Raw genomic sequence first — 115343 nt, 5'->3', positions numbered from 1 at the left:
GGCAGCCCCGGCAAGATCGTGCAGGCCGACGGCGGCACGCTGTTTCTCGACGAAATCGGCGACATGCCGCTCGCGCAGCAGGTCCGGCTGATGCGCGTGCTGCAGGAACGCGCGGTGATGCCGCTCGGCGGTGCGCGCGCGGTGCCGGTCGACGTGCGCGTGGTCTGCGCGACCCATCGCGACCTGCGCGCGATGATCGCGGAAGGCACGTTCCGCGAAGACCTGTTCTACCGGATCAACGGGCTCGCGATCACGCTGCCGGCGCTTGCCGCACGCACCGACCTGCCCGCGCTCGTCGAGCGGATTCTCGCGCGGCTCGCGCGCAGCGAACCGATGCCGCGCCGCATCGCGGCCGACGTGCTCGACGCGTTCGCGCGCCATCGCTGGCCCGGCAACCTGCGCCAGATGACCAACGTGCTGCGCACGGCCGGCATGCTCGCCGAAGACGAAGCGGAAATCACGCTGGCCCATTTGCCCGACGATTTCTGGCTCGACTGCGACGACGCACCGGCTGCGCCGGCCGCCACATTGCCGGCCGCATCGGCCGGCACGCGCGAAGGAACGACGCTGCAAAGCCATCAGGCCGCGGTGATCGATGCCGTGCTCGCGCGGCATGGCGGCAACGTGTCGGCGGCCGCGCGCGAACTCGGTCTCGCCCGCAATACCGTGTACCGGCACCTGCGCCGGCATTGACGCCAGCGGGCGGCCGGCGCCGGCCGCCCGCACGTTCGGGTATGCTTGGCGCGTTGTCGCCGAACCGCCGCCCGCCTCTGCCTCCGCCATGACCGATCCGGAACACCTCCCCCTCGTGCGCATCGAGCCGCTCGGCGCGACCTTCGACGCGCCCGATTCGCTCACGCTGCTCGAAGCCGCCGCGTTCGCGCACGTGTCGCTGCCGCGTTCGTGCCGCAACGGCACGTGCCGAAGCTGCCTTTGCCGGATCGTCAGCGGCAGCGTACGCTACACGATCGAATGGCCGGGGCTGAGCCGCGAGGAAAAGGCCGGCGGCTATACGCTGCCGTGCGTGGCCGTCGCGACGTCGGACCTCGTGCTCGACGTGCCCGACGCGGTCATGCTCGACTAGGGCCGGCTCACGCGTGCCGCCCAGCGAAAGTTGATCCTGTGTGGAGAACATCATGACCCAGCAAACCGATCGCATCGAAAAACAGGCCGTGCTCAACGCATCGCCCGACCGCGTGTGGGAAGCCGTCAGCAATTCCGGTGAATTCGGCCAATGGTTCGGCGTCACGTTCGACGGGCCGTTCGCGGCCGGCCAGCCGCTATTCGGCCGCATTACGCCGACACGCGTCGACGACGACGTCGCCAAGGCACAAGAGCCCTATGCAGGCACGGTGTTCGAGATCGTCGTCGACCGCCTCGAGCCGAAGCAAGTGTTTTCGTTTCGCTGGCACCCGTTCGCGATCGACCCGAATTATGACTACACCTCCGAGCCGATGACGCTCGTCACGTTCGCACTCGCCGCACAGGCCGGCGGCACGCTGCTCACGGTCACCGAAACGGGCTTCGACCAGTTGATCGAAACGCGCCGCGCGAAGGCGCGCGAGATGAACGATCAGGGCTGGGCCGCACAGATGGCGCTGATCACGAAATACCTGGCGAAGCACGCATAGCGCGCCGCCACGTCGCACGTCCGCGCCGACATGCGAATCGGCGTGCGTGGCATAATCCGCTCCATCGTCGTCCAACCGCCGCCGCGCATCGCATGCTGAGTCGTCGCCTCCGGAAGATCGGCAGTCTGATCGGGATGCTCGCCATCCTGATGTCGGCGCTCGCGCCGACGATCTCGCAGGCACTGACGACGCAGCAGCGCGTCGATACGCTGCTGGCCGGCTACTGCACGGCCGCGCCGGCCACCGGCCAGCGCGCCGCCGATTCGTCGCAGAAGAGCCTGCAGGCCCACCTCCAGGCATGCGGCTATTGCAGCCTCCTGGCTCACACACCTGCACTGCCCGCGCCCGAACTGACGTTCGAGGCCAGCGTGCACGTCATTCAGCACCGCGAAGCGACCCGCTTCGAAAGCCTGCGCCGCGCGCTGCCGCTCACGGCCGCGCAGCCGCGCGCCCCTCCGATCGCGTCCTGATTCGTCGTCAACGCCCGTGATGCCGTCGCGCATCGCGTGGTTCGCGCACGCCCCCGGCGTGCGCGACGTGTCACGTTTCGAAGGACGATCATGTCTCACCATATTGCGCGCGGCGTCGCGCCGTGCGCGCGGCTGGCTGCCTCCGGTTCGCACTGTCGCGCCGGCATTTGCTCGCAGGCGAATGTCCGGTCGCGCACGTTCGCGCCGGCCGCGTCGCCCCCCTTACCCTCTGCATCCATCCATAAGGATAACCAACCATGAAACGCTCGATTCCGACCGGCCTGCTGTTCGCGCTGCTGGCACTGCAAGCTCCCGCCACGTTCGCCGCGCCGGCCGTACAGGCAGAAAACTGCTGGATCCGCGCGATGCCGGCAACCGTGCCGTCGTCCGGCTACTTCACGCTGAAGAACGACGGCGACGCGCCCGTCACGCTGACGGGCCTCGACACGCCCGCATACGGGATGGCCATGCTGCACGAAACGCAGACGAACGGCAGCACCGCGAAGATGGTTCACGTCGACGCGGTCGAAGTGCCCGCGCACGGCACGGTGACCTTCAAGCCGAAGAGCTATCACGTGATGCTGGAACAACCGCGCGAAGCCGTCGCGCCCGGCGCGAAGGTGCCGTTCCGGCTGCATTTCGCGGACGGCTCGACGGTGTCCGTGACCTGCGACGCCAAGGCGCCGAACTACTCCGGCCAGTAACGCCACCCACCCTCGATCGAAGGAGATGCACATGAAACATCGCCTGCCGCTGGCCGACCTGATCGTCCGCTACCGGACGCCGCTGAACGTCGCCGTGATGATCGTCTGCGGGATCTGGGCAGGGTGGATCGCATGGATGACGCGGCCCGCCGCGATCGATACGCCGCCGTCGACCCCCGCGTACTGCATGCGCGACGCAAGCTGACGCGCACGACCGCACGGTTCCGGCGCGAGCCTGCGTCAATTTTTGGCGTGACATCATCGCGTCATCCCGACCGCCGGAACCGCCTCCTGGAGCGTCGCATGTCCATTCAGACCTGGATGCTGTTTGCCGCAGCCTATCTCGCCACGACGCTGTCGCCGGGGCCCAACGTACTGCTCGTCATCCGCAACACGGTGCGCTACGGCTCGCGCGGCACGGCCGCGACGATCGCGGGCAACCTCGCGGCGCAAGGCGTGGTCGTGGTACTCGTCGCGCTCGGCGTCGGCGCGGTGCTGGCCGCGATGCCGCCGCTGTTCGTCGCGATGAAAGTGGTCGGCGCCGCGTACCTGGTGTTCGTCGGTGTCCGGCAGCTGCGCGGCGACCGCAAGGCCGCCGCTTCGCCCGGAGCGGCGGAGATCGCCGTGCCCGACCGCGGGAAACTGTTCCGCGAAGCGCTGTTCGTATCGGGCAGCAATCCGAAGACGATGATCTTCCTGTCGGCGTTCATGCCGCAGTTCATCGTGCACGACCGCCCGCTCGCGCTGCAGTTCGTCGTGATGTACGCGACGATCGCGGGCACCGTCGTGGTCGTTCACGGCGTCTATTCGGCCGGCGTGCGCCGCTTCCATCGCGGCTTCGGCATGAGCCGCGCGGTGCGTGCGCTCAAGCGCGCCAGCGGGCTGCTGTTCGTCGGGCTCGGGATCAAGCTGCTGACCGCGCGGCAGGTTTAACACGCGTACGCACGTCAGTCGACGGACCGCCCGGCAGGCAGCTCATCCCCCTCAGACCTTCCACGCGGCCAGCGCGTCCACGATCTCGTCGAACGACGGCCGGGTGTCGATCTCCTCGCTCACGCAAGCCGCCGCGAGCGCTTCCAGCTCACGCACCCCGGCCCGCGTGCGCGGTGCGCAATGTGCGAACAATTCGCCGAGCAGATGGCCGTACGCGCGAACTTCCAGCCGTTCGAGCCGGGCGCCATGCCGTACGTCGCTCGTGTCGTAGAACGATGCCGCACCGAAGTCGCCCAGCAGCGTACCGCCCTCGCCGTCGTGCAGGATGTTGTGCGCATACAGGTCGCCATGCATGATGCCGCGCGCATGCAGATGGCGTGCGGCCGATGCGATGCCGTGCGCGATCCGCACGGCCTCTTCCGGCTCGAATCGCGCGTCGGCCGCATACACGTCGCGCGTGCAGGTTGCAAAGCTCGGCGGCCCGGCAAGGTTCGCGAGCGCCGGATCGACCAGTTCCATCACGAGCCCGTGCGTACCGTCCGGATGACCGCGCACCTTGCCGATCACCGGGATCACGTTCGGGTGGCGGCCGGCATGCAGGCACGCGGCCATTTCACAGTCGGGCAGCCCGTCGCTCGTCACCGCGCCCTTGAACAGCTTGACCGCGACCGCTCGCGACGCATGATCGTCCGCGCGCCATTGCGCGCGGTAAATGACGCCCGACGCGCCTTCGCCCAGCTTCTGTTCGCATGAGAGCGACGCCCAGTCGACGTCCGCGACCTCCGGCCCGGCCGACGCCGCGGCTTCCGGCGCGGCGCTGAACGGATTGCCGGAGTATGCGAGCCACGCGAGGCGCGGCAGGCGCGGCAACCAGTCGGGCAGTTGGTCCAGCCGGTTCGCCGACAGGCGCACCAGTTCGAGCGCACGGCACGCGGCCATTTCGGCAGGCAGCGTGCGCAGCCGGTTGCCCGCGAGCATCAGCTTCTGCAATCGCGAGCAGTCGCCGATCCCGGCGGGTAGCGCGTCGATCTCGTTGTCGGTCAGGATCAGCCAGCGCAGCGCACGCGGCAGCGATCCGCGCGGCACCGTGCGGATCCGGTTCGCCTTGAAGCCGATCATGTCGAGTTGAGCGCACGCGCCGAGCACGTCGGGGAAGGTGGTGAAGCGGTTGCCGGACGCGAACAGGATGCGCAGGCGATGCAGCCGCGGCAAGTCGTCCGGCAGCGCGGCGAGTGCGTTACCGGACAGGTCGAGCACTTCGAGCGTGTCGGCCAGATCGAAAATCTCGCGCGGAAACTCGGTCAGCCCGCACGCGAGCTTGAGTTGCCGGGCGCCCGACAGTTGTCCGGCCTGCAGTTGTTCGAGGGTGGTAGTCACGGGGAGAAAGCGGATGGCAGTAGCGATGGTCGTCGGACCGATCGTCCGAATTCTACCGGGATCGCTTTCGCGCACACCGAAACCCTGTCATACCCCCTTCACAAACGCGCAATGTGGCGCTAGAATTGCGCCCCTTGCAGTGCAGTGCCGACGTGGTGAAATTGGTAGACACGCTATCTTGAGGGGGTAGTGGCGAAAGCTGTGCGAGTTCGAGTCTCGCCGTCGGCACCAGATGCGGTTTCTCCGCGTTTCCAGCATTTTCAAAAACCCGCGACAGCGCATGGCCTCGCGGGTTTTTTGTTTTTATCGCGTTCGACGACACGATGCCGATGCAAGCCCGGCGCGCACCGGGAGATTCAAGCGCGGGCCGGATCCGCCGCAAGCATCTCTGCGCCCCCCGCTAGGCCAGCAACAGAAAATTGCGAACGACCGCCGACGGCTCGTCGCATCGCGACGCAATGGCCAGCCTTGCACGAAGCGCATTACCGGCGAACGGCCGATAGACGACGCCGGCAACCTGCACCTGCGTAATCGCCTTCGGCACGACAGACACGCCGAGCCCGGCAGCGACCAGCGTCACCGCGGACGCGATTTGCGGTGCGGGTTGCGCCATCCGCGGCTCGAATCCGGCGGCGTTGCATGCGGCGACGATGTCGTCGAACAGCGCGCTGCCGGCTTCCCGCGGCACCTGCACGAACGACTCGTCGGCCAGCTCGGCCAGATCGATGCGCCGACGCCGCGCCAGCCGGTGCGCCACGGGCAGCGCGACGAACATCGGTTCCTCGTCCCAGTCCGACACCCGCAACGTCGCGGCGGCACGGCGTTCCGGCCGCACGATCGCGACGTCGAGATGCCCGGCGTCCAGCGCCTCCAGCAGGACGCGCGACGTCGCCTCCTGCAACGTCAGCTCGGCCTCCGGAAACGCCTCCCTGAAGCGGCGGATCAGATCCGACACTTTCGAATTGAACGCCGCCGTCCCGGTGAAGCCCACCCGCAGATGCCCGGTTTCCCCGCGTGCGGCCCGCCTTGCCGCCCGCGCCGCCCGCTCGGCATCGTCGAGCACGCGGCGCGCCTCTTGCGCGAAGACCTCGCCCGCCAGCGTCAGCTCGGCACCGCGCGCGGTCCGCTTGAACAGTTCCACGCCGAGTTCGCTCTCGAGCGCCTTGATCTGCTGGCTCAATGGCGGCTGCCCGATGCCGAGCGTTTCGGCAGCCTTGGTGAAATTCGACGTGGCCGCCACGGCCAGAAAGTATCGGAGATGTCGGAGTTCCATTCGCCAGGTGACCTCACGGTGAGCCGGACCGGCTCTTCAGCCAGTGGTAAAACATATTGCTACGGTTTCTTTCATATATTGGACATATACATGACGGTGCGCAAGAATTCAGGCATTCCGTCGCACATCGAGTGCACCCATGTCCTCCGCTTCGATTTCCCGATCCACGCCCGGCCCGCGCAACGCCGCGTCCGATGCGCTGCCTGCAGGCGTGTCCCCGCGCTCGGCCGCGTACAAGCGCATCGCGCTGGCGCTGTTCCTTGCCGGTTTTTCCACCTTCTCGCTGCTGTACTGCGTCCAGCCGCTGCTTCCCGCGTTCGCACGGGAGTTCCGGCTGGGCGCGGCATCGAGTTCGCTCTCGCTGTCGCTGTCGACCGGGATGCTGGCGGTCTCCATCCTGTGCGCCGGCGCACTGTCCGAACGCGTCGGACGACGCGGGCTGATGTTCGCGTCGATGACGCTGGCCGCGCTGTTCAATGTGCTCGCCGCGCTGTCGCCCAACTGGAACCTGCTGCTGGTCTGGCGTGCGCTCGAAGGTTTCGCGCTGGGCGGCGTCCCGGCGGTCGCGATGGCCTATCTCGCGGAAGAAATCGCGGCCGAGGGGCTCGGTTTCTCGATGGGTCTCTATGTCGGCGGAACCGCGTTCGGCGGCATGATCGGTCGGATCGGCATGAGCGCGCTGGAAGAACATTTCTCGTGGCGGACGGCGATGCTGACGATCGGCGTCATCGATCTCGTCGCGGCCGTTGCCTTCGTGATGCTGCTGCCGCAATCGCGGCGCTTCGTGAAGCGCACCGATCTGACGCTGCGTCATCATCTTCGGCTGTGGAACGCGCAACTGCATCATGCCCGGCTCCCGTTCGTGTTCACGATCGGCTTCCTGGTGATGGGCGCGTTCGTGACGATCTACAACTACGCGGGGTTCCGGCTCACGGCGGCCCCTTTCAACCTGAGCTCGACCGAGTGCGGCCTGATCTTCGGCGCCTACCTGTTCGGGATGGTGTCGTCATCGAGCGCCGGCGCGCTCGCCGACCGTCTCGGGCGCGCACCGGTGCTTGTCGGCGGCATTCTCGTATTCGCGGCGGGCCTCGCGCTGACGCTGTCGCACTCGCTCGCTGCGATCGTCGTCGGCATCGTGCTCGTCACGATCGGCTTCTTCGTCGCCCATGCGGTGGCGAGCGGCTGGGTCGGCTACCTCGCGGGATCCGCGAAGGGGCACGCTGCCTCGCTGTACCTGCTCGCGTACTATCTCGGATCGAGCGTGCTCGGCTCGGTCGGCGGGTCGTTCTGGCAGCACGGCGCGTGGGCAAGCGTCGCCGCGTATGTCGCGGTGTTGCTCGTCCTCGGACTGATGGCTGCGCGGCGATTGGCCCGCGCGTAACGGACACGGCGGGCACCCCGCGTTTTCCAGTCAATCGCCGCTGGATTCGAGCACGTTCCGCGTGAGCACGACCGACGGAATCGCCGGCTTGAGCATCGTGCGGCGCGTCTGCGCATCCGCCCTTCTCCGGCCGAGCGCGAGCGAATGCATGACGACGATCACGACGCCAGCACATCCTCCCCCTTCACCGCATACGCCGCCTCCCGCCGCCGCAACCGCAGCGCGATCAGCGCGGCCAGCACCGCCAGCGCCACACCGGCCAGAAACCCGCCCGTATAACCGACCTTCGCGGTGAGCGACAGGATCGTCGACGACGCGATCAGTTCGCCGAGATCGCGCGTGCTCTGCACGGCCGTCACGTCGGTGCCGGCCTGGTCGCTGCCGCCCGCGAAGCGCATGCCGGCCGTCATGATCGACACCGACGTGATGCCGGTCGCCAGCGAACCGAGTACCGTGCACAGCCATGCCCACGACGGCGACACCGGCAGCCACCCGCTCGCCTGAGCGAACCACAGCAGCGCGGCCGCGCCCGCACAGCTCACGCCGGCCGTAAACGCACGCCACAACCCGAGCCTCCGGACGAGCCACGCGCCGCCGCCGCAACCGAGCACGACCGTCACGACGCCGCCGGCCATCCCGAGCCTCCCGATCGCGTCGAGCGACCAGCCCGCGTCGTTGAGAAACAGCTTCGACAGGCCGAAGCCCGATACGGCCGTCATCGCCGACAGTAGCGCAAGCGACAGCAGCGACCACGAACGCGGCCGCTTCGCGAAGCGCACGAGGCTTGCGTTGTGTTCGGCGTGTACGCGTGCGCGATCCGCATCGCGCGGCAGCACCCACAGTACGCACGCAAGGCTCGCGAGCGGCACGGCGGCCAGCGCGAGAAACGCGGCGCGCTGCCCGAACAGGCCGATCAGCGTCAACGTGCCGGCGCCGCCGCCGAAGAAGCCGATCATCACGCCCGCGATCTGGATCGCGTTGATCTTCGCGAGCGTGTCGCCGCGGAAGTGCTCGGCGGCCATCCCGTCGTTCGCGATGTCCTGCGTCGCGCTCGCGAGCGACGCGACGGCCAGCAGGCCGACCGCCCATCCGGCCGTCGCGACCGTCATGCCGAGCTGCGCGAGGCTGCCGAGGCACAGCACGACGAGCGTCTGCATCGGCAGCATCCAGCTGCGCCGCCGGCCGATGCGCGGCGACCAGCGGTTGTCGACGACGGGCGCCCACAGGAATTTCACGACCCACGGCAAGCCGACGAGCGGCAGGAACGCCAGTGCGTGAAGCGGTGCGCCGTCGTGGCGCAGCAAGGTCGGCATCGCATCCATCGCAATGCCGATCGGGATTCCCTGTGACAGGTAAAGCAGCGTGATCGTGATGACCAGGCGGCGATGTTCGAGCAGATCGCGCATCGGAGTCTCCAGTTGCATGACATTAAAAAGGTTCGACGCTGGCCGGCACGCGCGCGGCACGTATCGCGTCGCGGCGCGGACGACGCGCGGCACGCAACAGCAATGCGCCGAATGCGACGAGCGCCGCGTCGATCGGCCAGTACACGGGTTCGCCCGCGCCGAGCAGCGCGATCGCGCAGTGCGTCACGCCGGCCAGCCCGTACGCGGCGCCGGCCGCGCGCATCAGCCTGCGCAGCCATGCCGCGCGATCGTCCACACCGGCCGCAAGCGCGACCGCGCCGCCCCACACGGCCCAGAACAGCATCGCGAGCGCATGGTCGACGTGCACGCCGTCGGGTAGCGCGCGCCCCGCGAACAGCAGCACGCCGCCCGCGAGCACGAGCCCGCCGCATGTGCCGACGGCGATCGCGGCCAGCACGTTCGCGGCGCGATCCTGCTGCGCCCGCCGCCGCTCGATCCACAGATGCAGCCCCGTCGCGCACAGCGCGCACGCGGCGAGCCCCATCAGGAAATGCACGACGCGCAGCACGCCGCCCATCGCCCCCACCCAGCCGTATTGCGCGAAATGCAGCGGCTGCACCGCGATGAACGTACGCAGCCAGAAGCCGCGGCCGCGCGACGTGGCATCCGCGAGCCATTGCCCGTCCGCCGCGCGATACAGGTGACGCTCGAACACCGCCGTACTCGGCAGGCCGGCGGTCGTACCGGCAATCTCGACGCGCGCGTTCGCATCGCCCCAGCCATGCAGCACGACCGCTTCGGGTCGGAAATCCGCGATGCGCGCCGCGTCGCGCCGCAGCAGCGCATCGAGATCGGGCGGGCGTTGCCACGCGTCGCCGGCCGCGGCAGGCGGCGGCCCGCCGAGCAGTTCGGCGAACGCGCGCTGCGGCTGCCCCGGATAGGCGACGCCCGCGAGCGACACCGTGCCGAGCGCGCCGAGCCCCGACAACGCACCCGTGAACGCGAACAACACGAGCCACGGGGAGCCCCACAGGCCGATCCACGCGTGCAGGTCGAACAGCGCGGCGCGCAGCCCTTTATCGCGCCGGATACGCGCCGCGTCGGGCCAGCGCCGGTGATGCACGACCAGGCCCGCAACGATGAGCACGAGCAGCACGATGCCCCACAGGCTCACGAAGATGCGCCCGGGAAAGCCCGCGAACAGCGTCTTGTGCAGCGTGACGAGCAACGCCGCGCGTGCGCCGTCGGCCACCCGCTCGCCCGTCGCCGGGTCGAGCGCCAGCGTGCACGCCTGGCGCGCGTCGCAGAAGCGGATCGCCGGATCGTCCGGTTGCGGCAGCACGATGCGCGCATCGCGCAACGAAACGCCGAGCGCCGCGGCACGCGCGACAAGCGCATCGAGCGGCAGCAAGGGCCGCGCGACGGCGATCGACGCTGGCCGCCACCAGCCCTGCATCGAATCGGTCGCGAGACTCCAGGTACCGCTGAACAGCACGACGAACAACACCACGCCGAACAGCGCACCGGCGCCGCGGTGCAGCGCGCGCCAGCGCGAACGCGACGAAGCGTCCATGTCAGCGCCCTCCCCAGAGCATCGCGCAGGGCACGAGCACCGCGAGCCATGCCCCCGCGCGCCACGCAGCCTGCCGCCGCCCGGGCGCGACGAGCACCCACAGCAGCGCGGCGACGCCCGCGGCGAGCGACAGCAGCACGGCCGCGTAGAGCCGGTTCAATCCGTCGGCCGGGTAATGACGGGCCAGCGTGACCGCCAGCGCGACCGAGCCCGGCAGCACGCCGCCGATCGCGAGCGCCGCCCGCGTACCCCAGCCGCCCGCCATCAGAACTGCCCGCGCACGGTCAGCATCACGTTGCGCGGTTCCCCGTAGCGGTTGTTCCAGCCCGGGTTGCTCAGGCTCAGGTAGTACTTGCGGTCGAACAGGTTGTTGACGTTGACCGCCGCGCTCCAGCGCTTGTCGTAGCGGTAGCCGAGCCGCACGCTCGCGAGCGCGTAGCCGCCCTGGCTCATCGTGACGCCGTTCGCCTGCGCCGAGTAATTGCTCTGCACCTGCAGGCCGCCGCCGATGCTCCAGCGCCGCTCCTGCCACGGCAGGTCGTAGTTGGTCCACAGCCGGAACAGGTGGCGCGGGTTCAGCAGCGGCGCGAACGACGAGCCCGCGTTCGCGAGGTTGTCCGCATAGCGCATCGTGTCGTACGTGTAGCTCGCCCACACGCTCCACCACGGCGTGATGCGGCCGTTCGCCTCGAACTCGAAGCCCTGGCTGCGCACGCTGCCGCCGTTCACGTAGTAGCAGTTCGGCCCCGCGCACGGATGCGCGAGATCGACCTGCGGGTTGTTGTCGAGATCGATGCGGAACGCCGCGAGCGACACGTTGAGCTTGCCGCCCGCCAGTTCGCCCTTCACGCCCGTCTCGTAGGTGCGCCCCTTCACCGGCGTCAGGATGCCGCCGCCCCACATCGACTTGGTTTGCGGCTGAAACACTTCCGCATAGCTTGCGTACCACGACCAGTCGCGCGCGAAATCCCAGATCAGCCCGCCGTACGGCGTGAACTGGTGGCCGGTGTTGTAGTGCGCGCCGAGGCTGTCCTGGTTCCACCAGCTCACGCGGCCGCCGAGCACGAGCGTGACGGGTTCCGCGAGCTTGATGCGGCCGAGCCCGTACACGCCCTTCTGCGAAATGTCGTTCTGCTGCGACTGCTGGTACGGGCCAACGTCCGGCTCGGGCACGCTGCTCGGGTTCCAGCGGTACACGTTCACCGGCGTGCCGGCCACGTTGCCCAGGAGTTGCGCCGACATCTGCCCGCTGCTGCTGTTCGCGTAGGTCACGCCGAACAACAGGTCGTGCGTGAGCCCGAACGCGTGCACCGGGCCCTGCACGTTCGCATCGAGGCTGCGGCTGTAGCTGCTGAACTGGTACGCGCCGCCCGTCAGCGCGCCGCCCGCGCCGGTCGCCGGGTCGATCGCGCCGTACGAGCCCGCGTATTTCAGGTCCGAGCGCACGCTCTGGTATTCGCCGCTGACCTTCGCCTTCCAGCCGGCGCCGAGCTTCTGCTCGACCGATGCGAACGCGCGCGTCGTGTCCCAGTCGAAGTGGCCCCACGCGGTGTCGAGGAACGTCGAGCGCGGCAGGCCGAGGCTCGACCCGTCGCGCGCCATCGGCACGCCGGACATGTCGGGCACCGACCGGGTCGTCTGGTATTGCGCGCCGAACGTGAGCAGCGTGTCGCGCGTCACGTCGACTTCCGTGATGCCGTAGATCGACCGCGTGTCCTGCTTGGCGTGGTCGTAGAAGAAATGGCGATCCTCGTAGGCGGCGACGAGCCGGCTGCGCACGGTGCCGGCCGCATTGAGCGGCCCGCCGATGTCGGCTTCCGCGCGATAGCGGTCCCAGCTGCCGACGCTCACGCTCGCGTTCGCGGAGAACTGGTACTGCGGCCGCTTGCGCACGAGGTTGACCGTCGCGGCCGGGTTGCCCGAGCCGTGCAGCAGGCCGTTCGCGCCGCGCAGGATTTCCACGCGCTCGTACACGGAGATGTCCTGCGGCGCGCTCGCCATGTCGCCGATCACCACCGGCACGCCGTCGAATTCGAACGAATCGACCTTGAAGCCGCGCACGAAATACGCGGTGGTGAGCAGCACGTAAGGCTGCACCGTCACGCCCGCCGACTGCTGCATCACTTCGTCGAGCGAGTACAGGTTCTGCTGGTCGATCCGCTCACGCGTCGTCACGCTGACCGACTGTGGAATCTCCCTCAGCGCAAGCGGCATCTTGCCGACCGTCGCGACCGACGGATCGTCGGCCACGCCGCGCGACGCGGACACCGAAATCGCCTTCAGTTCGCCCGCGGCGGGCTTCACGGCGGTCGTTTCCTCCTTCCGGACTTCCGCGTCGGCCGCCGGCGCCGCATCCGCGAACGCCGCCGCCGGATGCGCGGCGATCAGCAGGCCCAGATACAGCGACTGGCGCCAGCACCCTCGCCGCAAACGGGCGACGCGCGCGCCCTTCGTCCTTGATCTCCCAGGTTCCAGCACCTCGTACCGCATTCACGCCCCCGCATTTGATAATCATTCTCATTATCAAATAGAACCGGCGGGCGCTTTTTCGATCGAGGGGCTTTTCCTATCGATCCCGGGCATGCCGGATCGCATTGTTCACGTCAGTGTTCGGATTCGGCCGGTCGCGCTTGCGCGTCCACGTCCACGTCCACGTCCACGTCCACGTCCGCTTCGGCGGCCGGTGGCGCGTCGGGCGGCTGTCCGGCGCGGGCGAACGTCGCGTACCAGGCATCGGTCTCGACCAGTTGCGCATGCATGCCGGTCGCCCGCACCCGGCCCGCGTCGAGCACGACGATCGTGTCGGCGGCCGCCGCGAGCGCCGGCTGATGCGTGACGACGATGCGCGTGCGCTGCCCGCGCAGCGCGACGAGACTGTCGCGCACGCGCCGCGCGCTCAGTTCGTCGAGGCTCGCGGTCGGCTCGTCGAACATCAGCACCGGCGCACGCGCCAGCAGCGCGCGCGCGAGGCACGCACGCTGGCGCTGCCCGCCCGACAGCAACTGGCCGCCCGGCCCCACGTCGGACTCGAGCCCGTCCGGCAAGCGCTCGGCGTCGCGCAGCAGGCCGACCGCGTCCAGCGCGGCGCGCAGTTCGGCGTCGGTCGCATCCGGGCGGCCCATCCGCACATTCCACGCGAGGCTGCCGCGGAACAGCCCGTTGTCCTGGAACACGAGGTTGCGCGTCGCGGCGAGCGTCGCCTCGCTCAGGTGCCGCACATCGGAGCGGCCGAGCAGCACGCGCCCGGCGACGGGATCGTCGAGCCGTGCAAGCAGGCCCAGCAGCGTGCTCTTGCCCGCGCCCGTCGGGCCGACGATCGCGACGAAGCCGCCCGCCGGGCAATGCAGGTCGACGCCGTCGAGCAGCGTCGCGCCGCTGGCCGACCGGTAGCCGACGCGCACCGCGTCGACGCTCGCATCGTGTACCGGCGTGCCGCGCTCCGGGCTGTCGAAACGCGGCGCATGCAGTACCGCGAGCACGGTGTCGAGCGCGCGCCAGCCGCCGCGCAGCGCCTGGTCGAGCTGGGTGAGCTGCGCGAGCGGCTCGATGAAGCGAACGAGCAGCACGAGCACCGCCACGGCCGTCGCGGCATCGAGCCGGCCGGCCGAGACGGCCCACGCGCCGCCGACCAGCATCGCGACGAACACGCCCTGCACCGCGCCCGCGAAACCGAGCTCGATCGGCAGCGAGCGTCGCATCAGCGCACGGGTGCGGCGATGCTGCTCGTCGAACGCGTGCTGCAGCGCCGCGCGCGCGTCACCTTCCTGGCCCGCGAAGCGCAACAGCCCCTGATGCGCGGCGAAGGTCTGAAGCTGTACGGCCATGTCGCGATCGCCGGACGCGCGGGCCTGTTCGAAGGCGAGCGTCCGTGTCCCGCCGCGTTCGAGCAGCGCGAACAACAACACGGCGGCGGCCGCGAGGCACAGCGCGATGCGCCAGTCGATCCACACGAGCCCCGCGACGACCGCGAGCGGGGTCACGACCGCGCCGATCAGCGGCCCGAGCAGGTGCGCCGGTATCCCCATCGCCTGCATGACCGGCCCGCGCAGCAGCCCGGCCGGATGACTGTCGCGCACCGTCTGCCACGACGCGATGCGCGGCAGGTGCCGCACGAGGCGTTCGACGAGACCGGCCGCGAGCGCGCCGCCCGCGCGATAGCCGCCGCGCTGCGCGACGTACAGCACGAAGGCGTGGCAAAGGGTCAGCGCGCCGAGCGCGATCGTCCAGTGCAGCACGGCCGCAGGCACGCCGGCGAACCATGCGCGGATCAACGGCACGAGCAGCAACCCGCAGGCGCCGTCGAGCAACGCGGCGGCCACCGCCCAGCCGACCCCGCGCCACAGCGCGCGGCGGGTTTCGGAGGGCAGGCACTGCAAACGTTTGAGCGTCGTCATCATCATGCGGCCTCCCCGCCTGCGGCACCGCGTTCGCGCCATAGCCGCGCATACAACCCGCGCGCGGCCAGCAGCGCCGCATGCGTGCCGCGCTCGACGATGCGGCCGCGATCCATCACGAGAATCTGGTCCGCATGCCGGATCGCGTCGAGATCATGGCTGACGATCACGCGCGTGCGCGCGTCGCCGCGCAGCGCATTGCGCAACGCACGCCCGGTTTGCGGATCGAGCGCCGAGGCCGGTTCGTCGAGCAGCAGCAACGGCGCCGGCGACAACCACGCGCGCGCGATCGCGAGCCGCTGTAGTTCGCCGCCGGACAGCCGCACGTCGCGCCCGCACACGCAGTCGTAGCCGCCCGGCAACGCGTCGATGCGTTCGTCGAGGCAGGCCGCACGCGCGGCCGCGCGAATCGCGTCGCGGTCGGCATCCGGCCGGTAAAGCGCAATGTTCGCGGCAATCGACACGTCGAGCGCGGCGGCCTGCTGGAACACCATCGCCACCTGTTCGCGCCGCGTATCCGACGCGAGCAGCCGCAGATCGGCGCCGCCGAGCCGCACCGTGCCGTGGTCCGGATCCATGAAGCGCGCGAGCAGCATCAGCAGCGTGCTCTTGCCCGCGCCCGACGGCCCGACGATCGCGGTGGTCGTGCCTGCCGCGATCGTCGCATCGATGTCGCGCAGGATCGACGTGCCGTCGACGTCGACACGCACACCGCGCAGCTCGAGCGACGCGTCGCGCGGCACCTGTGCGGCGCCATCGGCCGGCTCGGGCAGGCCCGGCTGGGCGAGCAACGCATCAAGGCGTGCGGCGGCCGCTCGCGCTTCGCGCAATGCGTCGGCGCCGTGGCCGAGCGCGCGCACCGGCGCGGCGACCGCCCAGATCAGCAGCGCGAACGCGCACAGTTCACCGACCGGCAAGCGGCCTGCCGTCAGCCCCATCGCGCCGAGCATGACCCACGCGAGCAGGAACGGCGTGCCGAGCAGCACCTGCGTGCACGCGCCGGGCCCGCCGACACGGCCGACCCACGCCGAAAACGCCTGTTCGAAGCGCCCGGTCGACTCCAGCGCGGCCGCCTCGATGCCGGCGCCCGGGTACTGCCGCACGAGCGCCGGATTCTGCGCGAGCTGCGCGTAGTCGCCCATCAGCCCTTCGAGGGCCGCGTTGCGCGCCGCGACGGCCGGTACGAACCGCGCCGATCGCATCCAGCGAAACAGTGCGACGCCCGCGACGAGCGGCACGAGCGCGAACGCGAGCAGCGCGGGATTCAGGTAAAGCAGGCACGCGAGCGCCGCGCACGGCACGACGATCAGCTGCGTGACGTCGGCCGGCGCATGCGCGACGAGCTGGTGCAGCGCACGCACGTCCTGGTCGACGTGACGCGCGACGCGATCGCTGCCCGCACGCGCGAACCAGCCGAGCGGCAAGCGTTGCAGATGATCGGCGAGGCGCCTGCGCAAGCGATCGGCGAGATCGGCGTCGACACGGTGCGTCAGGTGCAGCGCGACCGTCTGGCCGCCCAGCCAGCACCCGCCGGCCACCACGGCCGCGACGAGCCAGCCGCGCGCCGTCGCGTCGAGCTGCGCCGCCGCGCGCCACGCGTCGGCGACCCGGCCGAGCGCGAGCCACGGCACGAGCGATGCGACACCCGCCAGCGCCTGCAGCACGACCGCCGCCACGAGCGGCGCCGCGAACGGCCGCAACATCGACAGCAACGGCCCCTTCATGCGGCACGCTCCAGCAGCATGCCGAGCGTGGCCGCGCACGCGTCGCCCGGCGGCGGCTCCGGAAAACCGAGCTGCATCGTCAGTTGCTGCCAGACGCGCGTCACGTCGATGCTGCGCTGGTTGCACGCCTGCAGCCCTTCGCCCGACACGAGCCGATCGACCGCGCGCACGGCCGCCTGCGGCCAGCCGCGCGCATGAATCGCGCCCCACGTGTCGCGCGCGTCGTCGCAGATCTGGATGCTCGGCATGTCGCTGCCCGCCGCGTCGCCGAAGATCGGGAACAGCCCGTGTTCGTCGATCTCCGGTTCGCGCAGCGCCGGCGCCCACCACAGCGGGCCATGCGGCGACGCGAGTGTCCACGTGCCGGCATCCGTCGTCAGCGTGATGCCGAACAGCATGCTCATGCGGCCGTCGTCGGCTGCCGCCATCTCGTTGTGCACGCGCAGCGAGACCGGTGTTTCGGCCAGCACCATCGCGCATTCGCGCATCGACGACAGGGCCGGCCCGATCGGTTCGACCGACCACGGGCCCACGCCCTGCAGCGCGGCCGCGAGCACGTCGAGCGCCGCGAAACTGGCCTGCACCGAGCACACGACATCCGCATGCACCGGCGCACTCGTCTCGCGCAGCCGCCGCGCGACGGCGATGAAGCGGGAGACGACCGGCAGGTTCGGATAGAAGCTGTTGAGCAGGCAGCGGCGGCCATGACGCGACGCGCTGCGCAGCACGCGATCCCATTCGCCGGGCAGCAGCGGATGCTCGATCACGACATCGATCCCGCGTTCGAGCAGCCGGCACGCGAGCGCGGCCCCGTCGGCGCCGCGCGCCGCGCCACCGACCGCGACGCATGCCACGCGTACGTCGTCGGGCAGCGCTTCCGGACGGTCGAACACGGGCGCGCCGACGCGCGCGGCCAGCGCGGCGGTGCGCGCACTGCCTTGCCCCAGGATGCCCGCGACGCAATACGCATCGGACGCGGCGATGCCCGCCGCATAGAACTGGCCGAAGCGGGAGCCGGCCACGACGACCGGAAGCGGATGGACCTTCATTGCGCCTCCTTCAGGCGGGTGTCGACGAACGCGGCATTCAGGCAGTCGAAATGACCGCCGGGGATATCGACGGGCGTGATGCCGCCGAGCGCCTGCGCCGTCCAGTATTCGGTGAGCGCCGCGCGCTGCTGCGGAATCAGCGGGTTGCAGCGCTCCGGCACGAACAGCCGCAGCGCACCCGCGTAAGGCGCGTCGCCCGCCCAGTGGCTCGCCTGCACCGAATGCATGAAGAGCCGGTACAGCCGTTCGCGTTCGTCGAGCAGCGGATGCGCGAGCTCGTCCTGCATCGACAATCCGGCGGCCGCGCGCAGCACGCGGCGGCGCAATGCATCGAGCGGCTCGCAGCGATCGCCGAAAATCTCCAGCTGCGCCTGCAGGCTGCCGGGCGCGAGACGCGCGGGGTCGGCCTTCAATGCGTCGGCGAGCGCGTCGGCCAGCACATACGTTTCCGGAAACCCGAGCGCGTCGAGCGGCAGCCCGAGCGTCGCCGCGAAGTTGAACAGCACGAGCCGCTCGTCTTCGATCAGGTACGGAATCCGGTAGCTCGACACGATGTCGAGCGTGCGCACTTCAACGCCAAGCTGCACCAGCGACTTCGCCATTTCGAGCGCGACCAGCCCGCCCGAGCAGTAGCCGAGCACGTCGACCTCGCGCACGCCGGTGCGCCACAACGCATCGGCATAACGCCGGCCGAGCGTCGCGTTCAGGTGGCGCGCCGGCACATCGAGATAGTCCTGCGCGTCGCGCACCGCGAAGCCGAGCACCGGGCCGAGCCGCGCGAGCGCCGGCATGACCGGCCGATACGCATGCACGGTGCCGAGCCCTTCGTGCACGATGACGCGCGGCACGCCGTCGCCCGGCGCCAGCGGAATCGGGCGCACGCCGGCGCGCACGCGGGGCGCAGGCGCGTGGATCACCGCCGATGCGTGAGTCGCGCGCGGGACGGCCGGTGACGGTGCGCCCGCCTGCTGCTCGCCCGCATCGCGCAGGCATTGCGCGAACGCGGCCGGCGTCGGTTGCGCGAGCACCCAGCGCAGCAGCCGGTCGAACGGATGCGCTTGTGCAAGCGGTTCCTCGCCACGCAGCCTCGACACAAGCTGAGCGATCAGCAGCGAATCGCCGCCCGCGGCGAAGAAGTCCTGGTCCGGCGTGACGTTGCGCGTATCGAGCACGGCTTCCCACAAGCCGATCAGCCGCGCCAGCAGCGGATCGGCGGCAGTCTGCGCGCGCACCGGTCGAGCGGCCGCCGGCTCCGGCTCGCGGATGTCGGCGATGCCGGCCAGCGTACGGCGGTCGATCTTGCCGTTCGCGGTCACGGGCAGACGGTCGAGCACACGCAATTGCGACGGCACCATATAGCCGGGCACGCGCTCGGCGACGAACGCCAGCAGCGCTTCCGGCGCGATGCGCGCCGCGCCGCGCTTCACGTGCGCGAGCAGGATGTCGTAACCGAGCACGTCGAGCGGCGTGCCGGGCGCCACGCAACCCAGCGCACGATCGCCCCCGTCCGACTGCAACCATTCGAGCCACTGCGCGCGCGGCACGAACAACCGCGCCGCCTCGGCGCGCGCGTCGCTCGGCGTTTCCATCATCAGCCCCTGGCTGATGCTGATCTCCGGATGCTCGGTCGTCAGCTCCTGGATCACCCACCATGCATCGGCCGCCGACAGCGCACGCAGCCCGGCGACCAGCGCGACCGTGTCGCGCGCATTGTTCAGCGCGCCGGAGCTGATCGTGACGTCGATCGAATGCGGCGCGATGCCCTGCGCGTCGAGCGGCGCATTCATGTCGAACCGCACGAACCGCATCCACGGGTACGCGGCGAAGCGCTCGCGCGCGGCCGCGAGGAAATAGCTCGACACGTCGCTGAACAGGTAGTCGATCCGCACGCCCGCTTCGACCAGCGGCGCGAGCGCGTCGACGATCGTCCGCGTCGCCGCAGCCGTTCCCGCGCCGATCTCGAGGATTCGCCATGGGCGCTGCGGCTCGCGTGCGACGATCGCGCGGACGGCCTGTGCCATCCCGTCGTGCAGTGCGTGCGCATGTTCGCCGTCGCTGTACATCGCGTCGGCGATATGCGATGCGCCTTCCGGGAACATCAGGCCGGCAGGCGACACGCTGCCGTCCACCTGCACGTCGATGCATCCCGCGCTGTCGCGGAAGTAGTCGACGAGGACGGCAGGCCACAGATCGGGCGACGCCTCCTTCGCAAACGCGTCCCAGCAAGCGTGAGCATCGGCGTGGCCGGCATCGGGCCGCAGACGCCAGCCGCCTGCTTCGGCATCCGCATGCAGCACGCCGTGCCTGTCGAGCATCGCGAGCCAGTGGCGCAGCAGGTGCTGCCGAGCCGCCGGCACGCGCAACCGTTCGCACAACGTCGCAAAATCCGTCGCGGCATACTCGGTCAGCGCGCCCGCCGTCACGATCCACGCGGCCAGCGACGCCACGCAGGCCGCTTCGAGCTGGGCGACCGACCGCGCCACGTCCGCATGCGCGGGCCAGCGCGCGGCGTCGAACGCCACGCGCACGTGCTGCGCGATCTCGTGCAGCGCGTCGTCGTGCGCCAACGTCGACGGCTCCGCACCGTGCAGCGACGCGAAGCTCGCGAGCCTGCGCTCCGCGCCTTCGCCGAGCACGATCGTCGCGGCCGCGCCGACGAGCGGATGCGCGGTCAGCGCCGCATCGATCTCGGCCAGCTCGATCCGATAGCCGCGGATCTTCACCTGATCGTCCTGCCGCCCGAGGAATTCGAGCGAACCGTCAGCGCGCACGCGGCCAAGATCGCCGGTGCGATAAAGCCTGCGCCCGTCGCGATGCCGGATGAAGCGTTCGGCCGTTCGCACGGGATCGTTCGCGTAACCCGTTGCAAGCCCCACGCCGCCGATATGAATCTCGCCACGCACGCCGGGCGGGCATGGCCGGCCGAGCGCGTCGAGCACTTCCATCGTCTGCCCGGTCAGCGCGCGGCCGTACGGAATGCTGGCAAGCTGCGTGTCCGCCGGACAAATCGGATGCTCGATCGACCAGATCGATGCCTCGGTCGCACCACCCAGGCTGAACAGCCCGCTGTCGGGCCAGCGCCGCCACCAGCGCGCGGGCAGCGTCACCGGAATCCAGTCGCCCGACCACAGCACGCGGCGCGGCCCCGGCACATCGAGCGCCGGTTCGCCTTCGAGGTAGTCGATCAGCATCTGCCCTTGCGCGGGCACCGAGTTCCACAGCGTCACGCGGTGGCGCACGATCAGCTCGGCCCAGTGCGACGGATCGTTGCCGCGCGCCGGATCGGGCAGCACGACGCATGCGCCGCGCGCGGTCGCGCCGAAGAAGTCGTAGACGGACAGGTCGAAGCTCAGTTCGGCCAGGCCGAGCACCACGTCGCCGTCACCGACTCGATGGCGCGCGCTGATGTCGGCAAGCGTGTTGCACACGGCCGCGTGGCTCAGCATCACGCCCTTCGGCTCGCCGGTGGAACCCGACGTATAGATCACGTACGCGAGCGCGTCGCCGTCGATATCGGGCGCAGCGCGCGGCGGCCATTGCGGATCGGCCGGCAACGCATCGATATCGATGCGCACGCAACCATCATGGTCGAAGTCGAGCGCCTGCACGCTGACGACCGCACGCACCCGAGCATTGCGCAGGATCGCCTGTTGCCGCAGCGCCGGCTGACGGCAGTCGACCGGCACGTACGCGGCACCCGCCTGGACGATCGCGAGCACGGCCGCGAGCTGGTTCGCGCACTTCGGCATCAGCACGGCAACGGTGTCGCCCGGGCCGACGCCGGCCTGTTCGAGTGCGGACCGCAGCGCCGCGGCGTGTTGCGCGACGTCGCGATACGTGCGCGCCCCCTGCGCATCGATCACCACCGGCGCATCGGGCGTACGCAACGCCTGCGCGGCGAAGCCGGCCGCGATATGCGTGTCCGCATCCGGGTGGACATCGGCAACGGGGGCGCCAGACGGCAGCACGATGTCGCCCGCGCGCAACCACCATTCGGCATCGGCGGCGAGCCGGCCCAGCAGCGCGACGTACGCATCGAACATCGCCGCGGGCATTCCGTCCGGAAACAGGTCGTCGCGCACGTCCCAGCCGATTTCCAGCCCGCCGAACTGGTCGGTCACCTGGCAGTCGAGCCAGACCTGCGGCGTCTGACTGATCATGTAGCGCGGCGGCTCGGCGCGAGACGGGTGCTCGCCGAGCAGGCGGCCCACACTGCCGATGCCGCTCGTGAACACCACCGGCATCAGCGCCGCATCCTTGCCGCGCCGCCGCGCGAGTTCGCGCATCACGTCGACGCCGGTAAACGCGCGATGGTCGAGATCGTCGAACATCCGCGCGCCGATCGTGCGGGCGCGCTCGACGAAATCGCGCCCTTGCGTCGCGTCGACCGCGAGCAGGCTCAGGGCGGTGAAATCGCCGAGCACCGCGTCGATGCGCGGATGCACGGGCGGACGGTTCAGCACCGTCAGGTTCAGGCAAAACGCGGGCGACTGGCTCCAGCGGCCGACGACCTCGGCGAACGCGGCCAGCGCGACACTTGCCGCGCTCAGCCCGAAGCGGCTCGCGTGGCCGCTCAGCGCGGCCCATTGCGCACGATCGAGCCGCGCATGCCGGTGCGTGAAACGCGGCCGCGCGTCGGCACGCCTCGCGGGCACCACCGGCAGATCGGGGCGCGTCGGCAGATCGTCGATGCGCGCCAGCCACCACGCCTTGTCGCGCGCCTGATCGGCGCGCGTGCCGGCATGAGCTTCATTGACGACATAGTCGCGGAACGTCGCGTCGAGCGGCGCGGGCTGCCATTGCGGATCGTCGTAACGGCGCCGCCATTCGGCGAGCAGCAATTGCAGGCTCGCGTAGTCGATCAGCGTGAAATCGACGGACAGGTGCAGCACCGCGCCTTCCGGCCCGAGGCTCACTTCCGGCTGCAGCACCGGCCAGCGATCGAGCGCGTGCACCGCATGGTCGAGGCGCGCGCGCACGCTGCCTACATGCGCGTCGAATGCGTTCGCATCGGCACCGCGCAGGTCGTGCACCGTGAGCGGCTGCCACGGCACGTCGGGCAGCACGCGCTGCCATGCGTTGTCCTCGACGATCGCGCGCAGCATCGGATGCCGCGCGACGCACGCATTCCACGCCGCCTCGAAGCGCACGCAGTCGAGATTCGCGGGCTCGCCGTATTCGACGTACAGATGGCACGCATTGCCGCCGAACTCGAACGATTCGTGCCGGCCGAGCACGTACGCGGCCTGCACCGGCGTCAGCGCGAACCGCTCGTGCCGGCGCGCCGGATCGCTGCGCCACGCGCCGTCCTGCAGGAAGCGGACGAACGCGTCGCGTTCGGCCTTGATGCGCGCGGCCAGTTCCGCATCGAGTGCGCCGGCCGGCGCGCGATAGCGCAACTGGCCGCCGTCGTCGCACCACAGTTCGATCTGGCGTTCGCGGCAAAGATCGAGCACGTCATCGAAGCTCACAGCACGCCCTCCTCGATCGCGGCGACCGGTGTGCCGCCCTCGGCCTTCGACGCAGGCACAGCCGATGCTGCCTCGTCGAGCTGCGCGGCGAGACCCGCGAGCGTCGGCTGCCGGTAGAACGCAGCCATCCCGATCCGCACGCCGAGCCGCTCGCGCAGTTGCGCAAGCAGGCGCGTCGCGAGCAGGCTGTCGCCGCCGAGCGCGAAGAACGTCGCGTCGCGCGCGTTCGCCGGGCGGCCAAGCGCGTGCTCCCAACACGCAAGCAGCGTCGCCTGCCGTTCGTCGGCCGGCACGAACGCATCATGGGCGGCCGGCGCATCGCCGAGCGCTCGCGCAAGCGCGTCGCCTACCGCCCGTCGATCGATCTTGCCGTTCGCGTTGAGCGGCCAGCGCGCGATGCACCACAGCGCATCGGGACGCATCGCGTCGGGCAGCCGGTCGCGCAGCCAGTCGGCCAGCGCCGCTTGCGGGGCCGCTTCGCCGACACGGCGCGCGTCGATGCACGCAAAGGCGGTCGAGCGCCAGCTCCGGGAATCGTCCAGCGCAAAGCCGCACGCGTGCGCCGCCGACGCCAGCGCATCGTGCGCAAACGGCCGCGGCAGCGACGCATCGCCCGTCACCCCCGCGACGAGCTCACGCAGCGGCGAATCGCGCAGCACGTCGGCGAGCAGCAAGTGGCCATGCTGCGCCAGCAACGCTGCTGCGATCCGGAACGTGTCGCGCGGATCGTCACGCAGGTGGGCCGCCGCGAAGCTGATCACGCAATCGAACCGGCCGAGATGGCGCGCGGGCAGCAGGCCGTCCTGCATCGCCTGCAGCGTCGGCGTCGTGTGTACGAAGTACGCCTGCGCGTTGTGCAGCAGGCCTGGCGACGCGTCGAACAGCGTCACGTCGAAGCGCGGATCGTCAAGCACGCCGAGCCCCGCATCGAACCATTGCCCGGCACGCGCGTCGAGCACCGCGACCCGCACCGGCTCGGTGTGCGCGGCGGCCAGGGCCTGCAGCGCATCGCCAAACTGGCGCAGCGCGCGTGCACCATCCGGCAAACGCGCCGCGAACGCGAGCGGCGCGATCCGCGGATCGAGCGGCACACGCCGCGCGGCGCCTTCAGGGTCTGCGGCGAGCACGCGCAGCGAGCCGGTCAGGTCGTCGAGATCGGCGGCATGCCAGCCGAGCAGATCGAGCGCGCCGTCGATCGAAATCGCTACGTCATCCTTTGCATGCCCGTGCGCGCGCAGCGACGGCGGCAAACCCGTATCGCCGTCGAGCAGCCGATCGGCGACCACGCGCGCGACGGCTGCTTCCGCGTGCACGGTATCGGCCAGGTCCGCTTCCGCGAGCGCGCGCGATGACGGCGTGGCATCCGCTGCGCGATCGGCCGGCACGAACGCAGCCGCGATACGCGCGGCTTCGCCGCCGACGACGCTCGCGCACGCACCGTCGATCAGCGGATGCGCGGCCAGCGCCGCCTCGATCTCGCCCAGTTCGATCCGGTGCCCGCGCACCTTCACCTGGCGATCCTCGCGCCCCAGGAATTCGAGCGTGCCGTCGGGCCAGTAGCGGCCACGGTCGCCCGTGCGATACCAACGGCCCGACGCCTGCTGCACGAAACGCTGCGCGGTCAGTTCGGGATCGTTCCGGTAGCCGCGCGCGAGACTGTCGCCGCCAATCAGCAGTTCGCCCGGCACGTAATCCGGCACATCGCGGCCATCGGCGTCGACGACACGATAGGCCTGCCCCGGCAACGGCCGGCCATACGGAATCGAACGCCAGTGCGACGGCACGTCGCGCACCGTCTGCACGTTCGACCAGATGCCGGCCTCGGTCGCGCCGCCGAGCGCATGGAAAGCGCAGGCGTCGCCGCATCGTTCGCGCAGGCGCGCCGGCAGGTCGAGCGTGATCCAGTCGCCCGACAGCAGCGCCGCGCGCACGCTGCGGCACGCGTCAGCCGCAGCAGGTACCGCCAGCGCCATTTCCAGCAGCGCGGGCGCCGAATTCCACAGCGTCACGCGATGCTGCGCGATCAGCTCGATCCAGCGCGCCGCGTCGCGCGCGTCGTCCTGGGTCGGCAGCACGAGTTCGGCGCCGGCGCCGAGCACGCCGAACAGGTCGTACACCGACAGGTCGAAATCGAGCGCCGATACCGCGAGCAAACGGTCTTGCGCATGCACGCCGAGCAGCGCATCGATCGCATCGATCGTGTTGAGCGCCGCCGCGTGCGTCATCTCGACACCCTTCGGCACGCCCGTCGAGCCGGACGTGTAGATCACGTAAGCGGTGGCCTGCGGCGCCACCGCGAGCGGCACGGCCAGCGGCTCGTGCCGCATCAGCGCCGCGATGCCGAAATGCGGCAGCGGCGCATCGGCGAGCGTCGCGTCGCCGATCGCGGCCTTGACACCGGCCGCGCGTTCGATCAGCGCCTTGCGCGCGGCTGGCTGAGCGATATCGAGCGGCACGTAGCACGCGCCGGCGGCCAGCACGCCGAACACCGCGGCCACCTGTGCGGTCCCGCGCGGCAGGCTGATCTCGACGGCATCGCCGTGACCGATGCCGGCCGCCCGCAGGCCGCCCGCGATCGACAGCGCCTGTGCAGCCAGTTCGCCGCGCGTCACTACCTGCTCGCCGCACCGCAATGCGACGGCCTCCGGCTCGCGCGCGGCCGAGGCGAAGAAATCGGCATGCAGCGCGCGCGGCCGCGCGGGCGCGGGCACCGCGTTGAGCGCATCGCGCACGCGCCGCTGCGCGGACGGCAGCTCGACGGCGATCGGCAGCCGCCAGTCGCGATCGCACAGCGCCTGCACGAGCGCGACATACGCGCCGAACATCGCATCGATCATGCCGTCGGGAAACAGGCCGTCGACGCTGTCCCACGCGAGCAGCGCGCCGTCCGGCACGCGATAGAGCTGATGATCGAGCCACACCTGCGGCGTCTGCGAAATCATGTCGTGCAGATCGCCGAACACGCGCGCGAACGCGTCGGGCACGAACGGCGCGTCGCCGAGATTGCACGAGAACACGACAGGCGCGGCGCGCGGCGCGCCCTGCCGGCGCGCATCGCGCAGCACTTCGAGCGCCGGATAGGCCGCCTGTGCGATCGCGCCGTGCAGCCGCTGCTGGAACGCGCGCACCGTGTCGGCCGCGCTTGCGTCGGCGCGCATGTCGCATTCGACGAGCAGCAGCGTCGTGAAATCGGCGATCACGCGGCCGAGGTCGGGCGCATCGCCGTGCCGGTCGAACAGCGGCACGTTGAGCAGGAACGCCTGCCGGCCGCTCCAGCGCGCGAGCACCGCGGCGAACGCCGCGCCGAACACCGACGACAGCGTGACGCCATGCTGCGCGGCCCGCGCCTGCAGGCGCGCGAGTTCGGCCGTGCTCAGCGTATGCGCGACGCGGCTGAAACGCGGCGCACGGATCGTTTCCGGCGCACGGGCAAGCGGCAATGCCGGCCCTTCCGGCAACGCGGCAAGCCGCGCCTGCCAGGCGTCGCGCGCCGCGGCCCGCGCGTCGCGCGTATCGGCCGCGCGACGCGCGAGCCAGGCCGGAAACCACGTCGACGGCGCATCGGGCAACGCCGAAGGCTCGGCATACGCGGCGCCGATCTCCTGCATCAGCAGCCGCACGCTGTCCACGTCGGCCGCGAGCAGGTCGACGCTCAGCCACACGCGATCCTCGCCGCCGGGCATCTGCGCGAGCCCCATCATGAAGACCTGCGCGTGCTCGACGTCGAGACACTCGTGCGACCGGTGCGCGCGCAGCGACTCCCATTCGGCTTGCGCATCGGCAGCCGTCCTGTCGCGCCAGTCCGCATGCGCGAACACCGGCGCGTCCGGCGTCGCGACGATCTGCTGGCGACCGCCGCTGAAGCGCGCGCGCAGCATCGGATGGCGCGCACGCACACGCCGGCACGCCGCATCGAGACGAACGGGATCGATCGCGCGGCTGCGAAACTCGAGGAACGCGTGACAGCTCACGCCGCCGAGCACTTCTTCGTCGCTGCGGCCAAGCCAGTACGCCTGCTGGACCGCGGACAAGTCGAACGGCGCATGCACGTCGACCTCGGCAACCTCGGCCGCCCCGACGTCGGGCGCCGCGGGTGCGACGCGCGGCGCATTCGCGAGCAGCTCGGCCCACGCGCCGAGCGTCGGCGTGCGCGCGAGCGCATCGAACGTCAGCGCGTAGCCGAGGCGGTTCACCCGCGTCTGCAGATACATCAGCCGGATTGAATCGAGGCCGCAGCTCAGCAGGTCCTCGTCATCGTCGAGCGACGCGATTTCGCCGACGGGTTCGTCGAGCAGCTCGGCGATCATCGCGACGAGCTGCGAGCGAAAGGCTATGGGAGAAAAACGGGAAGGATCGGAATGATCGATGCAGGAATCGACAGCGGTCTGGCTCATGGGCACGCCTTGTATGGGTCGTTCGATGGCGGATCCGCGCGGCGGCGGCCACCCGTGAATGAGAATCTATCTCATTCACCCCCATGAGCCCGGTCGATTGCTTTAGGCTGCCGGTCAGTTGTTTTAGATTGCCGCGCGCGCCGTCCCGACGTCGTCGATCGCGTTCGAGGACGCACGAATATCGCTCGGCGAAATGCCGTAGCGCTTGCGGAACGCGATCGAGAAATGCGCGGGGCTGTAGCCCACGCGATACGCCACGGTCGACACGTTCGCGTCCTCCGCGCACAGCATCGCGTGCGCGGTCCGCAGCCGGTATTCCTGCAGGTAGGCATACACGCTCGTGCCGAACACCTTGCGGAAGCCGGCCGTCAGCTTGCGCGAATTCATCCCCACCCGGCCCGCGAGCGCGTCGAGCGTCGGCGGCTGCTGGAGCTCGCGCGTCAGGATGTCGCTCGCCGCATACACGCGCTCGACATCCGACGACGTGACGCGCACGTCGGCCGGCGCGAACTGCCGCTGCGTTGCCAGCAGCTGCGCGCTCAGCGCGGTCAGCTCGAACGCCTTGGCCTTCAGGAAGTACTCGCGCACCGCCCCCTCGAACGGGCAGGTCGCGATCTGCACCGCGAGCGCCTGCAGCGCCTTCGACGCCGGGCAGCTGACGATGCGCGGATCGCCGCCCGCCGGCGCGAGCATCTTCTCCGGCAACAGGCTCAGGTTGCGGTCGAGCGCATCGAGGCCGAGCTGCACGATCGTGTAGCGCAGCGGCGTGTCGCGGTCGTAGATCTGGTGCGTCGTGAATTCGCCATCGTTGGCGATCACGCACAGGCCCGGCCCCTTGATGCATTGCTCGGGTTGGCCCGGCACGCGGCAGCGCAACTGGCCGCTCTGCACGAGAACGAGCTTCAGCCCTTTTTCGAGCGGCTCCTCGTACCAGTCGCGGCTGTCCGAGCACAGCGTGCCGCTCATGAGTTTCATGCCCGCGTCGATGTGCACCACGCCCGGATGATTGCCGGGCACGAGCACCGGCGGGTGACGTCGTGACGATGCGAAGGAGGTCGAGCTCATCGGAGGTCCGTTGGTTAGGCGGCACGCGCGGCCCGGCGCGCGCCGGCGGCAACCGGCCGATTGTCCGGCCGGGCCGGGCGGGCGCCGCGCGACAGGCGCCCGATCGAATGAAATTGCCGCGATATCGAAAGAAACGACGCTATCGCGGCACTTGTTACAAATGATAATACCTCTCATTTACATTTGTTGACAACTTGCCGGAACCCAAGGTCCGCCCATGCAACCCTCCCTTCCCCCCGTGGCGCCGGCCCTCCCGGCCGACGCGCCCGACTGGCCCGACGACTTCGCGCGCCGCTATCGCGACGCCGGCTATTGGCAAGACACGACTTTCTTCGATGCGCTCGACGCGCAAGCGCAGCGCGATCCCGATGCGCTCGCCATCGTTGACGGCGCCTGCCGGCTCAGCTATCGCGACCTGCTCTCGCGCATCCGCCAGCTTGCGGGCGGCCTCGCGCGTCTCGGCCTGGCGCGCGGCGACGCGGTCGTCGTCCACCTGCCGAACGGCGCGCGCTTCATCGAGACGTGCTTCGCGCTGTTCCAGCTCGGCGTGCGGCCGGTGCTCGCCCTGCCCGCTCACCGGCACTACGAGATCGGCGCGTTCTGCCGCTTCGCCGGCGCGCGTGCGTATCTGGGCGCGGCACGACTCGGCGAGTTCGACTGCCGGCCGCTTGCGGCCGCGTTGCAGGCCGACTGCCCGACGCTCGAGCACATCGTGATGGCCGGCGACGATCACGCATTCACCCCATTCGACGCGCTGTACGACGCGCCACCGCTGCGCGAATGCGCGGCACGTGCCGACGACATCGCGTGCTTCCAGCTGTCCGGCGGCACGACCGGTACGCCGAAGCTGATCCCGCGCCGCCATCGCGAATACCTGTACAACGTGCGCGCGTGCAGCGCCGCGAGCGGCTTCGACGCCGGCACCGTGTATCTCGCCGCGCTGCCGATGGCGCACAACTTCACGCTGTGCTGCCCCGGCACGATCGGCGCGCTGCTCGCGGGCGGCCGCGTGGTCGCGACCGGGCGGCCCGAGCCCGAACAGAGCTTCGCGCTGATCGCGCAGGAGCGCGTCACGCATACCGCGCTCGTGCCGCCGCTCGCGCTGCTGTGGCTCGACGAACAGCCGCAACGGCAGGCGGACCTGTCGAGCCTGTGCGTGCTGCAGGTCGGCGGCGCCCGATTGATGGACCACGCGGCCGCGCGCGTGACGCCGGTGCTCGGCTGCCGGCTGCAGCAGGTGTTCGGCATGGCCGAAGGGCTCATCTGCTGCACCCGGCTCGACGATTCGCCCGAACGGATCGCGCAGACCCAGGGCCGCCCGGTGTCGGACGGCGACGACGTGCGCATCGTCGACGAAGCCGGCGAACCGGTCGCGCCCGGTGAAATCGGTGAACTGCAGGTGCGCGGCCCGTACACGATACGCGGCTACTACCGGCTCGCCGAGCACAACGCGACCGCGTTCACCGCCGACGGCTTCTATCGCAGCGGCGACCGCGTGCGGCGCACCGCGGACGGCGATCTCGTCGTCGAAGGCCGTGACAAGGACCAGATCAATCGCGGCGGCGAGAAGGTCTCCGCCGAGGAAGTGGAGAACCTGTTGCTCGCGCATCCGCAGGTGCACGACGCGGCGGTGGTCGCGATGCCCGACCCGCTGCTCGGCGAGCGCACCTGCGCGTTCGTCGTCGCCCGCGCGCCCGCGCCGTCCAGGCTGGTGCTGAAACGCTACCTGCGCGACTGCGGGCTCGCGGCGTTCAAGATTCCCGATCGCATCGAGTTCATGCCGCGTTTCCCGGAAACGGGCATCGGCAAGACCAGCAAGAAATCGCTGCGCGACCTGCTGCGCCGCCAGTTGGAGGCGGCCGCCGCATGAGCGCACGACCGACCGATTCGAACTGGATCCGCGAACTGCGCCTGTCGCCGTGCCCGCGCGCGCAGCTCGTCTGCTTCCCGCACGCGGGCGGCACCGCGAATTTCTTTCGCGGCTGGAGTCGCGCGCTGCCATGGGACATCGATCTGCTCGCGCTGCAGTATCCGGGCCGCGAGGAACGCTTCGGCGAGCCGTGCCTGGCGACGATCGACGCACTCGCCGGCCCCGCCGCCGACGCGCTGCAACGCTATGCCCACGCGCCGCTCGTGCTGTTCGGGCACAGCCTCGGCGCGGCGCTCGCGTACGAGGTGGCGGTGCGGCTCGAGGCGCGCGGCGCGGCGCCGCTTTACCTGGCCGTGTCCGCGCTGCCGCCGCCGCATCGCCAGCGCCTGTCGGATCTGCACCTGCAATCCGACGAAGCGCTCGTGGCCGATGTCGCGCGGCTGTCCGGCGAGCACGCCGCGCTGCTCGCCGATCCGGAGATGCGCGCGATCTACCTGCCGATGATCCGCAGCGACTACCGCGCGATCGAGACGTATCGCCGCGACCGGCCGCCGCGGATCGACACGCCGCTCGGCGTGATGCTGCCGCTCGCCGATTCCGAGCTCGACAGCGACGAAGCGCACGCGTGGCAGGACGTCGCGTCGCGCCCGATCCGCATCGAGACGTTCAGCGGCGACCACTTCTACCTGCGCCACCAATACCCGGCGGTGATCGCGCATCTGGTCGAACGGATCGGCCAATCCCTTCGTTACGGAAAGGAGTACACATGAAGAAACCGGACGCCTGCACGGGGCTGCCCGACATTCGCGAAGCCATCGATCGCCTGGACGCCGACATCATCGAAACGCTCGGCCGGCGCATGCAATACGTGAAGGCTGCGTCGCGCTTCAAGCCCGACGAAGCGAGCATCGCCGCGCCGGAACGGGTGGCCGCGATGCTGCCCGACCGGCGCCGCTGGGCCGAGCAGGCAGGGCTCGACGCCGACTACGTCGAGACGCTGTTCTCGGGCCTGATCGCGTGGTACATCGCGCAGCAAACGCACTATTGGCGGCAACAACGGGGGCTCGCATGAACGCCGGCCTCCCGCTGCTGCACGACACGTTCGCCCGTGCGGCCCGCCGCGCCGCCGACACCGGCACGCCGACGCTCGCGTCGGTGTCGGTGCCGCTGCGCCCGCTCGACTTCTTCGACCTGATCGCCGCGTGGGACGACGGCGCCACGCCGTGGTTCTTCCACGAAGCCGGCGATACGTCCGTCACGCTGTTCGGCTGGGATTGCGCGCTCGAACTGAGCGCCACCGGCGACACGCGCTTCGCGCAGATCGATGCGCGCTGGCGCACGCTCGTTCGCGATGCGGTGACAGCCGGCCCGCAACCGCCGCGCCTCGTCGGCGGCTTCCGGTTCGATCCGCACGGCGCGCGCAGCGCGCACTGGGCGCCGTTTCCCGACGCCGGCATGACGGTGGCGAAGCTGCTGATCGTGCGCGAAGGCGATGCCCACTGGGCCGTCTGCCAGCACGTCGTCGCCGCGCACGACGATCCGGCCGCGCTCGCGCATGCGTGCCTCGCGCGCATCGAGTCGCTCGGCGCGCTCGCCGCCACCCATGACGACGATGCCCCGCACCTGCTGCACACGCAGGCGTTGCAGGCCAGCGAATGGCAGCACGAAGTCCGGCGCGCGGTGGACGCGATCCACGGCGGCGCGTTCGGCAAGGTCGTGCTCGCGCGCGACGTGCTCGAACAATACGCGCGGCCCGTTGCCGTCGCGCCGCTGCTGCGTCGGCTACGCAAGCGCGACGCGCATGCGCACCTGTTCGCGGTCCACCGCGAAGGGGCCTGCTTCGTCGGCGCCACGCCGGAACGGCTCGCGCGTGTCGCGGCCGGCGACGTGCGCACCCATGCGCTGGCCGGGACGATCCGGCGCGGCGCCACGCCCGACGACGATCGCGCGCTCGGCGCGGCCCTGATGGATTCCGCCAAGGAACAGCTCGAACACGCGCTCGTCGTCGACGCGATCCGCGCCGCGCTCACGCCGCTGTCACGCGCGCTCGACGTGCCCGAGCAGCCGTCGCTGCACCGGCTGCCGAGGCTGCAGCACCTGAGCACGCCGATCCGCGCGACGCTGAAGGCGGATGCGACGCTGCTGCAGGTCGTCGCGGCGCTGCATCCGACGCCGGCGGTGGCCGGCCATCCGCGCGCCGCGGCGCTCGACCACATCCGTGCGCACGAAGGCTTCGATCGCGGCTGGTATGCGGCGCCCGTCGGCTGGATCGACGCGCACGGCAACGGCGACTTCATCGTCGCGCTACGTTCAACGCTGGTCGACGGGGGCGCCTGCCGGTTGTTCGCGGGCTGCGGCATCGTCGCCGATTCCGAGCCGGCCAACGAATATCAGGAGACCGAACTCAAGTTGTCGGGCATGCAGGCGGCGATCCGCGTGCGCGATGCGACGGCGAATGCCAATGCCGGCGACTCGGCAAAGGTATCGGCCTCGTCGACCCTCGCGTGATGCTTCGGCGCGACGGCCGCGCGCATCACAACAGCGGCAGCGTGAGCCGGATATGCTCGGCGAACGCCGCCGTCAGATGCGACGGCCGCTTGCGATCGAACCTCAGCGCAATGCCCACCGCCGGCAACGGCGGCAGGCGCGGATCGCCGGTGACGATCGCCAGGTCGGCCGGCACCGCCGTCTGCGTCATCACCGCGAACGCCTGCCCCGAACGCACCAGCGCGATCAGCCCCGCGAGACTGCTGCTCGCATACGCGACGCGGTAGTCGCGGCCGGCCCGATCCAGCGCCTCGCAGGCCGCGATGTGATCGAGCGTGTCGCGATCGGACAGCGCCAGCGGCAACGGATCGAAATGCGCGGGTTCGAGCCCCGGATAGCCGATCCAGACCAGTTGCTCGCGACGAATGATGTCGTCGTTCGCGCCGTCGTCCGGCAGTGAAATCATCGCCAGGTCGACCGCGCGTTTCTCCAGCTGTTCCATCAGACGCGGCGTCGGCCCGCATACGACTTCGACGATCGCCTGTGGATGCTGGCTCGAAAACTGCCGCAGCAGCGCAGGCAGCCAGGCCTGCGCGTAATCGTCCGGGCACCCGAAGCGGATCGTTCCCGACAGCCCCGTACCGCACAGGTCGGCCATCGCCTCATCGTGCAGCCGCAGGATGCGGTGCGCATGCACGAGCAGCCGCTCGCCCGGATGGGTCAGCACCACGCCGCGCCCGGTGCGCTGAAACAGCGGCTGGTCGACGATCTCCTCGAGCCGCTTCATCTGCTGGCTGAGCGCGGACTGGGTCCGGCCGATACGCACGGCCGCGCGGCTGAGCGCGCGCACCTCGGCGATCACGACGAACGAGCGCAGCAGGTCGATTTCGAGCGAAAGCGCCAAGGTATTAGCTCCTTTTCTACCTTGCATAAGCACTATTCGTTTCCATCAAACCAGACGCGCGCCTAGACTGCAAGCGACCCCTGCCCTCTGCACCCTGCCCCTTGCCTCTTTGGAGACGCCCGATGTCCCTGAACGACGACCCGACCTTCTGGCGCAACGCCAGGCAGCACCTGGTCCGCTACGGCGGCACGTTCGAGCCGATGATCGTCGAGCGCGCGAAAGGCAGCTTCGTGTACGACGCGGACGGCCGCGCAATCCTCGATTTCACGTCGGGCCAGATGAGCGCGGTGCTCGGCCACAGCCATCCGGAGATCGTGTCCGTGATCGGCGAATACGCGGGCAAGCTCGACCATCTGTTCAGCGGGATGCTGTCGCGGCCGGTCGTCGACCTCGCGACCCGCCTCGCCGACATCACGCCGGCCGGGCTCGATCGTGCGCTCTTGCTCAGCACCGGCGCGGAATCGAACGAAGCGGCGATCCGGATGGCGAAGCTCGTCACCGGCAAGTACGAGATCGTCGGCTTCGCGCAGTCGTGGCACGGGATGACGGGCGCGGCCGCGTCGGCCACGTACAGCGCCGGACGCAAGGGTGTCGGCCCGGCCGCCGTCGGCTCGTTCGCGATTCCGGCGCCGTTCGCGTACCGGCCGCGCTTCGAGCGCAACGGCACTCATGACTTCCTCGCCGAACTCGACTACGCGTTCGACCTGATCGATCGCCAGTCGAGCGGCAACCTCGCGGCCTTCATCGCGGAGCCGATCCTCAGCTCGGGCGGGATCATCGAGTTGCCGGAAGGCTATATGGCGGCGCTCAAGCGCAAGTGCGAGGAACGCGGAATGCTGCTGATCCTCGACGAGGCGCAGACCGGCGTCGGCCGCACCGGCACGATGTTCGCGTGCCAGCGCGATGGCGTGACCCCCGACATCCTGACGCTATCGAAAACGCTCGGCGCCGGGCTGCCGCTCGCGGCGCTCGTGACGTCCGCGGCAATCGAGGAGCGCGCGCACGCACTCGGCTACCTGTTCTACACGACGCACGTGTCGGATCCGCTGCCCGCGGCCGTCGGCTTGCGCGTGCTGGACGTCGTGCAGCGCGACGGGCTCGTCGCCCGGGCGAACGTGATGGGCGACCGGCTGCGGCGCGGCCTGCTGGACCTGATGGAACGCTTCGACTGCATCGGCGACGTGCGCGGACGCGGGCTGCTGCTCGGCGTCGAAATCGTCAAGGATCGCCGCACGAAGGAGCCGGCAGACGGGCTCGGCGCGAAGATCACGCGCGAATGCATGCATCTCGGGCTCAGCATGAACATCGTGCAGTTGCCCGGCATGGGCGGCGTGTTCCGGATCGCGCCACCGCTGACCGTCAGCGACGAAGAGATCGATCTCGGCGTGTCGCTGCTCGGTCAGGCGATCGAACGTGCGCTGTAACAGCGTGCGGTAACGCCGTTCCCCGCATCACACGATCCGGCGCGCCGGTGCGACCGGCCGGCGCGACGGATTCCCGATCGATCAGCGCGTTTCGGCCGCCCATGCTTCGGCATCGGCGCCGGCCGGAATGCGCATCGGGCTCGACGGATCCGTCGCCGCGTGCCACACGGCTTCGGCCACGTCCCGCGCATGGGTGATCGGCCCCGACGCATCGAGCATCCTCGCGACGGCCTTTCCGACGAACGCCGCATAAGCCTCGTGTTCGAAGCCGTGCATGTGCGCACGCGCGTTGTCGCCGAAACGCGTGTCGGGTGCCCGGCCCGGCAGCACGAGATGCGCGCGCACGCCGAACGGTTCGAGTTCGACCGCCATCGATTCGGTGTACGCATTGACCGCCGCCTTGCTGGCCCGATATGCGCCGACCAGCGGCAGCGCCTTCAGCGTGACGCTCGACGTGACGTTCACGATCACGCCGGCCCCGCGCTGGCGAAACTGCGGCAGCACGGCCTGCGTAACCGCGATCGTGCCGATCGTGTTGGTCTCGAACAGCGCGCGCACCGTGTCGAGCGGCATCAGCTCGGCCGGCGCGGCCGCGCCGAAGCCCGCGTTGTTGACGAGCACGTCGATCGGGCCGGCCGCGTCGATCGCGGCGCGGATGCTGTCTGCGTTCGTCACGTCGAGCGCCAGCACGCGCAGGCGTTCCGACGGCGGCAGCACGTCCTCGCGCGGCGTGCGCATCGTCGCGACGACCTGCCAGTCGCGGGCCAGGAAATGGCGGGCAATCTCGAGGCCGAAGCCGGAGGAACAGCCGGTGATCAGTACGGTCTTCATGCGAACTCCTGAGGTGATGTGGGCACGTGTCCGTACGATAGATCGCCGGGTCCGTATTCTCTACAATCTAAAATCCGCTTTTCTTTTGCGAGAGTCCGGCGATGATCGACCCGTTGACCGAAGTCGTGACACTGCTGCAACCGGGCGCGCAGCACTCGAAGTCCGTTCATGGCGCGAGCCCCTGGTATATCAACCGCGCGGTCGCCGGCGAGCCGTTCTATTGTGCGATTCTCGACGGCGGGTGCCGGATCGCGATCGACGGACACGCACCGATCGCGCTGCTGCCGGGCGATTTCGTGCTGATTCCGGCGGCCTACGGCGTCGCGATGACGAGCCTCGAACCGCCGCCGCCGGGCGTCGAAACCGCGCCGCCGGTCGCGCTCGACAACGGCGAATACCGGATCGGCGATCCAGGCAACCCGGTCGACACGCGGATGATGGCCGGCAACTGCAGCTTCGGTTCGCCCGACGCGGCGCTGCTGGTGTCGCTGCTGCCGCAATTCGTGCATGTGCGCGGCGAGCCGCGGCTGACCACGCTCGTGCAACTGGTGCGCGACGAGTCGCGCGCGCAGCGGCCCGCGCGCGAGATCGTGCTGGCGCGCCTGCTGGAAGTGCTGCTGATCGAGGCATTGCGGTTCACGGCCGGCACGAACGCATCGCCCGGCCTCGTGCGCGGGCTCGCCGATAACCGACTCGCCGCCGCGATCCGTGGCATGCACGCGCGCCCCGCCTATCCGTGGACGGTCGTCGAACTCGCGAAGGAAGCGGCGCTGTCGCGCTCGACGTTCTTCGAACGCTTCAGCCGCGCGGTCGGCGTCGCGCCGATGGAATATCTGCTCACGTGGCGCATGGCGCTCGCGAAGGACCTGCTCCGCCGCAACGAAGGCCGCATCGCCGAGATCGCGGGGCGCGTCGGCTACAGTTCCGCGAGCACGTTCAGCGTCGCGTTCACGCGGCATGTCGGGCGGCCGCCCGCGCAATATGCGCGCGACGAGCAGGCGGTGGCGAACGGGGAATGAACCGCGCACGCACGCCATTGCGCGTCACGCGCTGCATGCAAGGGACTCGCGCCGCGGCCCGCCGGATCGCCGGATCAAAGGGCGGCCCCTGCCGCCTGCATCACGCGACTTGCGTAAACTATCGGGCATGCCACAACGACGCGCGAGGTATCCGATGACGAAAACGGCAAAGGACATCGACACGCCCGACCACTGGCTCGTCGCTCGGCGCGATCAGGAAACCGGCATCGAAAGCCTGCACGCGCATTTCAACGGCCATGCGTACGATGCGCACGATCACGACGACATGCTGGTCGGCTTCACCGAACAGGGCGTGCAGCAATTCCAGTGCCATCGGTCGGTGCATACGAGCGTGCCCGGCCGCGCGATCCTGATCGAGCCGGGCGCGATGCACGACGGCCATGCGCCCGAAGCGGGCGGCTTCACCTACGGAATGCTGTACCTGCCGCAAGCGTGGGTCGAGCGCGCGGCGCGCCGGCTGGACCTGCCGGGCCTCGGCGGTGTCGAGGCCTCGTTCGGCCATACGCTCGTCGACGATCGCGGCCTCGTCGACGCGATCCGCCACGCGTTTCTCGCGATCCACGGCAACGAAGGCAAGCTCGCGCGCGACCAGACGCTCGACCGCCTGCTGTTGCGGCTCGGCGGCGAACTGCGCGGCCCGCTCGTGCTGGAAAGCGGTGTCGTGCCGCCCGCGATCGCGCGCGTGCGCGACCTGCTGCATGCGCAGATGGACGGTAACATCGGGCTCGACGAACTCGCCAGCGTCGCCGGGATCGACCGGTTCCGGCTGACCCGGCTGTTTCAGCGCGCGTTCGGCACGTCGCCGCACGCGTACCTGGTGCGCTTGAGGTTACGTGCCGCGCGGCGGCTGCTGGCGGCCGGGCGTACGCCCGCGCAGGCGGCCGCGGACGTCGGCTTCGCCGACCAGAGCCATCTGGGCCGCTGGTTTCGTCGCGCGTACCGGATCACCCCGGCCGCGTACCGGCAACTGTGCACAAACGTTCCAGACTGATCGCGCGCGGCATCCGATCATGAGCGTCTCTACGAGGAGCAATCATGTTCGATACCAAGGTGGCACTGATCGTGCGCGACGATCTCGCGGCATGGCAGAAACTCAATGTCGTCGCATTTCTCGCGACAGGCGTCGCGGCCGAAGCGCCCGAAGCGCTCGGCGAACCATACGAGGATGCGGCGGGACGCCGCTACGCCCGCATGCTGGGCCAGCCGATGCTGGTGTTCGCGGCCGACCTGAACGGTCTGCAGGCCGCGCACCGGCAGGCGCTGTCGCGCGAGCTCACGATCGTGCCCTACGTGCACGCGATGTTTTCGACCGGGCACGACGCAGCCAACCGCGACGTATTTCGGGCCGGCGATGCGGAGCATCTCGACTTCGTCGGGCTGGCGCTGCACGGGCCGAAGAAGGCCGTGGACAAGGCGGTGAAGGGGCTGGCGCTGCATGCGTGAATGCCGGTTCGAACCCGGCGCTTCAAGTCAGCGATGCACCAGCACGTTGACGAGCTTGCCGAACGGATCGCGCACGTAGAAACGCCGGACACCCCACGGCTCGTCGGCCGGGCCGTATTCGACCGGAACGCCTGCCGCATGCACGCGGGCGAGCGCTTCGTCGAGATCGTCGACCTCGATCGACAGGTCGGGCGTCGGCGTGCCCGATCCGCCCTGCGATGCAAAGCTGATCTGCACGTCCATCTGCTCGGCATTGCCGTAGGTCGCGATCCAGCCGTGATCCATCAGCAGGTCGAGGCCGAAGATCCGCTGGTAGAAGCGTTTTGCGTCGTCGACTGACCGGGTGTCGATATTGGCGACGATCCGTTTGACTTTCATCGCTTGTCTCCGCGAGTTGTGTCACGAGAATTGCCGAGATCACCGTCGAAGCCCCGGTACGCCGGCGCTTCAGAACGGCAGCAGCTATTGCGCTTCCAGCAACCCGCGTTTGTTCGTCGTCAACCACGCCTTCACGTCGGCCATAAGCGCCGTCGCACTGGCAAAACACTCATTTACGGCGGACGTTTGAACCACGTCCCCGGAATAATCCGACAGATTGCGCTGCTTGCGCAGGGCGTCGAGAACAATCATGCGATCGACCGCCAGACCGATCGTCTGCGGAAGCGTCTGGATGGCCGTCTGGTGATGCCCCGGCCGGCTCGTCAATGTACGAAAGCCGTTCGCGTGCAATGCCAGCATCGCAAGCTGCATGATCGCCTTATAAGCCGCATCAAACCGGTTTTCGTTGCTCAATCCCGCGAGTTGCGCATCCGCCAGGTTTCGCTCTGCGGCCGCCAGCAACCGCATCACCTGTTCTCGGTCCGGCCGAACCGTATCGAGACTAACGCCGAGCAAGTTCTGCAAGGTCATGGTCGCTGCCAATCAAGAATATCTTGGGTTTTCCAAGGACGTCCTGCAAAAAAGCGTCCTGCCTGGCGACCCCATCGCGGAACTCGTCGGGCGACAGTACCTTGGGATTGATGTCTCGCCTCAAGCTCGCCTGTGCGTCGTAAAGCAATCGAACTACCGTTGCAAAACCGACCGTGCCGATAACCATGACATCGACGTCGCTGTCTATCGTCTCCTGGCCGCGCGCAACGGAACCGAAAACAAACGCCACGCCAATTTGCTCGGCACAAGGCAGCAATGCTTCGGCAAGCACGTCGCCCATCCCGGAGGTCTTTCGCATGATCGACGCCAGCTCGTCGTAGATCGGGCAACTGCGATTGGCGCGATAAACCACCTGATTGCCCTGCCGATCACGGCTCAAGATACCGGCTTCTGCCAGTTTGCTCAGTTCCTTGTGCAGCGTGCCGGGCGTCGTACCTGTCAAACGCGCAATTTCGCGAACGTGCAACGCCTGATCCGGACGCAATAAAAGCAGGCCCAGTACACGGCGCCGGTAGTCACTAAATAGGGTCGAGGCGATGGATCGTAGCATGATTGGCTACGATTGTAGCCGAATTGGCTACAAAGCATAGTCGTCCCATGCCGATTTCGCGTCAGTCTCGACGGGACAGTCGAATGTAGCCGATTTGACTACGATTGAAGCCGAATTGGCTACAAAACACCGGCAGACCACCGTTCCGACATGTCGCCAACAAGATTCAAATACATAGGCACCGCCGCCGGCCCGTTGCAGGCCGGCGGCATCCGGCGTCAGCCGCCGAGGTAAGCCTGCTTGATCCGGTCGTTCGCGAGCAGGTTCGCGCCCGTATCGGCGAGCACCACGCGCCCCGTTTCCAGCACGTAGCCGCGATCGGCCACCCCCAGCGCCTTGTTCGCGTTCTGCTCGACGAGGAACACCGTGACGCCTTCGTCGCGGATCGTGCGGATGATGTCGAAGATCTGCGCGATCACGAGCGGCGCGAGGCCGAGCGTCGGTTCGTCGAGCAGCAGCAGGCGCGGCTTGCTCATCAGCGCGCGGCCGATCGCGAGCATCTGCTGCTCGCCGCCCGACATCGTGCCGGCCCGCTGCGCCGCCCGCTCCTTCAGGCGCGGAAACAGCTTGAACACGTGCTCGATGCCGTCGTCGATCTCGTGACGGCTCGCGAAGAAGCCGCCCATCTTCAGGTTCTCGAGCACCGTCAGGCTCGGAAACACGCGCCGCCCTTCCGGCGAGATCGCCATCCCCTGCCGCATGATCTGGTGCGTAGACATCGCGGTGATGTCCTTGCCCTCGAACAGCACGCGGCCCGACGACGCGCGCGGCGTGCCGCACACGGTCATCATCAGCGTCGTCTTGCCGGCGCCGTTGCTGCCGATCAGCGTGACGATCTCGCCCTTGTTCACCTCGATCGACACGCCCGCGAGCGCCTCGACCGCGCCGTAGTGCGTATGGACCTGTTCCAGCTTCAGCATCACTCTTCCCCCAGATACGCCTTGATCACGCGCGGGTCGTTGCGGACCGCTTCCGGCGTGCCGATCACGATCGGCCGGCCGTGCTCCATCACGAGGATGCGGTCGGACACGCCCATCACGAGGCTCATGTCGTGTTCGATCAGCAGCACCGATACGCCGAACTCGCGGCGCAGCTTGTCGATCAGGTGCTGGAGTTCGATCTTCTCCTGCGGGTTGAGGCCGGCCGCCGGCTCGTCGAGCATCAAGAGACGCGGCTCGGTGATCATGCAGCGCGCGATCTCCAGACGCCGCTGGTGCCCGTACGACAGCGTGCCGGCCGGCCGGTTGGCGACCGACTTCAGCCCCATCCGTTCGAGCCACACGGCCGCGCGTTCGAGCGCTTCCTTCTCGGCGCGGCGATAGGCGGGCGTCGCGAACAGGCCGGGCAGCAGCCCCGACTTCACCTTGCGGTGCTGCGCGACGAGCAGGTTCTCGACGACCGTCAGCGACTTGAACAGGCGAATGTTCTGGAACGTGCGCACCAGGCCCTTCACCGCGATCTTGTGGCTCGGCAGCCCCGCGATCGGGTGGCCGTCGAGTTCGACCGCGCCGCCCGTCGGCTTGTAGAACCCGCCGACGCAGTTGAACACCGTGGTCTTGCCAGCGCCGTTCGGCCCGATGATCGCGAACACCTCGTCGCGGCGCACGTCGAAATCGATGCCGTCCACCGCGAGCAACCCGCCGAAGCGCATCTGCAGCCCGGCGACCTTCAACAGTTCTGCATTCGCGCTCATTGCGGCAGCTCCACGTGGGGACGGCTCGCGGGCAGCAGGCCCTGCGGACGCCACATCATCATCAACACCATCACCAGACCGAAGATCAGCATCCGGTACTCGGCGAAGCCGCGCGCGACTTCCGGCAGCACGGTCAGCAGGATCGCCGCGAGAATCACGCCGAGCTGCGACCCCATCCCGCCGAGCACGACGATCGCGAGGATCAGCGCCGATTCGATGAAGGTGAACGATTCAGGATTCACGAGGCCCTGGCGCGCCGCGAAGAACGCGCCGCCGATACCCGCGAACGCCGCGCCGAGCGTGAACGCCGACAGCTTGATGCGCGTCGGGTTCAGGCCCAGCGACCGGCACGCGATCTCGTCGTCGCGCAGCGCTTCCCATGCGCGGCCCATCGGCATGCGGATCAGGCGGCTCGTCACGAACAGCGTGAAGCCGACCAGCAGCAGCGCGATCAGGTACAGGAAGATCACCATGTGCTCGCCGCTGTATTCCAGCCCGATCAGCTCATGGAAGGTCTTCGCGCCTTCGACGCTCGCCGAGCGCGCCATCTCGAAGCCGAACACCGTCGGCTTCGAGATGCCCGAGATGCCGTCCGGGCCGCCCGTGAGGTCGGTCAGGTTGTTCGCGAGCAGGCGGATGATTTCGCCGAAGCCGAGCGTGACGATCGCGAGATAGTCGCCGCGCAGCCGCAGCACCGGGAAGCCGAGCAGGAAGCCGAACGTCGCCGCCGCGATCGCGGCGAGCGGCAGGCATTCCCAGAACGACAGCCCGAAATACTGGTTGAGCATCGCGTACGTATAGCCGCCGACCGCGTAGAACCCGACATAGCCGAGATCGAGCAGCCCCGCGAAACCCACCACGATGTTCAGCCCGAGGCCGAGGATCACGTAGATCAGCGCGAGCGTCGCGACGTCCACCGCGCCGCGCGAGCCGAAGAACGGCCACACGAGCCCGACCGCGAGCAGCACCCACACGACCGCGCGCTGCTGCCGCGCGCCCATCGCGGGCAGCGCCGGCAGCTTCACCGCCGATTTCGCGCGCACGAGCCACGGCTTGAACAACTGGAACAGGAACACGGCCGCGACCGCGATCCACACCGGCCGCCAGTGCGGCGTGAGCACGACCTGGTAGCCGTCGAGCTTCAACTGCAGCCCGAGCACGGGGATCGTGAGAATCGCCGTCAGGAACGCGGCGGCCACGGCATTTTTCAGCGCCTGGCCGAACGATGCGTCGGCGGCCGGGCGGCGAACGGAAATGACTGTACTCATCTGCGTCTCCCTCAAACCTTTTCGATGTCCGACTTGCCGAGCAGGCCGGTCGGGCGGAAGAGCAGGATCAGCACGAGCAGGCCGAACGCGACGACGTCCTTGTACTCGGCCGGCATGTAGCCTGCGGCGAAGGTTTCCGCGAGGCCGAGCAGCACGCCGCCGAGCATCGCGCCCGGGATGCTGCCGATCCCGCCGAGCACCGCGGCGGTAAACGCCTTGATGCCCGCGACGAAGCCGATATACGGATTCAGCTTGCCGATCGTCAGCCCGATCAGCACGCCGCCGACGGCGGCCAGCATCGCGCCGAGCACGAACGTGAACGAGATCACGCGGTTCGTGTCGATGCCGAGCAGGTTCGCCATCTTCATGTCCTCGGCGCACGCGCGGCACGCCCGGCCCATCCGCGAATGCGAGATGAACAGCGTGAGCGCGATCATCAGCACGACCGTCACGCAGACGATCATCAGCCGCGAATACGGAATCGTCACGTCGAAGTCGCCGCCGAGGTGGATGTCGAACGCGCCGGAGATCAGCACCGGCACGGACACGTCGCGCGCGCCCTGGCCGATCTGCACGTAGTTCTGCAGGAAGATCGACATGCCGATCGCGGAGATCAGCGGCACCAGGCGCGGGCCGCCGCGCAGCGGCCGGTACGCGACGCGCTCGACCGCGAAGCCGTACAGGCCCGTGACGATCACCGACACGATCAGGGCGGCGCCGAGCACGAGCGGCAGCGGATAACCGGCGGAGACGCCGATCGCGGTCAGGGTCACGAGGCCCACGTACGCGCCGATCATGTAGATCTCGCCGTGGGCGAAGTTGATCATGCCGATGATGCCGTAGACCATCGAATAGCCGATGGCGATCAACGCATAGATCGCACCCAGCGTCAGGCCGTTGACCAGTTGCTGGGCGAATTGCGGAAAGAAGTCAGTCATGTGCGGGAAGCTCCCGTTGGCGCTGGGTCGCATGCCGCCGCCGGATCACGGCGTTCGGCCGCGCGCAACGCACGGTGTCGTCTCGGGCCGCCCGCTGGCCGCGCACCGGGCGGGATGCGCGGCCAATACGCACCCGCCCCGTCCGGGTCTCGGACGGGGCGGGTGCGCGGGCGGGTACTCCGTGTTACTTGGCGGCGGTCTTCGTCGCGTCCTTGTGCCACGTGTAGACGACGAACTTGAACGCCTTCAGGTCGCCCTGTGCGTCATACGCGACCTTGCCGATCGGCGTGTCGAACGTCGTCTTGTGCATGTACGCGGCGACCTTGGTCGGATCGGTCGTCTTCGCGCCCGCGATCGCGTCGGCGATGATCTTCACCGCTGCGTACGACGGCATCTGGAACGGGCCGTTCGGGTCGCGCTTCTTGTCCGCGAACGCCTTCACGAGCGCCGCGTTGGCCGGATCGGCCGAGAAGTCGGCCGGCAGCGTGACGAGCATGCCTTCCGAAGCCGGGCCGGCGATCGCCGTCACGTCCTTGTTGCCCACGCCTTCAGGGCCCATGAACGTGGCCTTCACGCCCTGCTCGCGCGCCTGGCGCATCAGCAGGCCCATTTCCGGGTGATAGCCGCCGAAGTAGACGAAATCGACGCCTTGCGACTTCAGCTTCGTGATGATCGCCGAGTAGTCGGAATCGCCGGCGTTGATGCCTTCGAACAGCACGACCGGGATCTTCGCGGCTTCGAGGTCCTTCTTCACCGACGACGCGATGCCCTGGCCGTACGACTGCTTGTCGTGCAGGACGGCGACCTTCTTCGGCTTCACGTTGTTGATGATGTAATGCGCGGCGGCCGGGCCTTGCTGGTCGTCGCGGCCGATCGTGCGGAAGATGAAGTGGCGCTTCTTGCCTTCGGTCAGCTGCGGCGCGGTGGCCGACGGCGTGACCATCACGATGCCTTCGTTCTCGTAGATGTCGGACGCGGGAATCGTCGAACCCGAGCACACGTGGCCGATCACGTACTTGATCTTCTGGCTGACGATCTTGTTGGCGACGGCGACGGCCTGCTTCGGCTCGCATGCGTCGTCCATCATCACCACTTCGAACTTGTTGCCGCCCGCGCCGCCTGCCGCGTTGATCTGCTCGATCGCGGTCAGCGCGCCGGCCTTCACCATGTCGCCATACTGGGCGACCGAGCCGCTCATCGGGCCAGCGATGGCGATCTTGACGGTTTCCGCTTGCGCGGCAGCGGCGCCCGCGGCGAACAGCACGGCGGCGACGGAAATGGACGTAAGACGGGACAGCGTCATCTGGGAGCTCCTCGATGTTGTTTAGTCATACGGGCAAAGGCGGCATGACTTGCGCAATCGAACAGCACCCGGGGCGAGGACATGGGACACGCCCGAGACACATAGAAGACGGAACTCCGGCGGAATGTTGCGTAGCGGGGCCCGGCTCTTGCAGTCCCCGAAGGGGACGTCTGGTTCGGAAAGACATCGTGATGCGTCTTGCATTGCGCAAGCGTTTCGCCTGCCCCGCTTGCCAAATCGCTTGATCGGAGGGATGGTCCGACAGCCATTGGCAAGGCAGTCGAAATTATATGGGCGTTTTTAAATCGTCTGTCAAAAATGCCGGTCGAGTGAGGGAAAACACGTAGGGATCGGGTGGCGGTCGGTAGCAATGACGGCGCAACCTTGGACGCGCGATAACGTTGGCTGGCGGTGCAATTTGGTTGCTATCGGTGGGGGTTTTCTGCTGCCGTGCCTTGTCGGGATTGAGATCGGGTGACAGGCGATCTTGTGCGGCTCGTGTCGGGGTGGGTAAAGGGTCGCATCCTCGCGCTTCAATCGACTGATGATTGGGTTGGTGGGCACCATTGCAGTGCGTTGGGTTGAGCGGCTCACGCCTTCTGTTTTCCGACGGTTTTCGCCGATTAGAAAGGCAATCGTTATTAATATGAAATAATACGAATTCGCCTCGCAATCCAGCCAGCCTTCCTCCGAGCCGCGTCCGCCGCGCTTCGTAGTCGCTTCAGGGCCGCTTCGACGCCCGTCCGTTGCCCAGCCGCCAGCCAGTGATCTGCCATTTTTTTCAATGCACATCACCTGATTCGGATCGCTGATGAATCATCCCTTCCGTCTTTCTTCCGCCGCCGCGTTTGCGTGTGCGCTTTCTGTTTCTGCCGCCGATGCGTCGGGTCGAGATACGCTCGCCGATCGGTCGGCGGGTGCCAATGTGTTTCGCTCGGAGCGGCGTGCTGCTGCTCGTGATGATGGGCATGCGGCACGTATGAGCCGACGCCGCGTGCAGTACGCCGCGCCCGTGGAGCGAAGCCCGTTCGATACGCCGGATACGCGGCCGCTGCGTGTGTCGGGCGATAGACTCGTGGCACCGCAGCCTTCGTCGGAACACGAACCCGATTGGGTCCTGCCCGCGAATCGCGTCGCGCTCGGCGCGGGTGGCAGCGATAGTCTCGGTCGCGCGTTGCCCGGATACGAGCAGCGCGAGCAGAACTGGAATGAATATCTGCGGGCTAACGGATCGCGACCCGTTGGTAGTGGCGGCTCGTATGCGCCGGCTCGTCCGTACGATGCTGCGCGTGGCCCGCATGGTGCGCCGAATCCGTTCGATCCGTCGGTGCCGCAACCTGAGACGCGCACGTTCTACGATAACGGCGCGGGCACGCATTGCACGGCAACGGGCGGTGCGGGGACTTCGCGGTCGTCTTGCAATATCGCGTGGTGATGCGCTGGGGTGGCTGATACAGCTGATAGCCGTTGCCCTACCCGGCGCGCTGCGCGACGTCGCGCAGCGCGGCCGCATCCTGCGGCGTCGCTCTTACAACTGCGTGATGATCAGCCTGCCAGGCTCAATATCGATTCGCGCCTTTCGGCCCGGAACAAAACACGCATCGCTGATCAGCCACATTCCACCAATCTTCATGTACGGGTAGAACTTCTCCGGCTTTACGTACGTTTTCGGCGTACCCCACATTTCCTGGATCGTTACGAAACGTTCCGTCTTTGGTGGTCGTGCTTTATGATTCGGCTTAGCCATGGGCAACTCCTGCTTAGTTGGCTGTGGTTAGCGGGTCGTGAGTGTTGGTAGCACTTGCGGCCCGCGCTCGTTTACTGCGGCGTTTTTATAGTTCGGAATCCTCCTTTGTTGATGGGTCGGTGGAAATGGGAGTTCAACGTGTGAGTCAGGACGTGTGATGTATCCATCCGCGCGCGCGATCATCATCGCTCGACGTTATCTATTAGCGACTGCTACCCAATCTTTGTTGTCGTTCGGGGGCACCAGAAATTGCTTACGGGTGATGTCCGATTTCAGCATCTCGCTGAGACTGCTATCGACTGCGGATTCAACCCTTCGAATGCAACCGATAGCGGTCATTCGTTATTGCGTTTCTGCGTTGGTATGATTCGCATCTGATTGAGAGAGATCGAGATAGATCAGCCATGAAACTCGAAATCGAGGGCAGACTGGCAAACACCATGCCGACTCCCGTACAGGTCACACGTGCGCTCAAGTCACTGCGAAGCTACGGCAAGTCATCTTACGCGTCATTGACCGACGATGCAGGCAACTACGTGCAAGTAGCCGGCGGTGGCGCCAGTTGTATGATCGAGCGCTTTGAATTCGGCGCGCAACGATGGAGAGCCTTCCATATCAAACCTTCGCCGGTACGCCCTGACGGCACGATCCTGGTCTTTCGAGCGGGTAACATTCCGATGCGCTCAGATGAATGGTTCATGGCCGATCAGGTCTTGGAGGTATTTCTGGCCTTCCTCCGCGGAACATCGTATCCGCCATTTGTTCACTGGCGGTTAGCGCCGGACTTCCGAGCTTGAGACCCTAAGCGAGCCGTCTCGAAGCAAGTACGTCGTCTGGCGCTCGCAGGCAGCGGGCGAATAGGGTTGCCGATCAAGATCGTCCTGCACGCTATATTCGCCGTAGCCTGCAAATTCATAGTAGACGGCCATAGTCTCTGCATGTGAACGCGTCCAGAATATCCAGACCCATTCACTTCCGACTCATTAAGCGCCCGTGCTGCGTCGCCATCTGGTCCGTATGGAATGCATGCAGGAAGCGATTGTCCGTGACCGTCGGGACATAGCCAAACCTCATGCAGATATCCGAGGGGGTGTCTCATTTCCGTGCGTCCTGGATTGGTGATTCGGTCGTCATGCGCGAGCGCGTGGCAATCGAACTCTTGAGCGAGGCATTGTCAACCATTCTCGTGCTTGGGTCGACCGTCTCTTCTGGGAAATTTCCGCTGGGTTGCGAAACGTACTCACCCGTGGCCACACAACTTCCATCGGCTTCACATTCGCTTCGAACGTCAGATCGATATTCACGAAGCATTTTTCAAACCCGGCCCCCCCCCTCGTCTGCCGGAACATCTTGAGACGAACCAAGCATCCATTTTAATCCGCCTCTAAATAATCCTATTCCATGAGCCGTTTTCCGCCTTCTCCGGCTCCACGAATGCCCAGATCGAATGGCAATGGGTGCAGCGATAGTACATTGCGGCACCAGCCGACCCAGCCCCCTCGAAATCGAAAGCCGGCGGAACAATTTCCGCGAGGTCTCCATTGGCAACAGCGGCATCACGGCGCTGTGAATATTGCTGATATTCCACGCGTGACACGAACTGCTTGGGCGAGCCGATACTGAGGCAGCGCGTGCACGCCGGCAGTAACTGAGCAACCGCTCCATTACTCTGAGCTTCGTTTCCTCGTCTTAGCTTCAATAATTGACCGCGTGGAATCTGTGCCTCGACACGCACTCCTTCGCTGTCTAACCACGCGCGAAGGTGTTGCAAATCGATATCTTGATCGCGGTAGCGACGGAACATATTCTGAATATCTTGATCCATGACGTTCACACTCATTTGTCGACTGGAACAATCCAGTCGTCAGACCACGACTTTGTTGTTCCCATGAACTGATTCTGTCCGCCGGATCCGGCTGCCGGGTAGAACGATGTCTCAGGCTCCCATCCAACCGGCAGCTTTCCTCCGAGCGGTCTTGGAACGGTTGCCGAAGATAGCTCCGATGTCGGAATCTTCAACAATACGTCTGGCGCTCCCCAATGTTGGAAAACCTGGCCGCGGTCCATAAGCACGCCTTGATTCGTCCCGACGTAGTCTGTCGACATGTAAGTCCCTGCACCCTTATAACCACTGATGCTGCCCTGCTTGCGGTAATTTTCAACAGCCCGCCATGTGGTCGCACGATAGACATAGTCCTGGGACGCAATCTTCTGATCCAAAGCGGCCTGTAGCGCGTCGCCCTGATTTCGATTGCGCATCAGCTCGCGATATTGCTCCTTCGTCAGCGAACGCTCGCCTGGCCCCGGGCGAACGCCGCGACCGCTCAAGCCTTTGTCTATTTGAGAGTCGTTGGTGTTACAAGTAGCGAGGCCGAGCGGATCGAACTCACCAAGAGGATCGGCGACATAGCCTTGCGTCCGCAACCCGCCCTCGAGCCCGATAGGATCCAGGCTGAGATATTGTCCCGAATCCGGATCGTAGTACCGATTCAGGTTGTAATGAAGGCCGGATTCGTCGTCTGCCCACTGCCCCGGGAAACGCAGTGTCGTATCGATATCCCGTGCCGCTTGGTTCGCCGCTGCGCGCGTTGGCAACAACGCCCCCCACAACGAGAACGATGCCTTCCAAACCTTGGCGCCGCACTCGTCGAAGACAGCCTTCGGCATGCCGACCTGGTCGGTCAGCACCGGATACAAGCCATCGTCGGTCTCCTGTGCGAGCGGCGCGAAGCTCCCCGGTTCGACATGCCAAGTCACTGCCTGTCCGGTCGTGCCGTCACGCTTCTCGATCCAGCGTTCCGCGATCGTTGGGCCGTCCCACAGAAATTTCACCGCCTCATGTCCCCCGACGGGACGCTTCTCTACTCTCCTGTTAAATGCATCGTAGCGGTAGACCCACACCCCTTGCTCGGGCGTGGCGACCTTGACGAGCCGATTCAGCCCGTCCCAGGTGTAATGCCAGGTCTGAGGCCGGAACCCGTGCCGTTCGACCGTTTTCTCGATAGTGCGCCCTCGTGCGTCATAGCGATAGCGCGCGAATCCAACACGCTCGGGTAAGCCACCTGCCGCGTACTGGTGCGTGTCCACCGCAGCCTGCTGCCCATGCGCCGCAATGTTCAACACCGCGTCGTAGCGATAATGCTCACCGGGCTGCAGCAAACTGCGCACATTCGTCACCTGACCGCGCACATCACGTCGATAGGTCAGCGTATCGCCGTCGGCTTCGACCTGCTCGAGCTGTCCGGCCGCATCATATCGGTAGATTTGCCGTGTCAGTTGCGCAAGTGCATGGGCCGGATCGCTCTGCAACGACTCGAACGCCGCGCCAGGCCCGGCCACCTGCTTCAGGAGCCTCCCCAACGCATCGTATTCCTGATGCGCAATGAACGCGCCCGCCTGGCGATCAGTTTCGCGACCGGCGCTGTCTCGCGCAATCGTTAGCCGGCCCACTTGCGTCAACGCACCAAGCGCGTCGTACGCATATTTCGTTTCACGCCGTGGCGTGGCCCTCAGCGTACGCAGCCCATCCCCGTCATAGGCATATCGCAATAGTTCGCCATGCTGATTCTCACCGATCAGGCGGCCATGCTCGTCGTAGGCGAAGTGCGTGACATGCGGTGCGTCGCCCTGGACCTCCGCCGAAGCGAGGCGCCCCCTTCCGTCATAGCAGTAGACCAGCTTGACGTCGCCAGCATCAATCTCAACCACCCGGTCCAACGCATCATATGCGTATCTCCATTGCGTACCATCCGGCAAGGTTTTGATGATGAGTCGGCCCGCGGCGTCGCGCTCGTACACTGTAGTCCGCCCGCCCCAGTCGACCTCGGCTGCCAAGCGCCCGGCGCCATCGTAGCGGTATTCATACGCTTCTCCGAGCGCATTAACGACTTTCGTCAGTCGAGTTGCGTGATCGTATTCGAATTGAGTCGCGTAGCCGGCGGTGTCGATAGAACCGATCAGCAGATCAAACGGTCCATAGGTTCGCCTGATCGTCAAGCCAAGCGGATTATCGAACTCGACCGGCAACCCTTCACCGTTGTAGCGAGTGCGAACTCGCGAACCATCAGCCCAGACAATGGATCGTAGCGCCCCGCGCGGATTATCGGGCCCATCCGTATAGTCATAGCGGGTCCGATTCCCGTCGGGATCGGTTTCTTCCAGAATCCGTCCAAGAACGTCCACCGAACACCGCCTCACCGCCCCGTTCGGTAGCCGGATCTCGTTCAGCCTCAGTTGCGCGTCATAGTTCAACCGAGTCTCGCGCTGGCCATGCACAATCCTCAGCAATTCGCCTTGTTTGCCGTACCGATAGCGGGTTGTCGTACCGTCCGGCTCAATGCGCGCAACCAGTCTTCTCACATGATCGTACTCGAGCTTGATCTGCGCGCCATCCGGTAACGTCGCACCGACGAGCAGTTGCGCGTCGTTGTACTCGAACCCGATCGCCCTACCGGTCGCTTCCCTCACCGCGATCAACAGGCCATGATCGTTGTAGTCGTAATCGGTCCGCCGTCCAAGCGGGTCGGTGCGTAAGATCAGTCGCCCCAGCGCCCATTCCGAGCGCGTACAGTGTCCAAGCGGATCTGTTTCGGCGATGACCAATCCGTCGTCGTTGTATTCGAAGATCCGTTCGCCGTCTGCGTCGATCACGCGCGTTCGGTGTTCCTCGTAGAAAAAGCGCCCGGTGTGGTATCCCTGCTCAGTACCGGTCTCAACAACACGTCCGGCAGTGTCGTAGCGATAATGGACGTTGGTCTGATCGCTATCGCCCCACTGTGTCATCCAGCCATGATCGTCGTAAGCATAATGGAGCTGCCCGAACTGGAAGCTTGTCACGTCGCTCAACATAACGTCGCGATAGCGGTATTCGACTAGCGTCCGCGTACCGCCGCCAACCTCGTGCAACACGATCCGCCCCGGCATACGACCGTTGCTGTCGTAAACAACGTCGAGCCGATAACCATCGCTGTGAGTCAATGTCGATAGGCGGCTCTGACCGTCGTACCTGAACGTAATGGCGTTGCCATCCATGTCCTGGATACACTCGAGGCGCGAAACTTGCCCGTCCACAAGCGGCGAAAAAATCAGGATCTGTCGCGTATCGCGATCGAGCAGACGGGGCTCAACCCGACTGCCGACAAGTCGGTAGCGCGGCGCACGCAGGTTAATCGAGTCAAGCGCCATATGCGACGCATCGAAGCCCAGTGCAAGACCTGCTCCGTCGTGAAAATAGGCGAAACGGCCCCTCTCCAACGTCAAGCGTCGCGACCAAGTGTCCGACCATCGTGCGCCGAGCAATCCAGCGTCATCCGAACGAGTGCGATAGCGACGCTTGAGTTCGATAGGCAGGGTACCGGGAACGAGTAAATCCGTGCGGATCTCCAGCACTTCGCCGGACACAGGATCGACCGGATCCTCGCACTTGGGTCGAGTCTCGTCGTTGACGCCTTTCTGTTCTGCAGATCGTGCCGACTCTGGCCGAAACTTTCCGCGCAATCCTTTACCGGAAAACCTCCCGATTCCACCACCCACGACACCACCGAGCAAACCCGCCAGAAACTCCTGAGTCGCGGACAACTCCGGGTTCTTCGGACCATACTGCCCCGTCGTCTTGTCGATCCAGATGCTGTTGCGCCCGGAGTTGACCTTGCCGCTACAGTGAGTCTCGTGGCCGATCCGCACCAACGGCAGTCCGTTGACGAATACTGTCTTGCTACCTTCGACAAGCGCTTGCGGCTCACCCGAATGATGGTCGCACTTCACTAGATCAGTGACGCGTGCGACTTTCTTGCCTTCGAAATACACATTGCCCGAGCCCGTGACGATCTCGCCGCAGTTGCTGCCCATGCTTTGGCTGGCCGACGCGAGCGCACCACCCAGAGTCAGGCCGCCCGCCATGCACGCCCCGACGATCAGCGCTCCGGCGAGTCCCCCTGTCGCCACGGTGGCCGCCACCGCAACGCCAACAGCAACCCCCACGGCAATACCGGTGAGTATCCCCATGAACCCGGACGAATGCGCAATTCGATCCCCGACGCACGCCGGATGCGGATCGCCACGGCCGATCGTCAGGCCCAGTGCATCACCGACCTGCGTGAATTCCTTCGAGAGCCAACCGGTAACACCGACTTTGTCGAGTGCCCAAGCTCCACCGACTGCAATCGCCAGCGGCAGCATCGCCGTACCCGCAGCGATTGCACCCGCGCCCAATGCCGCCCCGCCGGTTGCGCCACCCGCCAACGCCGTACCCGCCGCACTCAACCCGGCGGCCGTTCCCTCAAGCGTAGTCAGACCTGCGTCGGCGCCGAGCATCCCATAGTTGAGGTTCTCGTAAAACGGCTGCTCGGCCGCTTTGGCAGCTTCACCGTCCTCCAGCTTGGCGATCTGATCAAGACGCTCTTGTGCGCTACCGCTCGGTTCGTTGTAATTCGGCGTGTCCGACATTGCAGCCTCAAATCGGATCGCGCAACTGAAGGCTCTGAATCACACCCTGGATTTGTTCACGTTGGGTGTCGCTCAGCGTACCAGGCGCGGTGAACGTCAGCATCAGCACCACCTGCCCGTATTCCACCATCGTCAGCCGCTGGTGAATCGGCGCCTGATTGTTCGTCCATGTAAATTCGTGCACGTGTGCGACACGCCCGGACACGGTGACATCTTCATTGGCCACCTCGGAATAGTCTGGCACCTGCTTTGCCACCTTCCTGATCTCGCTTGCCACATATTCATTGAACTTCATACCCCACGGCAGCCGCTCGCGCGTGATCACGAAACTCACGCCTTCCGTGCCGGTCGCTGCCGACACGAATACGTTCATCGTCTTGTCCTGCCACTCCACCGGGAGCGCCAACGTGCCTTCTTGCATCTGGTACATGCTTTGTTTTCCTGATGGGTGTTAGCCGTTCTTCGGGTTGATGTCGGTCCGGGATGCCTGGATATTGATGTTGCTGTCGTCAAGGTGAATCACTGACTCGCCCTTATAGATATCGATCGAGTCGGCCGTCATGTGGATTCGCGTACCGCCATCGCCACCGATCTTGATCCAGAGTTCTTTGGCTTCGAGCGTATGCACACCCTGTGGAGTCTGATGCAGCGTATTGCCCTGAACTACAACGTCCGACAGATTGCCGACTGCGACCGCCGTCGTGTGGTTGCCCTTCCCGACCTCGACGGTCCGGTCGCCTTTGAGAACTTGAGTCCACTGCGCATCCTCGACAACGGTATGCATGTCCTTCTGTGCATGCATGTAGAGCATCTGTGCACCGTTGACGTCGCTCATCAGCAACTCGTTCGACCCCTGCCCCTTGTGCGTCTGGCTCTTGATCCCCATCGTCTGGCCGGCGGCCCCGTGGTACGGGTTACCCTGCTCGCCGTTGAACACGCGGCCCACGATCACGGGATTGTCCGGATCGCCCTGATTGAACGCGACCAGCACTTCCTGCTTGATCCGCGGAATCGCGGCCGCCCCCCAACCGTCGCCCGCCCACGGCTGCGACACGCGCACCCACATCGAGTCGGAGCCGTCCTTCTTGCCGCGCCGGTCCCACGGAAAGTGCACCTTCACGGCACTCCCGTTGGTGTAGATTTCCTCGCCCTTGGGGCCGACGACGATCGCCGACTGCGTGCCGTGAATCACCGGTTTCGGCGTGGCGCGCGGCGCACGATACGGAATCTTCTTCGGCAGCAACGCGAAGCTGTTGCGGTACGGCAGTTTCGCGCTGTGCTGCGTGTAGTCGTTCACAGCCTCGTGACGCACGTGCAGGATCACGTATTCCTGGTTGTTCTCGAGGACCGGGTGATTCGCCACGTTGACGGCGCCGGCAGTGGTCATGCGCCACGCGTAGCCGCCGCCGGTATAGCGATGGGCCTGCGCCTCCTCGGCCTCCATCGCATAACGGGCATAGCGGTTACCGTCGTCGCCGTGGTCGTACAGCGACTGGTGCTCGAACCGCTCGGTCGAGTCGAGCCGCGCATGCTTGAGGTTCTGCGGGCCGGCTTCCACCAGCATCAGCGGCGACGACGGGTTCTGATGATTGAAATCGCGGAACGTGACCTTCCCCACGCCGAAGCGCCGGCCTTCGTGCAACTGGTCGATGCCGCTGTCCTCGCTCGCCTCGGTGGCGGCGAACGGCACGGTCGCCAGCCCGTCGATCGGGCGGAACAGCAAATTCGTGTCGCCGATCACGAGAACATGCTTGTCCTTCTCGTAGCGATGCGTCCAGACCAGCCCTTCCTGCTCCATCAACCGCGCGCAGAAGTTGTAGTAGGACTCCTGGTACATCACCACGTATTCGAGCGGCTTCTGGCTCGTCCGGATGTCGAACACGAAATCGGAAAATCCGTGCTCCTGGAAAATCTCGGTGAGGATGTCCTGCGCGGTCTTGTTCTGGAAAATCCGGCAGTCGGTGGAGCGCGTCAGGAACCAGAACCACGGCACGGCCGTCAGGTGGTACTGCGTGACATTACCGGGATTGCCGGCCCGGTCGAACGACGCGACGTAGCCGTCGAAATAGCGGTCGTTGTCGCCGGCACCCGATGCAACGACGCGTTCGAGCGTCGACAAGCGCGCCTGCTGATCGAACCGGATCTTGACCTGCTGGCCGATCAGGTCGTCGGGGCGCAGGTCGTGGCGGTGCGACAGCAGGTCGAGGTGGATTTCCGGCAACCGGTTCACGTACTCGTCGACCACGGCGGCGCTCACCAGGAGCACGTCCGGGCCGAGCGGCGTGTCGAGTGTGACGTAGCGATTGAGCTGGGTCAGGCGCGCGGGGTTGGCGGCGCCGTTGATCGCTTCGGCTACCGCGCCGGGCGTCTTGTCCATCAGCGAGAAGCCGGTTTGCGCGAGTTGCAGCGCACGCTGGACGGTGTCGACATGCCCGGCCAGGCCCGCGAGCGGGCCGACGCTTCCGGCAACACTCGAGGCGACCGGGCCTGCCAGGCCGCCGAGCGCGCTCAAGGAGCCGAGCGCGCCGCCGCCCAAACCATTGGGAATACCCCCGTTCGGAGCGAAACTCATTCTTGTTCCTTGCTTGTGATCTCAGGTTCCGTGGGCCGGCTGGCCGGCCCGAAGCCCCGTTAATGTAGGACAATTTCCGACCGCGCGAAAGGCACCCGCAGACGTTTCCGTTCGCGCCCCGAAAATCGAAAAAAACAGGCCAGCGGCTGGGCGCCGGGGCACGGTTGGCCACGGCGCAGCGGCGCGCCGGTTTGCGCTGAAAACAGCACAATCTGCACGAAACTTGTTACAGGAACGTAGGGGGCGAAGCATCTCTCGAGCACGTGCGCGGGTCCGCCGAGACTGAAGCCGGCGAAACGCTGTTCATCGACCTCCCATCGCACTTCGAGCCCCTGCACGAACGCCGACGCAGGCTTGCGGGGCATCCAGCGCCGAACGCGCACAGCCGACAACGAGGCGAGCGCATCGAAGCGCCGCCCGGCGTCGACCGAGGATTCCGCCCAGCGGGCGCAGAGCCGCGTCAGTTGGGCCAGACCGCCGTTGTCCAGGAGAATCGCCTGCGGCGCGAGCAACGACAATACATTCCACAGCTCGTCATGGCGGAAAGCCGGCGGCCGGCTCCGGGTCGGCCGGTTCAGCAGCGCGATCGTCCCCACCGGATCGCCCGCATACAACGCCAGCTCGCGTTCCTGCATTCCGGACAGATCGCCCTGGGTACAGGACAGCCGGAACGCCAGTTTGCGGTGCCCGGGATCGGCAGGCCGGCCGTCCCGCTCGATCAGTCCCGGTTCGACGCCATGGAGCAGGTCTGCAATCCCGTCCACCGGCGGTGTCTTGCCCGCCTCTTTGGCCCGGGGATCAACGGGCTCCTTCGGCGCTCGCCGGGCCTCGTCGCGCAACACGGTTCAGTACGGCCCCGGATGGGTGCCCATCCCATGCTGCAGCGACTGGAACGGTGCCAGGATCGACGGATCCGCATCGGAAGTCTGACGAACCGTGTCGACACTGACAACCGATCGCGGCGTGACATCCCGGTATCGGTGTTTTCAGCGACAGGGTGAGCAGCTCGCTTGTCGGCGGACGACGCGCCCCCTCACCGCGGCGAAACCACGATCGCCGCCCGCCGATTCTGCGCCCGTCCGGCCGGCGTCCGGTTATCCCCTACCGGATCGCTCTTCCCTTTCCCGGCGATCGCAATGCGCTTCGGATCCAGCCCGACATCGACAAGCTCGATCGCCACGACCTCGGCCCGCCGTCTCGACAGTTCGAGGTCATAATCATCCGCCCCCTCCTGATCCGAGTACCCATAGACCCGCACCCCGTTAATCCCCGCCGACCTGAGCGTCCGCCCGATCCTTTCCACGATCCGCCGCACGTCGGGCTTGAGGTTATACCGATCGAAGTCGAACAAAATCGGCCCGGTCGAGCCGAACTCGAACCCTGCTCCGGTTTCCTGGAAACCGGCCGACTTGAGCGCCGTGACCTGCGTCTGCGTCAGGCCACGGTGAAGCGGCGGCGCCTTGCAGCCCGCGAGCAGCATGCACAGCAACAGCGTGCTGCCAATGCCTATCCGCCCCATGCTCACAGGAAACGCGTTTTTCATCATCGACCCCTTCGAGGGCGCCCGCATTGCGTGCGCATTTTTTCATTGAACCGCCGCGGCCTCGCCCGCAGCGGGAATCGACAACCATCAAGCCGACCCGACCACCCCTTCAGCCAACTGCCACGACCCCGGCCGCGCTCGCTTGGCGCGGTACATCGCGGCATCCGCCGCACGCAGCAGGCCGCCCGCGTCCGACGCATGATCGGGATACAGCGCAACGCCGGCACTCATCATGGTGGCCACCATGCGGCCGTCGGACAGCTCGATCGACGGCGCCATGCCGGACAGAATCTCGTCGGCGACACGACACACGCTGCCCGCTTCGCGCACCGCCGGCAGCATCACCGCGAATTCGTCGCCACCCAGGCGCGCGACCAGATCGGTCTCGCGCACCTGCTTGCGCAGCCGCGCCGCGACGCCGATCAGCACCGCATCGCCGGCGTCGTGGCCGAGACAGTCGTTGATCTCCTTGAAGCGGTCGCAGTCGAGATACAGGATGGCGACGCGCTGGCCCGTCACCCCGGCTTCGCGAAGCGCCAGCGCGAGGCGCGACTCGAACTGCGTTCGGTTGGGCAGGCCCGTGAGCGCATCGTGCGTCGCCTTGTGTTCGAGCGACGCGTTCTCGTCACGCAGCGTGTTCTGCCAGCCCTCGAATTCGTCGAGCAACGCATTGAAATCGTCGCCGAGCTGGTTCAGTTCGGCGATCGCAACGGGCTCGACCCGCTGCGCGAACGCGCGCTCGCGCCGCACGGCGTGCGCCACGCTGGCCAGCGCGCGCAGCGGCGAAACGATGTTGCGCAACAAGCGCTTCGAGCTGACGTACGCGCCGAGCACGCTGACCGCCAGGCAACCGAGAATGCCGCCGACGCCGCCGAGCAGGAAGCCGAAGAACTGATGACCGCGGCCGCGCACGACGACGTGGCCGACGACGATGCCGTCATGCATCACCGGCACCGTCACGGGCCCGGGCAACGCAAGGTCGGCGACGCCGCGCTCGAGCCGGGCGATCCCGTTTCCGGCGGGCAGTTGCCACGTCGCGAACGGTTGGCCCTTGCTGTCCGTGACCACCACCTGCGCGACGTCCTCGTCGCCGGCGATCAATCCGATCGCCTCGCTCGCCGCATCGTGGTCGCCGAACACGAGTGCCGCCTCGACCGTATAACCGAGCGAGCGCGCCAGCAGGTTCAGGTTGTTGCCGGCATACGCACGCAATGCGATCACGGCGACGACGATCAACGACACGGCGGCCATCGTGACGGCAACGAACGCAAGGCGCAGGTGCGCGCGACGCAACACGCTTTGCAGCGTCGGGCGCGCCACGCGCGAAGGGGAAAAGTGAGGCGCAAACCGTCTCATGACGCCCCCTGCCGTCGCGCGAGATTGAGTACGTTCGGATGCACGCGCACACCGCTGCGCGCCACGGCGTCGAGATTGATGTCGAACGACACGCGTTCGCCGTCGACATTGAGGCAGAACATGCTGCCTGCGGTGCAGGACGGATCGTGTTCCGCGATCGTCAGGACCGGATGGCCCGCCACCGCGGCTCTCACCCGCGTTCTCTCGTCGTTGCCCAGGGCGCCGAGATAGACGACGTCGCAGGCGATGCCGAGCGACGGATCGTCGAAGCGAACGCGCTGCACGTCGAGGAGCGTCGAGCCTGCCTGCAGCGTATCGGTCAGGCCGCGCGCGTAGTCGGGCCGGCCCGTCACGCACAAATGCAGGCGCACGGGCGTCGTCGGCCAGCGCGTGAAGCTGATGATGCCCAGCACGACCTGACGCACGGCGGAGTCATGTGACGAAACGGCGGAATCGGGAGGATCGGCGGGGCTCGCGGCGGCGACGATACGCACGGTGTCGGCTGCATCTTCCGCGTCTGCCTGCGCCCCGGCGAGTACCGCCGGCGCCGCACCCAATGCGCAAACGATTGCCAACAGCGCGTGGCGCAGCCAGGCGGTACGCCCGGATCGTACCGTCTTCCGCGCGGCGATGAGCGCCGCACCCATCGGCATCGTTGCAGTCGCAAGACTACCCGCCGCCGCGCACACTTTCGCATCCATGATGGCAACATCCGCTGGCGTTGCTCCGGCGCTGCCCCTGCCTCCCTCCGTGCGCGAGCAGGCACCGTATCACGCGCACGATTGCTTCATCTTAGGTAAAAATTCGCATGACCAACCAGTGGGAAACACCCGCGAGAACCGTCTGAAAGTATGCGGAATCGGTACTCGCGTCAGCGGGTGTCGATGCAGCCTCGACGGCGGCGGATTGATCGGCGGATTGGACGCGCGCGTACATCAAACTTCATACGTTCTTCAGCGGCGCGCGGGATCGTTTTCCAGTGCGCGCCGCTTGCGAACAAGCATGAGCACGATGGCGGCGCTCACGAAACACACGCACGCGACGACGATCACGATCGTCACGAACACGACGAAAGCGTGTCGTCGGTCGATATCGAAGTCGATGCGGACGTCGATCTCGACGCGCTCGAAACGTGGCTCGGCGAACTGCACCGCACCGATACCGCGAACCTGTTCCGGATGAAGGGCATCCTCGCCGTGCAGGGTCGCGCGCAGCGCTACGTGCCGCAGTTCGAGCACGGCGTGATCGAACTGCGCGCCACACAAGCGTGGGGGTGCGAGCCGCGCTCGTCACGCCAGTGTTCGCGATCGTGCCGGTGCTGACGATGGTCGTCCTGATGATCGATTAGCATGCGACCGGGATCGCCGCTGACGACACGGTGTCGATCGTCGTGTGGAAAACGCCGAGGATGGCGGGCGTCGATACCCGCGTGCTGGCGCGGCGCGCTGTTCTCGATGAGTTGATGCGCGCCGTGCCCGCCGCGAGTATGCTTGTGCTTCGAACGCTCTCCAACTCCAACACGCGGCGGCACGGCGAACACGACACCGATGCTCCGCCAACCGTCATTCACCACCCTCGATGGATTTCGACGTCATCGTTCTCGGCGCAGGCATCGTCGGCGTCTGCGCAGCACTCCACCTGCAGGATCGCGGGCGCAAGGTCGCCCTCGTCGATCGCGGCGCGCCCGGCGAAGGCACGAGCTTCGGCAACGCGGGGCTGATCGAGCGCTCGTCGGTCGAACCGTATCCGTTCCCGCGCAGCCCGTTCACGCTGATGCGCTATGCACTGAACCGCTCGACCGATCTCTACTGGCACAGCGCGTCGCTGCCGGCGTTCGCGCCATGGCTTGCACGTTTCTGGTGGGAATCGGCGCCGCCGCGTCACGCGGCGGCGTCGCGCGACATGCTGCCGCTGATCGAGCGCTGCATCGTCGAACACGACGCACTGATCGCACGGGCCGGCGCCGGCGAACTCATCCGCGCGAACGGCTGGCTGGAAGCGTTCCGCACGCCGGCCGCGTTCGAACGCGGCGTGGCCGAAGCCGGTCTCAACGCGCGCCGTCACGGGCTCGGCATCACGCCGCTCGACGCCGCCGCGCTGCTCGCGCACGAACCGAGCCTCGCACCGGGCTTCTGCGGCGCGCTGCACTGGCTCGACCCGAAAAGCGTCGTCGATCCGTCCGCGCTCGTCAAAGCGTATGCACACCTGTTCGTGCAAGGCGGCGGCACGCTGCTGACCGGCGACGCGGCGAGCCTCGATGCGTTGTCGCCCGGCTGGCAGGTCAGGACGCAGGACGGCATGGCCGCCGCGCCGGCCGTCGTCGTCGCGCTCGGCCCGTGGTCCGACACGGTGTTCGGCAAGTTCGGCTACAAGATCCCGCTGCGCGAGAAGCGCGGCTATCACATGCACTACGCGCCGTCCGCGCGCGGCGTGCCGTCAGCGCCGATCGTCGATCGCGAATACGGTTACGTGATCGCACCGATGAAGCGCGGGCTGCGGCTGACGACCGGCGTCGAAATCGCGCGGCGCGGCGTGCCGCCGACCGGCGTGCAGCTCGAACGCACGGAACGCATCGCGCGCCCCGTGTTCGGTTTCGGCGAGCGGCTCGACCCGCAACCGTGGCTCGGCTTCCGGCCCTGCACGCCCGACATGCGCCCGGTGATCGGCCCCGCGCCCGCGCATCGCGGGCTGTGGTTCGCGTTCGGGCACAACCATCACGGGCTGACGCTCGGCCCCGTCACGGGCCGCCTGCTGGCCGAGATGATGACGGGCGAAGCGCCGTTCACCGATCCGGCGCCGTATCGCGTGGATCGCTTCTGACCAGGTCGTGCATCACGGCGCGCTCAATCGAGCGCGCGCCCGAAGATGCGGATCACTTCGTCGAGATGCTCGGCCATCGCGCGGCGCGCGGCGTCCGGATCGCGTGCGCGGATCGCATCGAGGATCGCCCGGTGCTCCAGTTCCGAGCGGTGCGGCATGTCGTCCGGCATGTACAGCGATTGCAGCCGCTGGAACATCAGGTCGTACTTGTGCGCGAGCAACTGCTTGATCATCAGCGCATACGCGGCGTTGTCGCTCGCCTCCGCGATACGGATATGAAACAGCCGGTCGCCCGGATGCGTGAGCGAACCGCTGCGGTTGTCTTCCTGGTTGCGCAGGAACGCCTCGTGGATCCCTTCGATCTGCTCGTCCGAGCCGTGCTTCGCGGCCAGCGACGCCGCTTCCGGCTCGATCAGCCGGCGCGCCTGCAGTAGCGCGAACGGCGGGATTTCGGTATCGAGGTCGAGTGCGATGCCGAGTTCGGGATCGATCTCGACGATCGTGAACGGCGCGGCTTTCGTATCGGGTTCGGGTGCCGCTGTGGCTTCGGGGTGGCGCACCTTCACGCCGTCGCCGACGCGCACGCTCACGAGCCCGCTCACTTCGAGCGCGATCAGCGCCTCGCGCACCGACGTGCGCGACACGCCGAACTGTTCGGCGAGTTCGCGCTCGGGCGGCAGATAGCTGCCCGGCGGAAAATCGCCGGACGCGATCATCGCACTGAGCTTGTCGGCGATCTGCTGGTAGAGGCGGCGGTTCTGAATCGGCTGGATGGACATACGTTGAGGCAGGTGATCGGTTTCGTTCCGGACGGTCTGACGAATCGAACAGACCGTTCGCGCCTATTCTATATGCCGCGCTTCGCCGCGCCCGGCACCGCATAGCAACGCGCGGCGGTGCCGCCCCACAGCGCGTTGCGCTCGGCCGCCGACAGCCGCGATTCGGCCCAGCGCTCGACGATCGACGCGACTTCGTCATACGACGCGGCCAGCAGGCACACGGGCCAGTCCGATCCGAACATGAGCCGCTGCGGGCCGAACGCGTCGAGCGCCGCGTCGAGACACTGCTCGATATGCCGGACGTCCTTCCCGCGCAGGCCGCGCTTCCAGTCGGCTTCGGTCACGAGCCCCGACAGCTTGCACGCGACATGCGGCAGCGCGCCCAGCTCGCGCAACGCGGCGCGCCAGCGCGCGAGCGCGGTGTCGTCGTGCTCGAAATCGGCGAGCGCGGGCTTGCCGACGTGATCGAGCACGAGCCAGTGCGCGTCGTGCCGCGCGCAGAACGCATGCACGTCCGGCAACTGGCGCTCGAACACGAGCACGTCGTACACGTAGCCGTTCGCCTGCAGCCACGCGACGCCGCGATTGAAGCCCGGCTCCGCGACGAACGCGCCGGCATCGGCTTCGTCCTGCACCTGGTGACGGAAGCCGCGCAGCTTCGGGCTGCGCCATTCGGCGACACGCTCGGCAAGCTCCGGCGCGGCGAGATCCTCCCAGCCAACCACTGCCGCGATGCGCGCATCGTCGCGCGCGAGATCGAGCAGGAACGCCGTCTCGTCGCGCCCGGCGCGCGCCTGCACCGCGATCGACGCACCGATTGCCTGCGCGTGCATCAGCGGCCACAGCGCATCGGGCAGGTAGTCGCGCGCGAGCACCTCCATCCCGGCGCCGATCCACGGGTAATCGGCGGCGCGATAGCGCCAGAAGTGCTGATGGGAATCGATACGCACTGCGCCCATGATGCCCTCGTGTCCGGTCGGCGCGGCGGCGGCGCGCGCCACCGCCGCCCGACGCAACGCTCAGTCGTACAACACCGCCGCGATCTTCGGGTCGTCGATATTGGTCTTGTCGTACCAGTAGAAACCGGTATCGATGACCTTCGGCAGCTTCTCGCCCTTGATCGCCTTCACGGCTGCCTCGACCGTCTTGTAGCCGATTCCGACCGGGTTCTGCGTGATCGCGCCGGCCATCAGCCCGCTGCGGATCGCATCCTTCTGCTGCTTGCCGGAATCGTAGCCGACGATCACGACCTTGCGCTTCATCTCGCGCACGCCGTTGACCACGCCGATCGCCGAGCCTTCGTTGGTGCCGAACAGCCCCTTGAGCTTCGGATACGCCTGCAGGATCGACTTCGTCACCTCGGTCGACTTCAGCTGGTCGCCTTCGCCGTACTGAACGGTCACGACCTGCACCTTCGGATGCGCCGACTTCATTCGTTCGAGAAAGCCGTCGCGACGGTCGATGCCGGTGCGGCTCGTCTGGTCGTGTGCGACCACGGCCACCTCGCCTTCGTCGCCGATCAGCGCGGCAAGCTTGTCGGCGGCCAGCGCGGCGGCGGCCTTGTTGTTGGTCGCGGCCGTCGTCACCGGAATGTCGCTGTCCACGCCCGAGTCGAACGCAATCACCGGGATCTTCTCGGCCTGCGCCTTCTTCAGCAGCGGCAGCGCGGCCTTGCTGTCGAGCGCCGCGAAACCGAGCGCGGCCGGCTTCTTCGCGATCGCGGCCGACAGCATGTCGATCTGCTTGTCGACCATCGCTTCGGTTTCGGGGCCTTCGAACGTCACCTTCACCTTGTAGTCCTTCGCGGCCTGCATCGCGCCCGCTTTCACGGCCTGCCAGAACTGATGCTGGAAGCCCTTCGAGATCAGCGGGATATAGGTTTCCTGCGCCTGCGCGCCGGCGGTGACGCCGACGGCGAACGTCAGCCCGACGATCGCGTTCAACACCTTGCTCCTGATCACTTCGCGTCTCCTTTTTTCGTATCGACTGGAACGACTGGGACGCCGGCCGGAACCGGCGATGAAGCACATGCCTGCTCGAATGCGTCCGTCAGCGGCGCCGCCGGCGCAGGATATCGACGTAGACGGCGAGGATGATGATCACGCCCGTCACGACCGTCTGCCATTCCTGCGCGACCGACATGATGCGCAGGCCGTTCGTCAGCACGCTCATGATGAACGCGCCGATGATCGTGCCGACGATGCTGCCCGCGCCGCCCGACAGCGACGTGCCGCCGATCACGACGGCCGCGATCGCATCGAGCTCGTAGCCCTGCCCGAGCGCGGGCTGCGCGGAATTGAGCCGCGATGCGATCAGCAGCCCGGCGATCCCGCACACCGCGCCGCTGAACGTGTAGACCGCGATCTTCCACGCATCGACGTTCACACCCGACAGCCGCAGCGCCTCCTCGTTGCTGCCGAGCGCGAACGTATAGCGGCCGAAGATCGTGCGGTTCAGCACGATCGACGCGCCGATCGCGACGAGGAACAGGATCAGCACCGCGTTCGGAATCGGCAGCGCCGGGATCAGGCTGCCGATCAGCGAATCCTGCGCGATCGACGTGAAGCCCGGCGTGTCGTTGAAGTAGATCGGCCGTGTGCCCGAGATCACGAGCGACAACCCCTTGAGCAGCATCATCATGCCGAGCGTCGCGATGAACGGCGGCACCTTCATCTTCGCGATCACGAAGCCCGACACGCAGCCCGACAGCGCGCCGAAGCACAGCGCGGCCAGGATCCCGAGCGGCAGCGGCATGCCCCAGTTCGTCAGCACGACGCCGGCCATCACCGCGCAGAACGTCATCAGCGTGCCGACCGACAGGTCGATGCCCGACGTGATGATCACGTAGGTGCAGGCGACAGCCAGCACGCCGTTCACCGCGGTGGCCTGCAGGATCGCGACGAGGTTGTCGACCTCGAGGAAGTTCGGCGACGCGATGCTGAAGAACACGATCAGCAGCAGGAGACTCGCGAATGCGAGCAGCTTCTGGCGTGCGGCCGGGTTGAAGAAGCGGGCTCGGAAGCCGGATGCGCCGGCCGGCGTGTCGCCGGAAGCGAGAGGCGGAACGGGATGCGTATCGTTGGACATGATCGTAGGGGCTGAATCAGGACAACACGGTCGACTCGCGCTGCGTCGCGAGCTGCATGATCTTTTCCTGCGTGGCGTCGGCCGCGCGCAATTCGCCGGTCACGCGCCCTTCGCACATCACGAGAATCCGGTGGCTCATGCGCAGTACTTCCGGCAACTCCGACGAAATCATCACGATCGCCTTGCCGTCGGCGGCGAGCGCGTCGAGCAGCTTGTAGATCTCGCTTTTCGCGCCGACGTCGATGCCGCGCGTCGGCTCGTCGAAGAACAGGATGTCGCAGTCGCGCAGCAGCCACTTCGCGATCACGATCTTCTGCTGGTTGCCGCCCGACAGCAGCCGCGCCGGCTGCGTCACCGACGGCGTGCGGATCGCGAGCTGCCGCACGTACGCCTGTGCGGTGTCGCGCAGCGCACGCGCATCGAGAAACACGCCGCGGCGCACGAAGCGGCGCATGCTCGCCAGCGCGATGTTGTTCTGCACGTCCATCCCGACCGCAAGCCCGAAGTGCTTGCGATCCTCGGACAGGTAGCCGATGCCGTGCTTCACCGCATCGGCCGGCGCGCGAATCGTCACGGTCTTGCCGTGCACGCGGATCTCGCCCGCGTCGACCGGGTCCGCGCCGAACACCGCGCGCGCGACCTCGGTGCGGCCCGCCCCCATCAACCCGGCGAAGCCGAGAATCTCGCCGCGCCGCAGCGTGAAGCCGACATCGCGAATCGCACGGCCGCGCGACAGCCCGCACACTTCGAGCGCGACGTCGTTCGCGGACGTATCGGGCGGCGTGCGCAATTCGGTTGCGAGCTGGCGTCCGACCATCATCGCGATGATCGCGTCCATCGACGTGTCCGCCATCGGCACGGTCGCGACGGTCTTGCCGTCGCGCATCACGGTCACGCGATCGGCGATCTGGCGCAGCTCGTCCATCTTGTGCGAGATGTAGACGATGCCGACGCCGTGCGCGCGCAGGTCGCGGATGATGCGGAACAGCTCGGCGATTTCCGCGTTGTTGAGCGCGGCGGTCGGCTCGTCCATGATCAGCACGCGCGAGTCGAACGACAGCGCCTTCGCGATCTCGACCATCTGCTGCTTCGCCACCGTCAGCCGTCCGACCGGCGTGCGCGGGTCGAGATCGAGCCGCATCCGCGCGAAGATCGCGGCCGCGTCGCGGTTGAGTGCCGCTTCGTCGACGAACACGCCGAAGCGGCCGCGCGGCTCGCGGCCGATGAAGATGTTCTGCGCGACGCTCAGGTGATTCATCAGGTTCAGCTCCTGATGGATGATGCCGATCCCGAGCGCCTGCGCGGCGCGCGGATCGGCGATCTCCACCGCGCGGCCATCCATCCGGATCTCGCCGCCGTCGCGCGGGTAGACGCCCGCGAGAATCTTCATCAGCGTCGACTTGCCGGCGCCGTTCTCGCCCATTAGCGCATGCACTTCACCGGCACGCAGGTCGAAACGGCAATCGTCGAGCGCCTGCACGCCCGGGAAGCGCTTGCCGATACCGGTCAATGCGATCAACGGCGGCGCGGTGTTCGGGTTCAGGTCCGGTTGCATGGCGCACCGCCCTCAGCTGATCGCACGATCGAGGTGCGTATAGCCGCCGTCGACGAACAGCCACTGGCCCGTCGTGTGCGATGCGCGCGCCGACAGCAGGAACACGGCCGTATCGGCGATTTCGTCGGCCGTCGTGAAGCGTTTGCCGAGCGGCACCTTGCCGGCGATGCCGGCCAGCTTCGCGTCGGGGTCGTCGAAGCCGGCAAGCCAGTTCCGGTAAAGCGGCGTCATCACCTCGGCCGGGATCACCGCGTTCACGCGTACGCCGTCGTCGCGCAGCGCGACGGCCCATTCGCGTGTCAAGGCGAGCTGCGCGCCCTTCGACGCGCAATAGCCGCTCGTGTTGCCCTGCCCGGTGACTGCCGTCTTCGACGCAATGTTGACGATCGCGCCGCGCGCCGCCTTCAGGTGCGGCACGCAGTAGTGCGCCATCACGTAGTAGTGGATCAGGTTGCGTTCGAGCGACGCGACGAACGCGTCGCGACCGGCATCGAGGCCGATGCTGTCGTTGACGCCCGCGTTGTTGACCAGGCCGTCGAGTCGGCCGAAGCGCGCGATCGTTTCCGCAACTGCGTCGCGGCATTGCGCATCGTCCTGCAATTCGACCGAGATGTGCGCGGCACGCGACTGCTTGCGCACGAGTGCGCGCCAGAACGCATCGTCGGGCGCGTGGCGCGCGAACACCACCGGAATCGCGCCTTCTTCGGCAAGCCGCATCGAAATCGCGGCGCCGATGCCCGACGCGCCGCCGGTCACGATCACGACCTTGTGTTGCAGATTCAAATCCACTTCGCGTCTCCGTCGTTCATGTTGTCGGCACGCTCGACGCGTGTCAGCCGCGGAACCGGTATTGCTCCAGCGATTCGGGCTTCATCTCGATCGAGAAACCGGGCGCCGTCGGCGGCATGTACGCCGCGCCGCGCACGACGCACGGTTCGACGAAATGCTCGTGCAGGTGATCGACGTACTCGGTCACGCGCCCTTCCTTCGTGCCGGCAATGCAGATGTAGTCGATCATCGACAGATGCTGCACGTACTCGCACAACCCGACGCCGCCCGCATGCGGGCACACGGGCAACCCGTACTTCGCGGCCATCAGCATCACCGCGAGAATCTCGTTCACGCCGCCGAGCCGGCACGCATCGATCTGCACGACGTCGATCGCGCCGCGCGCGATGAACTGCTTGAACAGCACGCGGTTCTGGCACATCTCGCCGGTCGCGACCTGCACGGGCGCGATCGCCTCGCGGATCTTGCGATGCCCTTCGACGTCGTCGGGGCTCGTCGGCTCCTCGATGAACCACGGCCGCGCGAACGCCAGCTCGCGCACCCAGTCGATCGCCTCGTCGACTTCCCACACCTGGTTCGCATCGATCATCAACTGGCGGTCCGGGCCGATCACCTCGCGCGCGATCGTCACGCGGCGGATGTCGTCTTCCAGGTTCGCGCCGACCTTCAGCTTCACGTACTCGAACCCGGCCTCGACGGCTTCGCGGCACAGCCGCCGCAGCTTGTCGTCGCTGTAGCCGAGCCAGCCGGCTGACGTCGTGTAGCACGGGTAGCCGTCGCGCTCGAGCAGCGCGATCCGTTCCGCCTTGCCGGGCGCCTGCCGGCGCAGCAGGTCGAGCGCTTCATCCGGCGTCAGGCAGTCGGTCAGGTAGCGGAAGTCGATCGATCGCACCAGTTCCTCCGGGCGCATGTCGGCGACGAGCCGCCACAACGGCTTGCGTTCGGCTTTCGCCCACAGATCCCATACCGCATTGACGACGGCCCCCGTCGCCAGGTGGATCGCGCCCTTGTCGGGGCCGATCCAGCGCAACTGGCTGTCCGACGTGACGTGCCGCCAGAAGCGGCCCATGTCGGCGCGAATCCAGTCGAGGTCGAGGCCGACGACGAGGTGACGCATCGCGTCGATCGCCGCGCAGCAGATCTCGTTGCCGCGCCCGATGGTGAACGTGAGCCCGTGACCTTCGAGCCCGTCGCGGTCGGTTTCGAGCACGACATAGGCTGCCGAATAATCGGGGTCCGGATTCATCGCATCGGAGCCGTCGAGCTGGCGCGAGGTCGGGAAGCGCACGTCGAGGACGCGCATCGATCGAATGATAGGCATGACGAATCGTCCGCGAAAGGAAATCAGGCCTGCACGGTGCGCTGGCGTTGCTCGCCGAGCCCGTCGATGCCGAGCGTGATCACCTGCCCGGCGCGCAGATAAACGGGCGGTTTCTGCCCGAGACCGACACCCGGCGGCGTGCCGGTCGAGATCACGTCGCCCGGCTGCAGGCTCATGAAACGGCTCAGGTAGCTGATCAGGTGCGGCACGCGGAACACCATCGTCGCGGTCGTGCCGTTCTGGTAGCGATGGCCGTCGACGTCGAGCCACAGCCGCAGCGCATGCGGATCGGGCACTTCGTCTGCCGTCACGAGCCACGGGCCGAGCGGCCCGAACGTGTCGTTGCCCTTGCCCTTGTCCCACGTGCCGCCGCGTTCGAGCTGGAATTCGCGCTCCGACACGTCGTTCACGACGCAGTAGCCGGCCACGTGCGACAGCGCATCGGCTTCCGCGATATAGCGGCCGCCCTCGCCGATCACCACGCCGAGCTCGACTTCCCAGTCGGTCTTCTCCGAGCCGCGCGGAATCTCGACGTCGTCGTTCGGCCCCGAGATCGCACTGGTCCACTTGCCGAACACGACGGGCTCCTTCGGCACCTCCATCCCCGATTCGGCCGCGTGGTCGGAGTAGTTGAGCCCGATGCAGATGAACTTGCCGACGCGACCGACGCACGCGCCAAGCCGCGGCGTGCCTTCGACGAGCGGCAGCGACGACGGCGGAATGTCGCGCAGCCGCGCGAGCGACGCCGGCGCCAGCACATCGCCGGCGATATCGTCGATCACGCCGGACAGGTCGCGAATGTGGCCCTGCGCATCGAGCAGGCCCGGCTTTTCATGGTGCTTGTCGCCAAATCTCAGCAGTTTCATGTCGTCTTGAGCGGAAACGGAAAGTGAAGGGGAACGCGCGGTCAGTTCGACCAGCCGCCGTCGATCAGGTGAATCGCGCCGGTCGTAAACGACGCTTCGTCGGACGCGAGGTACAGCGCGAGCGCGGCCACTTCTTCCGCGCGGCCGATGCGGCCGATCGGCTGGCGCGCGACGAACGCCTGGCGCACCTCGTCGGTCGACACGTGGCGCGTGCGCGCCTGGTCCGCGATCCGCTGCTCCAGTGAAGGCGATTCGATCGTGCCCGGGCAGATCGCGTTGCAGCGGATGCCCCGCTCGACGAAATCGGCGGCCACCGCCTTGGTCAGCCCGATCACGGCCGCCTTGGTCGTGCCGTAGACGAAGCGGTTGGGCACGCCCTTCACGCTCGACGCGGCCGAGGCCATGTTGATGATCGACGCGCCGCCGGCCTCGAGCATCGCGGGCAACAGCGCGCGGATCAGCCGGTACATCGACGTGACGTTCAGGTTCAGCGAGAACGCCCAGGCTTCGTCGTCGCAGTCGAGGATCGAGCCGTGGTGCACGAAGCCCGCGCAGTTGAACAGCACGTCGAACGCACGCTCGCGCGCGGCGAGCGCCGCGACGTCCTGCGCATCGGTGACGTCGAGCCGCCGCGTGGCGAGCCGGCCGCCCGCGCGCTCGGCGTCGGCCGCCAACCGCACGAGCGCGGCTTCGTTGATGTCGGTCGCCAGCACGTCGGCGCCCTCGCTCGCGAACCGCAGCGCGGTCGCGCGGCCGATGCCCTGCCCGGCCGCCGTCACCAGCGCGCGTTTGCCCTGCAATCTCATGAGCACCTCCCGAAAAATCCGGCCACCCGTCGGCCGATTGGCACAAAGGACCAAAGGTCCAACCAATCATAGGAAGAGGTGGCGCGTTTGTCACGGAATCGGGATTCAGTATTTACCCGGGCGGCGAAATCGGGCGGTTGAGCCAGGATTCGGTGCTCGATGGCGCCAGGGAGCATGTCCAGCAACCCGCGCAGCCTCAATACCGGCGGCCCTTCCGGCCGGTTTAGCGCACGCATCCGGGCGCGGCACCTCGTCAAACTGACAAAAAAGTCATGTTCACGTCAGGGTCTCAACGGGATGCGCGCGCCATCATGGCGACCGGACTGCGCTTCCGGTCCATCGCCACCCCGCCCGCGTCCGATCCCTGCGGGCACCTCCGTCCCCCGGCGATGGGCTCCGTGACTGGGCGAGCAGACACGGCGCGCGGGCCGATTTCCCGCCCCGGACTTCGCGTCCGGGGCGTTTTTGTCTGTGGTTTCCAAGAAAATAAGCGTGGATTGTTTCTAAATCGGCAAAAGGTAATTTGAGCCAGACAGGATGTTTTTTCCGGTCACAGACGCTTACATTTAGCGCACCACTCATGGAAACCGCTACGGATTCGCCATCGGGTAGTGACATCCACTGCCAAGGCCGAAACCGCACGAGCTTTAGGAAACGGCAAATGAAGGCCTCCAAATCCCTGCCTGCGCTCGATCCCGCCGACGTCCACGTCGAAATCCTCGAACAGTCCGATACGCTGCTCGTCGTCCGCTGGGTCGAACCTGGCCGCTGTCACTACGGTGAACAGCGCTGGCGCCGCCGCTTCGCGCAACGCACCGGCACCTGCGCGCTGTCGCGCCAGGTCATCCACCGCGGCGACGAAGTCTTCCGCCCGGCCGAACGCCCGGCGCCCGCGAACGCAGCCGCGATGATCTCCGCCGCCGAAGTGCTCGCGCTGGCCGGCGGCAGGTAAATCCTGCCGCGGCGCGTCATGGCACGCGCCGCCACACGATGCGTCGGCCCTAGAAGCGCCGGCCTGATTCCCCCGCTTGTCTGCCACGCCTGCGCGCACTATCGTTACACCACTCGATGTAATGATTACGCGCCGCGGCCGCCCGGTCGCGCCGATGGAGGCAGACATGCATGCATGGAGCGCGCGCCACGTCCCGGCGCAAGGCGGCAAGGTCGCGGTCGTGACCGGCGCCAACAGCGGGCTCGGCTGGCAGCTGGCGGAAACGCTGGCCGCGAAAGGCGCGACGGTCGTGATGGGCTGCCGCGATGCGGCCCGCGCCGCACCGGCAGCCGACGCGATCCGCCAGCGCCATCCCGATGCCCGCGTCGAAGTCGACGCGCTCGACCTCGCCGATCTCGCGTCGATCGCACGCTTCGCGGCCGAGGTGGCCGAACGCCATGGCCGCGTCGATATCCTCTGCAACAACGCCGGCGTGATGTTCCTGCCGCTGCGCCATACGCACGACGGCTTCGAGATGCAGTTCGGCACCAATCACCTCGGCCATTTCGCACTGACCGGCCACCTGCTGCCCGCGCTGCGCGCTGCGCGCCGGGCGCGTGTCGTGACGATGTCGAGCGGCCTCAGCCGCGTCGGCCGGATCCGCGTCGACGACCTGCGCGCCGAGCACCGCTACAACCGTTATCTCGCCTATTGCGACAGCAAGCTTGCGAATCTCGTATTCGCGATCGAACTGCAGCGCCGTTTCGAGCGCGCAGCGTTCGCCGGGATCAGCGTCGCCGCGCACCCGGGCTACGCGGCGACCAACCTGCAGTTCGCCGGCCCGGCGATGGACGGCTCGCCCGCCCGTGCCGCGCTGATGCGTGCCGCGAACCGTTATCTCGCGCAGCCGGCCGACCAGGGCGCGCTGCCCGCGATCCATGCCGCGACCTCGCCCGATCTCGCCGGCGGCGCCTATATCGGGCCGTCCGGCTGGTTCGAGTCGCGCGGGCTGCCGTCGCCCGCGAGCGTGCCGCGTGCGGCGCGCGACGTGGCCTCGGCGGCACTGCTGTGGGAAGCATCGGAAGCCGCGACAGGCGTGCGCTTCCTCAGTTCGGGCGCGCCGGCCGGACGCTCGCCGGGCCGGCCGTTCGACGCGGCGGCCGAGGCGCGCTGAACCGCGCATCGCCGTCCGCAATACGCTTCACGCTTGTTGCATCAACCGAAAAGAAAGCTGGTTGAAAGACTGATTCGGCGCGCTACTGTTACCACCCAGGAAACAATCTATCGCCAAAATCAGCGTTTACCCTGAACCTTCTGATGACTAACATTTGATCAATCGCTTAAGACATGGTGTCGAGAGCGAACTCAATAAAACACCGGAGGTCATCATGAAATCGCTCGTTTCCGCAGTCGTTGCCGCTGCCGCCCTGTCCGCTTCGTTTGGCGCATTCGCCCAAAGCACCGTGACCCGCGCGCAAGTGAAGAACGAACTGGTCCAGCTCGAACAAGCCGGCTACAAGCCGGGCCTGTCGAGCCCGTACTACCCGAACGACATCCAGAGCGCAGAAGCGCGTGTTCATGGTGCCGACACCAGCGGCTACGGCGCGCAACCGGCCCCGGCCGTCCACTCGGGCGCCCCGGCAGCGTCGTCGAACGCTCGCGATTCGATCTTCTTCGGCCAGTAAGCCGATGCGCCCTCGACGGGCGCCGCGCGTCGCGCGATGAAGCAGGAAAGTCCGGACGAGCCCCCTTGCGGGGCTCGTCCTTTTTTATGAAACGCATACCTCCGCCGCCCGGCAACGGGTGGCTTCGCCCGGGCGCCTTGCGTCCGGGCGCTTTTTCATCTGCGAGGCAGGCGGGCGGGCATGTTGAAGCCGGGCCCGCCCGTCAGCGCGGCACAGCGACGGCAGGCACCGACCGCGACAACACCCGCCACCGCGACAGCAGTTCGTCGCGATCGACGTAACAGCCCTGCAGGTGCCGGCGGCCCGTCGACGGATCGAACTCGGTACGCGCATGCAGCACGCGCCGGTTGTCGAACGCCCACATGTCGCCCGCCCGCAGCCGGCGCTGCACGCGAAAGCGCGGCTCGCGCGCCAGCGCGAGGAACCGCCGGTACGCGCGATAGACGGCCGCGACCGAGCCGGCCGGCGCATCGAGCGGCCCGCGCAGGAAGTTCGCGACGCGCACCTCGGTGACATTGCCGCGCGCATCGAGCCCGATCACCGGCGCCGAGCAGCGGTAGTCGCTGTTCGCGCTCTTGTTCCAGAACTCGAACGGCGTCGATGCGAGTTGTTCAAAATCGTCCGGATGCTCGCGCCGCAACGCATCGGCAAGCGCGAAGCCGTCGAGGAACACGCTGTCGCCGCCGGTGGCGTCGTTCGCGAGGCAATGCAGGAACTGCACGCCCGGCTGCAATTCGCGGGTCGGCAGATCGGTATGCGGCGGCAGGTTCAGCGACGTATACGCATTGCTGTCCGGACGCGGCTTCGATTCGACGTCGAACAGCACGCCGAAATTGCTCTCCCGGATCAGGCCGACACGGCGCGCGATCGGGTCGACACGGCCACGCTCGGCCGGCACGCCTTCGACGAGCGTCAGCCCCGTGCGTTGCAACGCGGCAAGCCACGCGAGCAATGCGTCGTCGTCCTCCATCACGTCGCGCCACGCGAACACGCCGATGGCCGTCGCATCGTCGCCGGCCCACACGTGCCGACCGTGCGCGGCCTGGCGCTCCGCGCGCGACGCGTCGTCGTACGCATGCGCGCGCAACCAGCCCGGCGACCACGCGCTGCGATGTCCGTCGTTCCACTCGACATGCAGCGCGCCGTCGGTTTCGACGTGCACCGCGAGCGCGGCGAGATCGTCGCGCGCATCGGCGATCTCGAACACCTGTTCACGCGTGACGGCATGCACGCACGCGGAACACGCGCAGTTGTCGCGCAGCCAGTCGAAATGAAACGGCGATCGTCGCGCGTCGCTCCATTCGATGTCCACCGCGCCGTCGCCAATCGTCGCCGCCGCAATGGCCGCGTCCGCCGAAAACGTCCGCCAGTCCTCGATACGCTGTTGCGCTGCCTGCATCGTTGCCTCCCGGAAACGCCCGCTACGCGTGTGGTGCGAGCAGAAACCCGCCGACCGTCCGGTGCAGCCGCGCCGCCTGCGGACTCGTCCCGAGCGCGCGCCAGCAGCCGTGCACCAGCCCCTCTCCCATCCAGTAGTGCGCGACGCCGCCGGCCGCGCGAATCCGTTCGGCGTACACGCGCGCATCGTCACGCAGCGGATCGTGTTCCGCGCCGATCGCGAGCACGGGCGGCAGGCCGTCGAAACGCGAAGCCGCGAGCGGCACCGATGCGCGCAGCAGCGGGTTGCCGTCTCCCAGCGCATCGGACAGGACGCCGTCCCAGTACAGCGCGCGATAGCGATGGACGTCGTCGAGCGTCAGCATCGGCGCGTGCGCTTCCGTTTCGCGCGCGGGCGATTGCGGTTCGAACCCGAGCATCGGATAGACGAGCGCGATACCGTCGACACCGCCTTCGCCCGCATCGCGCAACGCGGTGGCCGCGGCCGCCGCAAGCATGCCGCCCGCGCTGTCGCCCGCGAGCGTCAGCGGATGCACGCACGGCCCGAACGGCCAGCGCGCGTCGCGCGCGGCGCGCGTGACCTCCAGGCAATCTTCAAGCGCGGCCGGTGCGCGATGCTCGGGCGCGAGCCGGTAGTCGACCGCGATCACGTCGAGCCCCGTATCGGCCGCAAGTTGCGCGGTGATCAGCGCGTGACTGTCGAGCGAGCCGACGACGAAGCCGCCGCCATGAAAGAACAGCACCGTGCCGCGCGGCGCGCCGTGCGCGGACGTGTAGCGCCGCAACCCGATCGCGCGGCCGTCGGGCGCCTGCCAGACGGCGTCCTGCTGCACGATGCCGGCCGGCAGCGCAGCCGGGGTCCATTCGGCCGCGAAGCGGTCGTACAGGCGGCGCTGCTCGCCGGGCGAGCGCGCGGCCGCATCGGCCGGATACCACGCGTCGACGGCTGCAACGAACGTCGCGATTTCCGGTTCGAGCATCGTGTGCGCTCCGTGATGGAAGATTCGCGCCGGCTAGCGGCGCGGCGGCAGCGCGATCACGCGGCCCGCGTACGCGGGCGCCGCGCAATCGCGCTGCAACGCATGCAGCCCGGCCACGCGCGCAGCCACGTTGTCGTCGAACGGCGCCGATTTCGCGCCATCGCGCGTATCGACGTGCAGCAGCATCTGCTCGCTCGCCGCGACCGCATCGTCATGCCCGGCCGCGAACAGCTCGAGATACAGGTGCAGCCGCTTCGCGTCGTGCGCGAGCACGCGCGCGTCGACGCGCACCTGCGTGCCCTCCTTGATCTCGTGCAGGTAGTTCACGTGCGCTTCGAGCGTATAGACCGAGCGGCCCCGCGCGCGGCGCGCGGCGTCATCGAGGCCGATGCGATCCAGCAGCGCATCGGTCGCGAAGCTGAAGATCAGCAGATAGAACGCATCGCGCAGGTGGCCGTTGTAGTCGACCCATTCGGGCCGCACCGCGTCCCGGTAAATCGTCAGCGGGGTATCGCCGGTCATCGTCTCTCGTCCTCAGTCTTCGAATCGCATCCCGTGCCGCGCCTTCACCGCGGCGATCGACTTCAGCACCTCGGTGATGCACTCGTCGCGATAGCGTTCGAGTTCCTTGATGCTGCGCGTGCCCTGCTGTTCGGTCGTGCCTTCGACGACGCTGTCGATCAGCGCATCGGTCAGCGTAGGCGCAACCAGCTTCGTCCACGGCAATTCGAGCGCGGGGCCGAACTGCTGCATGAAGTGTCGCATGCCCGCGTCGCCGCCCGCGAGCGTGTAGGTCAGGAACGTGCCCATGAACGACCAGCGGATGCCCGCGCCGAAGCGGATCGCGTCGTCGATCTCGCCGGTTGTCGCAACGCCTTCGTTGACGAGGTGCAGCGCTTCGCGCCACAACGCTTCGAGCAGCCGGTCGGCGATGAAGCCCGGCACTTCCTTGCGCACGTGCAGCGGCCGCATGCCGAGCGTGCGATAGATCTCCATCGCGCCTTCGACCGCTTCCGGCGACGTGCGCGCGCCGCCGAGCACCTCGACGAGCGGCAGGAGGTAGACGGGATTGAACGGATGGCCGACCACGCAGCGCTCCGGATGCGTCGCCCGCGCGTAGAAATCCGTCGGCAGCAGCCCCGACGTCGACGACGCGATGATCGCGTCGGGCTTCGCCGCGCGGCTGATCTGCTCGTGCAGTTCGAGCTTCAGCGCCTCGCGCTCGGGCGCACTTTCCTGGATGAAATCCGCATCGGCGACGCATGCCTCGATCGTCGCCACGAAACGCAGCCGCGCGGGATCGGCGCCCGGCGCGAGGCCGACGCGTTCGAGCGCAGGCCACGCGTTCGCGACGTTCGCGCGCAACCGTTCTTCCGCACCCGGCGCGGGGTCCCACACGACCACGTCGAGACCGTGCGCGAGCGCGCGGGAAATCCATCCGCTGCCGATCACGCCGGTGCCGATCGCGGCGAACGTCTTGATGTCGGTCTTCACAGCCATGTCAATGCATCCTTCAAATCAGGGGAAATCGGCGGGCGGCCGCGCCTGTGCGTGCCGCCGCGTCGTATCAATCAGTCGGGGAAGAACTCACGCAAACTCGGCGAGCGCACGGCGTTCGAGCGGACGCTCGCCGCGTGCGGGCAAGCCGAGCTTGCGGCGGCCTTCGGCCGGCGTCAGCACGCGGGCGCCGAGCCGCTCGACGATCTCTCGCGCGCGTTCGACGAGCGTGCCGTTGGTCGCATGCACGCCGCGATCGAGCCAGATGTTGTCTTCGAGGCCGACGCGCACGTGGCCGCCGAGCAGCATCGCCTGCGCGACCATCGGCATCTGCATGCGGCCGATCCCGAAGCCGGCCCAGTGCGCGCCCGGCGGCAGGTTGTCGACCATCGCCTTCATCGTGCCCGTGTCGGCCGGCGCGCCCCACGGAATGCCGAGGCACAGCTGGAACAGCGGCGGATCGTCGAGCAGCCCTTCCTTCAGCAACTGCTTCGCGAACCACAGATGGCCCGTGTCGAAGATCTCCAGCTCCGGCTTCACGCCAAGCTCCTGGATGCGCTTCGCGCCGGCGCGCAACTGCGCGGGCGTCGACACGTAGATGTAGTCGCCATCGCCGAAATTCAGCGTGCCGCAGTCGAGCGTGCAGATTTCGGGCAGCAGTTCCTCGACGTGCGCGAGGCGCGTGAGGCCGCCGACCAGGTCGGTGCCCTTGCCGAAACGCATCGGGTCCTCGCCGGGGCCGATCTCGAGATCGCCGCCCATGCCGGCCGTCAGGTTGATGATCACGTCGACGTCGGCCGAGCGGATGCGGTCGACCACTTCGCGGTACAGGTTCGGGTCGCGGCTGCCGCGCCCCGTCTGCGGATCGCGCACGTGGCAGTGCGCCACCGTCGCACCGGCCTTCGCGGCCTCGATCGCGGCGGCCGCGATCTCCTTCGGCGTGACCGGAATCGCCGGATGCTTGCCGACCGTATCGCCCGCGCCGGTGACGGCGCAGGTGATGATGACTTCGTGGTTCATGCTGGTTGCCTCGCTTGAATCGGGTTGTGTCGCATTGCGGGGGGTTCGTCGGGGCGCACCGGTGGATGCGCGCGGGCCGTCACAGGCCGAGATATGCCTTCACGGCCGGCAGCCCGTCCTTGCCGTCGAACGTCTTGACGCCCGCGAGCCACGGATCGAGCACCTGCGGGTTCTTCTTCAGGTACGCCTTCGCGGCTTCGGCCGGCTTCGTCTTGTTCATCACCGACTGCATCAGCTGGTTCTCGAGCTGCGTCGAGAAGCGCAGGTTCGTGACGAGCTTGCCCGCATTCGGACAGCGTGAAATGAAGTCGGGCGCGGTGAGCGTGTACACGCGCGCCTCGCCGTAGTTGGGCCCGAACGACGCATCGCCGCCGGAGAGATAGTTCATGCTGAGCTGGATGTTCATCGGATGCGGTTCCCAGCCGAGGAAGACCACCCACTTCTTCTCGCGGATCGCGCGCTCGACCGTCACCAGCATCCCGGCCTCGCTCGATTCGACGAGCTTGAAGCCGCCGAGCCCGTACTGGTTCGTGTCGATCATCTTCTGGATCGTCGCGTTCGCGCTGCTGCCCGGCTCGATCCCGTAGATCTTGCCGTCGAGTTCCGCGCGGTGCTTCGCGATGTCCTCGAAGGTCTTCAGGCCGGCCTGGTATTCGTAGCTCGGCACCGCGAGCGTCGCCTTCGCGCCCGACAGGTTCGGCGGTTCGACGACGTTGATCGACTTGCTGTCGAGGAACGGCTGGAGTTGCTTCTGCTGCACGGGCCACCAGTAGCCGAGCGACACGTCGAGCTGCTTGCTCTTCAGGCCGGCGAACGAGATCGGCACCGACGCGATCGTCGTGGTCGGCTTGTAGCCGAGCGCCTCGAACACGGTCGACGCGAGCGCCGTGGTCGACGTGATGTCGGTCCAGCCGATATCCGCGAAACGCACGGTGCGGCAGGTCGCGGCATCCGTTTCGGCAAGCGCGGCGTGTGTGAACGCGCCGGTCGCCAGCACGGCCGCGGCAAGCGCGGCGATCTTCGTCGACTTCATGGTTCGTTTCCTCCCGGTGGGACTCGCGGCAGCCGGTGCGCGGGGTGTGCCCGGCCTGCATCGTGGGAGTAAAAGTAACGAGCCATATTGGCCGCGAGAAGACCGGCGGCGACCTGTTCTTGACTGTTTGCGACTATGAGTGGAAACCACTAGGTTTCCCAAGAGACTTGGTGGGCGGGGTTTTCGCGGGAATGACAGATGGATTCAGCTTGTCCACATGCGGCGCGATATGTTCGACTCGGCCCGGACGAAACGGCGGGCCGGGCGGCTTCGGCCCCGCGGCGCTCGCGCCGCTCCGACGAACAGGTGCCACGGGCACATGTGAAGCTGGCCCGGTCTCCAGCAGCCGAAAGGGCATTTCGCATTGCGGAATCCACGCCGGATTCTCACGCCGTTGTCTTTTCGTCGCTTGAAAACATGTTTTACATCGCAAAAACTGCAACGTATCTCATTGAAAAACAAGAAAAATAATGTCTTATGTCTTATATAAGACATCGCCAAAAGCTCGACGGGCGGCGTTACTATTTGTCCATGCAGTTCGCTTCGACAGACGCAGCGGGCACGCTCAACCAGTTACTCAAACGCGCTTTGCTCCCAGGAGATTGACATGGCCCAGTATCAAGACGACATCAAGGCAGTTGCCGGTTTGAAAGAAAACCACGGCAGCGCGTGGAATGCGATCAACCCCGAGTACGCCGCCCGCATGCGTGCCCAGAACAAGTTCAAGACGGGCCTGGACATCGCCAAGTACACCGCGAAGATCATGCGCGCCGACATGGCCGCCTACGACGCCGACCCGACCAAGTACACGCAGTCGCTGGGTTGCTGGCACGGCTTCATCGGCCAGCAGAAGATGATCTCGATCAAGAAGCACTTCAACAGCACCGAACGCCGCTACCTGTACCTGTCCGGCTGGATGGTTGCCGCGCTGCGCTCGGAGTTCGGCCCGCTGCCGGACCAGTCGATGCACGAAAAGACCTCGGTCAGCGCGCTGATCCGCGAGCTGTACACGTTCCTGCGCCAGGCCGACGCCCGTGAACTGGGCGGCCTGTTCCGCGAGCTGGACGCCGCCAAGGATGCGGCGGCGAAGGCCGCGATCCAGGACAAGATCGACAACCACGTCACGCACGTCGTGCCGATCATCGCCGACATCGACGCCGGTTTCGGCAACGCGGAAGCCACGTACCTGCTGGCCAAGCAGTTCATCGAAGCGGGCGCATGCTGCATCCAGATCGAAAACCAGGTGTCCGACGAGAAGCAGTGCGGCCACCAGGACGGCAAGGTCACCGTGCCGCACGAGGACTTCCTCGCGAAGATCCGCGCGATCCGCTACGCGTTCCTGGAACTCGGCGTGGACGACGGCATCATCGTGGCCCGTACCGACTCGCTGGGCGCCGGCCTGACCAAGCAGATCGCCGTGACCCACACGCCGGGCGACCTGGGCGACCAGTACAACTCGTTCCTCGATTGCGAAGAACTGTCGGCCGCCCAACTGGGCAACGGTGACGTCGTCATCAAGCGCGACGGCAAGCTGCTGCGTCCGAAGCGCCTGCCGAGCAACCTGTTCCAGTTCCGCGCCGGCACGGGCGAAGCGCGCTGCGTGCTGGATTGCGTCACCGCGCTGCAAAACGGCGCCGACCTGCTGTGGATCGAAACCGAAAAACCGCATATCGCGCAGATCGGCGGCATGGTCAGCGAGATCCGCAAGGTCATCCCGAACGCGAAGCTGGTGTACAACAACAGCCCGTCGTTCAACTGGACGCTGAACTTCCGTCAGCAGGCGTACGACGCGATGAAGGCCGAGGGCAAGGACGTGTCGGCCTACGACCGTGCGCAGCTGATGAGCGTGGAATACGACGAGACGGAACTGGCCAAGCTGGCCGACGAGAAGATCCGCACGTTCCAGGCCGACGCATCGCGTGAAGCAGGCATCTTCCATCACCTGATCACGCTGCCGACGTACCACACCGCCGCGCTGTCGACCGACAACCTGGCCAAGGAATACTTCGGCGACCAGGGCATGCTGGGCTACGTGGCCGGCGTGCAGCGCAAGGAAATCCGTCAGGGTATCGCCTGCGTGAAGCACCAGAACATGTCCGGCTCGGACATCGGTGACGATCACAAGGAATACTTCAGCGGCGAAGCAGCGCTGAAGGCGGCAGGCAAGGACAACACGATGAACCAGTTCTGATACCGGTCATCGCCACGCGAAACGCCAACCCGGCCGGGTTGGCGTTTTTTTTGTCCGGCGAGTCGTGCCGACGAACCGCCGTCGGCCACCGCGCGCCGGGCCGGGCGCGCCGCGAAAACACGCCGTCGACGCGCAAAACCCGCGATAATCCGCCGCTGACGCCGACCGTTCGGCGCCTGCGAGCCGGCCGCGGCGCGTGCCCGTCGGTTCGCCATCGCGTGCCAGACGCGACGACCACCGGAACCCATCCCCTGCCCCGATGCCCGAGGATTTCCACTTCCTGCTGCTGCCCGGCTTCTCCGCGCTCGGCTTCATGTCCGCGGTCGAACCGCTGCGCGTCGCGAACCGCTTTCGCGCCGAGCTCTATCGCTGGCACGTGATCAGCGCCGACGGCGCGCCCGTCGCCGCGAGCAATGGCATTCCGGTCGCCGCCGAAGCCGCGTGCGCGGAGGTCGGCAACGTCGATACGGTGTTCGTCGTCGCGGGCTTCGATCCGCTCGTGTGCTACACGCGCGCGATCGGCGACTGGCTGCGCCGCCAGCACCGTCATGGTGCAACGCTCGGCGGCATCGACACGGGCAGCTTCGTGCTCGCGGAAGCCGGGCTGTTCGACGCGTCGCAACCGCTCACGCTGCACTGGGAAGCGCTGGCCGCGTTCCGCGAACGCTACCCCGGCCTGAACGCGACGCAGGAGCTGTTCGAGATCGACGACCGGCGCATCACGTGCGCGGGCGGCACCGCGTCGATCGACATGATGCTCGACCTGATCGGGCGGCGGCACGGCGCCGATCTCGCGGCAGCGATCTCCGAGCAGTTCGTCGTCAGCCGGATCCGGCAGCGCTCCGACAGCCAGCGGCTCGAGATCGCCGCGCGCTACGGCGTGCACAACCGCAAGCTGATCCAGGTGATCGGCACGATGCAGCGGCACATGGAAAACCCGCTCGGCTCCGATGCGCTCGCGCAAGAGGTATCGATTACGCGCCGCCAGCTCGAACGGCTGTTCAGCGCGACGCTGAACGACACGCCGACGCATTTCTACCTGAACCTGCGCCTCGATCGCGCACGCGAACTGCTGCAGCAGACCGACATGAGCATCACATCGGTGTGCGTCGCGTGCGGCTTCGAATCGCCGTCGCATTTCTCGCGCACGTATCGCACGCGATTCGGGTTGAGCCCGCGCAACGACCGGCGCGCGACACGCTGATTGCCGCCGGTTTCAAGCACAATCCAGCGCGGTATTGCACGTTCCGGCAGCGTTTCCCGCCGCTCGCTGAACAATTCAGGCGATTGATCGACGAACCGAAGTGGTCATCGAAAATAAATTGGAATGTCGCTGAAAATATTCTGTAACATACCAAAAAAAGTTAGATAGGTAGCCTAACGACATGCGTGCTGCGTCCAGACGCGCATCGCACTACGCGGGCTATCGACCGATATCGATCCGATCCGAGGGGTATGACATGACGATGCTCGATTCGCCGTCGCCGCACCTGCCTGCCGTTCGCTTCTTCGTCCGCTCCCCCCGCCCTTCGCCCGCCTGTTTCTTTTCGACCTGACATTTAGGGTTCCTTAGTCAGTCGACACCCCCAACACCGCTGCGCCGCGCCGGTTCCATCGAATCGGCGCGCGGGCCGTGTCGTGCCTGCGCGCCCCGAACGCGCGGGCGTGTCCAACCGTTGAGATGAGGATCACGTATGCAGACATCACGCAAAGCACTGCCGCTCGCCCTGGGTCTCGCGCTCGGTTTCGGCATCGTCGGCGGCACGGCGGCCGATACGAAAGTCTCGAATCCGCAAGCAACGAGCCTGCGCGAAAGCCTGACGCGCGGCGTCGCGCCACCGGCCGCCAAGGCCGATACGGCCGCCGGGCAGTTCCGCCCGGACGGCGTCGCCGTCACGCTGTACAACCCCGCGTATCGCGCGAAGAAAGCCGCCACGACGCCTGCCGCCACCGCGCGCGACTTCGTCGCGTCGCAGGCCACGCAGCTCGGGCTCGACGCAACCGCGCTCGCGAGCCTCGTCGTCACGTCGGAGCGCAACGATGCCGACTTCACCGTCGTGCGCCTGCAGCAGCAGGCGGCCGGATTGCCCGTGTACGGCAGCGACATCGCGGTGACGGTCGCGAAGGATGGCCGCATCCTGTACGTCGCGAGCAACACGATCAACGGCGTGGTGGCGACGTCGCGCAAGTCGCAGGCCGTCGACCAGCAGCAGGCGCTCGACCGCGCACGCGCGTATCTCGGCGTGAGCGGCTTCACGAACCTCGATGCGCAGCTCGTCGCGTTCGTCGACAAGATGGGCACGCATACCGCGTGGAAGGTGCGCGGCCGCCCGAACGACGGTCCGAAAGGCGACTGGGAACTGCTGATCGACTCGGGCAGCGGCGAAGTGCTGCGCGCCGAGGACAAGGCGTTCTACGCGACCGACGGCACGGGCTTCGTGTTCCGGCCCGATCCGCTGTCGCCGACCAGGAGCAGCTACGGCGGCACGGGCTACAAGGACAGCAACGACGCCGATTCGTCGCAGCTCACCGCTGCACGCGTACGCGTGACGCTGAAGGATCTCGCGCAGTCGGGCGCGCGCTACTCGCTGTCGGGCCCATACGCGGTATGCGTCGATTTCGATGCGCCGCTCGACAAGGCGTGCCCCGTGCAGTCGACGCCCGCGTTCGAGTTCACGCGCGGCAACCTGTATTTCGAGGCCGTGAACGCGTACTACCACATCGACACGTTCCTGCGTTACGTGAACCAGACGCTCGGTATCAAGGCGCTGCCGTACCAGTACACGGGCGGTGTGCAGTACGACCCGCACGGCGAATCGGGCGACGACAACTCGTCGTACTCGTCGAGCAGCGGCCGGCTGACCTTCGGTCAAGGCGGCGTCGACGATGCGGAGGATGCGGACGTCGTGATCCACGAGCTCGGCCACGGCATCCACGACTGGGTGACGAACGGCGGCCTGTCGCAGCAGGAAGGGTTGTCCGAAGGCACCGGCGACTATCTCGCCGCCGCATACAGCCGCGACTTCAACCAGTGGAGCCCGTCGGATGCGCAGTACTACTGGGTCTACAACTGGGACGGCCACAACGAGTTCTGGGGCGGCCGCGTGACCAACTGGAACGTCGGGCGCACCTATGCGCAGGCGCGCGGCGCGGAGATCCATACGGCCGGCCAGTACTGGGCCTCGTGCAACCTCGTCGCGCGCGACGCGATCGGTGCGCAGGCGATGGACAAGGCGTTCCTGAAAGGGTTGTCGATGACCAACAGCTCGACCAACCAGAAGGCCGCCGCGCAGGCCGTGCTGACCGCCGCATCCGCGCTCGGCTACAGCAATGCGCAACTCACCGCGATCGGCAATGCGTACAACCAGAGTTGCACGTACGGCGTGACCGTACCGAAGAAGTCGTAATTCCGCAGCAGGCGGGGGCGCATCGCACGGCCTGCGGCACGCCCTCTTCCCCGACATCGCCATCCTCACGAGATCGAACATGCCTACTCTGAAACTGAGCCGCCTGAGCGTCGCACTGGGCGGCATGCTGCTGACCGCCGCCGCGCATGCGACGCCGGTGTGGATCACACTCGGTGACGCCGCGTTCCGCCAGCTGCAACGGATCGACGCCGGCGCCGCCGCGCAGTACAGCACGACCGTCGACGCCGGCAAGACGGCTGACGGCGCGGCGCGCCGCGAAACCGTTCACGTCGTCGAAATCGACGATTCACGGCTTGGCGAGCTCGCCCACGCCGTTCACCATACGCGCGGCCACGGGCCAGGCTATGTCGTGCATGCGTCGTTCGACGAAGCGCGCCAGGCATTGCAGCCGTTGCCGCCGACGCTCGCGAAACAGGCCACCGCCGCCGTGTACAAGGTATCGAACGCACCGCAAATCGGCACGTGGATCCAGCAGCTGCAAGCCAGCAACATCGTCGGCACGATCACGTCGCTGTCCGGCTTCACGAACCGCTACTACACGACGTCGCACGGTGTCGCCGCATCGGACTGGCTCGCATTGCAGTGGAAGCAGCTGGCGGGTTCGCGCGCCGACATCACCGTCGAGCAGTTCGCGCACACGGGCTTTCCGCAGAAATCCGTGATCCTGACGATCCGTGGCAGCGATCCGGCCGCGGGCACCGTCGTGCTGGGCGGCCACCTCGACTCGACGGTCGGCCGCACGACGGAGAACACGCGCTCGCCCGGTGCGGATGACGATGCATCGGGTATCGCGAGCCTGACCGAAGCGCTGCGCGTGCTGCTGGCGAACAACTACAAGCCGAAGCGGACGATCAAGTTCGTCGGATACGCGGCCGAGGAAGCCGGGCTGCTCGGCTCGAAGGCGATCGCGAAGCAGTTCCGCGCGCAGAATGCGAACGTGGCTGGCGTGCTGCAGCTCGACATGACGAACTACAAGGGCGATCCGAAGGACATCTACCTGATCACCGACTACACGAACGCGGCGCAGAACACCTACCTGACGAATCTGGCGAAGACCTACCTGCCTGAACTCGCGATCGGCACGTCGCAGTGCGGCTATGCATGCTCGGATCACGCGTCGTGGAATGCGCAAGGGTATCCGGCGTCGTTCCCGTTCGAGGCCGACCAGAACGACAGCCCGTATATCCATACCGTGAACGACACGCTGGAGAATTCGGATCGCCAGGCGAACCATGCGCTGAAGTTCGGCAAGCTGGCGCTCGCCTATGCGGTCGATCTCGGCGGGAACGGCGGTACGATCGCGAAACCCTGACGGCGCGTTGCCGCTCGTTCGTCCGTCGATCCATGCGGAAATGAAGGAAGCGCGTGCGCGTCGTTCGCACACGCTTCCTTCCCGATGATGTCGGTCGGCGCCTCGTGGAGACGCATGCAAAAACGACCGCTACGGAAGCTTCATGGCGCGTAACGTGCCGCGCGTTCGACTCGATCGAACCGGACACGCACGCGCATCCGGATAGAATCGTCACTCGACCACTCCGCTACACGCCTCCCGCCATGACCGACACCTCCCGCTCCATCGACGACCTGTCGCCCGCTCGCGTCACGACCGCCTTCGACCTGCCCGGCCATACGACCGTTCGCTCGCTCGGCGTCGCACAGGGCATCGTCGTGCGCTCGCGCTCGATCGTCGGCTCGTTTGGCGCATCGCTGCAAACGATCTTCGGCGGCAACATCACGCTGTATACGTCGCTGTGCGAGAAGGCTCGCCAGCAGGCATTCGACAAGATGCTCGACGATGCGCGCAAGCTCGGCGCGAACGCGATCGTCGCGATGCGCTACGACTCGACCGAGATCGGCGCGGGCGTGACGGAAGTCATCTGCTACGGCACGGCCGTGCGCGTGACGCAGGACGCGTGACGCCTGATGCGCGTCAGACGTCGCGCTCGAGCGACTTCATGTTCGTGAGCTGCGGAAACAGCCGCATCCAGGCGAGCGCAACCGCGATCGTCGCGGCGCCGCCGACGACGATCGCCGTCGGCGCGCCCCACCACGCGGCCGTCACGCCCGATTCGAATTCGCCGAGCTGATTCGACGTGCCGATGAACAGCGAATTGACCGCGCTCACGCGTCCGAGCATGTCGTCGGGCGTGCGAAGCTGCACGAGCGACAGGCGCACGACGACGCTGACCACGTCCGACGCGCCAAGCGCGGCCAGCGCCACGAGCGACAGCGCGAAGTGCCGCGACACGCCGAACACGATCGTCGCGATGCCGAACGCGATCACGCCGCCGAACATCGCACGGCCCGGCCGCCCTTTCAGCGGAAAATGCGTGAGCCACAGCGTGCCCGCGAGCGCGCCGACCGCGGGCGCCGCGCGCAGCGCGCCGAGCCCCCACGGGCCGACCTGCAGGATATCGCGCGCGTAGATCGGCAGCAGCGCCGTTGCGCCGCCGAACAGCACCGCGAACAGGTCGAGCGACAGTGCGCCAAGGATCGCCGGTTCGCGCCGGATGAACGCGATCCCGGAGAATACCGAGCGCAGCGTGACCGGCTCGCGGGCGGGCGGCGCGCTGCGCAGCGGAATCGTGCCGCTCAGCATCGCCGCGATCGCGAACGCCGCGACGCTCGTGCCGAACGCGGCGGGCGCACCGACACCATAGAGCAGCCCGCCGAACGCAGGCCCGAGGATCTGCGCGGCCTGGTTGGCGGACGTCGACAGCGCGGTCGCACGCGGCAGGTCGGTGCGCGGCACGACAGCCGGCAGCAGCGACGACACCGACGGCGACTCGAACGCGCGGGCCGTGCCGACGATCGCGGCGAGCGCATACACGGCCGGCGCGGCCAGCCATCCTTGCGCAGCGCCGAGCAGGAACACGCCGGCGGCCAGCGCCTCGACGCTCTGGCAGATCGTCGCGATGCGCCGGCGATCGTAGCGGTCGGCCACCTGCCCGACGACGAGCGTCAGCGCGAACATCGGCACGAACTGCGCGAGGCCGACGAGCCCGAGTGCGAACGCGCTATGCGTGAGCGCGTAGACATACCAGCCGACGGCGACCGACAGGATCTGGAAAGCCAGGGAAGACATCACGCGCGTGCCCCAGAAGCGCTGGAACGGGGCGTGGCGGAACAGGTTCGCGGGTAACGGGGACAAGGGGCTGGAGTCGGGCACGGAGTCGGTCATCGAGGTCTCGGCGAGCAGCGCTGCGCGCCGGTACCGTTCGGGAAACGACCGCGCACGCCGCTGCGTGCGCGCGCCAACGGTGCAGACGCGGCCAAAGCGCGATGATATCGCCAACCGCGGAAAACGGGCCGTGGGCGCGGTTACCGACGATTCCGGCCGCCGCGTCGACCGCGGCCGCCGGGCCACCACCCGGCGGCCCGGTTACAGGATCTTCCGATGCAGGCGGCCCGCGAACGTCATCGCGTCGGAACGCCGCTATCGCTCGAGCCCGTTGCGACGCCGAACAGACGCTGACCTTCCGGCGTGTCCTCGACCCTCCAACCCTCGGTGCTCAACGCTTCCCGGATCCGGTCGGCTTGCGCCCAATCCTTGTCCGCCCTCGCGCGCTCACGCTCACCGAGCCACGCGCGAACATATTCCGGAACGTCGAGCGCAACCGGCCTCCATTCGCGCAAATCGAGGCCAAGCACGGTGTCGAAGCTGTCCACGGTCGCTTTCAGGGTCGCGGGCGGCAGGTTGCTCCTGACCAGATCCCACAGCACCGCAAGCGCCCTGGGCAGGTTCAGGTCGTCGTTCACTTCGGCGTCGAATCGCGCGACGAAATCCGCATCGACGCGCCCGCCGTCGGGCCAGCCGGCATAGAGGTGCCGCAGTCGATTCAGCGCGGTGTGCGCCGCGTCGAGCGACGCCCACGTGAAATGCAGCTTGCTTCGGTAGTGGGCTGTCAGGCACAGGTAGCGGTACGCGAGCGGATCGACATTGCGGCTCTGCAAGGTCTGCAGACGGACGAAATCGCCGCTCGACTTCGACATCTTCGTATCGGCGTCGAGCGTGAGGAAGTGCCCGTGCATCCAGTAGTTCGCGAGGTGCGTGCCGTGAGCCGCCCGCGTCTGCGCAATCTCGTTGCTGTGATGCACGGCGATATGATCCTCGCCGCCGCAATGGATATCGAACAAGGTCCCGAGATACTTCGCCGACATCGCCGAGCATTCGATATGCCAGCCCGGAAAGCCGCGCCCCCACGGGCTGTCCCATTCCATTTGCCGCTTGACGCCGGCCGGGCTGAACTTCCACAACGCAAAATCCGTGATACTCCGCTTCTCCCCCAGCGCCACGCGCTTGCCCGCCTGCAACCCCGCGCGATCCAGCCGCGCAAGATAACCGTAGTCGTCCTGCCGGCTGGTGTCGAAGTAGAGGCCGTCGGCCGTCCGATAGACGTAGCCGGCCCGGTCGAGCGTATCGATGAACGCGATCTGCTCGGCGATGTGATCGGTGGCGCGGCACCAGACCGTCGGCTCGAGCAGGTGGAGCGCGCGCCAGTCCCGGACGAAAGCCTCGGTGTAGCGCCGGGCGATGGCCCACGCCGACTCGCCGGTCCGACGGCTCCCCTTCTCCATCTTGTCTTCGCCTTCGTCCGCATCCGAAGTCAGGTGGCCGACGTCGGTGATGTTGACGACGTGCCGGACCGCGTATCCGTTGCGCTCCAGGACGCGGCGCAGGAGGTCCTCGAACACGTAGGTTCTCAGATTGCCGATGTGGGCGTCGTCGTAGACCGTGGGGCCGCAGCAGTACATGCCGACCTGCCCGGCCCGAATTGGCGTGAAGGGGCGCACGGTACGCGACCAGGTGTCATACAGCGCAAGCGGCATCGAGTTGCTCCGTCCCGAAAGTGTCGGCCCAAAAACAAAAAGGCCGCCTGTTTTGCATCACAGGCGGCCGGAAGGCGATTGCTTGAACGTTCAGCGAGTTCGCTGGACGCAATGTCCCCCTGGCACGTTCTGACAACATGCGCGGACAAGCGAGGAGGGGGAAAGGGCGCGATCAAGCATGCGGACGATGCTAACGTCTATGGACGGCAACGGTCAATACCATCGGACAGCCGTTCCCGGTGACGATCCCGGGGCATAGCCACGCGGCCGGCGCTGACCCACGCGGATCCGATGCCCGATTACACCCGTCAAAAAAAAAGCGCGAACCTCGGTTCGCGCCAAAGAGAGACCTCTCGCTGAAGATATCGCTGTCCCGCACCCCCGCTCAGAACGAATGCCGCATCCCGATCCGCACGTCGGCCTGCGTCTGCGTCGTCGACGGCGTGAAGCTGTAGCCGATCACCGCATCGACGCCTTGCGACGCGCGCAGGTAGTCGCCGGAGATGTACACGTCCGTGCGCTTCGACAGCAGGTAATGCAGGCCCGCCGTACCCTGGTTCCAGTGGTGGCCTTCGAAGCGCGTGTGCTGGTAGCCGGCAATCAGGCTCAACGCCGGCGTGAACTGGTACGAGCCGCCGCCTTCATAGACCTGCATGTGCGACGACTGGCCGAAGCCCTTGATCGTCGTGTACGAGAAGTTGCCGTCGAGCGTCAGCTTGCCGATCGTGTAGCTCGAACCGATGCCGAACGTGCCCTGGCTGTCGACGTCCATCGGCGTGTTCGCGAACAGGTCGGTGCGTGCGCCGGTCGCCGGATCGACGGTGACGGTCTGCTGGCCGAGGAACGTGTGCGTGCCGATCATCGCGTACGGGTCGAACGCATAGATGCCGTTCGGGTTGTTCAGGCGCGTGTACGCGGCGCCGATCGAGAAGTCGCCCTTCGTGAAGCTCGCGCCCGCGCTCCATGCGCTGTTGCGATGGAAGTTGCCCGCGACGTTGCCGAACGAGTACATCGCGCCGAACTTGAAGCCGCTCAGGTCGTTCGACAGGAACTTCACCGAGTTCGGCAGGCGGTCGCCGTTGAAGCGGTCGAAGTCGCCCTGGTGGATCGCATAGCCGCTGCCCCACGCGGAGATGTTGTAGATCGACACGAGTTCGTTCGTGATGTCGAGCTGGTTGCCGAACGACAGCGTGCCCCAGTCGTTCTGCAGGCCGACATACGCCTGCCGGCCGAACTCCGCGCCGCCGAAGCCGAGCTGCCCGTTGCCGAGGTGGAAACCACTCTCGAGGGTGAACACGGCCTTCAGGCCGCCGCCGAGATCTTCCGTGCCCTTGAGGCCGAAACGGTTTCCGTACGCGACGCCGTCGTCGAACTTGACCACGTGCGAGCCGCCCGTGTTGTTCACGTACGTGATGCCCGCGTCGAGAATCCCGTACAGCGTCACACTGCTCTGCGCATGCCCGATGGCGGGTACACAGGCCGCGCATGCAAGCGCGGCGGCTACGGCAACTTTCGTATGCTTCATTATCGACCACCCTCCCTGAACCGTTCGATGGAACGAACCTCGTTCCGGCGCGCGCCGCGATGCGCCGGTGGATTCGAATTCGGTACGCCTGATGGCTTCGGAATTTCGTTTTCCGCAATAACGCAGCCATTGGCGAAAAATACAAACCCATATTTCGCGTCACCCGTCTGAAGGCGACACCAAATGGTCATGATGCGACCGGTCGGGAAAACACGTAGACGGCGGCGCGGTAAAAACCGGCCGCCCGGAGGGAGCGAATCAGTGACCGTCGAGGGCCGCGCGCACGGCCGGCAGGCCCGGTGCGCCGGCCGCCGTCGTCACGCCGTCCAGCCAGCCGGCAACCAGCGCCGGGTCGGCCTTCAGCGCATGCTGCGCCGCGAGCGCGGGCGATGTCTTGTGGTCGAGCATGTCGGCGATCATCCGGTTTTCGACGTCGACGGAGAACGTCATCTGCCGGAACAGCCGCGCGAGGTTCGCGCACTGGCCGGCGAATCCGGCGCGCGTGACGGTGTTGACCGTCGCGCCGCCGTAGTTCGGGCCGAAATACGCATCACCGCCCGACAGGTAGGTCAGGTGGAACTTCGTGTTCATCAGGTGCGGCTCCCATGCGAGGAACACGATCCAGCGCTTGTCGCGCACCGCTCGCTCGACCTGCGTGAGCATGCCCGTCTCGCTCGACTCGACCAGCGACCAGTTCGCCGGGCCGAGCGCATGGTCGGACAGCAGCCGCTTGATGTTCTGGTTCGCGGGCGCGCCGGGCTCGATCCCGTAGATCTTGCCGCCGAAGCGGTCCGCGTAGCGCCCGAGATCGGCGAACGTATGCACGCCGGCGGCCGCCACGTAATCGGGCACCGCGAGCGTGAACTTCGCGCCGCTCAGGTTCGCGTGCAGCACATCGATCGATTTCTCGTCGACGAACGGCTTCACGAGCGGCGCCTGAGCGGGCATCCAGTTGCCGAGGAACACGTCGACCTGCCCTTTCCTGAGCCCCTGGTACGTGATCGGCACCGACAGGTTCGCCACGTCCTGCCGGTAGCCGAGCGCCTTCAGCACGACGCCCGCCATCGCGTTCGTCGCATCGATGTCGGTCCAGCCGGGCGCCGCCATCTTCACGTCGCTGCACGTCTGCGGGTCGGCCGCGTGCGCGGCCTGCGTCGTCATCAGGCACGCGGCTGCGGCGAGCGCCGCGCCGATCCGGATTGCTGCATTGCATTGCCGTTCCATCGTCCGCTTCCTCCGTCTTTCGTCAGTGATCGCGATGCGGGACGCTCAGCGCCCGACGCGCGGAAAACGCGCCATCGCCTCGAGCGTGTCGAGTTCGATGTGATTGCGCATGTAGCGCTGGCTCGCGTCGGTGAACGGCTGCCAGTCCCACGCCTGGATACGGCCCTGTGTCGTCGCCGCGTAATGGAAGCGCCGGCGCCGCTGGCTCGCGCGCACCTGCCGGTCCAGCTCGGGCAGGTTCCAGCGCTGCGCGGCTTGCGCGCGAAACGCGGCGAGCACGTCGGCCGCTTCCGGCGTGCCGGCGAGGTTCGTCAGCTCGCGCGGGTCGTCGGAGAGGTGGTAGAGCTGGTCGGGATCGGCCGGGCAATGCACGTACTTCCAGTCGCCGCTGCGGATCATCACGACCGGCGCAACCGCGCCTTCCGCGAGGTATTCGCCGAGCGCGACGTCGTGCGCCGGCGTGCCGTGCAGGTGCGGCACGAGGCTCGCGCCATCGACCGGGTCGGGCCAGCCGCCGGCCGGCGCGGCGCCGGCCAGATCGACGAGCGTCGGCAGCAGGTCGACGTGCGACACGGGCCCGCGCACGCGTGCGGCGCCGAAGCGGCCCGGCGCATGGACGATCAGCGGCACGCGGCAGCCGCCTTCGAAGAACGTCATCTTGTACCAGAGCCCGCGTTCGCCAAGCATGTCGCCGTGGTCGGACGTGACGATCACGATCGTATCGTCGGCGAATCCGCACTGTTCGAGCGCGGCCAGCACGCTGCCGAACTGCGCATCGACGTAGGACGTCGCACCGTAGTAGGCGCGGCGCGCGGCGCGGATCTGCGCGTCGGCCGGCGGCGTGCGGTCGTTCTCGCAGACGAAGCGCAGCCGCTGCGAATGCGGGTCGCTGTCGGCTGCATCGAGCCGCACGGCCGGCATGTCGATCTCGTCGTCGCTGTATTGATCCCAGTATTCCCGGGTAATCGCATACGGGTCGTGCGGATGGGTCAGCGACACGACCATGCAGAACGGCCGCGCATCGTGCCCGGCCGCCCGCTCGCGCGCGACGTCGTACAGCTTCTGCTTCGCCGCGAACGTGACTTCGTCATCGAAATCGAGCTGGTTCGTACGCACGCAATGGCCGGCCTCCAGCACCGAACTCATGTTGTGATACCAGCTCGGCCGCTCGGCCGGGCTGTCCCAGTCGGGCACCCAACCGAAATCGGCCGGATAGATGTCGGTCGTGAGCCGCTCCTCGAAGCCGTGCAGCTGGTCAGGCCCGCAGAAATGCATCTTGCCGGACAGCATCGTCCGGTAGCCGCCCGCGCGCAGGTAGTGCGCGAACGTCAGCGTTTGCGCCGGCAATTCGGCGGCGTTATCGTAGGCGCCGATCCCCGACGGCAGCTTGCCCGTCAGCAGCGAGAAACGCGACGGCGCGCACAGCGGGCTCGCGCAGTATGCGGCGTCGAATACGACGCCTTGCGCGGCGAGACGGTCCAGCGTCGGCGTGCGCGCGACGCGATTGCCGTAGGCCGGCAGCGCGAACGGCGTGAGCTGGTCGGCCATCAGGATCAGGATGTTGGGTGTCGGGTTCGTCATCGGCGGTCGTGGGGAAAACGGTGTTCGATTGGAACGTCTCGCCGCTCGCGCGGCGAGGCGTCCGGCATGACGGAAGCGGTTCGACGAAAGTGCCGCACGGGCGGGCCGCGCTGGCTAGAATCGCGGAATGCGTTGCGTGCCGCCCGTGCAGCGGGCTGCAAAGCGGGCCGTGAAGCGGGCTGCAAAGCGGGCCGTGAAGCACGCATGCCGCACCGTCCGAAGCACTATCGCCCGCCCGAATTCGCGCGGGTAGGCGTCCGGCCCTTATGGGGCCATTAGAGAGACTTATGTCGAAATCCGAACCGTTACCGTCGATGCAGGCGCTGCGCGCGTTCGAATCGGCCGCCCGGCTCGCGAGCTTCACGGCCGCCGCGCGCGAGCTCGGCTCCACCCAGCCGGCCGTGAGCCAGCAGGTGTTCCAGCTCGAAGCCGAACTGGGCGTGCCGCTGTTCGAACGCAGCCCGCGCGGCGTCACGCTGACGGCCGACGGCCAGTGCCTGTACGAAGCCGTGCGGCTGAGCCTCGACACGCTGCGCGGCGCGACCGCGACCCTGCGTGCGCGCCGCGAGCACGGCGCACTCACGATCGTCACCGACTTCGGCTTCGCGACTTACTGGCTGATGCCGCGCCTGGCCGGGCTGAAGCGCGTGATGCCGGATGTCGACGTGCGTGTCGTCACGTCACAGGATTACGACGCGCAGCGCGACCATGGCGACATCGCAATCCTGTTCGGCGACGGCCACTGGCCGTCGTGCACCGCCGCAAGGCTCTTTCCGGAATCGGTCACGCCCGTGTGCTCACCCGCGTTCCGCGACGCGCACCCGCAGGTCGCGCGGGCCGAGCAGCTGCTCGCCCTGCCGCTGCTGCACGTGCAGCCGACGCGCCCCGAGCGCTGGCTGTCGTGGTCCGGCTGGTTCGACGCGCACGGCCTCGATACGGCGGCGGCCGCGCGCGGCGTGACCTTCAACAGCTACGCGCTCGTGATCCATGCGGCGCTGCTCGGCGAAGGCGTCGCGCTCGGCTGGTCGCCGCTCGTCGACGAACTCGTCGCGTCCGGGCAGCTCGTGAAGCTCGTCGACGCGCCGGTCGTCACGTCGCGCGGCTACTTCCTGGTGCGGCCGCCGCAGCGGCCCGAGCCGGACGCAACCCACGTGTTCCGGCGCTGGCTGCTCGACGCGTGCGCAAGCGCCTGACGGGCCGTGCCCGCCCCCGCGCGCTGGCGCGCCGATACCAGCCACACGGCGCGTTGGTTCTATCCGCCCCGAAATCGTCCTGATTTACTTGAGCCTCCCGCTACCCGCGCGGCGCGGCGCTTTCGTGCGCCGCCGCACGGTCGTACGCCCATGCCACCCGAGGAGTCTCATGACCGCCGAGCACCGCCCCGATCAATTCGTCCTGACACTGTCGTGCCCGAGCGCGGCCGGCCAGGTCGCCGCCGTCGTCGGCTTTCTCGACCGCCATCGCTGCTACGTCGATGCGCTGAGCGTGTTCGACGACGATCTCAGCAACCGCTTCTTCGTGCGCTGCGTCTTTCATCCGACGGATGAGACGCTGCAGATCGATGCGCTGCGCCACGAATTCGCGCCGATCGCGGCCAGTCTCGGCGGCGGGCAGGGCGACATGCAGTGGGCCATCCACGACGTGAACGCACGGCCCAAGGTGCTGATCATGGTGTCGAAGCTCGAGCACTGCCTCGCGGACCTGCTGTTCCGCTGGCGGATGGGCGAACTGAAGATGGACATCGTCGGCATCGTGTCGAACCATCCCGACTTCGAGCCGCTCGCCGCGCAGCACGGGCTGCCGTTCCGCCACTTCCCGATCACGGCCGACACGAAGGCCCAGCAGGAAGCGCAGTGGCTCGACTTCTTCGAATCGAGCGGCGCCGAGCTCGTGATCCTCGCGCGCTACATGCAGGTGCTGTCGCAGGAGACGAGCGCGAAGCTCGCGAACCGCGCGATCAACATCCATCACTCGTTCCTGCCCGGCTTCAAGGGCGCGAAACCGTACCACCAGGCGCATGCGCGCGGCGTGAAGCTGATCGGCGCGACCGCGCACTTCGTCACCGACGATCTCGACGAAGGCCCGATCATCGAGCAAGTGGTCGAGCGCGTCGATCATGCGCTGCGCCCCGAGCAACTGCTCGCGGTGGGGCGCGACGTCGAATCGCTCACGCTCGCGCGCGCGGTGAAGGCGTTCATCGAGCGGCGGGTGTTTCTGAACGGGGATCGGACGGTGGTGTTTTCGTAACGCGCGAAGGACGCGACGCTCATGGGGTAACCGACGGCACGCGCGCGGGCGTCGTGCCGATGCGACGCGCCCTGCGCCGCAGGCACAGGTTGTTCAGGATCAGCGCCGTGCCCGTCAGCGCGGCGCCTGCGATCTGCGCACGATTGGGCACGACGCCCGTGAATGCGGAAACGGCGAAGGCCGTGATGGGCACGATGTCCATGAACAGCACGCCGTTCATCGGCCCGAGAATCCGGTTGCCCGTCATCCAGAGCAGGATCGCGCCGAAACCGGCCACCGGCCCCATGTACACGAGATGCGGCAGCACCGCGTGCACGGCGGCCAGTGACGGCGCCGCGATCCGGTGCGTGACGATCAGCACCACGTTGACCGCGACGATCGTGGTCAGTCCGAGCCACGTCGTGAAGGTCGTGTATTTCAGCGCCGACCAGCGGGTAAAGCGCGCCGCGCCGAACGTATAGACGACCCAGCACAACGCGCCGACGACGATCAGCGCGTTGGCCGCATAGTGCCGCGGTTCGTGCAGCGCGGCGATCACGTCGCCGCGCGTGATGACGAGGGCCACGCCGGTAAAGGACAGCACGACGAACAGGATCGACACCGGCGCGGGCGCGACGCGCCGCAACAGGGCATTGAGCAGGAGCCCCATCATCGGCTGCGTGGCCATCATGATCGACGCGGTCAGCGCGCCTTCGTCGCCGGCCAGTTGCTGCCCCAGGAATACGAACGATCCGAATCCGCAAAAGCCGATCGACCCGAGCAGCCACGCGAGCGCCACCGGCTCGCCGCCCGAACGGAACGCACCAGGCCCTTCGACGATCCGCAGCAACGCGATGAAGCCCGTGCCCGCAATCAGATAGCGCAGCGACGTGAACGTAAAGGGATCGATGTACCGCAACGCATCGGTCATCACCGGAAACATCACGCCCATCAGGATCGTCGCGGCCATACAGGCCACGACGCCTTTCCCGTACGCGTTCGCGCCGGGCACTGCGAGAGTTGCGTTATTCATGACTAATCATTCCCAAATTAATTGAAAAATGATGCCGGTGCGGCTGCGCGCAGCGGCAGTGTCGCGTCAACTGTCTTGCTGTCCTTGCCTGCCCTTCACGGTTGCAATGCGAGCATTCGGAATACCCCACATTTGAAACCGATCATTCTCAAAATTGTCAAAAAAATCAGGTCAGCGCCCGCATCGCGATATCGACGATCGATGCCAGCTCCGCCTCCGACGCACTCGACTTGCCCAGCACGCGCATGCCCTGGATCAGGCACAGCAGGAATCGGCCGACCTCTTCCGGATCGAGATGCCGGTCGAAATCGCCGGCCTGCTGGCCGCGCGCGACGGCCAGGCTGAATTGCGTGCCGATGCGCAGCAGCGTCGATTCGATGTACGGGCGCAGTGCGTCGTCGCCGGGCAGGAGTTCGACGGCTGAATTCGTGATGAAGCAGCCGCGTCGCTCCGACAGCCGCGCACCGATTTCCGTGTAGTACAGGAGCGCCTCCCGGAGTGCCTGCCGCGGCGGCAGATCGGCCGAGAGCCGCTCCTTGAGCCGTGCGATCGCGCCTTCCGCATAGCGGTCGAACGCAGCGACCAGCAGCCCATGCTTGTCGCCGAACGTGCGGTACAGGCTGCCGCGGAAAACGCCGGTGGCCTCGCACAACGCGTCGATCGACGTCGCGTGATACCCCTGCTCCCAGAACACGCGTGCAGCGGCGTCGATCACCTCGGCGGTGTCGAATTCACGTGGGCGCCCCCTGTCACGGGCGCCGGAAGATGTCGAAGTCGGGCTCATGGATGCCGATATTAGAACCGATCATTCTCAAAATCAAGCGGGCGCGCTCCGTGAATGCGTCGCGCACGCCGGCATGAATGAAGAAAGCCCGACCGCTTGCCAGCCGGTCGGGCTTTCTTCATCGCGTGCCGTGACATCGATCGCGGCGTCCGTGTGCGGTTTCCGGACGCTGCGCGCCGTTACACGGCCTGGCGCGTCACTTCACCCAGGCAAAGTAATGCGACAGCCAGATCGTCAACCCCGCGCCGATCAGCGCCGCGTAAGGCATCAGGTTCAGCCACATCGCGCGCTTCGGCACCTCGAGCTCCATGTCGCGCTGCATCTGCGCCGGGAACCGGCCGCGATCCTGCCAGTAATGACGATAGAGGAACACCGGCACGATCAGCAGCATCGCGATCAGCCCGTTGCGCAGCGTGCCTTCGCCCTGCAGGTTCGCACCCGCGCCGACATAGACGAGGTTCGCGTAGCCGCAGATCGCGCCGCCGACGAGCAGCCACGTCGGGCAGCGGAACGGCCGATCCCAGTTGCCGCGATCCATCCGGTGGATCCAGCCCGACTGAAGATTCAGGAATACGAACAGCATGTAGCAGACGTTCGAGATCGACAGCACCGTCATGTAGTCCGACATCATCAGCAACACGAGGTTGAAGCCGAGATCGGTCCACATCGCGCGCGTGGGCGAGCCGTGCTCGTTCACGTGCGACAGGTACTTCGGCAGCCAGCCGTCCACCGATGCCTGGTACAGCGTGCGCGACGAGCCCATCATCGACGTCATCACGATCAGCAGGATCGACAGCATCAGCATCACGACGACCGCATTCGCGACCCACGCACCGCCGCCGACGATCTTCGCCATCGCGGCCGCGACGCCGGTGCCGTCGCCGATCGCCGGATCGAGCATCGCCTGCGTGCCGAGCGCACCCTGGAACGCCAGCGGCACGAGCGTCATCACGACGAGACAGAGCGCGCCCGACCAGAAGATCGCCTTAGCGGTGTCGCGGCGCGGATCGCGGAATTCGCGCGTGTAGCAGACGGCCGTCTCGAAGCCGTACGACGCCCAACCGGCCATGAACATCGCGCCGAGCGCCATCGTGACGCCCTGGCCGTTCCACGAACCGAACGTCGCGGCCGTGAGATTGCCGTGCGCGTCGTGACCGAGCGGCAGCAGCGGGAGCAGGTTCGACATCGGCACGTCGCCGAAGACGAACGGCACGATGCCGACGATCAACAGTGGCGTGAGCGACGCGATGCCGAGAATGCGCTGCGTGCGCGCAGCCTTCGATGCACCGCTGTGCTGAAGCTTGAAGGTAATGAGAAGCAGGATCGTCGCGATGATGAACGTCGCATTGATCCGCAGGGATAGACCCGGCTTGATGAACCCGAGATCCGCAACCTTGAGCTGCCAGTGCAGCACCGCCGCGTCGGCGGGAAAGAGACTCGTGAGCGCATAGCTCGCCGCGAGGCCGCAGCCGAGCGCGAGCATCGGCGACCACGCGAGCCAGTTGCACCACACGGAAACCGGGGCAATCAGCTTGCTGTAACGAACCCAGCCAATCGCGCCGTACACCGACGCGCCGCCCGATTTATGGGGAAATAGCCCGGATATTTCCGCATAAGTCGCGCTTTGAATCAGCCCCATCGTGATCGCGGCGATCCAGATCGCCCACGCGGGCTGGCCGATCGTCGCGCATACGCCACCGATCGTGAACAGCACGCCTGCCGGCACGCCGCTCGTCACCCAAAAAGCGTCTTTCCAAGTCAGGCCACGATGCAGCGTGTGGCCTGTCGAATCATGTGAGATGGTTGCTTCCACGTCACTGGTGCTGTTCGCACGCAGTCCTGCCTGACTCATCCAATTCCTCCTCTCGATCAGCGTGAGCGCTTCAGCGCTGACTCTGGTCCGATGCAAAGCAGATGATTCCGCACAAGGGCCGTAGTGTAACAATTTACGGGGTTTTCTGCAGAATCAAAAAAATAATTCCGGGATATGACCGCATCGCAGTGCGATTATTTCGGCATCCTTCAGATCAATCCCGGACTGTCTCGTCGTTGTTTTATTGCGTCGTATCGTCGCAGCTTATTGCACGCCTTCCGTCCACGCATTCACGCGATCCGCGTGCGCCGCAATCCATGCATCGGCGGCCGCGTCGGGCTTCGAGCCGTTCTGGATCGCCAGCATCACGCTGTCGATTTCACCCGGCTTCCACTGGAATTTCTTCAGGAATGCGACAACCGGCTTCGCCTTCGTTTCGAGCCCCGGATTCACGACGCTGTCCACGTGCTCCGCACCGCCGAACACTTTCTTCGGATCGTCGAGGAAGCGCAGCTTCCACTTCGCGAACATCCAGTGCGGCGCCCAGCCCGTCACGATGACCGGCTTGTTCGCATTGACCGAACGCGACAGTTCGGCCGTCATCGCGCTGCCCGAGCTCGGCATCAGCGTGTAGTTCAGCCCGTAGCTCTTGATCGCGTCGTCGGTCTTGCGCATCACGCCGGCGCCGGCATCGATGCCGACGATCCGGCCGCCGAAGCTGCCCTTCTCCGCGTTCAGGTCGTCGATGCTCTTCGCCTTCACGTACGCGGGCACGATCAGGCCGATCTTCGCATCGGGAAAATTGGCACCGAGGTCGACGACCTTGGCCTTGTACTCGTCCCAGTACGAGCCGTGCGTGACCGGCAGCCACGCGGACAGCGTTGCATCGAGATCGCCGCGCGCAACGCCCTGCCACATGATCCCGGCGGCCACCGGCACGAGCTGAACCTGGTAACCGAGCTTCTTCTCGATCACGCGCGCCGCGACGTTCGACGTCGCCACGCTATCGTCCCAGCCTTCGACGTAACCGATCTTCAGCGTGGGCTTCGTATCGGCGAGCGCCGACGCGCTCAGCGCCATCATTGCCGACAGTGCGCCGGCACACAGCACGTTTCCGAACAGCTTCATGGTCGATCTCCTTGATATGCGCCTGCGCGCGTTGCCTCTCTAGGTTCTTCAACCACAAATCCGCGGTATCGTTGTTTTCCGACGGATGCTTGTCCGGACGCGACGCGCCCGGACAGCCGATGGCGCGATTCGACTACTTGTCGATCACGAGATCGGACAGCGGCTTGCTGCAGCACAGCAGCACCATCCCCTGGTCGATCTCGCGCTGGCGGATGCCGCCGTTGTGCTTCATATCAACCTGCCCCGACATGAGCTTCACCTTGCAGGTGCCGCACATGCCCTGCGTGCACGAGGCCGGCAGCCGCACGCCCGACTGGCGCGCCGCATCCAGCACGTGCTGCTCCGAGCCGCATGAAATCTCGCGATTGCTCTTTGCGAAGCTGACCGTGTACTGCTTCGTGCCGGTGTCCGTACCTTCGGCCGGCGGCGCGAGATCGGCGAGCAGCTCGTCGCTCGCGGTCTGCGCGAGCGTTTCGAACGAGAAGCTCTCCTCGTGATACTGCTTGCGATCGAAGCCGGCTTCGTCGAGCAGGTCGCGCACGGCCTTCATGTACGGCGCGGGGCCGCACGTGAAGATTTCGCGCTCCATGAAATCCGGTGCGATCAGCTTCAGCAGCGGCAGCGTCAGGAAGCCCGTGACGCCCGGCCAGTTGGTGCGCGCGCCGACGCGCTCGACGACGAACGACGTGCGGAAATTCGTGTGGTTCGACGCGATCAGGTCGAGCTCACGCGCGAAGATGATGTCGTCCGGCGTGCGCGCGCTGTGCACGAACAGGATGTCGCGATCCTCGGCGAGATCATGGTGCGCGCGGCTCATCGACATCAGCGGCGTGACGCCCGAGCCGGCCGACAGGAACAGGTACTTGCGCGCCGGATGCCGCGCGCAGGTGAATTCGCCGGCCGGGCCGAGCACGCGCACCGATGCGCCCGGCTGCAGGTTGTCGTGCAGCCAGTTCGACACCTTGCCGCCCGGCACGCGCTTGACCGTGATCGACACCGTGTGCGGCCGCGCGGGCGACGACGAGATCGTGTAGCAGCGGTTGATCGTCTCGCCGTCGATGTCGAGCTCGAGCGTCAGGAACTGCCCGGGTTCGAACGAGAACGAGCGGCCCTGAGGCGAACGGAAGAAGAAACTCTTCACGTCGTGCGTTTCCTGCCGCACGTGGCAGCACACCAGCGTTTCCTCGACGTCGCTCGTCCAGCGCTCGGGAAGGGCGTTCCAGAACGCCGGGCGCGTGACCCGGCTGTCCACCGGCTCGAATTGGGCCGCATCTCGCATCATGTGTAACTCCGCTTGCTGTTCCGCTGACGACTACGCGCCGGTTTTTTCGGCGAGCCGGCCGATGTACCAGGCCGAGAATTTTTCGACGAGACCTTCCGTGTACGGCGAATACGGGCCCGGCTCGTACGCGCTGCTGGTCGCGCCGCGCTGCGAGAATTCGACGAGCGCGCGATCCTGGTCGTTGGTCGCGTTCCACACGGCCGTGAGGTTCTTCACGTCGTAGTCGATGCCTTCCTTCGCATCCTTGTTCACGAGCCACTTCGTGCGCACGAGCGTCTTGCCGGCCGACAGCGGGATCACCGAGAACGTCACGATGTGATCGCTCATGAAGTGATGCCACGAGTTCGGCTGCGTCCAGAACGACAGCCCGCCGAGATCGGCCTTGTCGAAACCGCCGAGCAGCTTCTTCGACGCGACCTTCGCATCGAGCGTCTGCGATTCGCCATGGCGATCGAGCGGCAGGCGCTGCGTACGGAAACCCGTCACGTCGAGCAGCTTCTCGATCTCGGCGGACGGCAGGCCCATTTCGGCCCACTCCTTGCCGCGCCGCACGCATGTTTCCGCGAACGCGTCCATGCCTTCGGCGTTGGCGTCGGAACGCTGGTAGCCGAAGCCGTATTCGTACAGCGAGATGGTGAGCTCCGGATGGTTCGCGACGCAGTGATAGCACTCGCGGTTGTTCTCCATCGTGAGCTTCCAGTTGCCTTCCTCGATGATGTCGATCTGCGCGGCGATCTTCGTGTTCGGCAGATCGTGCGGCAGCAGGTACGGCTCCATCTCGGCGCGCAGCTGCGCGAAGTCGGCGGGCGGCTCGTCGGCGAGGCAGATGAAGATCAGGCCCGCCAGGTTCTCGACGTGCACCGACTTCAGACTGTGCTTGCAGCGGTCGAACTTCTCGCCCATGTGCTCGGCGAACATCAGCTGGCCCGTCAGGTTGTAGGTCCAGCTGTGGTACGGGCACACGATGTTGCCGACCGAGCCCTTGTCTTCGTTGCACAGGCGCGCGCCGCGGTGACGGCACACGTTGTGGAACGCGCGGATCGCCATGTCGTCGTCGCGCACGATCAGGATCGAATCGCTCCCCAGTTCCACGGTCACGTAGTCGCCCGGCTCCGGAATGTCCGGCTCGATCGCCACCTGGATCCAGTGCTGGCGGAAAATCGCCTCCATGTCGAGCGCGAAGATGTCCTCGCTCGTGTAGAACGGCGCTTCGAGGCTGTACCCTTCCTTGCGCCGCTCGATCAATGCACGAATGTCTGCCGATACTTTCATCGTTTGCTCCGGATTCCTTGCATCCCTGGGTTCTTGCCGACAGGCATCAAAATCAGTAGTCGATGAGCTGATGCTCGCGCAAATACGCGAGGATCACTTGTGCTTTTTCGACCGAACTCCCTTCATTTACGACGTTGCCGCCACGACTCTCGGTCGTCGTCGCGGACAGCATCCGGGCATGCCCGGAGCGCTTCTCGGCGGCGACCAGTTTTACGGGTTTACGCTCGACCGGGCCGACCGTCCACGCGGCCGCGTCGGCGTCCGTGCCGGGTGCCGCAAGCGCCGGCCGGATCGCGCCGGCACGCAGTCGCGCATACGCATAGCGCGGCTCGGCATTGGCGAGCGGATGAACGGCGACGACGGCCGGCAGCGCCGCGTCGACGCGCCGCCGCAGTCCTTTCGGCAAGAATTGCCGGACGGCCACGCGGCCGCCTTCGACCGTCACGTCGACGGCCGAGCCGACCAGCGGATAGCCGAGCGTCGCGGCGACGCGATACGGCAGCATGCCGGTGTCGTACGCGCCTTCGGCGCGCGTGCCGGTCAGCACGAGGTCGTAGTCTTCGACGCGTGTGGCGAGCGCATGCACGGCATCGTCGCCGTCTCGGCAGGCCAGCACCTCGACCTCTCGTGCGCCGAGCGCCAGATATTCGGCAAGCGCCGCATTCGCGGGGTCGCCCGCATGGATCACGTCGAGCTGCGCGCGATGCCGCTCCGCGAGCTGACGGCCGGTTTCGAGCGCGGCGGCGTCGTTGCGGCTATAGCGCGCGACGCCGCTGACCGGATGGCAGCCGACGGACACGAGCACCGCAATGCGTTGCAACGGGCGGGGGGCGTTCATGCGGCAACTCCTTCCGGTTCACGGGTGCCGACCGCGGCCGGCGATTCGCCACGCGCGGCGCGCGCGGCCTGCACCTGTTCGATCAGCGCGGCGATCGTGCCCTGCGCGTCGCCGACGACCGTCAGGTTCGCGCGCTTCGCGATCGGCGCACTGCCGTCGAGGTTCACGGCGATCACGTGACGGCAATCCTTGATCCCCTGCAGGTGCTGCACCGCGCCCGAGATGCCGAACGCGATGTACACGCTCGCCTCGACCGTCTTGCCGGTCGCACCGACCTGCTTGTCGCGCGTGAAGTGGCCGTTGTCGACCGCGACGCGGCTCGCGCCGATCGCCGCGCCGAACGCGCCGGCCAGCCGCTCGAACGCGCCGATGTCGGACACGCCGTTGCCGGCCGACACGATGAAATCGGCTTCCTCGAGCGCGACCTGGGCCGCGTCGATCTCGTCGAGACCGAGATCGCGGTACGGCTGCGCGGCGTCATGCGCCGGACGGATGAAGTCGGCGGCCAGGCGTTCGCCCGCGCCGACGAACGGCAGCTTCGCGTCGACCGCGTTCTGCGCGAGCAGGATCACGTCGGGCAGCGCACGGGTGGCAAACGCGCGCCCGGCCTGCGCATACGCGCCGACATGCTTCGCGTCGATCTCGACGACGTGCGTCGCGACGCTCGCGCCGGCGGCCGCCGCGTAACGCCGGCCGAGATCGCCGTCGCCCGTCGCGTTGTCGGGCGCGAACACGTGTTTCGGTGCGAGTGCGGCAACGCAGGCCTGCAGCGCTTGCAATTCGCTTTCAGGATCGAACGCGCGCCGGTCGAAACCGGCGAGTTCAAGCAGCTTGTCGACGCCCAGTTCGGCCACGTCGTCCTTCAGCTCGCCGAACGCGAGCAGCGCGACTTCGGTCTGCGCATCGGCGAGCAATGCGGCGGCAGCGATCGCCTGCCGCGAATGATCGTCGAGCGCGCCACGTTCACTGTGCGCGACCACCAGCATCACGTGCTTCGGATCCTGCACCGCGCGGCGCGGCTTCGCAGCCGCTGCGCCATGACCATGCGCGAACCCGTGCACGGCGTTCGCATCGGCGCTGCCTTCCTCGCCGAGCGTGATGCGCTTCAGGCCGGCGGCCGTGATGATGAACGGCCGGCGCGGATCGATTCGTTTGATCGTATTCATCGATTCACTCCAGCGAGGCGGCGACGAGTTCGGCCACGTCGAGCACGTCGGGGCGCGGGCCCACGACACCTTCGAGCATCGCCGTGCAGTTCGGGCAGGCCACCGCGACCACGTCCGCACCGATCGTGCGTGCGTCCGCGATGCGGATGTCGGGAATGCGCTGCTTGCCAGGGATGTCGGTCAGCGGCGCGCCGCCGCCACCACCGCAGCAGCGGCCGCGCATGCCGTTGCGCTCCATCTCGACGACCTGGATGCCGATCGTCTTCAGCAGCTTGCGCGGCGCTTCCGTCTCGCCGTTGTAGCGGCCGAGATAGCACGGGTCGTGATACGTGGTGCGCTTCTCGCGCAGCGCTTCGACGGCCTTCGGCGCGATCTTGCCGCTGTCGGCCAGTTCGGCGAGGTAGGTCGTGTGGTGCTTGACCGTCACGCGCAGCCCGAGCGCGCGGTATTCGTTGCGCAGGCTGTGCATCACGTGCGGATCGGCCGTCACGATCTGCCGGTACGACAGCGTGCCGAGCGTGCCGATCAGGCGCTTCGCCATCTGCTGGAACGTTGCTTCGTCGCCGAGCCGGCGTGCAACGTCGCCCGTATCGGTTTCGGTCGAGCCGAGCACCGCATAGTCGACGCCCGCCTTGTTCAGCACCTTGACGAACGCGCGCAGCGTGCGCTGGTAGCGCATGTCGAACGCGCCTTCGCCCGCGACGAACAGCACGTCGACCGGCTTGCCGGGCTGCGCGACGGGCGCGCTCAGGTCGACCGACCAGTCGTAGCGCGCAGCCGTGTCGTAGCCGCCCATCGTGCCCGTCTCGCGCAGGTTCGCGAGCACTTCCTGGCCCTTGCCCGGCACCGAGCCATGCACGAGCGTGCGGTTGCGGCGCATGTCGACGATCGCGTCGACGTGCTCGATCAGCATCGGGCATTCCTGCACGCACGCGCGGCAGGTCGTGCACGACCACAGCGTCTGCTCTTCAATCAGGCCCGACACGATCCGGCCGTTCGGCTCGCCGCGATGCTGGCCGACCGCGAGGCCCGGCGACGGGCTGCCCGCGTACGCCGCGTCGGTGCCGCCCGCCATCCCGACGACGAGATCCTGGATCAGCTTCTTCGGGTTCAACGGCTGGCCCGACGCGAACGCGGGGCACGCGGCTTCACACTTGCCGCACTGCACGCATGCGTCGAAGCTCAGCAGCTGGTTCCAGCGGAATTCCACCGGCTTCTCGACGCCGTACTCCTGATGCTCGATGTCCGGCAGTTTCAGCGCGGTCGGCGGCGTGGCCGTGCCGTTGCCCGTGAACGATTCGCGGGTGGCCGCGAAGCGCTCCTGGCGCGGGTGGAATGCCAGGTGCAGCAGGCCGGCGATCGCATGCTTCATCGGGCCGCCCTTGGCAGCGCCGACCGTCATCGTGAATGCACCGACACCGATCAGCACTGCGCAGAGCACCGCGAACGCACCCGACATCGCGCCGGTCGGCACCAGCATGAACAGCACGAGGCCGAGCGCGAACGAGCCGAGCAGCCAGGGCAGCGTATTCCACGGGCCGCGCGACAGGCGGGCCGGCACATCCCTGGCCGCACGCCGGCGCCACACGAACACCGCGCCGACCAGCATCGCGAGCGCCGCCAGGAAGATCAGCTTGTCGAGCCACGGCGAATAGATCGCGAGGCCGTAGTTGACGAACACCAGCGCGAGTGCGCCGATCGCGCCGCCCGCCGTCGCGACGTGCGTCTTCGCGATATACGGATCACGGGCGACCACATGGTGCAGGTCGACGAAGTAGCGCTTCGGGATCGCGAACAGGTTCGCGACGCCAAACGTGCCGGGCGCGGTGGCCCGGCCGAGACGCCAGTAGGACGAGCGCTTCGCGACCGCGAACGCGAGCCCCGCCACCGACAGCCACAACAGCGCGGTAATGAGGAAGGACGGATTCATCGTTTAGAAATCCTTCACGAGACGCAGCGAGTCGTAGATCGCGCCGTGGACGTTGTGCATCGAGATGCAATCGCCGACACGAAACAGCAGGAAACGGCCGTTGCCGAGTTCTTCCGACAGGCACGGCTGCGGCTCGGCCGCGAACAGCGTGTGCGGATCGATCTGGCCGCGGTTCACCGATTCCGGCTTGAGCTTCCAGTACAGCTCGTCGTTCGGCGACGAGCCGTTCTCGATCACCACCTGGTCGACCGCGCGTTCTTCCAGTTCTTCCGTGTACTCGTTGCGCAGCACGGCGATCAGCTTGCCGTCCTCTTCATAGACGCGATCGAGCATCGTGTTCGGCGTCGGGATCACGCCGAATGCGTACAGGCGGCGATAGAAGATCGGGAACGTCGTGCCGCCGCAATCGTCGGCCACCTTCACGTCCGGCGTGACGACCTCGACCTTCGAGCCGCGGCTCGCCATGAAGTCGGCCACGCCGGCGCCCGCATGCGTGCTCACGCCGTCGAACAGCAGCACGTTCTGCTTCGGCTCGACCTTGCCGGTCAGGATGTCCCACGAGCTGACGGCCAGCCCCTCGGCCACGCCCCAGCCCGGCACCTGCCACGTGAAGCTCGAACCGCCCGTCGCGAGCACGACGATGTCCGGCTTCTCGGCCATGATCGTCTTCTCGTCGGCGGCCACGCCGAGGCGGCGGTCCACGCCCAGGCGCTTCGTTTCCATGTCGAACCAGCGGATGATCCCCGACATCTGTTCGCGCTGCGGCGCCTTCGCGGCGATCATCACCTGGCCACCCACTTCGGCGTTCTTCTCGAACAGCACCACGTCGTGGCCGCGCAGCTTCGCGACACGCGCCGCCTCGAGGCCCGCGGGGCCGGCGCCGACCACCACCACCTTGCGCTTCGGGCCGCGCGACTTCTCGATGATGTGCGGCATCGTCGCTTCGCGCGAGGTCGCCGCGTTCTGGATGCACAGCACGTCGAGGCCGTTGTACTGGCGGTCGATGCAGTAGTTCGCGCCGACGCACTGCTTGATTTCATCCTCGCGGCCGTCGCGGATCTTGATCACCATGTGCGGATCGGCGATCTGCGCGCGCGTCATGCCGACCAGGTCGATCATGCCGGTCGCGAGCAGGCGCTCGGCCTGGCCCGCATCGCGAATGCTCTGCGCGTGCATCACCGGAATCTTCACGACCGACTTGATGCCCGCCGCGAGGTGCACGAACGGCTCCGGCGGCAGTGCCATCGGCGGCATGCAGTTGGCGATCGTGTTGTGCGTGTCGCCCCCCGAGCCGACCACGCTCAGGTAGTCGATCAGGCCCGTCTCCGACATCGCCTGCGCGATTTCCTTCAGCGCTTCGTGATCGAGGCCGTCCTCGTGGAACTCGTCGCCGCACATGCGCAGGCCGACGCAGAAATCCTTGCCGACCGCCTCGCGCACGGCCGTCAGCACCTCGATGCCGAAGCGCAGCCGGTTCTCCAGGCTGCCGCCCCATTCGTCGGTGCGGTGGTTCGAACGCTTGCTCCAGAACTGGTCGATCAGGTGCTGGTGCGCGGCCGAGATTTCGATGCCGTCCATGCCGGCCGCTTTCACGCGCTTCGCGGCCGCCGCGAAATCGCCGATGATGCGGCGGATTTCCTCGATCTCGATGATCTTCGCGTTGCCGCGGTGCACCGGTTCACGCACGCCCGACGGCGACATCAGGTGCGGCCAGTGCTCGCCGTGGAACGACGAGCGACGGCCCATGTGGGTCGCCTGGATCATGATCTTCGCGCCGTGCTTGTGCATCGTGTCGGCGAGGCGCGTGAGCGGATCGATGATCTTGTCGGTCGACAGGTTCACCGATTTCCACCAGCCCTGCGGGCTGTCGATCGACACCGGGCTCGACCCGCCGCAGATCGCGAGGCCCACGCCGCCCTTCGCCTTTTCTTCGTAGTAGCGGATATAGCGGTCGCCCGGCAGGCCGCCCGGCTCGGCATACACCTCCGCATGCGCGGTGCTGACGATCCGGTTGCGCAGCGTCAGCTGGTTCAGCTGCATGGGTTTGAACAGGTGGGGATAACGCATCGCTGGCGACCTCTGGCGTTCGAATGTCTCGTGTTGCGGGTGTTGTGGTGTAGCGGTGAATCAGTGCATCAGTGCGCGATCGGCGACACTTCGAAGACGCAGTGGTCGTGATGCTCGGCCGCGCACTGCACTTCCTTCGATTGCGCGCGCGGCGCGCCCTTGCCTTCCGGCGTCGTGTCGTTGACCCAGTCCATCGCGCCGGCGAACCAGCCCGCGAACATGTAGCAGAGCTTGCCTTCCTTCCCCGGCTGCTGAAGCACGAACGACGAGTGGCGCAACTCGATCCTGGCGCGCGCGCCGGCGGGATCGGCCTCGATGATCGAGAACAGGCCCCAACCGCGCTGCGACAGGCGCTTCAGGTAATGCTCGAACACGGCCATGCCGGTCAGGCCGTGCAGCTTCGCTTCCTTGTCGCACCAGTGGTACGCGGACTTGTAGCCGGCCTTGTAGAGAATCTCGGCATACGCTTCGACGCCGAGCGCTTCCTCGACGGCGACGTGGTTGTTCGTGAAGAAGTGACGCGGCACGTACAGCATCGGCAGCGCGTCGGTGGTCCAGACGCCGGTATCGGGATCGACGTCGATCGGCAGTTGCGGTTGCATCGTGGTGACTCCGTGAGGAAATTGGCCGCGCGTCTCGGCGCGCAGGCGCGACATCGTCCGCGTGCCCGCGCGGCTTGCGCGGGCACGTCCCGATTTCTTGTAATGTTGAATCGCTGGCGGCGGTTCGGCGTTCGCGGCGCTTATGCGCCCCACACGTCCTTGAACACGCGCACCCAGTTCTCGCCCATGATCTTGCGGATGCGCGACTCCTTCCAGCCGTGGCGTTCCATCGCGGCCGTCAGGTTCGGGAATTCGCCGATCGTGCGGATGCCGTCCGGGTTGATCACCTTGCCGAAGTTCGTCAGCTGGCGATAGCGGCCCTTGTCATGCGTCAGCATGTCGAAGAATTCCTTCGCGAAATCCTGCGTGAAATCCGTGCCGATGCCGACCGCATCCTCGCCGATCAGGTTCACGACGTAGTCGATCGCCTCGATGTAGTCGTCGATGTTCGCCTCGATCCCGCGCTTGAGGAACGGCGCGAACATCGTCACGCCGACGAAGCCGCCCGCATCGGCGATCTCCTTCAGCTGTTCGTCGCTCTTGTTGCGCGGATGCTCTTTCAGGCCCGACGGCAGGCAGTGCGAATAGCACACCGGCTTCTTCGAGAACGCGATCGCTTCCGACGACGTGTTGCCGCCCACGTGCGACAGGTCGACCATGATGCCCACACGGTTCATCTCGGTGATCACTTCGCGGCCGAAGTCCGACAGCCCGCCGTCGCGCTCGTAGCAACCGGTGCCGACCAGGTTCTGCGTGTTGTAGCAGAGTTGCACGACGCGCACGCCCATGTCGTGGAACGCCTCGATGTAGCCGAGGTTGTCCTCGAACGCGTGCGCGTTCTGGAAACCGAGGATCACGCCCGTCTTGTCTTCCTTCTTCGCGCGGAAGATGTCTTCCGTCGTGCGCACCAGCGTCAGCAGTTCGCTGTTGTCGCGGATCTTCTTCTTCATCACGCCGATGTTGTCGACGGTCTTCGTGAAGTTCTCCCACACCGACACCGTGCAGTTCGCGGCCGTGATGCCGCCCTTGCGCATGTCTTCGAACACCGGCTTCTCGAACTTCGAGATGTTCAGCCCGTCGATGATGATGCTGTCTTGATGCAGCGTGCTCATGTGTTGCTCCAGTATTGTCGGGTCGGTGGGATCAATAGATCGGGAAGCGTTCGCACAATGCGAAGATCTCGCGGCGCACACGCTGTTCGGTCGCCGGGTCGCCTTCCGGGTTCGCGCGCAGCGCATCGAACACTTCCAGGATCAGGCGGCCCACCTCGCGGAACTCCGCGACGCCAAAGCCGCGCGTCGTGCCGGCCGGCGTGCCGAGGCGGATGCCCGACGTGACGGTCGGCTTCTCGGTGTCGAACGGAATACCGTTCTTGTTGCAGGTGATGCCCGCACGCTCCAGCGCCTGTTCGACCGGCGCGCCCTTCAGGCCCTTCGGGCGCAGGTCGACCAGCAGCAGGTGGTTGTCGGTGCCGCCCGTGACGAGATCGACGCCGCCCGCCTTCAGCACTTCGCCAAGCGCCTGCGCGTTCGCGAGCACGTTGTCGATGTAGGTCTTGAAGTCCGCATGCAGCACTTCGCCGAACGCGACGGCCTTGCCGGCGATCACGTGCATCAGCGGGCCGCCCTGCAGGCCGGGGAACACGGCCGAGTTGATCTTCTTCGCGATCTCCTCGTCGTTGGTCAGCACGAAGCCGCCGCGCGGGCCGCGCAGCGTCTTGTGAGTGGTCGACGTGACGACGTGCGCATGCTCGACCGGATTCGCATGGCGGCCCGCGGCGATCACGCCGGCGATGTGCGCCATGTCGACCATCAGCTTCGCGCCGACGCTGTCGGCGATCGCACGGAAGCGCGCGAAGTCGAGCGCACGCGGGTACGCCGAGAAGCCGGCGATGATCAGATTCGGCTTGTGCTCGTGCGCCAGTGCTTCGACCTGGTCGTAGTCGATCAGCATCGTGTCGCGGTTCACGCCGTACTGAACCGCGTTGAACCACTTGCCCGACAGCGCCGGCTTCGCGCCGTGCGTCAGGTGGCCGCCCGCGTCGAGCGACATGCCCAGCACCGTGTCGCCCGGTTTGGCCAGCGCGAGCATCACCGAGCCGTTCGCCTGCGCGCCCGAGTGCGGCTGCACGTTCGCATAGCCGGCGTTGAAGATCTGCTTCACGCGCTCGATCGCCAGCGCCTCGACTTCATCCGCGAACTCGCAGCCGCCGTAGTAGCGCTTGCCGGGATAGCCTTCCGCGTACTTGTTGGTCAGCACCGAGCCCTGCGCCTCGAGCACGGCGCGCGACACGATGTTTTCCGACGCGATCAGTTCGACCTGCGACTGCTGGCGCTCGAGTTCCTTCAGGATGGCGCTGCGCACCGGCGCGTCGCGCTCGGCAAGGGGCTGCGAGAAGAAAGGCTGGGTGTTCGACATAGTGCGTCCGTGACGAAGAATAAGGGGCTGAAACCGAAGCTCAAGGCCCGCCCTGCCTGGGTTTCCCGCTCGTCCCGTACAAGGCTGCCGACGGCTCTATTCTTGTCGTTCGGATTTTCGGCGGATTGATGAATTTAGACGCGTTCTTTGCCTTTTCCGCCATGCACGTCCGTTTTATACAAGTAACCGGTCGTGCTTTTTTAGATGGCCCAGCAAACGGCCCCCGGCAGTTCACCTATGAACAGGCACGCCGGCGGTGCGATTGTCGCCCGGTCGGGGTGCAGCGCATCACGAATTCGGTGCAGTGCAACATGCGGCTTTCAGCCAGACAACGTATGGAGCTAGGGTTTAGCCGTATGGCACGCTTGTTGCGCTGGCTCACACAATACCGCAGCCCGACCCGTGCCCCCCGGGCGAAAAGCTATTAGAGATTCAAGGAACGCTCCCCATGTCGCCCGACCGCACAGCGTCGCTGTCCCACTTCGCGTTCATGCCATTACCGAACTTCACGATGATCGCGTTCACCAATGCGATCGAGGTGCTTCGGATGGCGAACTACCTGAGCGGCCAGCCGCTCTACCGCTGGTCGATCATCAGCCCGGATGGCGGCCCGGTCACCGCAAGCAACGGCCTGACGGTCGATACCGGTCCGGCCGAATGCGTCGGGCAGCCCGACATCGTGTTCGTGTGCGGCGGCGTCGACGTGCAGCGCGCGACCACGCCCGCCCATCTGTCGACGCTGCGCCGCTTCGCGCGCGCAGGCATCCCGCTCGGCAGCCTGTGCACGGGCACCTATGCGCTCGCGAAATCGGGTCTGCTTGCGGGCTACGCGTGCGCGATCCACTGGGAGAACATGTCGGCACTGAAGGAAGAGTTTCCGGACACGCGCTTCCTGAAGGAACTGTTCGTGATCGACCGCGACCGCATCACGTGCACGGGCGGCGTCGCGCCGCTCGACATGATGCTGAACCTGATCGCCGCGCGCGTGGGCACCGCGCGCGTCACGCAGATCGCCGAGCAGTTCATCGTCGAACACGTGCGCGATACGAGCGCGCAGCAACGCATGCCGCTCGTCGCGCGCCTCGGCTCCGCGAACAAGTCGCTGTTCGAAGTGATCTCGCTGATGGAGAACAACATCGAGGAACCGCTGTCGCGCGAGGAGCTCGCGCGGCTCGCGAACATGTCGCAGCGGCAACTGCAGCGCCTGTTCCGCGAACATCTCGGCATGACGCCCACTCACTACTACCTGACGCTGCGGCTGCGCCGCGCGCGCGAGCTGCTGCTGCAGACCGACATGTCGATCATGCACATCACGATGGCCTGCGGCTTCCAGTCGGCTTGCCACTTCAGCAAGAGCTATCGCGACGCATTCGGCGTCGCGCCGACGAGGGAGCGGCGCAAGCAGGTTGCGCCGCTTGCGCAGGGCGCGGCCAGTGCCGGGCCGGTGTTTCCGGTGCTTGCGGTCCATGCGTGACACGCGCGCTGCGCGGTGAAGAATCATGCGGTCGTGAAGACCGATGTCGACGGATTGTAGAAGCGTGGGCGCAACCGCCATGCAGCGGTTGTCACTTTCTGCGCGACGCTTCTGAGGCACTTCACCTGACCGCATTACCGCTGTAGGACGATTCCCCGCCCTCCCGGTTTGCTCGCGTCACGATAAGGCGCTCGCCGGGGATCGGGACGATGTCGCGCCAGACAGTACCGTTCGTCCGAGCCCGGAATTTTCCCGGAGAAGAAACTCCGCTTCCGATACGTGATTTCGTCCGCTGTCACCCAGCGCGACAACAAGCGCAATCACGTCTGCCATGCGTTCGCGGTCCACTTGGCGTTACCACCTTTCGGCCGCCGAGCGCGGCGCGAGCCGCGATTGAGCGAACAGGTTCGAGACGCCATCACGACCGCGTTGTAAGCACCGTCTGCCACGAATGATTCGTCGACGCGGCGCGGCACGGCCATTTCTCTGCCGTTGCAGTCGCTGTCGCTTCATTCGGCCGTACACGCTTTATGTTGAATCCCCAGTGCGTTTCGTCGGCGACCTATCAATCAAGTTGCATCCGCTTGTAGACAAGCAGCGTCGACGGCAAACGATCAAGTCCTGGATCGCAGCGCACCTTCCCGCTCGGTTTGCGAAGTTCAGCGCTCGATTGCGCTTTCATCCGGTAATCCCCCCGAAAAACCGGTGTGATCAGAAGTAGAATTTTCTTGTTGAGGGAGTTCTACGGAATGAAGAAATCGAGATTCACGGACAGCCAGATCATGGACGCGCTCAAGCGCGTGGAATCGGGGCTG

At 67.0% G+C, this 115343-nt stretch carries 96 protein-coding genes, 1 tRNA gene and 2 pseudogenes (1 of these 99 running past the window's edge); 34 read left to right on the top strand and 65 right to left on the bottom strand.

What is annotated here, in order from left to right; translation table 11 throughout:
- The 7 genes from HWX36_RS16930 to HWX36_RS16900 form a co-directional block, all read left to right on the top strand.
- Nucleotides 1–693, top strand: the 3' portion of a protein-coding gene (locus tag HWX36_RS16930; RefSeq protein ID WP_175953197.1) for a sigma-54-dependent Fis family transcriptional regulator. Its footprint begins 1212 nt before the window's first position; only the last 693 of its 1905 coding nucleotides appear in the window; its start codon lies off the left edge, out of view; its stop codon occupies nt 691–693.
- An 88-nt stretch (nt 694–781) separates the two neighbouring features.
- Nucleotides 782–1084 (top strand): 2Fe-2S iron-sulfur cluster-binding protein, encoded by a 303-nt coding sequence (locus tag HWX36_RS16925; protein ID WP_175953196.1) that lies wholly within the window; start codon nt 782–784, stop codon nt 1082–1084.
- 52 nt (nt 1085–1136) lie between these two features.
- A complete protein-coding gene (locus HWX36_RS16920; RefSeq protein WP_175953195.1) occupies nt 1137–1631 on the top strand; it encodes an SRPBCC family protein in 495 nt (164 codons plus the stop codon).
- Nucleotides 1632–1723: 92 nt separating this feature from the next.
- Nucleotides 1724–2101, top strand: a complete 378-nt coding sequence (locus HWX36_RS16915) for a DUF2946 domain-containing protein (protein WP_175953194.1) — start codon at nt 1724–1726, stop codon at nt 2099–2101.
- A gap of 257 nt (nt 2102–2358) precedes the next feature.
- Entirely contained in the window at nt 2359–2805 is a 447-nt protein-coding gene (locus HWX36_RS16910) for a copper chaperone PCu(A)C (RefSeq protein WP_175953193.1), read from the top strand.
- Nucleotides 2806–2836: 31 nt separating this feature from the next.
- The gene (locus tag HWX36_RS16905; RefSeq protein WP_175953192.1) at nt 2837–3010 is read left to right on the top strand and encodes a hypothetical protein; all 174 of its coding nucleotides are present in this window, start codon (nt 2837–2839) and stop codon (nt 3008–3010) included.
- A 98-nt stretch (nt 3011–3108) separates the two neighbouring features.
- A complete protein-coding gene (locus HWX36_RS16900) occupies nt 3109–3738 on the top strand; it encodes a LysE family translocator (protein WP_175953191.1) in 630 nt (209 codons plus the stop codon).
- Between the two features lie 51 nt (nt 3739–3789).
- Here the strand turns inward: HWX36_RS16900 and HWX36_RS16895 are convergent, their stop codons facing one another.
- Nucleotides 3790–5115, bottom strand: coding sequence for a protein kinase (locus tag HWX36_RS16895; protein ID WP_175953190.1), 1326 nt, complete (start codon nt 5113–5115; stop codon nt 3790–3792).
- 146 nt (nt 5116–5261) lie between these two features.
- Between HWX36_RS16895 and HWX36_RS16890 the strand changes: the two genes are divergently transcribed.
- Nucleotides 5262–5346 (top strand) — tRNA-Leu (locus HWX36_RS16890).
- Nucleotides 5347–5515: 169 nt separating this feature from the next.
- On the opposite strand, the gene HWX36_RS16885 is transcribed toward HWX36_RS16890, so the two are convergent.
- Nucleotides 5516–6388 (bottom strand): LysR family transcriptional regulator, encoded by an 873-nt coding sequence (locus tag HWX36_RS16885; protein WP_175953189.1) that lies wholly within the window; start codon nt 6386–6388, stop codon nt 5516–5518.
- Nucleotides 6389–6527: 139 nt separating this feature from the next.
- Here HWX36_RS16885 and HWX36_RS16880 point away from each other — a divergent pair, with 139 nt between their 5' ends.
- Entirely contained in the window at nt 6528–7769 is a 1242-nt protein-coding gene (locus tag HWX36_RS16880; RefSeq protein WP_175953188.1) for an MFS transporter, read from the top strand.
- Between the two features lie 30 nt (nt 7770–7799).
- Here the strand turns inward: HWX36_RS16880 and HWX36_RS37640 are convergent, their stop codons facing one another.
- The 11 genes from HWX36_RS37640 to HWX36_RS16830 form a co-directional block, all read right to left on the bottom strand.
- A complete protein-coding gene (locus HWX36_RS37640) occupies nt 7800–7931 on the bottom strand; it encodes a hypothetical protein (protein WP_279613389.1) in 132 nt (43 codons plus the stop codon).
- The gene (locus HWX36_RS16875; RefSeq protein ID WP_175953187.1) at nt 7928–9175 is read right to left on the bottom strand and encodes a RhtX/FptX family siderophore transporter; all 1248 of its coding nucleotides are present in this window, start codon (nt 9173–9175) and stop codon (nt 7928–7930) included. The genes HWX36_RS37640 and HWX36_RS16875 overlap by 4 nt, the downstream gene beginning before the upstream one ends.
- Nucleotides 9176–9197: 22 nt before the next feature.
- Complete coding sequence (locus HWX36_RS16870) at nt 9198–10709, bottom strand: PepSY-associated TM helix domain-containing protein (RefSeq protein WP_175953186.1); 1512 nt, start codon at nt 10707–10709, stop codon at nt 9198–9200.
- 1 nt (nt 10710) lies between these two features.
- On the bottom strand, nt 10711–10974 hold the full coding sequence (locus tag HWX36_RS16865) for a hypothetical protein (protein ID WP_175953185.1): 264 nt from the start codon (nt 10972–10974) through the stop codon (nt 10711–10713).
- Nucleotides 10974–13199, bottom strand: coding sequence for a TonB-dependent siderophore receptor (locus HWX36_RS16860; RefSeq protein ID WP_175953184.1), 2226 nt, complete (start codon nt 13197–13199; stop codon nt 10974–10976). The genes HWX36_RS16865 and HWX36_RS16860 overlap by 1 nt, the downstream gene beginning before the upstream one ends.
- A 113-nt stretch (nt 13200–13312) precedes the next feature.
- Nucleotides 13313–15106 carry an ABC transporter ATP-binding protein gene (locus tag HWX36_RS16855; protein ID WP_279613390.1) on the bottom strand — a complete coding sequence of 598 codons (1794 nt, stop codon included), beginning with the start codon at nt 15104–15106 and terminating at the stop codon, nt 13313–13315.
- On the bottom strand, nt 15106–16827 hold the full coding sequence (locus HWX36_RS16850; RefSeq protein ID WP_175953182.1) for an ABC transporter ATP-binding protein: 1722 nt from the start codon (nt 16825–16827) through the stop codon (nt 15106–15108). The genes HWX36_RS16855 and HWX36_RS16850 overlap by 1 nt, the downstream gene beginning before the upstream one ends.
- Nucleotides 16824–17876, bottom strand: coding sequence for a Gfo/Idh/MocA family oxidoreductase (locus tag HWX36_RS16845; RefSeq protein WP_175953181.1), 1053 nt, complete (start codon nt 17874–17876; stop codon nt 16824–16826). The genes HWX36_RS16850 and HWX36_RS16845 overlap by 4 nt, the downstream gene beginning before the upstream one ends.
- Nucleotides 17873–23347 (bottom strand): non-ribosomal peptide synthetase, encoded by a 5475-nt coding sequence (locus tag HWX36_RS16840; RefSeq protein WP_175953180.1) that lies wholly within the window; start codon nt 23345–23347, stop codon nt 17873–17875. The genes HWX36_RS16845 and HWX36_RS16840 overlap by 4 nt, the downstream gene beginning before the upstream one ends.
- On the bottom strand, nt 23344–27741 hold the full coding sequence (locus HWX36_RS16835) for a non-ribosomal peptide synthetase (RefSeq protein WP_175953179.1): 4398 nt from the start codon (nt 27739–27741) through the stop codon (nt 23344–23346). Before HWX36_RS16835 ends, HWX36_RS16840 begins: the two co-directional genes overlap by 4 nt.
- 123 nt (nt 27742–27864) lie before the next feature.
- On the bottom strand, nt 27865–28806 hold the full coding sequence (locus HWX36_RS16830; RefSeq protein ID WP_175953178.1) for an AraC family transcriptional regulator: 942 nt from the start codon (nt 28804–28806) through the stop codon (nt 27865–27867).
- Between the two features lie 217 nt (nt 28807–29023).
- Here HWX36_RS16830 and HWX36_RS16825 point away from each other — a divergent pair, with 217 nt between their 5' ends.
- The 4 genes from HWX36_RS16825 to HWX36_RS16810 are packed head-to-tail and all read left to right on the top strand — an operon-like array spanning nt 29024 to nt 33184.
- A complete protein-coding gene (locus HWX36_RS16825; RefSeq protein WP_175953177.1) occupies nt 29024–30676 on the top strand; it encodes an AMP-binding protein in 1653 nt (550 codons plus the stop codon).
- Nucleotides 30673–31446, top strand: coding sequence for an alpha/beta fold hydrolase (locus tag HWX36_RS16820; RefSeq protein WP_175953176.1), 774 nt, complete (start codon nt 30673–30675; stop codon nt 31444–31446). The genes HWX36_RS16825 and HWX36_RS16820 overlap by 4 nt, the downstream gene beginning before the upstream one ends.
- Complete coding sequence (locus HWX36_RS16815) at nt 31443–31748, top strand: isochorismate lyase (RefSeq protein ID WP_175953175.1); 306 nt, start codon at nt 31443–31445, stop codon at nt 31746–31748. Before HWX36_RS16820 ends, HWX36_RS16815 begins: the two co-directional genes overlap by 4 nt.
- Nucleotides 31745–33184 carry an isochorismate synthase gene (locus tag HWX36_RS16810; RefSeq protein ID WP_175953174.1) on the top strand — a complete coding sequence of 480 codons (1440 nt, stop codon included), beginning with the start codon at nt 31745–31747 and terminating at the stop codon, nt 33182–33184. The genes HWX36_RS16815 and HWX36_RS16810 overlap by 4 nt, the downstream gene beginning before the upstream one ends.
- 25 nt (nt 33185–33209) lie before the next feature.
- Here HWX36_RS16810 and HWX36_RS16805 read toward each other — a convergent pair whose 3' ends face one another.
- Nucleotides 33210–34094, bottom strand: coding sequence for a LysR family transcriptional regulator (locus HWX36_RS16805; RefSeq protein ID WP_175953173.1), 885 nt, complete (start codon nt 34092–34094; stop codon nt 33210–33212).
- A gap of 95 nt (nt 34095–34189) precedes the next feature.
- Here HWX36_RS16805 and HWX36_RS16800 point away from each other — a divergent pair, with 95 nt between their 5' ends.
- A complete protein-coding gene (locus HWX36_RS16800) occupies nt 34190–35491 on the top strand; it encodes an aspartate aminotransferase family protein (protein WP_175953172.1) in 1302 nt (433 codons plus the stop codon).
- Between the two features lie 81 nt (nt 35492–35572).
- Here the strand turns inward: HWX36_RS16800 and HWX36_RS16795 are convergent, their stop codons facing one another.
- Entirely contained in the window at nt 35573–36322 is a 750-nt protein-coding gene (locus HWX36_RS16795; protein WP_175953171.1) for an SDR family oxidoreductase, read from the bottom strand.
- Nucleotides 36323–36423: 101 nt separating this feature from the next.
- On the opposite strand from HWX36_RS16795, the gene HWX36_RS16790 reads away from it, so the two are divergent.
- The 3 genes from HWX36_RS16790 to HWX36_RS16780 all read left to right on the top strand — a co-directional run bounded on the left by HWX36_RS16790 (nt 36424) and on the right by HWX36_RS16780 (nt 38805).
- Nucleotides 36424–37341, top strand: a complete 918-nt coding sequence (locus HWX36_RS16790) for an AraC family transcriptional regulator (RefSeq protein WP_175953170.1) — start codon at nt 36424–36426, stop codon at nt 37339–37341.
- A 154-nt stretch (nt 37342–37495) separates the two neighbouring features.
- Complete coding sequence (locus HWX36_RS16785; protein ID WP_175953169.1) at nt 37496–38353, top strand: AraC family transcriptional regulator; 858 nt, start codon at nt 37496–37498, stop codon at nt 38351–38353.
- 44 nt (nt 38354–38397) lie between these two features.
- Nucleotides 38398–38805: a DUF2000 domain-containing protein gene (locus HWX36_RS16780; RefSeq protein ID WP_175953168.1), complete on the top strand. Its 408-nt coding sequence runs from the start codon at nt 38398–38400 to the stop codon at nt 38803–38805.
- Between the two features lie 27 nt (nt 38806–38832).
- Here HWX36_RS16780 and HWX36_RS16775 read toward each other — a convergent pair whose 3' ends face one another.
- The 8 genes from HWX36_RS16775 to HWX36_RS16740 all read right to left on the bottom strand — a co-directional run bounded on the left by HWX36_RS16775 (nt 38833) and on the right by HWX36_RS16740 (nt 45487).
- The gene (locus HWX36_RS16775; RefSeq protein ID WP_175953167.1) at nt 38833–39183 is read right to left on the bottom strand and encodes a VOC family protein; all 351 of its coding nucleotides are present in this window, start codon (nt 39181–39183) and stop codon (nt 38833–38835) included.
- 84 nt (nt 39184–39267) lie between these two features.
- Nucleotides 39268–39714, bottom strand: coding sequence for a DNA-binding protein (locus HWX36_RS16770; RefSeq protein WP_175953166.1), 447 nt, complete (start codon nt 39712–39714; stop codon nt 39268–39270).
- Nucleotides 39686–40285, bottom strand: coding sequence for a nucleotidyltransferase domain-containing protein (locus HWX36_RS16765; protein WP_175953165.1), 600 nt, complete (start codon nt 40283–40285; stop codon nt 39686–39688). Before HWX36_RS16765 ends, HWX36_RS16770 begins: the two co-directional genes overlap by 29 nt.
- Nucleotides 40286–40503: 218 nt before the next feature.
- The gene (locus HWX36_RS16760; protein ID WP_011354263.1) at nt 40504–41205 is read right to left on the bottom strand and encodes an ABC transporter ATP-binding protein; all 702 of its coding nucleotides are present in this window, start codon (nt 41203–41205) and stop codon (nt 40504–40506) included.
- Nucleotides 41205–41978 (bottom strand): high-affinity branched-chain amino acid ABC transporter ATP-binding protein LivG, encoded by a 774-nt coding sequence (gene livG, locus HWX36_RS16755; protein WP_175953164.1) that lies wholly within the window; start codon nt 41976–41978, stop codon nt 41205–41207. The genes HWX36_RS16760 and livG overlap by 1 nt, the downstream gene beginning before the upstream one ends.
- Nucleotides 41975–43246, bottom strand: a complete 1272-nt coding sequence (locus HWX36_RS16750) for a high-affinity branched-chain amino acid ABC transporter permease LivM (protein WP_175953163.1) — start codon at nt 43244–43246, stop codon at nt 41975–41977. Before HWX36_RS16750 ends, livG begins: the two co-directional genes overlap by 4 nt.
- An 11-nt stretch (nt 43247–43257) precedes the next feature.
- A complete protein-coding gene (livH, locus tag HWX36_RS16745; protein WP_072441879.1) occupies nt 43258–44184 on the bottom strand; it encodes a high-affinity branched-chain amino acid ABC transporter permease LivH in 927 nt (308 codons plus the stop codon).
- Between the two features lie 184 nt (nt 44185–44368).
- Nucleotides 44369–45487, bottom strand: a complete 1119-nt coding sequence (locus HWX36_RS16740; protein WP_059584440.1) for a branched-chain amino acid ABC transporter substrate-binding protein — start codon at nt 45485–45487, stop codon at nt 44369–44371.
- 811 nt (nt 45488–46298) lie between these two features.
- Between HWX36_RS16740 and HWX36_RS16735 the strand changes: the two genes are divergently transcribed.
- Complete coding sequence (locus tag HWX36_RS16735; protein ID WP_175953162.1) at nt 46299–46922, top strand: hypothetical protein; 624 nt, start codon at nt 46299–46301, stop codon at nt 46920–46922.
- A 93-nt stretch (nt 46923–47015) separates the two neighbouring features.
- Here the strand turns inward: HWX36_RS16735 and HWX36_RS16730 are convergent, their stop codons facing one another.
- Entirely contained in the window at nt 47016–47234 is a 219-nt protein-coding gene (locus tag HWX36_RS16730; protein WP_175953161.1) for a hypothetical protein, read from the bottom strand.
- 404 nt (nt 47235–47638) lie between these two features.
- Here HWX36_RS16730 and HWX36_RS16725 point away from each other — a divergent pair, with 404 nt between their 5' ends.
- Both HWX36_RS16725 and HWX36_RS37180 read left to right on the top strand, forming a co-directional pair.
- Nucleotides 47639–48031, top strand: a complete 393-nt coding sequence (locus tag HWX36_RS16725; protein ID WP_175953160.1) for a hypothetical protein — start codon at nt 47639–47641, stop codon at nt 48029–48031.
- 405 nt (nt 48032–48436) lie between these two features.
- Nucleotides 48437–48611 (top strand): annotated as a pseudogene (locus HWX36_RS37180) (IS5/IS1182 family transposase); the annotation flags it as partial.
- A 7-nt stretch (nt 48612–48618) separates the two neighbouring features.
- On the opposite strand, the gene HWX36_RS16720 reads toward HWX36_RS37180, so the two are convergent.
- From HWX36_RS16720 to HWX36_RS16685, 8 genes are all read right to left on the bottom strand, one after another.
- Nucleotides 48619–49059: a hypothetical protein gene (locus tag HWX36_RS16720; protein ID WP_244136435.1), complete on the bottom strand. Its 441-nt coding sequence runs from the start codon at nt 49057–49059 to the stop codon at nt 48619–48621.
- Nucleotides 49060–49070: 11 nt separating this feature from the next.
- Nucleotides 49071–53678 (bottom strand): RHS repeat-associated core domain-containing protein, encoded by a 4608-nt coding sequence (locus HWX36_RS16715; protein ID WP_175953158.1) that lies wholly within the window; start codon nt 53676–53678, stop codon nt 49071–49073.
- Nucleotides 53679–53685: 7 nt separating this feature from the next.
- Complete coding sequence (locus HWX36_RS16710; protein ID WP_175953157.1) at nt 53686–54108, bottom strand: DcrB-related protein; 423 nt, start codon at nt 54106–54108, stop codon at nt 53686–53688.
- A 21-nt stretch (nt 54109–54129) separates the two neighbouring features.
- Nucleotides 54130–56250, bottom strand: coding sequence for a type VI secretion system tip protein TssI/VgrG (tssI, locus tag HWX36_RS16705; protein ID WP_175953156.1), 2121 nt, complete (start codon nt 56248–56250; stop codon nt 54130–54132).
- A 59-nt stretch (nt 56251–56309) separates the two neighbouring features.
- A complete protein-coding gene (locus tag HWX36_RS16700; protein WP_175953155.1) occupies nt 56310–57092 on the bottom strand; it encodes a type VI secretion system baseplate subunit TssF in 783 nt (260 codons plus the stop codon).
- Between the two features lie 191 nt (nt 57093–57283).
- The gene (locus tag HWX36_RS16695; RefSeq protein WP_175953350.1) at nt 57284–57793 is read right to left on the bottom strand and encodes an OmpA family protein; all 510 of its coding nucleotides are present in this window, start codon (nt 57791–57793) and stop codon (nt 57284–57286) included.
- 87 nt (nt 57794–57880) lie between these two features.
- Entirely contained in the window at nt 57881–59149 is a 1269-nt protein-coding gene (locus tag HWX36_RS16690; protein ID WP_175953154.1) for a diguanylate cyclase, read from the bottom strand.
- On the bottom strand, nt 59146–59850 hold the full coding sequence (locus HWX36_RS16685; RefSeq protein ID WP_175953153.1) for a YfiR family protein: 705 nt from the start codon (nt 59848–59850) through the stop codon (nt 59146–59148). The genes HWX36_RS16690 and HWX36_RS16685 overlap by 4 nt, the downstream gene beginning before the upstream one ends.
- Before the next feature lie 339 nt (nt 59851–60189).
- On the opposite strand from HWX36_RS16685, the pseudogene HWX36_RS16680 reads away from it, so the two are divergent.
- Both HWX36_RS16680 and HWX36_RS16675 read left to right on the top strand, forming a co-directional pair.
- A pseudogene (locus HWX36_RS16680) lies at nt 60190–60441 on the top strand (GTP-binding protein); the annotation flags it as partial.
- Nucleotides 60442–60727: 286 nt separating this feature from the next.
- Nucleotides 60728–61969 carry an FAD-binding oxidoreductase gene (locus tag HWX36_RS16675; protein ID WP_175953152.1) on the top strand — a complete coding sequence of 414 codons (1242 nt, stop codon included), beginning with the start codon at nt 60728–60730 and terminating at the stop codon, nt 61967–61969.
- Between the two features lie 23 nt (nt 61970–61992).
- Here HWX36_RS16675 and HWX36_RS16670 read toward each other — a convergent pair whose 3' ends face one another.
- From HWX36_RS16670 to HWX36_RS16630, 9 genes are all read right to left on the bottom strand, one after another.
- The gene (locus HWX36_RS16670) at nt 61993–62748 is read right to left on the bottom strand and encodes a FadR/GntR family transcriptional regulator (protein ID WP_175953151.1); all 756 of its coding nucleotides are present in this window, start codon (nt 62746–62748) and stop codon (nt 61993–61995) included.
- A 68-nt stretch (nt 62749–62816) separates the two neighbouring features.
- Nucleotides 62817–63707 (bottom strand): amidohydrolase family protein, encoded by an 891-nt coding sequence (locus HWX36_RS16665; RefSeq protein WP_175953150.1) that lies wholly within the window; start codon nt 63705–63707, stop codon nt 62817–62819.
- A gap of 60 nt (nt 63708–63767) precedes the next feature.
- Nucleotides 63768–64709 (bottom strand): ABC transporter substrate-binding protein, encoded by a 942-nt coding sequence (locus HWX36_RS16660; protein ID WP_175953149.1) that lies wholly within the window; start codon nt 64707–64709, stop codon nt 63768–63770.
- Nucleotides 64710–64797: 88 nt separating this feature from the next.
- Nucleotides 64798–65835 (bottom strand): ABC transporter permease, encoded by a 1038-nt coding sequence (locus HWX36_RS16655; protein ID WP_175953148.1) that lies wholly within the window; start codon nt 65833–65835, stop codon nt 64798–64800.
- Nucleotides 65836–65851: 16 nt separating this feature from the next.
- Nucleotides 65852–67390, bottom strand: a complete 1539-nt coding sequence (locus HWX36_RS16650; protein ID WP_175953147.1) for a sugar ABC transporter ATP-binding protein — start codon at nt 67388–67390, stop codon at nt 65852–65854.
- A 12-nt stretch (nt 67391–67402) separates the two neighbouring features.
- The gene (locus tag HWX36_RS16645) at nt 67403–68179 is read right to left on the bottom strand and encodes an SDR family oxidoreductase (RefSeq protein ID WP_175953146.1); all 777 of its coding nucleotides are present in this window, start codon (nt 68177–68179) and stop codon (nt 67403–67405) included.
- Between the two features lie 43 nt (nt 68180–68222).
- Nucleotides 68223–69500 carry an L-fuconate dehydratase gene (locus HWX36_RS16640; protein WP_175953145.1) on the bottom strand — a complete coding sequence of 426 codons (1278 nt, stop codon included), beginning with the start codon at nt 69498–69500 and terminating at the stop codon, nt 68223–68225.
- A 23-nt stretch (nt 69501–69523) separates the two neighbouring features.
- Nucleotides 69524–70366: an ureidoglycolate lyase gene (locus HWX36_RS16635; protein ID WP_175953144.1), complete on the bottom strand. Its 843-nt coding sequence runs from the start codon at nt 70364–70366 to the stop codon at nt 69524–69526.
- Nucleotides 70367–70407: 41 nt separating this feature from the next.
- On the bottom strand, nt 70408–71172 hold the full coding sequence (locus HWX36_RS16630) for an SDR family oxidoreductase (protein WP_175953143.1): 765 nt from the start codon (nt 71170–71172) through the stop codon (nt 70408–70410).
- A gap of 661 nt (nt 71173–71833) precedes the next feature.
- On the opposite strand from HWX36_RS16630, the gene HWX36_RS16625 reads away from it, so the two are divergent.
- The 3 genes from HWX36_RS16625 to HWX36_RS16615 all read left to right on the top strand — a co-directional run bounded on the left by HWX36_RS16625 (nt 71834) and on the right by HWX36_RS16615 (nt 73788).
- Entirely contained in the window at nt 71834–72124 is a 291-nt protein-coding gene (locus tag HWX36_RS16625; protein WP_175953142.1) for a DUF3331 domain-containing protein, read from the top strand.
- Between the two features lie 166 nt (nt 72125–72290).
- Nucleotides 72291–73277, top strand: a complete 987-nt coding sequence (locus tag HWX36_RS16620) for an oxidoreductase (RefSeq protein ID WP_175953141.1) — start codon at nt 72291–72293, stop codon at nt 73275–73277.
- Between the two features lie 214 nt (nt 73278–73491).
- Nucleotides 73492–73788: a DUF4148 domain-containing protein gene (locus HWX36_RS16615; protein ID WP_175953140.1), complete on the top strand. Its 297-nt coding sequence runs from the start codon at nt 73492–73494 to the stop codon at nt 73786–73788.
- Between the two features lie 202 nt (nt 73789–73990).
- Here the strand turns inward: HWX36_RS16615 and HWX36_RS16610 are convergent, their stop codons facing one another.
- The 6 genes from HWX36_RS16610 to HWX36_RS16585 all read right to left on the bottom strand — a co-directional run bounded on the left by HWX36_RS16610 (nt 73991) and on the right by HWX36_RS16585 (nt 79716).
- Complete coding sequence (locus HWX36_RS16610) at nt 73991–75187, bottom strand: TauD/TfdA family dioxygenase (protein WP_175953139.1); 1197 nt, start codon at nt 75185–75187, stop codon at nt 73991–73993.
- Nucleotides 75188–75209: 22 nt separating this feature from the next.
- On the bottom strand, nt 75210–76166 hold the full coding sequence (locus tag HWX36_RS16605) for an alpha/beta hydrolase (protein WP_175953138.1): 957 nt from the start codon (nt 76164–76166) through the stop codon (nt 75210–75212).
- A 33-nt stretch (nt 76167–76199) separates the two neighbouring features.
- Nucleotides 76200–76688, bottom strand: coding sequence for a thioesterase family protein (locus tag HWX36_RS16600; protein WP_175953137.1), 489 nt, complete (start codon nt 76686–76688; stop codon nt 76200–76202).
- 12 nt (nt 76689–76700) lie between these two features.
- On the bottom strand, nt 76701–77666 hold the full coding sequence (locus tag HWX36_RS16595) for an L-carnitine dehydrogenase (protein ID WP_175953136.1): 966 nt from the start codon (nt 77664–77666) through the stop codon (nt 76701–76703).
- 87 nt (nt 77667–77753) lie between these two features.
- Entirely contained in the window at nt 77754–78683 is a 930-nt protein-coding gene (locus HWX36_RS16590) for a 3-keto-5-aminohexanoate cleavage protein (RefSeq protein WP_175953135.1), read from the bottom strand.
- A 79-nt stretch (nt 78684–78762) separates the two neighbouring features.
- The gene (locus HWX36_RS16585; protein WP_175953134.1) at nt 78763–79716 is read right to left on the bottom strand and encodes a choline ABC transporter substrate-binding protein; all 954 of its coding nucleotides are present in this window, start codon (nt 79714–79716) and stop codon (nt 78763–78765) included.
- 198 nt (nt 79717–79914) lie between these two features.
- Here HWX36_RS16585 and HWX36_RS16580 point away from each other — a divergent pair, with 198 nt between their 5' ends.
- The 6 genes from HWX36_RS16580 to HWX36_RS16555 all read left to right on the top strand — a co-directional run bounded on the left by HWX36_RS16580 (nt 79915) and on the right by HWX36_RS16555 (nt 87252).
- Nucleotides 79915–80187, top strand: coding sequence for a hypothetical protein (locus HWX36_RS16580; protein WP_175953133.1), 273 nt, complete (start codon nt 79915–79917; stop codon nt 80185–80187).
- A 136-nt stretch (nt 80188–80323) separates the two neighbouring features.
- A complete protein-coding gene (locus tag HWX36_RS16575) occupies nt 80324–81907 on the top strand; it encodes an isocitrate lyase (protein ID WP_175953132.1) in 1584 nt (527 codons plus the stop codon).
- A 259-nt stretch (nt 81908–82166) separates the two neighbouring features.
- Entirely contained in the window at nt 82167–83111 is a 945-nt protein-coding gene (locus HWX36_RS16570; protein WP_175953131.1) for a GlxA family transcriptional regulator, read from the top strand.
- A 490-nt stretch (nt 83112–83601) separates the two neighbouring features.
- A complete protein-coding gene (locus tag HWX36_RS16565; protein ID WP_175953130.1) occupies nt 83602–85314 on the top strand; it encodes a M36 family metallopeptidase in 1713 nt (570 codons plus the stop codon).
- 79 nt (nt 85315–85393) lie between these two features.
- Entirely contained in the window at nt 85394–86647 is a 1254-nt protein-coding gene (locus HWX36_RS16560; RefSeq protein WP_175953129.1) for a M20/M25/M40 family metallo-hydrolase, read from the top strand.
- 242 nt (nt 86648–86889) lie between these two features.
- Nucleotides 86890–87252: a YbjQ family protein gene (locus HWX36_RS16555; protein ID WP_175953128.1), complete on the top strand. Its 363-nt coding sequence runs from the start codon at nt 86890–86892 to the stop codon at nt 87250–87252.
- 13 nt (nt 87253–87265) lie between these two features.
- On the opposite strand, the gene HWX36_RS16550 is transcribed toward HWX36_RS16555, so the two are convergent.
- From HWX36_RS16550 to betC, 5 genes are all read right to left on the bottom strand, one after another.
- Nucleotides 87266–88516 (bottom strand): MFS transporter, encoded by a 1251-nt coding sequence (locus tag HWX36_RS16550; RefSeq protein ID WP_175953127.1) that lies wholly within the window; start codon nt 88514–88516, stop codon nt 87266–87268.
- Nucleotides 88517–88752: 236 nt separating this feature from the next.
- Nucleotides 88753–90165 (bottom strand): cysteine--tRNA ligase, encoded by a 1413-nt coding sequence (cysS, locus tag HWX36_RS16545; RefSeq protein ID WP_175953126.1) that lies wholly within the window; start codon nt 90163–90165, stop codon nt 88753–88755.
- A gap of 385 nt (nt 90166–90550) precedes the next feature.
- Complete coding sequence (locus HWX36_RS16540; protein ID WP_175953125.1) at nt 90551–91690, bottom strand: porin; 1140 nt, start codon at nt 91688–91690, stop codon at nt 90551–90553.
- 258 nt (nt 91691–91948) lie between these two features.
- Nucleotides 91949–92914 (bottom strand): choline ABC transporter substrate-binding protein, encoded by a 966-nt coding sequence (gene choX, locus HWX36_RS16535; RefSeq protein WP_175953124.1) that lies wholly within the window; start codon nt 92912–92914, stop codon nt 91949–91951.
- Nucleotides 92915–92959: 45 nt separating this feature from the next.
- Nucleotides 92960–94495: a choline-sulfatase gene (betC, locus tag HWX36_RS16530; protein WP_175953123.1), complete on the bottom strand. Its 1536-nt coding sequence runs from the start codon at nt 94493–94495 to the stop codon at nt 92960–92962.
- Nucleotides 94496–94782: 287 nt separating this feature from the next.
- On the opposite strand from betC, the gene HWX36_RS16525 reads away from it, so the two are divergent.
- Nucleotides 94783–95688: a LysR family transcriptional regulator gene (locus tag HWX36_RS16525; RefSeq protein ID WP_175953122.1), complete on the top strand. Its 906-nt coding sequence runs from the start codon at nt 94783–94785 to the stop codon at nt 95686–95688.
- A 169-nt stretch (nt 95689–95857) separates the two neighbouring features.
- Nucleotides 95858–96742, top strand: a complete 885-nt coding sequence (gene purU, locus HWX36_RS16520) for a formyltetrahydrofolate deformylase (RefSeq protein WP_175953121.1) — start codon at nt 95858–95860, stop codon at nt 96740–96742.
- Nucleotides 96743–96761: 19 nt separating this feature from the next.
- On the opposite strand, the gene HWX36_RS16515 is transcribed toward purU, so the two are convergent.
- The 13 genes from HWX36_RS16515 to HWX36_RS16455 form a co-directional block, all read right to left on the bottom strand.
- Nucleotides 96762–97754 carry a DMT family transporter gene (locus HWX36_RS16515; protein ID WP_175953120.1) on the bottom strand — a complete coding sequence of 331 codons (993 nt, stop codon included), beginning with the start codon at nt 97752–97754 and terminating at the stop codon, nt 96762–96764.
- 166 nt (nt 97755–97920) lie between these two features.
- Nucleotides 97921–98538: a TetR/AcrR family transcriptional regulator gene (locus HWX36_RS16510; protein ID WP_175953119.1), complete on the bottom strand. Its 618-nt coding sequence runs from the start codon at nt 98536–98538 to the stop codon at nt 97921–97923.
- A 196-nt stretch (nt 98539–98734) separates the two neighbouring features.
- Entirely contained in the window at nt 98735–100390 is a 1656-nt protein-coding gene (locus tag HWX36_RS16505) for an APC family permease (protein WP_175953118.1), read from the bottom strand.
- A 225-nt stretch (nt 100391–100615) separates the two neighbouring features.
- Nucleotides 100616–101479, bottom strand: a complete 864-nt coding sequence (locus HWX36_RS16500) for a glycine betaine ABC transporter substrate-binding protein (protein ID WP_175953117.1) — start codon at nt 101477–101479, stop codon at nt 100616–100618.
- Nucleotides 101480–101612: 133 nt separating this feature from the next.
- Complete coding sequence (locus tag HWX36_RS16495) at nt 101613–102761, bottom strand: hybrid-cluster NAD(P)-dependent oxidoreductase (RefSeq protein ID WP_175953116.1); 1149 nt, start codon at nt 102759–102761, stop codon at nt 101613–101615.
- A 30-nt stretch (nt 102762–102791) separates the two neighbouring features.
- Nucleotides 102792–104033, bottom strand: coding sequence for an aromatic ring-hydroxylating dioxygenase subunit alpha (locus HWX36_RS16490; RefSeq protein ID WP_175953115.1), 1242 nt, complete (start codon nt 104031–104033; stop codon nt 102792–102794).
- A 52-nt stretch (nt 104034–104085) separates the two neighbouring features.
- Complete coding sequence (locus HWX36_RS16485) at nt 104086–104871, bottom strand: electron transfer flavoprotein subunit beta/FixA family protein (protein WP_175953114.1); 786 nt, start codon at nt 104869–104871, stop codon at nt 104086–104088.
- Nucleotides 104868–106037, bottom strand: a complete 1170-nt coding sequence (locus tag HWX36_RS16480) for an electron transfer flavoprotein subunit alpha/FixB family protein (RefSeq protein ID WP_175953113.1) — start codon at nt 106035–106037, stop codon at nt 104868–104870. Before HWX36_RS16480 ends, HWX36_RS16485 begins: the two co-directional genes overlap by 4 nt.
- Nucleotides 106038–106041: 4 nt before the next feature.
- Nucleotides 106042–107967: a (Fe-S)-binding protein gene (locus HWX36_RS16475; RefSeq protein ID WP_175953112.1), complete on the bottom strand. Its 1926-nt coding sequence runs from the start codon at nt 107965–107967 to the stop codon at nt 106042–106044.
- A 3-nt stretch (nt 107968–107970) separates the two neighbouring features.
- Nucleotides 107971–110034 carry an NADH:flavin oxidoreductase gene (locus tag HWX36_RS16470; RefSeq protein WP_175953111.1) on the bottom strand — a complete coding sequence of 688 codons (2064 nt, stop codon included), beginning with the start codon at nt 110032–110034 and terminating at the stop codon, nt 107971–107973.
- Nucleotides 110035–110102: 68 nt separating this feature from the next.
- The gene (locus tag HWX36_RS16465; protein ID WP_175953110.1) at nt 110103–110636 is read right to left on the bottom strand and encodes a DUF5943 domain-containing protein; all 534 of its coding nucleotides are present in this window, start codon (nt 110634–110636) and stop codon (nt 110103–110105) included.
- A 140-nt stretch (nt 110637–110776) separates the two neighbouring features.
- Nucleotides 110777–111748, bottom strand: a complete 972-nt coding sequence (locus HWX36_RS16460; protein WP_175953109.1) for a dipeptidase — start codon at nt 111746–111748, stop codon at nt 110777–110779.
- Between the two features lie 31 nt (nt 111749–111779).
- The gene (locus HWX36_RS16455) at nt 111780–113054 is read right to left on the bottom strand and encodes a serine hydroxymethyltransferase (protein ID WP_175953108.1); all 1275 of its coding nucleotides are present in this window, start codon (nt 113052–113054) and stop codon (nt 111780–111782) included.
- Nucleotides 113055–113502: 448 nt separating this feature from the next.
- Between HWX36_RS16455 and HWX36_RS16450 the strand changes: the two genes are divergently transcribed.
- Complete coding sequence (locus HWX36_RS16450; RefSeq protein ID WP_175953107.1) at nt 113503–114528, top strand: GlxA family transcriptional regulator; 1026 nt, start codon at nt 113503–113505, stop codon at nt 114526–114528.
- Nucleotides 114529–115343: the final 815 nt, after the last annotated feature.

Origin of the sequence: Burkholderia sp. BCC0405 (assembly GCF_902833075.1) — a bacterium.
Classification (GTDB): domain Bacteria; phylum Pseudomonadota; class Gammaproteobacteria; order Burkholderiales; family Burkholderiaceae; genus Burkholderia.
This window is presented reverse-complemented; position numbering and strand designations above follow the sequence as displayed.

Excerpts from the sequence above, each read along its gene's own strand:
- HWX36_RS16825 (WP_175953177.1), top strand. The coding sequence starts at position 29,024 with ATGCAACCCTCCCTTCCCCCCGTGGCGCCGGCCCTCCCGGCCGACGCG.
- HWX36_RS16555 (WP_175953128.1), top strand. The coding sequence starts at position 86,890 with ATGACCGACACCTCCCGCTCCATCGACGACCTGTCGCCCGCTCGCGTC.
- HWX36_RS16905 (WP_175953192.1), top strand. The coding sequence starts at position 2,837 with ATGAAACATCGCCTGCCGCTGGCCGACCTGATCGTCCGCTACCGGACG.
- HWX36_RS16565 (WP_175953130.1), top strand. The coding sequence starts at position 83,602 with ATGCAGACATCACGCAAAGCACTGCCGCTCGCCCTGGGTCTCGCGCTC.
- HWX36_RS16695 (WP_175953350.1), bottom strand. The coding sequence starts at position 57,793 with ATGAAAAACGCGTTTCCTGTGAGCATGGGGCGGATAGGCATTGGCAGC.
- HWX36_RS16795 (WP_175953171.1), bottom strand. The coding sequence starts at position 36,322 with ATGAAGACCGTACTGATCACCGGCTGTTCCTCCGGCTTCGGCCTCGAG.
- tssI (WP_175953156.1), bottom strand. The coding sequence starts at position 56,250 with ATGAGTTTCGCTCCGAACGGGGGTATTCCCAATGGTTTGGGCGGCGGC.
- HWX36_RS16570 (WP_175953131.1), top strand. The coding sequence starts at position 82,167 with ATGCCCGAGGATTTCCACTTCCTGCTGCTGCCCGGCTTCTCCGCGCTC.
- HWX36_RS16740 (WP_059584440.1), bottom strand. The coding sequence starts at position 45,487 with ATGACGCTGTCCCGTCTTACGTCCATTTCCGTCGCCGCCGTGCTGTTC.
- HWX36_RS16805 (WP_175953173.1), bottom strand. The coding sequence starts at position 34,094 with ATGCAAGGTAGAAAAGGAGCTAATACCTTGGCGCTTTCGCTCGAAATC.
- HWX36_RS16620 (WP_175953141.1), top strand. The coding sequence starts at position 72,291 with ATGCATGCATGGAGCGCGCGCCACGTCCCGGCGCAAGGCGGCAAGGTC.
- HWX36_RS16920 (WP_175953195.1), top strand. The coding sequence starts at position 1,137 with ATGACCCAGCAAACCGATCGCATCGAAAAACAGGCCGTGCTCAACGCA.
- HWX36_RS16690 (WP_175953154.1), bottom strand. The coding sequence starts at position 59,149 with ATGAGACGGTTTGCGCCTCACTTTTCCCCTTCGCGCGTGGCGCGCCCG.
- HWX36_RS16850 (WP_175953182.1), bottom strand. The coding sequence starts at position 16,827 with ATGAAGGGGCCGTTGCTGTCGATGTTGCGGCCGTTCGCGGCGCCGCTC.
- HWX36_RS16630 (WP_175953143.1), bottom strand. The coding sequence starts at position 71,172 with ATGAGATTGCAGGGCAAACGCGCGCTGGTGACGGCGGCCGGGCAGGGC.
- HWX36_RS16650 (WP_175953147.1), bottom strand. The coding sequence starts at position 67,390 with ATGCAACCGGACCTGAACCCGAACACCGCGCCGCCGTTGATCGCATTG.
- HWX36_RS16775 (WP_175953167.1), bottom strand. The coding sequence starts at position 39,183 with ATGAAAGTCAAACGGATCGTCGCCAATATCGACACCCGGTCAGTCGAC.
- HWX36_RS16770 (WP_175953166.1), bottom strand. The coding sequence starts at position 39,714 with ATGACCTTGCAGAACTTGCTCGGCGTTAGTCTCGATACGGTTCGGCCG.
- HWX36_RS16880 (WP_175953188.1), top strand. The coding sequence starts at position 6,528 with ATGTCCTCCGCTTCGATTTCCCGATCCACGCCCGGCCCGCGCAACGCC.
- HWX36_RS16835 (WP_175953179.1), bottom strand. The coding sequence starts at position 27,741 with ATGAGCCAGACCGCTGTCGATTCCTGCATCGATCATTCCGATCCTTCC.
- HWX36_RS16585 (WP_175953134.1), bottom strand. The coding sequence starts at position 79,716 with ATGAAGTCGACGAAGATCGCCGCGCTTGCCGCGGCCGTGCTGGCGACC.
- HWX36_RS16730 (WP_175953161.1), bottom strand. The coding sequence starts at position 47,234 with ATGGCTAAGCCGAATCATAAAGCACGACCACCAAAGACGGAACGTTTC.
- HWX36_RS16550 (WP_175953127.1), bottom strand. The coding sequence starts at position 88,516 with ATGACCGACTCCGTGCCCGACTCCAGCCCCTTGTCCCCGTTACCCGCG.
- HWX36_RS16685 (WP_175953153.1), bottom strand. The coding sequence starts at position 59,850 with ATGGATGCGAAAGTGTGCGCGGCGGCGGGTAGTCTTGCGACTGCAACG.
- HWX36_RS16525 (WP_175953122.1), top strand. The coding sequence starts at position 94,783 with ATGTCGAAATCCGAACCGTTACCGTCGATGCAGGCGCTGCGCGCGTTC.
- HWX36_RS16540 (WP_175953125.1), bottom strand. The coding sequence starts at position 91,690 with ATGAAGCATACGAAAGTTGCCGTAGCCGCCGCGCTTGCATGCGCGGCC.
- HWX36_RS16460 (WP_175953109.1), bottom strand. The coding sequence starts at position 111,748 with ATGAGCACGCTGCATCAAGACAGCATCATCATCGACGGGCTGAACATC.
- HWX36_RS16855 (WP_279613390.1), bottom strand. The coding sequence starts at position 15,106 with ATGATGACGACGCTCAAACGTTTGCAGTGCCTGCCCTCCGAAACCCGC.
- HWX36_RS16490 (WP_175953115.1), bottom strand. The coding sequence starts at position 104,033 with ATGAAAGTATCGGCAGACATTCGTGCATTGATCGAGCGGCGCAAGGAA.
- HWX36_RS16915 (WP_175953194.1), top strand. The coding sequence starts at position 1,724 with ATGCTGAGTCGTCGCCTCCGGAAGATCGGCAGTCTGATCGGGATGCTC.
- HWX36_RS16715 (WP_175953158.1), bottom strand. The coding sequence starts at position 53,678 with ATGTCGGACACGCCGAATTACAACGAACCGAGCGGTAGCGCACAAGAG.
- HWX36_RS16485 (WP_175953114.1), bottom strand. The coding sequence starts at position 104,871 with ATGAACGCCCCCCGCCCGTTGCAACGCATTGCGGTGCTCGTGTCCGTC.
- HWX36_RS16510 (WP_175953119.1), bottom strand. The coding sequence starts at position 98,538 with ATGAGCCCGACTTCGACATCTTCCGGCGCCCGTGACAGGGGGCGCCCA.
- HWX36_RS16450 (WP_175953107.1), top strand. The coding sequence starts at position 113,503 with ATGTCGCCCGACCGCACAGCGTCGCTGTCCCACTTCGCGTTCATGCCA.
- HWX36_RS16830 (WP_175953178.1), bottom strand. The coding sequence starts at position 28,806 with ATGAGCTCGACCTCCTTCGCATCGTCACGACGTCACCCGCCGGTGCTC.
- livG (WP_175953164.1), bottom strand. The coding sequence starts at position 41,978 with ATGAGCGCGAATGCAGAACTGTTGAAGGTCGCCGGGCTGCAGATGCGC.
- HWX36_RS16790 (WP_175953170.1), top strand. The coding sequence starts at position 36,424 with ATGATCGACCCGTTGACCGAAGTCGTGACACTGCTGCAACCGGGCGCG.
- HWX36_RS16670 (WP_175953151.1), bottom strand. The coding sequence starts at position 62,748 with ATGTCCATCCAGCCGATTCAGAACCGCCGCCTCTACCAGCAGATCGCC.
- HWX36_RS16575 (WP_175953132.1), top strand. The coding sequence starts at position 80,324 with ATGGCCCAGTATCAAGACGACATCAAGGCAGTTGCCGGTTTGAAAGAA.
- HWX36_RS16780 (WP_175953168.1), top strand. The coding sequence starts at position 38,398 with ATGTTCGATACCAAGGTGGCACTGATCGTGCGCGACGATCTCGCGGCA.
- HWX36_RS16615 (WP_175953140.1), top strand. The coding sequence starts at position 73,492 with ATGAAATCGCTCGTTTCCGCAGTCGTTGCCGCTGCCGCCCTGTCCGCT.
- HWX36_RS16725 (WP_175953160.1), top strand. The coding sequence starts at position 47,639 with ATGAAACTCGAAATCGAGGGCAGACTGGCAAACACCATGCCGACTCCC.
- HWX36_RS16500 (WP_175953117.1), bottom strand. The coding sequence starts at position 101,479 with ATGAAGCTGTTCGGAAACGTGCTGTGTGCCGGCGCACTGTCGGCAATG.
- HWX36_RS16820 (WP_175953176.1), top strand. The coding sequence starts at position 30,673 with ATGAGCGCACGACCGACCGATTCGAACTGGATCCGCGAACTGCGCCTG.
- HWX36_RS16845 (WP_175953181.1), bottom strand. The coding sequence starts at position 17,876 with ATGAAGGTCCATCCGCTTCCGGTCGTCGTGGCCGGCTCCCGCTTCGGC.
- cysS (WP_175953126.1), bottom strand. The coding sequence starts at position 90,165 with ATGCCGCTTGCGCTGTATGACACCTGGTCGCGTACCGTGCGCCCCTTC.
- HWX36_RS16810 (WP_175953174.1), top strand. The coding sequence starts at position 31,745 with ATGAACGCCGGCCTCCCGCTGCTGCACGACACGTTCGCCCGTGCGGCC.
- HWX36_RS16640 (WP_175953145.1), bottom strand. The coding sequence starts at position 69,500 with ATGCCTATCATTCGATCGATGCGCGTCCTCGACGTGCGCTTCCCGACC.
- HWX36_RS16720 (WP_244136435.1), bottom strand. The coding sequence starts at position 49,059 with ATGGATCAAGATATTCAGAATATGTTCCGTCGCTACCGCGATCAAGAT.
- HWX36_RS16635 (WP_175953144.1), bottom strand. The coding sequence starts at position 70,366 with ATGAAACTGCTGAGATTTGGCGACAAGCACCATGAAAAGCCGGGCCTG.
- betC (WP_175953123.1), bottom strand. The coding sequence starts at position 94,495 with ATGACGAACCCGACACCCAACATCCTGATCCTGATGGCCGACCAGCTC.
- HWX36_RS16475 (WP_175953112.1), bottom strand. The coding sequence starts at position 107,967 with ATGAATCCGTCCTTCCTCATTACCGCGCTGTTGTGGCTGTCGGTGGCG.
- purU (WP_175953121.1), top strand. The coding sequence starts at position 95,858 with ATGACCGCCGAGCACCGCCCCGATCAATTCGTCCTGACACTGTCGTGC.
- HWX36_RS16865 (WP_175953185.1), bottom strand. The coding sequence starts at position 10,974 with ATGGCGGGCGGCTGGGGTACGCGGGCGGCGCTCGCGATCGGCGGCGTG.
- HWX36_RS16505 (WP_175953118.1), bottom strand. The coding sequence starts at position 100,390 with ATGAGTCAGGCAGGACTGCGTGCGAACAGCACCAGTGACGTGGAAGCA.
- HWX36_RS16580 (WP_175953133.1), top strand. The coding sequence starts at position 79,915 with ATGGATTCAGCTTGTCCACATGCGGCGCGATATGTTCGACTCGGCCCG.
- HWX36_RS16875 (WP_175953187.1), bottom strand. The coding sequence starts at position 9,175 with ATGCGCGATCTGCTCGAACATCGCCGCCTGGTCATCACGATCACGCTG.
- HWX36_RS16860 (WP_175953184.1), bottom strand. The coding sequence starts at position 13,199 with ATGCGGTACGAGGTGCTGGAACCTGGGAGATCAAGGACGAAGGGCGCG.
- HWX36_RS16710 (WP_175953157.1), bottom strand. The coding sequence starts at position 54,108 with ATGTACCAGATGCAAGAAGGCACGTTGGCGCTCCCGGTGGAGTGGCAG.
- HWX36_RS16675 (WP_175953152.1), top strand. The coding sequence starts at position 60,728 with ATGGATTTCGACGTCATCGTTCTCGGCGCAGGCATCGTCGGCGTCTGC.
- HWX36_RS16465 (WP_175953110.1), bottom strand. The coding sequence starts at position 110,636 with ATGCAACCGCAACTGCCGATCGACGTCGATCCCGATACCGGCGTCTGG.
- choX (WP_175953124.1), bottom strand. The coding sequence starts at position 92,914 with ATGGAACGGCAATGCAATGCAGCAATCCGGATCGGCGCGGCGCTCGCC.
- HWX36_RS16925 (WP_175953196.1), top strand. The coding sequence starts at position 782 with ATGACCGATCCGGAACACCTCCCCCTCGTGCGCATCGAGCCGCTCGGC.
- HWX36_RS16815 (WP_175953175.1), top strand. The coding sequence starts at position 31,443 with ATGAAGAAACCGGACGCCTGCACGGGGCTGCCCGACATTCGCGAAGCC.
- HWX36_RS16800 (WP_175953172.1), top strand. The coding sequence starts at position 34,190 with ATGTCCCTGAACGACGACCCGACCTTCTGGCGCAACGCCAGGCAGCAC.
- HWX36_RS16605 (WP_175953138.1), bottom strand. The coding sequence starts at position 76,166 with ATGCTCGAACCGGAAATCGCGACGTTCGTTGCAGCCGTCGACGCGTGG.
- HWX36_RS16665 (WP_175953150.1), bottom strand. The coding sequence starts at position 63,707 with ATGGGCGCAGTGCGTATCGATTCCCATCAGCACTTCTGGCGCTATCGC.
- HWX36_RS16590 (WP_175953135.1), bottom strand. The coding sequence starts at position 78,683 with ATGAACCACGAAGTCATCATCACCTGCGCCGTCACCGGCGCGGGCGAT.
- HWX36_RS16625 (WP_175953142.1), top strand. The coding sequence starts at position 71,834 with ATGAAGGCCTCCAAATCCCTGCCTGCGCTCGATCCCGCCGACGTCCAC.
- HWX36_RS16600 (WP_175953137.1), bottom strand. The coding sequence starts at position 76,688 with ATGACCGGCGATACCCCGCTGACGATTTACCGGGACGCGGTGCGGCCC.
- HWX36_RS16515 (WP_175953120.1), bottom strand. The coding sequence starts at position 97,754 with ATGAATAACGCAACTCTCGCAGTGCCCGGCGCGAACGCGTACGGGAAA.
- HWX36_RS16655 (WP_175953148.1), bottom strand. The coding sequence starts at position 65,835 with ATGTCCAACGATACGCATCCCGTTCCGCCTCTCGCTTCCGGCGACACG.
- HWX36_RS16610 (WP_175953139.1), bottom strand. The coding sequence starts at position 75,187 with ATGCAGGCAGCGCAACAGCGTATCGAGGACTGGCGGACGTTTTCGGCG.
- HWX36_RS16750 (WP_175953163.1), bottom strand. The coding sequence starts at position 43,246 with ATGAGTACAGTCATTTCCGTTCGCCGCCCGGCCGCCGACGCATCGTTC.
- HWX36_RS16595 (WP_175953136.1), bottom strand. The coding sequence starts at position 77,666 with ATGGCTGTGAAGACCGACATCAAGACGTTCGCCGCGATCGGCACCGGC.
- livH (WP_072441879.1), bottom strand. The coding sequence starts at position 44,184 with ATGACTGACTTCTTTCCGCAATTCGCCCAGCAACTGGTCAACGGCCTG.
- HWX36_RS16785 (WP_175953169.1), top strand. The coding sequence starts at position 37,496 with ATGACGAAAACGGCAAAGGACATCGACACGCCCGACCACTGGCTCGTC.
- HWX36_RS16760 (WP_011354263.1), bottom strand. The coding sequence starts at position 41,205 with ATGCTGAAGCTGGAACAGGTCCATACGCACTACGGCGCGGTCGAGGCG.
- HWX36_RS16765 (WP_175953165.1), bottom strand. The coding sequence starts at position 40,285 with ATGCTACGATCCATCGCCTCGACCCTATTTAGTGACTACCGGCGCCGT.
- HWX36_RS16480 (WP_175953113.1), bottom strand. The coding sequence starts at position 106,037 with ATGAATACGATCAAACGAATCGATCCGCGCCGGCCGTTCATCATCACG.
- HWX36_RS16455 (WP_175953108.1), bottom strand. The coding sequence starts at position 113,054 with ATGTCGAACACCCAGCCTTTCTTCTCGCAGCCCCTTGCCGAGCGCGAC.
- HWX36_RS16910 (WP_175953193.1), top strand. The coding sequence starts at position 2,359 with ATGAAACGCTCGATTCCGACCGGCCTGCTGTTCGCGCTGCTGGCACTG.
- HWX36_RS16495 (WP_175953116.1), bottom strand. The coding sequence starts at position 102,761 with ATGATGCGAGATGCGGCCCAATTCGAGCCGGTGGACAGCCGGGTCACG.
- HWX36_RS16885 (WP_175953189.1), bottom strand. The coding sequence starts at position 6,388 with ATGGAACTCCGACATCTCCGATACTTTCTGGCCGTGGCGGCCACGTCG.
- HWX36_RS16470 (WP_175953111.1), bottom strand. The coding sequence starts at position 110,034 with ATGCGTTATCCCCACCTGTTCAAACCCATGCAGCTGAACCAGCTGACG.
- HWX36_RS16735 (WP_175953162.1), top strand. The coding sequence starts at position 46,299 with ATGAATCATCCCTTCCGTCTTTCTTCCGCCGCCGCGTTTGCGTGTGCG.
- HWX36_RS16900 (WP_175953191.1), top strand. The coding sequence starts at position 3,109 with ATGTCCATTCAGACCTGGATGCTGTTTGCCGCAGCCTATCTCGCCACG.
- HWX36_RS16560 (WP_175953129.1), top strand. The coding sequence starts at position 85,394 with ATGCCTACTCTGAAACTGAGCCGCCTGAGCGTCGCACTGGGCGGCATG.
- HWX36_RS16870 (WP_175953186.1), bottom strand. The coding sequence starts at position 10,709 with ATGGACGCTTCGTCGCGTTCGCGCTGGCGCGCGCTGCACCGCGGCGCC.